At 57.1% G+C, this 115343-nt stretch carries 106 protein-coding genes, 4 tRNA genes, 1 other RNA gene and 1 pseudogene (1 of these 112 only partly in view); 55 read left to right on the plus strand and 57 right to left on the minus strand.

Annotated elements, in window-relative coordinates:
- The first annotated feature begins 661 nt into the window (after window positions 1-661).
- The 6 genes from PSN43_RS05935 (at window position 662) to PSN43_RS05960 (ending at window position 7575) form a co-directional block, all read left to right on the plus strand.
- On the plus strand, window positions 662-1513 hold the full coding sequence (locus tag PSN43_RS05935; protein WP_272699807.1) for a THxN family PEP-CTERM protein: 852 nt from the start codon (window positions 662-664) through the stop codon (window positions 1511-1513).
- 278 nt (window positions 1514-1791) lie between these two features.
- A complete protein-coding gene (locus PSN43_RS05940) occupies window positions 1792-2760 on the plus strand; it encodes an HlyD family secretion protein (protein WP_272699808.1) in 969 nt (322 codons plus the stop codon).
- Between the two features lie 16 nt (window positions 2761-2776).
- Window positions 2777-3712, plus strand: coding sequence for an ABC transporter ATP-binding protein (locus PSN43_RS05945; RefSeq protein WP_272699809.1), 936 nt, complete (start codon window positions 2777-2779; stop codon window positions 3710-3712).
- A complete protein-coding gene (locus PSN43_RS05950) occupies window positions 3709-4842 on the plus strand; it encodes an ABC transporter permease (RefSeq protein ID WP_272699810.1) in 1134 nt (377 codons plus the stop codon). Before PSN43_RS05945 ends, PSN43_RS05950 begins: the two co-directional genes overlap by 4 nt.
- A gap of 511 nt (window positions 4843-5353) precedes the next feature.
- Window positions 5354-5739, plus strand: a transfer-messenger RNA (tmRNA) gene (gene ssrA / locus PSN43_RS05955).
- A gap of 96 nt (window positions 5740-5835) precedes the next feature.
- Window positions 5836-7575 carry a site-specific integrase gene (locus PSN43_RS05960; protein WP_272699811.1) on the plus strand — a complete coding sequence of 580 codons (1740 nt, stop codon included), beginning with the start codon at window positions 5836-5838 and terminating at the stop codon, window positions 7573-7575.
- 190 nt (window positions 7576-7765) lie between these two features.
- Here the strand turns inward: PSN43_RS05960 and PSN43_RS05965 are convergent, their stop codons facing one another.
- Together PSN43_RS05965 and PSN43_RS05970 are read right to left on the minus strand one after the other, a co-directional pair.
- Entirely contained in the window at window positions 7766-8098 is a 333-nt protein-coding gene (locus PSN43_RS05965; RefSeq protein ID WP_272699812.1) for a hypothetical protein, read from the minus strand.
- Between the two features lie 202 nt (window positions 8099-8300).
- Window positions 8301-8669: a hypothetical protein gene (locus PSN43_RS05970; RefSeq protein WP_272699813.1), complete on the minus strand. Its 369-nt coding sequence runs from the start codon at window positions 8667-8669 to the stop codon at window positions 8301-8303.
- 521 nt (window positions 8670-9190) lie between these two features.
- Here PSN43_RS05970 and PSN43_RS05975 point away from each other — a divergent pair.
- The gene (locus PSN43_RS05975; RefSeq protein ID WP_272699814.1) at window positions 9191-9742 is read left to right on the plus strand and encodes a recombinase family protein; all 552 of its coding nucleotides are present in this window, start codon (window positions 9191-9193) and stop codon (window positions 9740-9742) included.
- Window positions 9743-9840: 98 nt separating this feature from the next.
- Window positions 9841-10875 carry an HNH endonuclease gene (locus PSN43_RS05980; protein WP_272699815.1) on the plus strand — a complete coding sequence of 345 codons (1035 nt, stop codon included), beginning with the start codon at window positions 9841-9843 and terminating at the stop codon, window positions 10873-10875.
- 299 nt (window positions 10876-11174) lie between these two features.
- Here PSN43_RS05980 and PSN43_RS05985 read toward each other — a convergent pair whose 3' ends face one another.
- The 7 genes and pseudogenes from PSN43_RS05985 to PSN43_RS06010 form a co-directional block, all read right to left on the minus strand.
- Entirely contained in the window at window positions 11175-12617 is a 1443-nt protein-coding gene (locus tag PSN43_RS05985) for a hypothetical protein (RefSeq protein ID WP_272699816.1), read from the minus strand.
- Window positions 12618-12833: 216 nt separating this feature from the next.
- Window positions 12834-12980: pseudogene (locus PSN43_RS15965) on the minus strand (Ada metal-binding domain-containing protein); the annotation flags it as partial.
- Between the two features lie 406 nt (window positions 12981-13386).
- On the minus strand, window positions 13387-13722 hold the full coding sequence (locus tag PSN43_RS05990; RefSeq protein WP_272699817.1) for a zinc ribbon domain-containing protein YjdM: 336 nt from the start codon (window positions 13720-13722) through the stop codon (window positions 13387-13389).
- Window positions 13723-14118: 396 nt separating this feature from the next.
- Window positions 14119-14871, minus strand: coding sequence for an OmpA/MotB family protein (locus PSN43_RS05995; RefSeq protein WP_272699818.1), 753 nt, complete (start codon window positions 14869-14871; stop codon window positions 14119-14121).
- A 4-nt stretch (window positions 14872-14875) separates the two neighbouring features.
- On the minus strand, window positions 14876-15640 hold the full coding sequence (locus tag PSN43_RS06000) for an OmpA/MotB family protein (protein ID WP_272699819.1): 765 nt from the start codon (window positions 15638-15640) through the stop codon (window positions 14876-14878).
- A gap of 21 nt (window positions 15641-15661) precedes the next feature.
- Window positions 15662-16414 (minus strand): motility protein A, encoded by a 753-nt coding sequence (locus PSN43_RS06005; protein WP_272699820.1) that lies wholly within the window; start codon window positions 16412-16414, stop codon window positions 15662-15664.
- Window positions 16415-16417: 3 nt separating this feature from the next.
- Window positions 16418-17539: a FapA family protein gene (locus PSN43_RS06010; protein WP_272699821.1), complete on the minus strand. Its 1122-nt coding sequence runs from the start codon at window positions 17537-17539 to the stop codon at window positions 16418-16420.
- Window positions 17540-17814: 275 nt separating this feature from the next.
- Between PSN43_RS06010 and PSN43_RS06015 the strand changes: the two genes are divergently transcribed.
- A complete protein-coding gene (locus PSN43_RS06015) occupies window positions 17815-18204 on the plus strand; it encodes a flagellar protein FlaG (RefSeq protein WP_272699822.1) in 390 nt (129 codons plus the stop codon).
- Between the two features lie 136 nt (window positions 18205-18340).
- On the plus strand, window positions 18341-18640 hold the full coding sequence (locus PSN43_RS06020) for a hypothetical protein (protein WP_272699823.1): 300 nt from the start codon (window positions 18341-18343) through the stop codon (window positions 18638-18640).
- A gap of 254 nt (window positions 18641-18894) precedes the next feature.
- On the opposite strand, the gene PSN43_RS06025 is transcribed toward PSN43_RS06020, so the two are convergent.
- The 3 genes from PSN43_RS06025 to PSN43_RS06035 all read right to left on the minus strand — a co-directional run bounded on the left by PSN43_RS06025 (window position 18895) and on the right by PSN43_RS06035 (window position 27495).
- Window positions 18895-22485 (minus strand): PEP/pyruvate-binding domain-containing protein, encoded by a 3591-nt coding sequence (locus PSN43_RS06025; protein ID WP_272699824.1) that lies wholly within the window; start codon window positions 22483-22485, stop codon window positions 18895-18897.
- 361 nt (window positions 22486-22846) lie between these two features.
- Entirely contained in the window at window positions 22847-26548 is a 3702-nt protein-coding gene (locus PSN43_RS06030; RefSeq protein WP_272699825.1) for a pyruvate carboxylase, read from the minus strand.
- 71 nt (window positions 26549-26619) lie between these two features.
- The gene (locus PSN43_RS06035) at window positions 26620-27495 is read right to left on the minus strand and encodes a biotin--[acetyl-CoA-carboxylase] ligase (RefSeq protein WP_272699826.1); all 876 of its coding nucleotides are present in this window, start codon (window positions 27493-27495) and stop codon (window positions 26620-26622) included.
- Between the two features lie 50 nt (window positions 27496-27545).
- Here PSN43_RS06035 and PSN43_RS06040 point away from each other — a divergent pair, with 50 nt between their 5' ends.
- Both PSN43_RS06040 and PSN43_RS06045 read left to right on the plus strand, forming a co-directional pair.
- Window positions 27546-28649, plus strand: coding sequence for a tRNA nucleotidyltransferase (locus PSN43_RS06040; protein WP_272699827.1), 1104 nt, complete (start codon window positions 27546-27548; stop codon window positions 28647-28649).
- Between the two features lie 111 nt (window positions 28650-28760).
- Window positions 28761-29666: an exopolyphosphatase gene (locus PSN43_RS06045; protein ID WP_272699828.1), complete on the plus strand. Its 906-nt coding sequence runs from the start codon at window positions 28761-28763 to the stop codon at window positions 29664-29666.
- An 11-nt stretch (window positions 29667-29677) separates the two neighbouring features.
- Here PSN43_RS06045 and PSN43_RS06050 read toward each other — a convergent pair whose 3' ends face one another.
- Window positions 29678-30451 (minus strand): hypothetical protein, encoded by a 774-nt coding sequence (locus tag PSN43_RS06050; protein WP_272699829.1) that lies wholly within the window; start codon window positions 30449-30451, stop codon window positions 29678-29680.
- 143 nt (window positions 30452-30594) lie between these two features.
- Here PSN43_RS06050 and sucD point away from each other — a divergent pair, with 143 nt between their 5' ends.
- A complete protein-coding gene (gene sucD / locus PSN43_RS06055) occupies window positions 30595-32673 on the plus strand; it encodes a succinate--CoA ligase subunit alpha (RefSeq protein WP_272699830.1) in 2079 nt (692 codons plus the stop codon).
- Window positions 32674-32685: 12 nt separating this feature from the next.
- On the plus strand, window positions 32686-33744 hold the full coding sequence (locus PSN43_RS06060) for a glycosyltransferase family 4 protein (RefSeq protein ID WP_272699831.1): 1059 nt from the start codon (window positions 32686-32688) through the stop codon (window positions 33742-33744).
- Window positions 33745-33784: 40 nt separating this feature from the next.
- On the opposite strand, the gene PSN43_RS06065 is transcribed toward PSN43_RS06060, so the two are convergent.
- The 4 genes from PSN43_RS06065 to PSN43_RS06080 form a co-directional block, all read right to left on the minus strand.
- Window positions 33785-34240, minus strand: coding sequence for a metal-dependent hydrolase (locus PSN43_RS06065; RefSeq protein WP_272699832.1), 456 nt, complete (start codon window positions 34238-34240; stop codon window positions 33785-33787).
- 29 nt (window positions 34241-34269) lie between these two features.
- A complete protein-coding gene (locus tag PSN43_RS06070) occupies window positions 34270-34839 on the minus strand; it encodes a TetR/AcrR family transcriptional regulator (protein WP_272699833.1) in 570 nt (189 codons plus the stop codon).
- A 350-nt stretch (window positions 34840-35189) separates the two neighbouring features.
- On the minus strand, window positions 35190-36350 hold the full coding sequence (locus tag PSN43_RS06075) for a SufB/SufD family protein (protein WP_272699834.1): 1161 nt from the start codon (window positions 36348-36350) through the stop codon (window positions 35190-35192).
- Window positions 36351-36375: 25 nt separating this feature from the next.
- The gene (locus PSN43_RS06080) at window positions 36376-37134 is read right to left on the minus strand and encodes an ABC transporter ATP-binding protein (protein WP_272699835.1); all 759 of its coding nucleotides are present in this window, start codon (window positions 37132-37134) and stop codon (window positions 36376-36378) included.
- A gap of 138 nt (window positions 37135-37272) precedes the next feature.
- Here PSN43_RS06080 and PSN43_RS06085 point away from each other — a divergent pair, with 138 nt between their 5' ends.
- Complete coding sequence (locus tag PSN43_RS06085) at window positions 37273-37995, plus strand: Smr/MutS family protein (RefSeq protein ID WP_272699836.1); 723 nt, start codon at window positions 37273-37275, stop codon at window positions 37993-37995.
- A gap of 210 nt (window positions 37996-38205) precedes the next feature.
- Window positions 38206-38508, plus strand: a complete 303-nt coding sequence (locus PSN43_RS06090; protein WP_272699837.1) for a hypothetical protein — start codon at window positions 38206-38208, stop codon at window positions 38506-38508.
- A 38-nt stretch (window positions 38509-38546) separates the two neighbouring features.
- Here PSN43_RS06090 and PSN43_RS06095 read toward each other — a convergent pair whose 3' ends face one another.
- Window positions 38547-39089, minus strand: a complete 543-nt coding sequence (locus PSN43_RS06095; protein ID WP_272699838.1) for a chemotaxis protein CheW — start codon at window positions 39087-39089, stop codon at window positions 38547-38549.
- 262 nt (window positions 39090-39351) lie between these two features.
- Here PSN43_RS06095 and PSN43_RS06100 point away from each other — a divergent pair.
- From PSN43_RS06100 to PSN43_RS06155, 12 genes are all read left to right on the plus strand, one after another.
- Window positions 39352-39428 (plus strand) — tRNA-Pro (locus PSN43_RS06100).
- Between the two features lie 66 nt (window positions 39429-39494).
- Window positions 39495-39570, plus strand: a tRNA-Thr gene (locus PSN43_RS06105).
- Between the two features lie 181 nt (window positions 39571-39751).
- Window positions 39752-40267 (plus strand): hypothetical protein, encoded by a 516-nt coding sequence (locus PSN43_RS06110; protein ID WP_272699839.1) that lies wholly within the window; start codon window positions 39752-39754, stop codon window positions 40265-40267.
- The gene (locus PSN43_RS06115) at window positions 40264-40884 is read left to right on the plus strand and encodes an RHS repeat domain-containing protein (protein WP_272699840.1); all 621 of its coding nucleotides are present in this window, start codon (window positions 40264-40266) and stop codon (window positions 40882-40884) included. The genes PSN43_RS06110 and PSN43_RS06115 overlap by 4 nt, the downstream gene beginning before the upstream one ends.
- Window positions 40885-40994: 110 nt before the next feature.
- Entirely contained in the window at window positions 40995-41201 is a 207-nt protein-coding gene (locus PSN43_RS06120) for a hypothetical protein (RefSeq protein ID WP_272699841.1), read from the plus strand.
- Between the two features lie 94 nt (window positions 41202-41295).
- Entirely contained in the window at window positions 41296-41880 is a 585-nt protein-coding gene (locus PSN43_RS06125) for an RHS repeat-associated core domain-containing protein (protein ID WP_272700004.1), read from the plus strand.
- The gene (locus tag PSN43_RS06130) at window positions 41881-42438 is read left to right on the plus strand and encodes a hypothetical protein (RefSeq protein WP_272699842.1); all 558 of its coding nucleotides are present in this window, start codon (window positions 41881-41883) and stop codon (window positions 42436-42438) included. It begins immediately after the preceding gene.
- Between the two features lie 236 nt (window positions 42439-42674).
- Window positions 42675-42750, plus strand: a tRNA-Thr gene (locus PSN43_RS06135).
- A gap of 181 nt (window positions 42751-42931) precedes the next feature.
- Entirely contained in the window at window positions 42932-44155 is a 1224-nt protein-coding gene (locus PSN43_RS06140) for an RHS repeat domain-containing protein (protein WP_272699843.1), read from the plus strand.
- A gap of 895 nt (window positions 44156-45050) precedes the next feature.
- Window positions 45051-45126, plus strand: a tRNA-Thr gene (locus tag PSN43_RS06145).
- Between the two features lie 182 nt (window positions 45127-45308).
- Entirely contained in the window at window positions 45309-46721 is a 1413-nt protein-coding gene (locus PSN43_RS06150) for an RHS repeat domain-containing protein (RefSeq protein ID WP_272699844.1), read from the plus strand.
- The gene (locus PSN43_RS06155) at window positions 46687-47319 is read left to right on the plus strand and encodes a hypothetical protein (RefSeq protein WP_272699845.1); all 633 of its coding nucleotides are present in this window, start codon (window positions 46687-46689) and stop codon (window positions 47317-47319) included. The genes PSN43_RS06150 and PSN43_RS06155 overlap by 35 nt, the downstream gene beginning before the upstream one ends.
- A gap of 584 nt (window positions 47320-47903) precedes the next feature.
- On the opposite strand, the gene PSN43_RS06160 is transcribed toward PSN43_RS06155, so the two are convergent.
- The 9 genes from PSN43_RS06160 to PSN43_RS06200 all read right to left on the minus strand — a co-directional run bounded on the left by PSN43_RS06160 (window position 47904) and on the right by PSN43_RS06200 (window position 58095).
- Window positions 47904-48515 carry a DVUA0089 family protein gene (locus tag PSN43_RS06160; RefSeq protein WP_272699846.1) on the minus strand — a complete coding sequence of 204 codons (612 nt, stop codon included), beginning with the start codon at window positions 48513-48515 and terminating at the stop codon, window positions 47904-47906.
- A gap of 233 nt (window positions 48516-48748) precedes the next feature.
- Entirely contained in the window at window positions 48749-49594 is an 846-nt protein-coding gene (locus tag PSN43_RS06165) for a flagellin N-terminal helical domain-containing protein (RefSeq protein WP_272699847.1), read from the minus strand.
- Window positions 49595-49998: 404 nt separating this feature from the next.
- On the minus strand, window positions 49999-50277 hold the full coding sequence (gene ilvN / locus PSN43_RS06170) for an acetolactate synthase small subunit (RefSeq protein WP_272699848.1): 279 nt from the start codon (window positions 50275-50277) through the stop codon (window positions 49999-50001).
- The gene (ilvB, locus tag PSN43_RS06175) at window positions 50270-51946 is read right to left on the minus strand and encodes an acetolactate synthase large subunit (protein ID WP_272699849.1); all 1677 of its coding nucleotides are present in this window, start codon (window positions 51944-51946) and stop codon (window positions 50270-50272) included. The genes ilvN and ilvB overlap by 8 nt, the downstream gene beginning before the upstream one ends.
- Before the next feature lie 480 nt (window positions 51947-52426).
- Window positions 52427-52594: a hypothetical protein gene (locus tag PSN43_RS06180; protein ID WP_272699850.1), complete on the minus strand. Its 168-nt coding sequence runs from the start codon at window positions 52592-52594 to the stop codon at window positions 52427-52429.
- A 70-nt stretch (window positions 52595-52664) separates the two neighbouring features.
- The gene (locus tag PSN43_RS06185; RefSeq protein WP_272699851.1) at window positions 52665-55166 is read right to left on the minus strand and encodes a Lon protease family protein; all 2502 of its coding nucleotides are present in this window, start codon (window positions 55164-55166) and stop codon (window positions 52665-52667) included.
- Between the two features lie 17 nt (window positions 55167-55183).
- Window positions 55184-55600 carry an Hsp20/alpha crystallin family protein gene (locus PSN43_RS06190; RefSeq protein ID WP_272699852.1) on the minus strand — a complete coding sequence of 139 codons (417 nt, stop codon included), beginning with the start codon at window positions 55598-55600 and terminating at the stop codon, window positions 55184-55186.
- A 129-nt stretch (window positions 55601-55729) separates the two neighbouring features.
- Entirely contained in the window at window positions 55730-55912 is a 183-nt protein-coding gene (locus tag PSN43_RS06195) for a hypothetical protein (RefSeq protein ID WP_272699853.1), read from the minus strand.
- Window positions 55913-55956: 44 nt separating this feature from the next.
- Complete coding sequence (locus PSN43_RS06200) at window positions 55957-58095, minus strand: putative bifunctional diguanylate cyclase/phosphodiesterase (protein ID WP_272699854.1); 2139 nt, start codon at window positions 58093-58095, stop codon at window positions 55957-55959.
- Window positions 58096-58314: 219 nt separating this feature from the next.
- Between PSN43_RS06200 and PSN43_RS06205 the strand changes: the two genes are divergently transcribed.
- From PSN43_RS06205 to epsC, 5 genes are all read left to right on the plus strand, one after another.
- Window positions 58315-58575, plus strand: a complete 261-nt coding sequence (locus PSN43_RS06205; RefSeq protein ID WP_272699855.1) for a DUF493 family protein — start codon at window positions 58315-58317, stop codon at window positions 58573-58575.
- Window positions 58576-58684: 109 nt separating this feature from the next.
- Window positions 58685-59539: a Fe-S cluster assembly protein NifU gene (nifU, locus tag PSN43_RS06210; RefSeq protein ID WP_272699856.1), complete on the plus strand. Its 855-nt coding sequence runs from the start codon at window positions 58685-58687 to the stop codon at window positions 59537-59539.
- Between the two features lie 2 nt (window positions 59540-59541).
- On the plus strand, window positions 59542-60738 hold the full coding sequence (nifS, locus tag PSN43_RS06215) for a cysteine desulfurase NifS (RefSeq protein ID WP_272699857.1): 1197 nt from the start codon (window positions 59542-59544) through the stop codon (window positions 60736-60738).
- A gap of 2 nt (window positions 60739-60740) precedes the next feature.
- The gene (cysK, locus tag PSN43_RS06220; protein WP_272699858.1) at window positions 60741-61661 is read left to right on the plus strand and encodes a cysteine synthase A; all 921 of its coding nucleotides are present in this window, start codon (window positions 60741-60743) and stop codon (window positions 61659-61661) included.
- 11 nt (window positions 61662-61672) lie between these two features.
- Complete coding sequence (gene epsC, locus PSN43_RS06225; RefSeq protein WP_272699859.1) at window positions 61673-62593, plus strand: serine O-acetyltransferase EpsC; 921 nt, start codon at window positions 61673-61675, stop codon at window positions 62591-62593.
- Window positions 62594-62662: 69 nt separating this feature from the next.
- Here the strand turns inward: epsC and PSN43_RS06230 are convergent, their stop codons facing one another.
- A complete protein-coding gene (locus PSN43_RS06230) occupies window positions 62663-63292 on the minus strand; it encodes a tetratricopeptide repeat protein (RefSeq protein WP_272699860.1) in 630 nt (209 codons plus the stop codon).
- Between the two features lie 212 nt (window positions 63293-63504).
- Between PSN43_RS06230 and ileS the strand changes: the two genes are divergently transcribed.
- Genes ileS through PSN43_RS06265 form a run of 7 tightly spaced genes read left to right on the plus strand, consistent with a single transcriptional unit; the run spans window position 63505 to window position 69822 of the window.
- Entirely contained in the window at window positions 63505-66321 is a 2817-nt protein-coding gene (ileS, locus tag PSN43_RS06235) for an isoleucine--tRNA ligase (RefSeq protein ID WP_272699861.1), read from the plus strand.
- Between the two features lie 5 nt (window positions 66322-66326).
- Window positions 66327-66827: a signal peptidase II gene (gene lspA / locus PSN43_RS06240; protein WP_272699862.1), complete on the plus strand. Its 501-nt coding sequence runs from the start codon at window positions 66327-66329 to the stop codon at window positions 66825-66827.
- A gap of 12 nt (window positions 66828-66839) precedes the next feature.
- Window positions 66840-67064, plus strand: coding sequence for a PLD nuclease N-terminal domain-containing protein (locus PSN43_RS06245; RefSeq protein WP_272699863.1), 225 nt, complete (start codon window positions 66840-66842; stop codon window positions 67062-67064).
- Window positions 67061-68038, plus strand: a complete 978-nt coding sequence (locus PSN43_RS06250) for a tetratricopeptide repeat protein (protein ID WP_272699864.1) — start codon at window positions 67061-67063, stop codon at window positions 68036-68038. Before PSN43_RS06245 ends, PSN43_RS06250 begins: the two co-directional genes overlap by 4 nt.
- A gap of 48 nt (window positions 68039-68086) precedes the next feature.
- Window positions 68087-68530, plus strand: a complete 444-nt coding sequence (locus PSN43_RS06255; RefSeq protein ID WP_272699865.1) for an NIL domain-containing protein — start codon at window positions 68087-68089, stop codon at window positions 68528-68530.
- Between the two features lie 17 nt (window positions 68531-68547).
- Complete coding sequence (locus PSN43_RS06260) at window positions 68548-69066, plus strand: PilZ domain-containing protein (RefSeq protein WP_272699866.1); 519 nt, start codon at window positions 68548-68550, stop codon at window positions 69064-69066.
- Window positions 69067-69084: 18 nt separating this feature from the next.
- Window positions 69085-69822, plus strand: coding sequence for a protein phosphatase CheZ (locus tag PSN43_RS06265; protein WP_272699867.1), 738 nt, complete (start codon window positions 69085-69087; stop codon window positions 69820-69822).
- Window positions 69823-69900: 78 nt separating this feature from the next.
- On the opposite strand, the gene mgtE is transcribed toward PSN43_RS06265, so the two are convergent.
- A complete protein-coding gene (mgtE, locus tag PSN43_RS06270; protein WP_272699868.1) occupies window positions 69901-71238 on the minus strand; it encodes a magnesium transporter in 1338 nt (445 codons plus the stop codon).
- Between the two features lie 159 nt (window positions 71239-71397).
- Here mgtE and nadC point away from each other — a divergent pair, with 159 nt between their 5' ends.
- The 4 genes from nadC (at window position 71398) to PSN43_RS06290 (ending at window position 75774) form a co-directional block, all read left to right on the plus strand.
- Window positions 71398-72267, plus strand: a complete 870-nt coding sequence (nadC, locus tag PSN43_RS06275; RefSeq protein WP_272699869.1) for a carboxylating nicotinate-nucleotide diphosphorylase — start codon at window positions 71398-71400, stop codon at window positions 72265-72267.
- An 11-nt stretch (window positions 72268-72278) separates the two neighbouring features.
- Entirely contained in the window at window positions 72279-73319 is a 1041-nt protein-coding gene (gene nadA, locus PSN43_RS06280; protein WP_272699870.1) for a quinolinate synthase NadA, read from the plus strand.
- 26 nt (window positions 73320-73345) lie between these two features.
- On the plus strand, window positions 73346-74932 hold the full coding sequence (gene nadB / locus PSN43_RS06285; protein WP_272699871.1) for an L-aspartate oxidase: 1587 nt from the start codon (window positions 73346-73348) through the stop codon (window positions 74930-74932).
- A gap of 110 nt (window positions 74933-75042) precedes the next feature.
- A complete protein-coding gene (locus PSN43_RS06290) occupies window positions 75043-75774 on the plus strand; it encodes a COG3650 family protein (protein ID WP_272699872.1) in 732 nt (243 codons plus the stop codon).
- A gap of 6 nt (window positions 75775-75780) precedes the next feature.
- On the opposite strand, the gene PSN43_RS06295 is transcribed toward PSN43_RS06290, so the two are convergent.
- The 6 genes from PSN43_RS06295 to PSN43_RS06320 form a co-directional block, all read right to left on the minus strand.
- Complete coding sequence (locus PSN43_RS06295) at window positions 75781-77238, minus strand: TrkH family potassium uptake protein (protein ID WP_272699873.1); 1458 nt, start codon at window positions 77236-77238, stop codon at window positions 75781-75783.
- Window positions 77239-78606, minus strand: coding sequence for a Trk system potassium transporter TrkA (trkA, locus tag PSN43_RS06300; protein WP_272699874.1), 1368 nt, complete (start codon window positions 78604-78606; stop codon window positions 77239-77241). It abuts the gene before it with no gap.
- Window positions 78607-78765: 159 nt separating this feature from the next.
- Window positions 78766-79425, minus strand: coding sequence for a nitrite reductase (locus tag PSN43_RS06305; RefSeq protein WP_272699875.1), 660 nt, complete (start codon window positions 79423-79425; stop codon window positions 78766-78768).
- A 36-nt stretch (window positions 79426-79461) separates the two neighbouring features.
- Window positions 79462-79779, minus strand: a complete 318-nt coding sequence (locus PSN43_RS06310) for a cupin domain-containing protein (protein WP_272699876.1) — start codon at window positions 79777-79779, stop codon at window positions 79462-79464.
- Window positions 79780-79796: 17 nt separating this feature from the next.
- On the minus strand, window positions 79797-80576 hold the full coding sequence (locus PSN43_RS06315; protein ID WP_272699877.1) for an ATP-binding protein: 780 nt from the start codon (window positions 80574-80576) through the stop codon (window positions 79797-79799).
- 27 nt (window positions 80577-80603) lie between these two features.
- The gene (locus PSN43_RS06320; RefSeq protein ID WP_272699878.1) at window positions 80604-81971 is read right to left on the minus strand and encodes a 4Fe-4S binding protein; all 1368 of its coding nucleotides are present in this window, start codon (window positions 81969-81971) and stop codon (window positions 80604-80606) included.
- 51 nt (window positions 81972-82022) lie between these two features.
- Here PSN43_RS06320 and PSN43_RS06325 point away from each other — a divergent pair, with 51 nt between their 5' ends.
- Window positions 82023-82697 (plus strand): Crp/Fnr family transcriptional regulator, encoded by a 675-nt coding sequence (locus PSN43_RS06325; RefSeq protein WP_272699879.1) that lies wholly within the window; start codon window positions 82023-82025, stop codon window positions 82695-82697.
- 206 nt (window positions 82698-82903) lie between these two features.
- Here the strand turns inward: PSN43_RS06325 and PSN43_RS06330 are convergent, their stop codons facing one another.
- The 10 genes from PSN43_RS06330 to PSN43_RS06375 form a co-directional block, all read right to left on the minus strand.
- Entirely contained in the window at window positions 82904-83752 is an 849-nt protein-coding gene (locus PSN43_RS06330; protein WP_272699880.1) for a substrate-binding domain-containing protein, read from the minus strand.
- A gap of 157 nt (window positions 83753-83909) precedes the next feature.
- A complete protein-coding gene (rpsT, locus tag PSN43_RS06335) occupies window positions 83910-84176 on the minus strand; it encodes a 30S ribosomal protein S20 (RefSeq protein WP_272699881.1) in 267 nt (88 codons plus the stop codon).
- A gap of 120 nt (window positions 84177-84296) precedes the next feature.
- Window positions 84297-86405, minus strand: coding sequence for a glycine--tRNA ligase subunit beta (gene glyS / locus PSN43_RS06340; RefSeq protein WP_272699882.1), 2109 nt, complete (start codon window positions 86403-86405; stop codon window positions 84297-84299).
- A 42-nt stretch (window positions 86406-86447) separates the two neighbouring features.
- The gene (gene glyQ, locus PSN43_RS06345) at window positions 86448-87317 is read right to left on the minus strand and encodes a glycine--tRNA ligase subunit alpha (RefSeq protein WP_272699883.1); all 870 of its coding nucleotides are present in this window, start codon (window positions 87315-87317) and stop codon (window positions 86448-86450) included.
- 13 nt (window positions 87318-87330) lie between these two features.
- Window positions 87331-88089 carry a DNA repair protein RecO gene (gene recO / locus PSN43_RS06350; RefSeq protein ID WP_272699884.1) on the minus strand — a complete coding sequence of 253 codons (759 nt, stop codon included), beginning with the start codon at window positions 88087-88089 and terminating at the stop codon, window positions 87331-87333.
- Between the two features lie 34 nt (window positions 88090-88123).
- Window positions 88124-89149 (minus strand): helix-turn-helix domain-containing protein, encoded by a 1026-nt coding sequence (locus tag PSN43_RS06355; protein WP_272699885.1) that lies wholly within the window; start codon window positions 89147-89149, stop codon window positions 88124-88126.
- Window positions 89146-90117, minus strand: a complete 972-nt coding sequence (locus PSN43_RS06360; protein ID WP_272699886.1) for a SurA N-terminal domain-containing protein — start codon at window positions 90115-90117, stop codon at window positions 89146-89148. Before PSN43_RS06360 ends, PSN43_RS06355 begins: the two co-directional genes overlap by 4 nt.
- A gap of 94 nt (window positions 90118-90211) precedes the next feature.
- Entirely contained in the window at window positions 90212-91300 is a 1089-nt protein-coding gene (locus PSN43_RS06365) for a peptidylprolyl isomerase (protein ID WP_272699887.1), read from the minus strand.
- Window positions 91301-91309: 9 nt separating this feature from the next.
- Entirely contained in the window at window positions 91310-94795 is a 3486-nt protein-coding gene (gene mfd / locus PSN43_RS06370; RefSeq protein ID WP_272699888.1) for a transcription-repair coupling factor, read from the minus strand.
- A gap of 104 nt (window positions 94796-94899) precedes the next feature.
- The gene (locus tag PSN43_RS06375; protein WP_272699889.1) at window positions 94900-95400 is read right to left on the minus strand and encodes a chemotaxis protein CheW; all 501 of its coding nucleotides are present in this window, start codon (window positions 95398-95400) and stop codon (window positions 94900-94902) included.
- Between the two features lie 345 nt (window positions 95401-95745).
- On the opposite strand from PSN43_RS06375, the gene PSN43_RS06380 reads away from it, so the two are divergent.
- Complete coding sequence (locus PSN43_RS06380) at window positions 95746-95958, plus strand: hypothetical protein (protein WP_272699890.1); 213 nt, start codon at window positions 95746-95748, stop codon at window positions 95956-95958.
- Between the two features lie 76 nt (window positions 95959-96034).
- Here the strand turns inward: PSN43_RS06380 and PSN43_RS06385 are convergent, their stop codons facing one another.
- Window positions 96035-97372 (minus strand): UDP-glucose dehydrogenase family protein, encoded by a 1338-nt coding sequence (locus PSN43_RS06385; RefSeq protein WP_272699891.1) that lies wholly within the window; start codon window positions 97370-97372, stop codon window positions 96035-96037.
- A gap of 177 nt (window positions 97373-97549) precedes the next feature.
- Between PSN43_RS06385 and PSN43_RS06390 the strand changes: the two genes are divergently transcribed.
- Genes PSN43_RS06390 through cimA form a run of 7 tightly spaced genes read left to right on the plus strand, consistent with a single transcriptional unit; the run spans window position 97550 to window position 104047 of the window.
- On the plus strand, window positions 97550-98275 hold the full coding sequence (locus tag PSN43_RS06390) for a pyridoxine 5'-phosphate synthase (RefSeq protein ID WP_272699892.1): 726 nt from the start codon (window positions 97550-97552) through the stop codon (window positions 98273-98275).
- 6 nt (window positions 98276-98281) lie between these two features.
- Window positions 98282-98656 carry a holo-[acyl-carrier-protein] synthase gene (locus tag PSN43_RS06395; RefSeq protein WP_272699893.1) on the plus strand — a complete coding sequence of 125 codons (375 nt, stop codon included), beginning with the start codon at window positions 98282-98284 and terminating at the stop codon, window positions 98654-98656.
- A gap of 24 nt (window positions 98657-98680) precedes the next feature.
- On the plus strand, window positions 98681-100231 hold the full coding sequence (locus PSN43_RS06400) for an NAD(P)H-hydrate dehydratase (protein WP_272699894.1): 1551 nt from the start codon (window positions 98681-98683) through the stop codon (window positions 100229-100231).
- Window positions 100225-100674 (plus strand): CBS domain-containing protein, encoded by a 450-nt coding sequence (locus PSN43_RS06405; RefSeq protein WP_272699895.1) that lies wholly within the window; start codon window positions 100225-100227, stop codon window positions 100672-100674. Before PSN43_RS06400 ends, PSN43_RS06405 begins: the two co-directional genes overlap by 7 nt.
- A gap of 15 nt (window positions 100675-100689) precedes the next feature.
- The gene (gene tsaE, locus PSN43_RS06410; protein WP_442874865.1) at window positions 100690-101160 is read left to right on the plus strand and encodes a tRNA (adenosine(37)-N6)-threonylcarbamoyltransferase complex ATPase subunit type 1 TsaE; all 471 of its coding nucleotides are present in this window, start codon (window positions 100690-100692) and stop codon (window positions 101158-101160) included.
- Window positions 101161-101194: 34 nt separating this feature from the next.
- Window positions 101195-102424: an aspartate kinase gene (locus PSN43_RS06415; RefSeq protein ID WP_272699896.1), complete on the plus strand. Its 1230-nt coding sequence runs from the start codon at window positions 101195-101197 to the stop codon at window positions 102422-102424.
- Window positions 102425-102427: 3 nt separating this feature from the next.
- Window positions 102428-104047 carry a citramalate synthase gene (cimA, locus tag PSN43_RS06420; RefSeq protein ID WP_272699897.1) on the plus strand — a complete coding sequence of 540 codons (1620 nt, stop codon included), beginning with the start codon at window positions 102428-102430 and terminating at the stop codon, window positions 104045-104047.
- Window positions 104048-104301: 254 nt separating this feature from the next.
- Here the strand turns inward: cimA and PSN43_RS06425 are convergent, their stop codons facing one another.
- The 7 genes from PSN43_RS06425 to PSN43_RS06455 form a co-directional block, all read right to left on the minus strand.
- Window positions 104302-104634: a ferredoxin-thioredoxin reductase catalytic domain-containing protein gene (locus tag PSN43_RS06425; protein WP_272699898.1), complete on the minus strand. Its 333-nt coding sequence runs from the start codon at window positions 104632-104634 to the stop codon at window positions 104302-104304.
- A 3-nt stretch (window positions 104635-104637) separates the two neighbouring features.
- Entirely contained in the window at window positions 104638-104985 is a 348-nt protein-coding gene (locus PSN43_RS06430; protein WP_336314023.1) for a glutaredoxin family protein, read from the minus strand.
- A 6-nt stretch (window positions 104986-104991) separates the two neighbouring features.
- A complete protein-coding gene (locus PSN43_RS06435; protein ID WP_272699899.1) occupies window positions 104992-105876 on the minus strand; it encodes an amino acid ABC transporter permease in 885 nt (294 codons plus the stop codon).
- A gap of 13 nt (window positions 105877-105889) precedes the next feature.
- Window positions 105890-106753 carry a transporter substrate-binding domain-containing protein gene (locus PSN43_RS06440; protein WP_272699900.1) on the minus strand — a complete coding sequence of 288 codons (864 nt, stop codon included), beginning with the start codon at window positions 106751-106753 and terminating at the stop codon, window positions 105890-105892.
- Between the two features lie 150 nt (window positions 106754-106903).
- Window positions 106904-107719 carry an amino acid ABC transporter permease gene (locus PSN43_RS06445; RefSeq protein WP_272699901.1) on the minus strand — a complete coding sequence of 272 codons (816 nt, stop codon included), beginning with the start codon at window positions 107717-107719 and terminating at the stop codon, window positions 106904-106906.
- A 113-nt stretch (window positions 107720-107832) separates the two neighbouring features.
- The gene (tmk, locus tag PSN43_RS06450; RefSeq protein WP_272699902.1) at window positions 107833-108474 is read right to left on the minus strand and encodes a dTMP kinase; all 642 of its coding nucleotides are present in this window, start codon (window positions 108472-108474) and stop codon (window positions 107833-107835) included.
- Entirely contained in the window at window positions 108450-109490 is a 1041-nt protein-coding gene (locus tag PSN43_RS06455) for a 3'-5' exoribonuclease YhaM family protein (protein WP_272699903.1), read from the minus strand. The genes tmk and PSN43_RS06455 overlap by 25 nt, the downstream gene beginning before the upstream one ends.
- Before the next feature lie 146 nt (window positions 109491-109636).
- Between PSN43_RS06455 and surE the strand changes: the two genes are divergently transcribed.
- The gene (gene surE / locus PSN43_RS06460) at window positions 109637-110389 is read left to right on the plus strand and encodes a 5'/3'-nucleotidase SurE (protein ID WP_272699904.1); all 753 of its coding nucleotides are present in this window, start codon (window positions 109637-109639) and stop codon (window positions 110387-110389) included.
- Between the two features lie 91 nt (window positions 110390-110480).
- Complete coding sequence (gene gap, locus PSN43_RS06465; RefSeq protein ID WP_272699905.1) at window positions 110481-111461, plus strand: type I glyceraldehyde-3-phosphate dehydrogenase; 981 nt, start codon at window positions 110481-110483, stop codon at window positions 111459-111461.
- 110 nt (window positions 111462-111571) lie between these two features.
- Here gap and traT read toward each other — a convergent pair whose 3' ends face one another.
- The 4 genes in view from traT to PSN43_RS06485 are tightly spaced (at most 22 nt apart) and all read right to left on the minus strand, a layout consistent with a single transcriptional unit that may run on beyond the window.
- Window positions 111572-112330 (minus strand): complement resistance protein TraT, encoded by a 759-nt coding sequence (gene traT, locus PSN43_RS06470; protein WP_272699906.1) that lies wholly within the window; start codon window positions 112328-112330, stop codon window positions 111572-111574.
- Entirely contained in the window at window positions 112330-114570 is a 2241-nt protein-coding gene (locus tag PSN43_RS06475; protein WP_272699907.1) for a S1C family serine protease, read from the minus strand. The genes traT and PSN43_RS06475 overlap by 1 nt, the downstream gene beginning before the upstream one ends.
- 22 nt (window positions 114571-114592) lie before the next feature.
- A complete protein-coding gene (locus PSN43_RS06480) occupies window positions 114593-114739 on the minus strand; it encodes a hypothetical protein (RefSeq protein WP_272699908.1) in 147 nt (48 codons plus the stop codon).
- 21 nt (window positions 114740-114760) lie between these two features.
- On the minus strand, window positions 114761-115343 hold the end of the coding sequence (locus PSN43_RS06485; RefSeq protein ID WP_272699909.1) for an O-acetylhomoserine aminocarboxypropyltransferase/cysteine synthase family protein. The gene runs 722 nt beyond the window's last position; 583 of the gene's 1305 nt are visible here — the last part of the coding sequence; its start codon lies beyond the right edge, outside the window — the gene reads right to left on this strand; its stop codon occupies window positions 114761-114763.

The raw sequence follows: 115343 nt of genomic DNA on the forward strand, positions 1-115343 counted from the left end.
GCTATATTGTTCTCAGCTCATGCCTATGCTCCTTGGCTATCCTGCATGTCGAAGAAGGTTCTATTCTTTATCCAACTGATTATTTTCCCCCACGCCGCCTGAATAAACCTCCGCGCAAAAAAACAGGCCGCATGTAATAGATTTCGACGCTCTGTATTTGGCAGCATAACCAACTGAATATAAAGTCTATATTTGCAGCAGATTACAAGCGCCGATAAAGGCTTCCCATGAGCGAATAGGGCTTGGATGGACATCAAAATCCTCTCGCGAGTCAGGAACCCCCCTCTTTCTTCTTCGCATGGGATAATCCCGATAAGTTTGATTCTGGAAAAAACAGGATCAATCTTCCCATGTCCCTATTCTTTGCCAAAGCAAGGAATTTTCCAAACAACAATCAATCATATTAACTCATTGCAATTTCACACCATCCTCTGAGTGGCTCTTCGTCAACACGCTACAGCCGGAGTTCCTTAAAACCGGCTTCCATTGTCCCGAACATGCGATACCTGAAAAGTGTAAACCAACGCCCACTCATGTCGGAATAATTTACACCAAATATGCTCTTACAGGGCCACAATAGCGATAATAATTTACGATAATACAGTTAGTTATAAAAATGGAACAGGTTGTGCATATCCCCAAGAAAAATGGGAGGACCGTTATGAAGAAAATTTCGATCAAGTTATTGGCAGCCTTCTTCCTGATGATGCTCGTGACGCAACCTGCGTACGCTGCCTTCATCAATGAATGGACCTACTCGCTCTCCTACGAGCTGAGCGACTACACCAACGAAGCGGGCACTCAGGCAGGAATGGATTTGGTAAACAACCCCGATGGCTGGAGCCTTACCTGGGGCGTCGACGCGACCCACCCCGAAGGGAGCTCCGTCGGTTCCTACGACAAGACCGGCACCGTAGCGACCAACAGCTCGACCGTCATCGAAGACCACCTCTACCACAACAACCAGGTCATCAGCGCAGACACCGACTCTCTCATGAGCGGCAAGCTGAGCGCGACCCTGACCCTGCAGGGCTACAACCCTTACTCCGACACCGTCGCCACCTTCTCCACCGTTCTCGAATTCCTGTTCTTCGAGACTTCCAACAACTTCTTCTTCCCGAACACCAACGACGTGTTTATCCTGCTGAACCCCGAAGCGGCTTCCCAGACCTTCATCTATGATGATTGGGAATACTCCTTCTCGTTCCTCAGCGGCATTGATCCCCTGGATCCCGACAGCCTGAGCAACATGTACATGGGACCTCCTGCCACTGACGGCGGCTACATCTCCGTGCTGGATCTGCTGCACGACGAAGAAAGCCCCTACTACTACGTCCCCGAAAGCGGCCTGTACTTCGGTTGGGAAACCGCGGAAAACGCCCTGACCTGGATCGACTCCGAACTGACGGTCACCGGCACCCCGCCCGTTCCCGAGCCGTCCACCTTCATCATCTTCGGTCTCGGCATCGCCACCCTGGCCTTTGTCGGCAGAAGGATGCAGCGCAAGCAATAGCTTCATCAATCGACCAATCCCCCCCTCAAAGCCCATGTAGCAATACATGGGCTTTACTTTTTCCCTTTCACCCAATACGCCGCCCCTTTTCCCCACGGCTAAAAGTGGCTCATCATGACTAGACGACACGTCATATGGTCATCTATCAAACTTCAAACTGCGCCCCAAAGTCGCCGCCATACCGCATGAATCCGAGCAGACGTTTGTCCCAATATGCTGAGCCATATTGTTTTTCCCTCAAAACAAGGGTAGAAATATACCAAAGAAATCGGAGCATCATGCTGAACGCGACACGCCTTATTCATATTTTCCTCACTCTGCTTCTCTTGGCGGCATGTTCCAATGAACCCGCCAACGTATTTCAGGGGTATGTGGAAGGCGAATACATTCATGTGGCCGCGGGCCTGGGCGGCACCCTCCAGGACTTGGCAGTGAAGCGAGGCCAGGTCGTGGCCGCAGGAGCCCCGCTTTTCACGTTGGAACGCGATTACGAACAGGCGGCCGTAAACGAAGCGACGCACGGACTGCAACGTGCCCAAGACAATCTGGCCAATCTGCGCAAGGGCCAAAGACCTTCGGAGATAGCCTCCATCCAGGCCCGGCTGCAAAAAGCAAAGTCCTCCGTTTCCCTGGCGAAGATCGAATATGAGCGCCGCGTCAAGCTTGTGGCCGCCGCGACCATCTCCCAGGAAGAACTTGACCGGGCTGAAAGCGATTACGAGCAAAAGCAGCAACTCGTCAGCGAAATCGAGTCGGAACTGCGGACCGCCCGCCTGGGCGCACGCAGCGACCTCATTCTGGCGGCCGAGTCCGAAGTCCGCCAGGCCAGGGCGCAACTCGACCAGGCGCAATGGAGTTTCGATCAAAAGCACACCGTTGCACCGGTCGAAGGATTTGTGTTCGACACCCTCTTCCGGGTGGGCGAATGGGTCCCTGCCGGCCAGCCGGTGGTTTCCCTGCTGCCGCCCCAGAACATCGAAGTGCGCTTCTATGTGCCGGAAACCGTGGTGGGCAAGCTGCAAGCGGGACAAACGGTCATTGTCAACTTCGATGGGGCCTCAACCCCGGTGGAAGCTACAGTCTCCTATATTTCTCCGTCCGCCGAATACACCCCCCCGGTCATCTATTCCAGCCAGAGCCGGGCCAAGCTGGTCTTCCAGCTCAAAGCCGCTCCTTCCCTTAAAAACGCGGCCAAGCTCCATCCTGGGCAGCCGGTGGATGTCACCGTACCAGACCTGGAACCCTGACCGCCCTATCCCGCCCATGACTTCCGACATCATCATCGACGTCCAGGGACTGACCAAAACTTTCGGTCCCAAGACCGTGGTCGACGGTTTGAACATGCAAATCCGCAAAGGCGAGATTTACGGGTTCCTCGGCCCCAACGGCTCTGGCAAGACCACATCCATCCGAATGCTCTGCGGCCTGCTCAAGCCCAACGCCGGTTCCGGCACATGCCTTGGCTTCGACGTCATCACCGAATCGGCAAGGATCAAACCGCATGTAGGCTACATGACGCAACAATTCAGCTTGTATGAGGATTTGACCGTCCGGGAAAATATCGAATTCACGGCCCGCATCTTCGGTCTTTCCGCTCCCGGGAAAAGAGCAAAAGACTGCATTGAGCGCATGGGACTCGGCCCCTTCGAAAAACAACTGGCCGGCAGCTTGTCCGGTGGATGGAAGCAGCGGCTATCATTGGGAGTGGCCACTTTGCATTCCCCAAAACTCCTCCTGCTCGATGAACCCACCGCGGGTGTGGACCCCGGCGCACGCCGCGATTTCTGGGATCAAATCCATGCCTTTGCCGCCGAAGGCATCACCGCTCTCATCAGCACCCACTACATGGACGAGGCGGAGCGGTGCCACAGACTGGCCTACATCGCCTACGGGAAGCTCCTGGCCAGGGGCACTGTGGAAGACATGATCCGGGATGCGAAACTCACAACCTGGGCTGTAAGCTCAAAAGACAACGGAGCGCCTCTTCACCTCTTGGCTGCACACCTCAAACCGCTTCCCGGCGTGGACCAGGTGGTCGCCTTCGGCAATACGCTGCACGTAAGCGGGCGTGATGCCGAAACGCTCAAGCGAAGCATTGAACCTTTCCGCAACGAGCCCTACCAGTGGTCCCGCATCGAGACGAGTCTGGAGGAAGTCTTCATCGACCTCACGCAACAGAGCAAGGGGGCGCTTAAATGAGCCTCTTTTCCTTCAAACGGTTCGGAGCCATGGTCGCCAAGGAATTCGTGCAGATGCGCAGGGATCGGCTGACCTTTGCGATGCTCATCGGCATCCCGCTCATCCAGCTCATACTCTTCGGCTATGCCATCAACTCCGATCCCCGGCATCTGCCTACAGCTGTGCTCAGCGGCGACAATTCTCCGTATTCCCGGGCCATCGTCGCCGGGATGCAGGCCAGCACTTTTTTCGACATCACCAAACATCCGGCGACCAGAGCCGAGGCCGAACAACTGCTGAACGAAGGAACCGTTCAATTCGTCCTGACCATTCCCGAATATTTCGCCCGGGATCTGTTACGGGGAGACCGCCCCGTGCTGCTCCTGGAAGCCGATGCCACGGACCCCATGGCCACCGGCAATGCAGGCGGCGCCTTCCCCGAAATCGTGCGGCGTGCCCTGGCCAAGGACCTTACCGGCCCGGTCCTCGCCCTGAATCAGAAGCAATCGCCTGTGGATATCCGAATTCATTATGATTACAACCCCGAAGTCGAGACGCAATACAACATCGTCCCCGGCCTCATGGGCGTCATTTTGACCCTGACTCTGGTCATGATTACTTCACTGGCCATCACAAGGGAGTCGGAACGCGGCACCATGGAACACCTCCTGTCCACCCCCGTTCGTCCTCTTGAAGTCATGCTCGGCAAAATCATTCCCTATATTTTCGTCGGCTACATCCAGATGACCCTCATCATCACTGCCGCCAGGCTTCTGTTCGGCGTGCCCATGCATGGCAGCATCACCCTGGTATTCGCCCTGTCCCTGATCTTCATCGGCGCAAATCTGTCCGTGGGCGTCACCATATCCACCGCCGTGCGAAATCAGCTACAGGCGGTCCAGGTATCCATTTTCTTCTTCATGCCCTCCCTGCTCCTGTCCGGCTTCATGTTCCCATTTCGCGGGATGCCCCAATGGGCGCAGTGGGTCGGTTCCGTTCTTCCCCTGACCCACTATCTCCGCCTCATCCGCGGCATTCTGCTCAAGGGCAACGGCTGGCAGGAGTCAATGATCCATGTCTGGCCCATCCTCCTTTTCTGGCTCGTAATCGTCATCATCGGCCTCAAACGCTATCGCCGAACCCTGGACTAGACTCACAAGCGCCCGACCTCGACAATAAGGACGAGCACGATATCCCACGGCCGCGCCCCCCCTCCGCCCCCCATACTTCAATTCGATGATACGCCTCTTACGACAGGGCGGCTTCATTATAGCTCTGCACACCGCTGACAGCGCGAACAATTTTAATTGAGCATCCGCAACAGCCATCCGAACATGTTCACACGGCCTTGACCAAAGCCGTCACATCTCCAAAGCCGATTAAATCCCCCGTCCTCACACGTCTGAAAGCGTTATGCTAAAGGCCAATTTCCAACCGATAGGATTCCAAAACGATGTTTTTTCCCGTCTAAAACACGCAGAATGTTGTTCTATAAAGTCTAGATTTTTTATAGACTATATCTAGATACTTTGTATATATCTGAAAAAAATAGCGATTTTATTAAAAAATTCAACTTTGCTCATAAAATTGGAAAAACACCGGTTTTGGTTGCCAAACAGGGGAAAGAACTTATATAGAACTTGTCCGAAAGTTCTTTGACATGGGGGCGCACTGGTTTCGACGGGGATAGTTGAAGCCGAAGCTGCAGGTCGAGGTTGGTCGATGGCCTCGTTAAAATCGACCACAAAGATAATTGCCAACGACAATTACGAATACGCAATGGCTGCTTAATTGCAGAGTTGCACCTGACAACATAGCTTGTCACGATTCACTCGCCGACGCCTTATAAGCGGGCTGAGTCGTCAAAACATAAGGCTAGCACGTGGAGGTTCGTTCCTTACCGAAGCTGCGAAACACTCAAAGGTTCTAGTTCGATGGCCGTCCGGCCCGGAGCAAGCCATCGAGCGAAACCTTAATCCGGACCTAAACCTGTAGACGCTTTCGCGGATCGTTCTCGGACGGGAGTTCGACTCTCCCCGCCTCCACCAGTCCATTGGGATAATTAACATTTTCCCAATAAAAAGGTTCATAGCAAGCCAAGTACGAGGTTTTAGTACAAAGCCTAGTACAAAATGAGGATAGCTATGAGCCTTTTTTTGTGCCTTCAGGGCCACACCTATCACTATCGAAAAGTCATTCCGATTGCCCTTCGCCCCTATTTGGGAAAACGAGAGATCAAGAAAAGCCTTGAAACTGGGAATAAACTTGAAGCGAGGGGCAAGGCTTTGTTATTAGCTGTAAAAGTTGAAAGAGCTATAACTCAATCGAGAAAAACAATGAGTGACAAATCCCTTTCCAAATCTGAAAAAACAGCTCTCATAGCTGAGTATTTCCATTTCCTTTTAATGCTGCAAGACAGGCACCTTGATAGGGATTATGCTGATTATCCAATTATGAGAATGCTAGAAAAAGAAATGGGGTTAAATGTTCAACCCAACATTGATGCCCTAAAATATAGCGAAGAATATTCCTTAGAAGACTCGCAATATCTTCATAAGAAGAGGGATTATGAACAGATTAAAACACTGATGCCTGCCTGTGCTTGTATTAATGGAAAAACAATTACTGAAGCAGATTTGACTGGCAGTTTTCTTCAAGCTCTTTCTTTGGCTCAAATTGATGCAAACAAGCTGATATGCGCGAGGAAGAACGGAGAGAATCCTCCTATTCCCAGTCAATACGATTTAGACCCAATTGCCGAGGCCCACGACCCAATCCCTAAGTCTCACAGCACAGAGCCTTCCGTACCTTTTAAACAAGTCATTGAAGAATACACAAAGGACAGGCTTGCAATAGGTAAATGGACAGACAAAACGAAAGACGAAAACCATGCTTTATATAACAATTTCATAGACTTTGCAGGGACTACAATCACTTGCGCTGAAATCAACTATCATCTTATCAGCGACTTTCGTGAAGCGTTGAAAAAACTTCCAGTCAATCGCAATAAATTCTCAAAATATAGGAATAAAACGATTTCTCAACTTATTGAAATGGATGTAGAAAAAACAATATCTACGACAACAGTCAACAAGAACCTTAACAGGTTATCTACTCTGCTAAAATTTGCTGTAAAACTCGGCTACATGCCAAACAACCCCGCTGAAGGCATGGAAATACCAGTCGATCAAAAAGACTCTGAGCAACGAGAAGTATTTTCAAACGCCGACTTGCAAAAACTATTCAATTCTTCCCAGTACATAGCAGATAATTTTGCACATGCCTTTATGTTCTGGTTTTGTCCGATCGCCCTTTTTACAGGAATGAGACAAACAGAAATAGCACAACTCCATTTGTCTGATATTTATCAAAAAGATGGAGTTTGGGTTATTGATGTTAATGACGACTCAAAGAACAAAAAGATAAAAAACAAAAACGCAAGGCGGCTTATCCCGCTTCATTCATTTTTATCGACAGGGCTGAACCTGCCAAACTATGCCGCACACTTAAAAAGCAATGGGTATGACCGCTTATTCCCTGAACTCTCATATGGGCGTGATGGATACGGGCAAGCGGTTAGTCGCTGGTTCAATGGTCATGGTGATGGCGTCACTAATGGCTACAAAAAAGCTTGTGGCATTAAGGGACAAAAGAAAGTCTTTCACTCATTTAGACACACGCTCATTAATCACCTGAAACAAAAACAAGTCGATCAACTCTTGCTTCATGAATTTGACGGTCATTCCCACGGCACTATGACTTTAGACCGATACGGTAAGGCGTACACTCCTCAACTCATGTACGATCAAATTGTGAGCCAGATAACATTCGACAAGGAATTGGACCTGGGCCACCTGATGAAGTCTAAATTTGTTTTAGATTGAATAGTACAAGAGCATCGCCGCCCAAAAGAATAAAGCCGAACACATTAGTCCGGCTTTTTATATCCTTGATTGGGGGAAGCGTACAGGAGTGTTCCGAGCAGATCTACGCTAACCCTCAGAAGTGTCACAGTTGGCAAGAAATTGGTAATCGCTTCCCCTTGTCGAAAACAACCCTTCACTACTCTAGGGGCTACCTGAGGTTTCCATCAAAATACATATCTATTAATTTTGTATAATCATCTCCGATCATAAGTAATTTAATTTTACAGTCATATACAAATTTAGTGTAGCCATTATAACCTCCTAGCGAATTTTTGCCATCAAACTCGCCTCGTACAATATATGTTTGTGTTGATCTCCAGTATCCTTTTTCAATATTTCTAAATTTTGCCGATTCAGGATCTTTTAATCTCTCCCTTACAGCGTCTTTAGCTTCTTCTAAACTTGGACTATACAATGTGTCACAAGCTTGCAAACACCCAATCATAAAAAAAACGAGAATCAAACAACTCACCCTGCGCATTGCATTCTCCTTTTATTCGAAATAATTATCTAAATCAAATATGTTCCTTCTGTTGTATAAACAGACAAATGAACTAAAAGACTCAAGTGTTGTCCTGCAAATCAACGGCTAAGGCACATATTTAATAGTCATGAATGCTAGCGTTACGTCTCATTGATGAATACCAATGCAAAGCCATTTTAGAGGGATGCCCCTAATGGTTTTAATCATTTGAAACCGCCTCAACTTCTGAGCCACAATGTTTGCATTTAACTGCCTTCGCCTTAATCAATTCAGCACAGTGAGGACATTCTCTTTCATCGGACAAATCGGTCCGTGTTATGGGTTCAGGATGCTTGTCTGCATTTACTCGTTTTTTTGACCTCATCCGACTTCCCAAACCAACTAAAATCAAGCCCGGAAATACGAAAACTAGCATATTAAACATTAACCCCATTGTTAATATGCCAGACGCCCCTGAAGTCCACGGCATACCAACAATGTTCCCGCCCCCTATAAGTGCCCAAATCCCTCCAATAACGATCAAAAGCGTTCCCATTGTTCCTCCTATTTTTCTACGTTCAGTATCCATATCTTTAATAGTCAAGTGTGTAAACACGGATAGATACTGAACTTCAAAACTCTGAAAAAATCTGTGTCCAAGTCTCTGAGCGCATAGAAGGCACTGGGTACTCAAAGATTCAAACGAGGGGGGGCATGGTGGACCTCGGCTCTCTGTTTTTTCTCGTTTCAATAAATTCAGATGGTTACCCTAAAAGTCCTATATATCCAATCTCTCAAATAAATTTAAGGCGTTTTAGGTCTGTTCTGGTAGGTGGATACCATTTTAGCTCTAGGATGCGTCTACGCTCTAAGTTTATCCTTACAACGGGGCTTTCAAGGCACGTTTGGATTGCTTCCCTACCCTATTCTTTCCCTTCACTGAATTTGTCTCAATAGAGTGTACCCAACTGATACACGATCGGCCCCCCTGAAAAGCAAGGGTTTTCGTGTAACTTTAAGGTTGATTTTTATTTTGTTGACACAATTCTCATTTAGGTCTAAATCTATTTGCAACAGATAGAAGCAATCAACCCCACGGAGATCGTCAGCATGAGCAAGCATATTGGTTATATCAGAGTCAGCACGTTAGATCAGAACACAGAGCGTCAACTTGATGGCGTTAAACTCGACAAGGTGTATGAGGAAAAGATCAGCGGAGCGACCACACAGCGGCCCCAGCTCCAAGCTTGTCTGGATTATCTGAGAGACTCCGACTTTCTCCATATTCATTCAATGGACCGCCTTGCGCGAAGCATGAGAGACATTGAAGACCTCGTGAAGGAACTCACCGAAAGAGGCGTGACAGTTCAATTTCACAAGGAAGGATGGATATTCAACGGAAAGATGGATGCAACTCAAACGCTCCTCTTCCAGATGCTCGGTGCTGTCTCGCAATTTGAGCGGTCTATCATCCGAGAGAGACAGGCAGAAGGGATTGCAAAGGCAAAAGCCAAGGGGAAGTACAAGGGCAGGAAGCCCAAGCTCTCTGAGGAGGAAATAAGCGAGATCAGGCGGCGCAGTGAGGAAGGCGAGGAAAAGAAGACGCTAGCTGAGGAATTCGGGATTAGTAGGCAGACTCTCTACAGGCTTATCAAGGTTTAACAAGATATGAATCAACTCCCAAAGGCCCATGTAACAGTGGGCTTTTCTTTGCTTCTTTCTATCTTGGCGTGTATCTGAATTTTGGAGGTCAAATAGCAATGGCAGAATGGTCAAGAGAAGAGGTTACAGCAACGGTCCGTGACTATCTGGAAATGCTCCAGGCTGAATTGAACGGGGAGAAGTATGTCAAAGCTCATCATCGAAAAGAGCTATTGAAATTTCTGGAAGATCGCACAAACGGAGCAGTTGAACGCAAGCACCAGAATATCAGCGCAGTTCTTCGCAAGCATGGCTATCCCTTTATTGAAGGGTATAAGCCTTTAAGTGCATATCAAGGGCTTTTGGAAGAGGTTGTTTTAGAAGAATTGAGCAAACAAGGAATTAATCGCTCATATCCTCAAACCTACCGTTCCTGGACAATCCTTTCACTTTCGTTAGCGACCAAGCAAATGGACAAGTCCTCATTTTTGCATCATGGCACAGGGGTTCCAAAGGAATTTGCCTACTTTTTCGAGTTCAATCCAAAAATGGAAAGTCGAGAAGTTATTCTTGCCCATCGGGGTGTTGAATACTTTGCAAGCCTATACCCTGACCCAAAGGACCGGATTAGGCTGTTATGGCGTTCTGATTTCTCAACTGTTATCGAAACAACCTTCCCTTCATATTTTGAGAGATTCAGTGCTGACCTATCTGTGCCTTTGCCTCCCCACATGAAATTTGTGAAAGAGCGTTCTGACGTTTATCAAATCAGCTTCGTTGTCCCAAATGAAGATGAATCGGACCAAGAGCAAAATGATATTCCTAGTCCGACACAAGGCAGAAATGAAGGGGCAAAAATATCATATCAGGCAACCCGATATGAAAGAAACCCTCAAAACCGCCTAGAAGCTATCAGGATTCATGGAACTAAGTGTTCTGTGTGCGGGATGGACTTTGGAGAAAAGTATGGAACCTGGGGCGAGGGTTTTATTGAGATTCACCACGTTACCCCGTTGGCTATGGGAGAGGCTGAACAAGAAGTGAACCCAGCAACAGATCTGGTTCCTGTTTGCTCCAATTGCCATAGAATGATTCACCGTCATGGCAAGGTTTTATCAATTGCAGCCGCTAGAGACCTATTAGAGAAAAAATAGAGTACAGGGGAGCAAATCAAAACGAGCAAAAGAATAAGGTCATTTCAACCATTTAAAGGTCATAATTCCCAAAGCTCTTTAACATGCTGCAACTAATTGATATTTATTGTTAATATTCAGTCGGGTTACGCTTGAATTAGATATGGTATCAAGTAAATCAGACACAAAAAACTCAAAATCGTAATACGTTTTGTAATACGTTTTTGATCTATGCTCTTTAGGAATTCTCAAGCATAAACGGATTGGACAAGAGAATAGGCTTACTTTGAGCGACTCGCAGGAATTCTGTCCAGTTCAAGCTAACCAATTCCAATGGTGTTATTTGTTTTGAGCACACGCTGATACTCTTCAAGCATTTTTTGCCGTAATAGTTCCTCATCTTCTTCCCAGACAATGAAACTATCGTGAATGGGGAGACAGGGCTTTCCTTCCTTCGTGAAAAATTTAAGGATATTCGATGCAATGCAGCTATCAATGTTTTGTAGTCTTGTGCCGACTCCAGAAAAGAACCAATTCGCTATTGGTGAGTGTAGTTCCTTCAGCCCATCGAAAATTGTACCAATTTCTTCAGTTGTTAGATTTTTCAAAAAACCTTTACTATCATAAATTTTATCCCTAAAGGCTTTTTGGGCTTCATCATTATCTTCTGAATTGAACACTATGAGCATTGCCACTTTGCATTCATTTCGCCAATGTTCATAGCCTTTGATTGTATATGCATCACCCTCAAAGGGCTTATTGTTAGAACGGGCATATAGCATATTGGCATGTAGGCAGTTGTAATCCAGCTCAACTGTTTTTTTGCCATCAATTAGAATGTATTCACGAAGTTTCAAAGGGTTGCCATCGGCCCCAAGCCTTCGGTTGTACAAGCACTGGGTAAAATGTCCATAAAACCTGCCTCCGTGGGTAAAGTTAGTATTGTCAATTTTATTGAAAACCCTCCTAACTTGACCAAAGGCAAAGGTGTCAGCATTGTCAAAGGCACACTGTTCATATGCGGCTTTTTTGAAATCAGGCATCTTATCCATTGTAAACTCAAATTGAGACAAGAGTTGATTGTATTCTCTTATGAATTTCTCTTCCTTCTCAATGTTGATACGATAAGAAAGTCCTAATCCAGTATGACTCACCTTTGGTTTTATTTCATAATACTTTATTGCCTTCACTGACTTTGACTTTCTTTCTCTTCTTTCTCCATCTTTTTTCATTTTTCCGGTTTTCTTCTTCTCAACTATTTTTTCATGCACATAGATTGGATCAATTTCAGGTCTTAGTTGAACCCTTCCAATAAGAGAATTCAAATATTCTAACTTGAAATTTTCGGTTAGAGTTATGATTGTGCATTTCCCTTTCTTAACATCATATTCTGAGAAAAAATTATTATGGCCTTTACGAATCTGAAAAAAGCCAGAATCTGCCAACTTGTTTACAATTTGAATTATATCCTTACTAAAACCGAGAGGATTATAAGCATTAGATTTGACCCAATAATTAGATGCAAATGGGATAATTATTCCTTCATTAGATTTAGAATAACAATAAATGAAATTTAGTAATAATTGTTCCAATGCTAAATTTATTCTTGTTTGAGGCTTTATATTTGAGAAATCTATTTGAGAACAAATACTTTGAATAAAATTATCAACAAAATATTTATCAGAATCTTCACAAATATACTTTCTAATCCAAATAGATTTTATTTCATCAAAACTATTCAATTTAATATCATCAACAGACACTATAATAACTCCAATATATAACTAGTATAAAGTAAAAGAAGAAAGAAGAAACAATTCTATCATTAGCGGGAGAAAAGCCCAGAAAGCCTTTAATAGCAACAGAATCTTTGTCTCAAGCTTAAATTTGCATAATTAATAAAACTGTTAATAATATAATAAAACCATAAAGCAAATAAGACTTCTTCTGGCAAAGTCAAGAGGATGACTGGGTAGTTACTACGGTCGACAAATACCACAAGGCTTGAACCCATCATTTATTGCATCATTTCTGCTTGAAAATACTACAGTGCAATTCTTACAGTTGAAGTACCAACATTCTTTTCTGTGAAAGACATGGGAACTCCTGTTGCCGTGGTACAGTCCTGAATCTGCTTGGAGCGTTGTTCTTGATTCTGAGAGGCTCTTGCCGTTTTTCCGGTATTCCCCGGCGGTATCGGGTTAGGATGGTTCCAAAGCCCTATTCTGGCTTTTTGTGCGCCGTTCTGAATCTCTTGCCAATCAGAGCAAAAGGCTTGATTGCAATATCAAATTTATAGTCATCCAGACCGACCGAGACAACCCAAACGAAGCTCTATTTGAGAACCTGATTGACAAATCATTTTTTTAGTACAAAGTTAGTACAAAAGCGGGTACAAAAAATCGCTATGAACCTATAATTTTTGCGCTTTTTAACCGACTCTCCCCGCCTCCACCATTTAGACAAGCAAAAAGGCCACACCGATCAGGTGTGGCCTTTTTGCTTTCTTTCGGCGGATTGACGCAGTTGCAATCAGCCTTTTTTCACGACCGAGGTTTTGAGGAACATTGAGCCGAAGCCAGGAATCTTGCAGGAAATGTCGTGCACGCCGTCTTCGGGCTCTATCAATCGAATGTTTTTGACCTTGGTTCCCTTCTTGATATCCGAGGCGGCCCCTTTGACCTTGAGATCCTGAATGACGATGACGGTATCTCCATCAACGAGCACATTGCCGTTGGCGTCCTTGTAGACCTTTTCCGTTGCGTCTTCGGCCTGGAACTCAAAGCCGCATTCGGGGCAAATGAGAACGGTACCATCAGAGTACACGTACTCGCACTGACACTGCGGACAATTCGGTAAATTTTCCATGTTTCTCCAAATGAGGTTTAATTTCAAACTCTGTTCCCGGAGATATGGGCAGTACACAATAACCGGGAGCTAATCAAATTATAAACAGGCGCCCCTGAGGTTCCAAACCAAAAGCTGATGACGGAAACAAGGTCAATCCAGAACTTCGACGTCAATATTTAACTACCCGCGTTTTCTACAAGACGCAGCAGAGTGGGAGAAAAAACGCGCCGAAGGCGCATACAGGGGATGCAAGGGTGCGAGCCCTTGCCCGCCGGAGGCGAAATCACCCGACTATTGCCGCAAGGCGGCTTTCAAAACCTGCCTTTCATCTTCAGGGAACTAAGCGAATAGTCCCTAAAAAAAAGGCCTCGTCTGCTTCGACGGGGCCTCACGCTCAGGTATATCTTCGGGTGGTTACCACTTGGTTCGTCCAGGGGGAAGATAGAAAAATTCGACACGTCGATTCGCATTCCGATTCTCCTCGGATGTGCTGGGCAGAAGCGGTTTGGAGCCTGCGTAGCCAACAGCCTTCATGCGGGTGGCCGGGATGTCGGAATGCTCAAGAATATAACGCAGGCAACGGGCAGCGCGTGCGGCGGACAGGTCCCAATTGGAATTGTACAAATCCGATTCGGGCGTCTCGCCATCGGTATGACCACGGATCACGACATTGAAATCCGTCTTTTGCATTGAATCGATTATCATCTGCAAAGCCTGTCTGGCCTCGGAGGTCAACTCAATGGAGCCCTTGGCGAACACCACCTGGCTGTTCAACCGAAGCATTACCCCGGACTTGTCGGTGCTGACTTTGGCCATGTGCGTCAAATCCCGAGCCATTATGGCCTTCTTGAGCAGGACTCCGAGTTCGACGATCTGCCGGTTGTCGCGGACGCTCTGCCGCTCCTGAAAAGTCGTGTCGGCGTAAGGAGTCGAAAGCGCGGCGCTATCCTCGTACTGCACCCCCAGGGCCTCCTGAATGGACCCCATGAGCTTGCGGAAGTTGGTGACGTCCTGATTGGTGAACGACAATAGCAGGACAAAAAAACACAAAAGCAGCGTGACCATGTCCGCAAAGGTAGCCATCCACGGCGGAATCCCCTCGTCGGGCTTGGGCGGATCGGACTTGGGTCCCCCGCCCTGCTGTTCCAATGCTTCCTGTTCTGCCATCTTCCTACCAGGCATCCCGTTGGGGCATATGCAAATAAAATTCAACCCGCTGGTTCGTCAGCCGATTTTCCATGGAATCATTGGGCACTTCGGGTCTGGTGTCGGCGTATCCCACGGCCTTGGCCCGGTTGATCTCAATGCCGCCCGTGTTGATAAGATAGTCCAAAGCCACGGCCGCCCGCGCGGCGGACAGCTCCCAGTTGGACGGATATTTCGGCGTATGTATGGGCCTGTCGTCGGTATGGCCCCTGACCACGATATTCAGCTTGTAATCCTTGAGAACTTTGACAACCGAATCAAGAATCTCAAAGGCGCGCGGCTTGAGCATGGCCGTATTGGGCTCGAACAAGGACGCCGAACTGGCGCGGAAAACCACGCCATCGCGGTCGGCGCTTACACCGGCACCCTCCTTGAGTATCACGTCCATCTCCTCGAGCATGGACTTGATACGCATGACTACGGACAACAACAACCGCTCATCGCGGGAGATGGAAGCGGCCATCTCCTTGGTAGCCGTCGAACTGGAATTGAACTGTGCCATTTCTTCGGAAATTGCGCGCACTTCCTTGACCCCGAAAGCGCCCTTGAGCGACCCCAAGGCGTCGCGGAACTTCTCCTCGCTCTGCTGGGCAAAGGAAAGAAGCAAAACGAAAAAACAGAGAAGCAGCGTGACCATGTCGGCGAAAGTAGCCATCCACGGCGGCAACCCCTCGTCGCCCGGAGGATCTTCGGGCGGCCTTCTGCGTATAACTTCCTCGACCTTGGCCATAACTTCTCCGAATGCGGAAAACTAAGCGTTCTCGCGCAGCGCCGGGGAAAGGAACGCCTGCAGCTTCTCCTTGACCACCGAAGGATGGTCGCCGCGCTGCAGGGAAGAAACGCCCTCAATCATGATCTGCATGAAAAGGACGTCCTCGGCGGACCGTTCCTCAAGCTTGGTGGCCATGGGCAGGAAAACACAGTTTGCCATGATGGCCCCGTAAAAGGTGGTCAGCAGGGCCACGGCCATGGCCGGACCGATGGATGACGGGTCCGACAGATTAGAGAGCATGTTTACCAAACCGATGAGAGTGCCGATCATGCCAAAAGCCGGGGCCATGGTCCCCATACCCTTGAAAACGGCCTGTCCCTGCCTATGCCGCTGCTTCATGAATTCAAGCTCGATTTCCATGACGGAACGGACAAGCCCCTCGCTGGAACCGTCCACGACAAGCATCACCCCTTTCTTGAGGAATGCATCGTCGATATTGACCTTTTCCAGAGAAACCAAGCTCTCCTTGCGGGCCTTGTCGGATAGGGACGTAATCAGCTTGATGATGTCTTGCGGGTCCGAGGACTTGAACATCAACGTCTTCATGCCGACCTTGAAGGCATTGATGACCACACCCATGGGGAACATGACAAAGGTGACGGCGAAAGTACCGCCAATAACGACAACGATAGAGGGAACATCGAGGAATCCCGCCGCGTTGCCACCCATGAAAATTGTCGTGAAGACAAGACCAAAGGCTCCGGCCAGACCGATAAGAGTTGCGATATCCATATGCTATTTCTTCATTTTCCCGGCTGAAGCGCCTATCTTCACTTCGCCGTTGTCGTAGTAGAAAAAAACGTCTTCCAGAAAATCATCCACTCTGTAATAAGCCGAGCCGATGCATATCTCCACGCCCGGCCTGACAACGCCTGGCGCCAGGACCCGGCAATCATCCAGCCGTTCGGTGGCGTAGATTCCGTTCCACAGCTCCACCTTCATATCCTTGAGCAATTCCAGCTCGTTGCGCGCCGACTCCAAACGAGGACCGTACTCGGCCCGAAATTCATCACCCCTGTTCAGAGCCTTCTCAAAAAAAGCGATGTCCTCATGCAGGACCTTGATTCGTTGATTATAGCGCTGGTCGGCGTACAGCAGCCCGGGCTGATAACCCAAAATCAGAGATGTGTCCGTATCCATGCCGCCGCCGAGCTGTCCGCCCACATAGATATAGCTGTAGGCGCAAATGTTCCCGCCGGTGAGCCGCCCGCCCACCGCCAGGCGTTTTCCCGCGTAGGCGTCGCTGTGCATCAGCGCTCCCTTGACGAATATGTCGCCGCCGGCAAGCAACGTGGCATACTCGCAAAACGCGAGCCGCATATCCCTGGAAGCCCTGAGCAGAGCCTCCTTGCCGCCCTTGACTCCGCCCCGGCAGACCAGATTTCCACGAGCCGTGACGGTTGCGCCCTCGATCTGGTCATTAACCCGTACATCGTCAGCCGCCTCAATGGAAAACCCTGTCCGGACCGACCCTTCGACCACCACGCCGCCAACGAAATCGACATTTCCTGTATGGTAGTCGATGTCGGAATGAACCGTCAGCGGATTGCGGACAAGAATCCGGCCTTCCTTGTAGCAGACATATCCGTCCACGGCCGCGAAAAGCTTGTCCGGAAACTCTCGCCGTATACCCGTGCCCTTGCCCGCCGGAAACGCTTTTTCTTCGAACACAAAGCGTTCGTCCAGATCACCCCCGGCCTCCTCCACAGGAAGCCATTCGGCGACAAGATCCCCGGCGGACACGTTCTTGACGAACTGACGCTCGTGATGATCCACGCTTCCGTCCGCCTGCTCCTCCGGCTTCAACTTGGCCGGATCCCAGTCCGGATCGAAGTGGTGCTTCAGGAAAAACGGCATTGCCCCTCTGAAGTTTTTTTATAAAACCGGATACGTCCCGTTGCTGAGCAGGCCTAGAAAGGCGAAGGCAAAACAACATGTTATAAGCCGATTAAAAAACAGTGAGATCATATTTGATTATCTACTTAGCGTCAATAACTAACACTATTATCGCCGCGCAAGTTAAATGCAAAATGGGTCGGACGACGCTCTAAAGATTCCGATTAATACGCCGATATCGAACGTAAGAGGCAACTCAGGTTGGGATGATTCGTGCAACACCAGGGAGGGAGACCATGAATATCCCCGTCATGAATATCGACATGAAGCAGGATTCGCGCTCGGAGAGCGTCGTTCCGGGGCGGGCCGTGCAAAAGCCGGATGTTCCGGACAGCTCGATTCCGCGCAACGACACGGTCGCGGCACAAGCTAATGCCCAGGGAGACAGGCAGTCGGGAAACCCGACCCGAGAGGAACTGGATGCCCTGATCGCCGAGGCCGAGGGACATTTGAAGGCGAACAACGTCAAACTCAAGTTCAACGTCCTGGAAAACAACGATACAATCCAGGTGGAAGTGGTCGACTCCGACGGAAAGACCATCCGCAAGATTCCGGACGATGAATTGATCAAGTTGACCAAGTCGCTGAAGGACCTCGGACAGGGGTTTCTGGACCGAATGTCCTAGCCGGGCTTCCGCACCGCCGAAATCTCGCCTCCCGGCCAACCGGCCGGAGGCGGTTTGGGCGTTGCTTTTTCATGAACTTGCCAACACATCAGGCCTTGGGCATAAATAAAGGATAAAGCCTAACTTCGGAGGCCTCATGTCGGATATCAGTATTTCCACGGAAACGGTGCAGAGCGCCGCCTGGGACAATCAGAGCCAAGGCCCGGAGTCCATCCGGGATTACCACGACGAAATAGCATCTGGCATGGATGCATCCGAGGCCACTCACAACCGCGAACAGGCCGTTGCGGGCCTGGAGGTCGCCTCCCGCACCGAAGACTATCTCGGAACCGGCCCGGACTTCAGCTCAACGGGAACGGATATTGATATCCAACAGGCCGTGCACGCGGCAGCGGCCGATACCGGCATCGGAACCATCACCGATAAAATAGCCTGACCAACCATTCCCAAACAAAAGGGAACTCCCCTTTAATTCCCTGAAGAGGAAAATCAGGGATTGAAAGCCGCTTCGCGGCAATAGTCGGGTGATTTCGCCTCCGGCGGGCAAGGGCTCGCACCCTTGCATCCCTGTAAGCGCCTTCGACGCAGACTTTTTCGTTCCGCTGAGCTTTGCCACATAAGTGGGGAGTAAAAAAAGAAAGGCCCCGACCATTGCGGTCGGGACCTTTTTTATTGCGATTCCAGCAGTTGCTACCACTGCTTCTTGCGCTGCATCTCAAGGGCGGCTTCCTGCTCTTCGAAGGAGGCGAAACCGGCATGATGCAAAGCGTCCTCAACAGTGTTGCTCCAATCCCAGCTGGCGTAGATGACCGGCTTGTGGAAGGTGGAACGGAACTGCTCCATTTCCTGCCGATAGAACTCTTCCTTCGGAGTCTCCATGTGATCGCGAAGCTGCTCGCTGAACCTGTCGAGCTCGCCTTCGTACCATTCCATGAAGTCCTCGGGAGATTTGTATTTCTTGAGGATATGGCCGTAGCTGTTCTCCTCAAGGAGGTGTTGCAGTTTGACCATGTGCTGCTTCTTGAGCCAAGTGCCCAGATCGCGAGTCTTGATGTTCTCGGCCTCGACCGCCGCAATGTCATGCTTGGTCTGATGGTAGGTGTCGGGCACGACCGAAGCGGAAACGATGCCCGCGATGGTCACGAGACCGCGCAGGATGACGCTGTTGGATACGCCCTGGCCGCAGAAACCGACCTTCTTGCAGACCTTCTGTCCCGCAAAGATGGCGGACAGAATGGCCCAGATCACGGCCGGGTCTTCTTCATCATAGATGTGCTGGAGGCTGGCGTTGTCGCGGTCCGTGGCCAGAACCATCTGGGTCATGTCGTTGGAACCGATGGAGAATCCGTCCACTTCCTTGAGGAATTCCTTGCACAGCACCGCGTTGCTCGGAATCTCGGCCATGAGGATGACCTTCAGGCCGTCCTTGCCGGATTCCAGGTTGTGAACCTGCTTGAGGTAACGCTTCATGGAGCGTGCCTCTTCCAGGGTGCGGACGAAGGGGAACATGATGGACAGGTTGGTGCCGCCGTAGATGCCGCGCGCCAGCTTGAAGGCTTCAAGCTCCCAATCGTGGATGTTCCGGGAAACGCCCCGGTAGCCAATCATGGGGTTGTCTTCATGCGCTTCGAACAATAAGCCGCCGAGCAGGTTGCGATACTCGTTGGACTTGAAGTCGGTGGTCCGGTAGACGATGTTGCTGCCGTAGAAGGCCATGGCGAACAAGGCCAAGCCCTGAGCCAGGGTCTGAATGTAGTTTTCCTTGCCGGTGGTGTATCCGCGAGATTCCAACAGCCTGCGGATGCGGTCAGGCAGGGTCGCCACCTCGTCCATCTCGGACTTCAACCCCATCTTGAGGGCCACTTCCTCGCGCAGACGGATGATCTTGTCGATGTAGGCCATGAAATCCGGGTCGTCCTTGAGACGAACCACGTATTCGGCCACGGTCTTCTCGTGCTGCTGCCGGATTTTCCACGCTTCGGTGCGAACCGTCGGAGTGGGTTCAAGCATGTCGTGATAGCCGAGAACGACGGCCACGTGGGCCTCGGGGTCGATGGAAGTCTTGAGGACATCCAGCCGCTCGGTGGCGTGGGAGATATGCTCGTCGAGCTTGTGATCCATTTCGCGGAGACGGCGGTGCATGGCGAGCACCTCGTCAGTGCTCCGGGCGCCCTCCTGCTCGGCCAGGGCCTCCATCTGACGGGTCAAGCCGGTAATCAGGCCGACATACTCGCGCAGCTTAAGCGGCATGGTAATCAGACCGGAATCGAGCTGCTCCTTCATGACTTTGGTCAGATGGTGGTCCATCTCCTGAAGCTTCTCTTCCACCAGGTCGTTCAGGGTGTCCTTGTCGTAGGCTTCGAGAGCCATGGGATGGACGCCGATATTGCCGAGCATGAACTCGGCGCGCAGCAGACCGATTTCGAAATCGGGCACCCGGCGCAGGCGGGACAGGAACAGGGCCTGGCCCACATCGGCCAAAATCAGACCGACCTTGGTCTTGGTGGCGGGCAGTTCGCCCACGTTGATCTCGCCGCCGACTTCGACCAAAGGCAGTTCGCCCCGGTAGACCTTGCCGCGAGAACCGTCAACGGTGACCTGCTGCCCTTCCAGAGAGCGCAGAGCCTCAAGACGCTGGATGCCGATAATGGCCGGAATGCCCAGCTCGCGGGAGGTGATTGCCGCATGGCTGGTGTCGCCGCCCACGTCGGCCAGAATGGCGGAAGCGATACGCATACCGGGGACCATGTCCGGGTCGGTACGGTCGGCGGCCAGGATGTCGCCCTTGTTGATCTTGTTCAGTTCCAGGGCGGAACGGAGGTACTTGACCGTACCCTGTCCGGCACCGCGGGATGCACCGTTGCCTTCGAGAATGACCTCGGCCGAATCGACGGCCTTCTTGTCCACTTCGAGACGGCGCATAAAAATGGTGTTGGGATGCTGCTCGAAATCCTCGTTCCAACGAGTCTCGGGCCGGGCCTGAACGAACCAGAGGCGATCGGTCTTGTCGATGCAGAACTCGGTGTCCATGATCATGCCGCCGTAAGCCCTGGAAATGTTGCGCACTCCCTCGGCCACGGTCTCGGCCTGAGCGATGGACAACGCCCAGCGGAAGACCTCGTTGTCGGGAACCTTGACCACATGGGTGCCGCTGCCGTCTTCCTTGTAGACGATTTTCCGCTCCTTGCAGCCCATGTACCGGATGACCACTTCGCGGCCGCCCTCGCGCTGGAAGACGTAAAACTTGTCGGGGGTGACCATCCCGCCGACCACCGCCTCGCCAAGGCCGTAGCTGGCGTCGATGGAAACCAGGTCGTTGCGGTCCGTACCCCGGCAGCCGGTGGCCGTATCCGCGCTGAATGCCGTTCCGGAAATCACCGGGTTAATCATCCGCATGATGCACACGGACAAGGAGGTGTGCTCAATGGCCCACTCCTTCTTGGCGTTTTCGGCGATGGAATCGTCGCCGGTCTTCTCGGCCTTGGTGATGGCGTCGAGAATGGCTTCGCGGCGATAGGTCATGGAGCGCAGGTTATAGGCCGAAGCGCAATCCCAATGGTACGCCTCGAGGCACTCTTCCGCGCCCACTATATTAAGGTATGTATCCTGAAGTCCGGCGAACGCCTTCTTGCGGCTGTCCTCGCCCGCCGCCGAGGAGCGCACGGCCACGGGAACATCGTCCAGACCGGCTTCCTTGCAGATGGACTGGTAGGCGGCCTTGACTTCCTTGCCGATCTCTTCGGGCATCTCAACAGACAGGATGGCCGACTGCACGAGGACCGAGCGCATACGCAATTGGTCGATACCCTCGGGAGAAGTGGCGAAGCCTTCGACAACGTTGTTGATGAAGGTACGCAGACGGATGGGAGTGCCGGACTGCTTCTTGGATTCCTCGCGAATCTTCTTGCCTACCAGGCGGACGAACTGCTGAAGATAGTCGGAATCCTCGTTAACCGCGTCGGAATTCCAATCGATCTTGTTGTATTCCTTGTCCACCGTCGACCGGACGACCGCGGCGTTGACCTTGGTTTCGTCCAGAAGGATATGGAAGGCGTTCGAGGAGATGGCCCGGAATTCCGGAGCCCGAATGCCGGGCACCTGGCTGATGATGGCCGTGTTGTAGTTCTTGCCGCCGACCAGCAGTTCGGCGTCTTCGCCGATCTTCTTGATCTCGGCACCATTAAGAACGAGCTTCTGCTTGAGGCTCTCCACTTTGGCATCGACCTTTTTAATTTTGGCCGCCGGTGCGTTTTCTGTTGCGTCATTCTTGGCTTTGGCCATCTCTTCCTCCTGGTATTACCGTGCGGATCGGACGGAATCTCAACCTGTTCCATCCCCCAAGTTCACGGCGCTCTCATTTTTGAATCATCAAAAAAGAACAATCAAAACCTGAGTTTCGAATTCCCGCTTACGGGTTATAATCGGCTTCGTCAACGAAACAATTGGTCCGACCAATGTACCAAAATACCAACTAAAAGCGTCGTAAATTTGTCACAAACGAATTGCCGGGGAATTATACTTTCCCCGAAAAACAAAGGCCAACACGCCATTGCGGCGCGTCGGCCCTTATATTCATCAGTCGCCCTTTCCGCCGCATGGCGAATGGACATTTCAGACCAATTTCAGGGGTCTGATTATTTTTTTACAATTTCTGACCGCAATTAGGACAGAAGTTGTAATCCTCCATGGGAACGTCGACCTTGCAGGTGGGACAAGTACCCGCCTCGGGTCCGAGCTCCACGAGCAGCTCCCCTTCCACGACCGGGACCATCTTCTTGTCCTCTGTGTAGTTGGCGGACTTGATGACCCGGCGGACCATGCCGGCTACCGGAGCCAGCACCGCCTTCTCCTGCTTCATGATGGAGATGTTGAGCAGCTCCTCGCCTGCCTTGACGCGATCGCCGGGGCGAACATGAGTAACCCACAGATCGCCGTTGCTGGGCGACCCCACCTGGAGGACGTTGGACGGATCAGCCATCTCGATGGCGTCCTTGGCCCCGACTTCAGCTTCGGCGACCTTGACCTGATGGCTCATGATCTCGGAGTCGAGCACGTAACGCACCACGGTCATGCCGTTTTCGTCCGGCTCGGAGATGTCCAGGATGCGCATGATGTGCGGCTTCTTGCAATTGCCCTGGAACTCCAGGACTTCGCCCTTCTCCAGCCCCTCGAACCAGATGTCCACGGGCAGGTTGTTGACGTTGCCGAACTTCTCGCAGAAGTCGATGGTCTTGATGGCGTCGCCCGGATGGTTGAGGTACATGATGAACTCTTCCTCGGTAGGCTGACGATGCAGTCTCGACCGCAACGCCTTCTTTTCGGCCGCGAGATCCACATCCTGAAGAGTGGTCAGCGGCGAAGCCTCGGTGCGCTCCTTGACCGCCGTTTCCCAGCCGGAACCGAAAGCGGACTGATAGACCCAATCGGCCGGGAAGCCCAGCGGCAGCTTGCCGAACTTGCCGAGCAGCAGGTTGCGGAAAGCGTCGTTGGAGTCACGATACAGGTCGAGGCGCGCTTCGCGTTCGAGATCGGTCAACTCGGACTCGCCGCACAGGGTGACGATATCCAGGATATTCAGCAACCGCCGCACTTCCCGTTCGCCGCCGCGCTTGAACGCGCCGGTCACGGCAAGGAACGCGGTATTCCAGGTAATCTGGGAGCCAGGCGTGACGTCATGGTAACGGACCACCTTCCGTGTCCCTTCCAGGAACTTGAGCATGTAGGGCAAGAGCTTGATGTAGCCCTGCTTGAGCGCCCCCTCCTGAGAAGAGGAAGTCGCGCCGCCGGGCATTCCATGGCGGACCACATCGTGGTCGATACCCTGGAAGTACGGCGCGGTGTAGCGGTCGTAGTACGGCATGATCTGCTTAAGGCGGAAATTGGTGGCCCGGATCATGTCCTTGTCGAGGTGGGTCTTCAGGCCCATCTCATCCTCGATGTACGCAGCCGTGGACAGGACTTCGCCCTGGCCGTACCAGCGGACGCTCGCGCCGATGGCGACATCCACGATATGCGCTCCGGCCTTGGCGGCCGCGCCCATGGTCGGGACGAACAGGCCGTCGGTGTAATGCCGGTGGCTGTGGATGACCAGTTCGGGGTATTTCTTGGTGATAGAGGTAATGAGCTCGCGCATGAACCGGGGCGGGCAGACGCCGCCCATGTCCTTCAGACCGAGAATAATCATCTTCTCCGCCTGCTTCCGGGTGACGCCGGCGGCCTCGGAGCACATACGAATGATCTCGTCGGTCACGGTCATGTAGCGTTCCACGTCGAAACCCTTGGCCCAGGACAGGGAGATGGCGGGCTCGAAGATGTTGCGCTTCGAGGCCATGGCGACTTCGGCGAAGGGCCGCATGTTGTCGACATGGTTAAGGAAGTCGAAGCAGCGGATGATCTCGTAATGCTCGTTGATCATCTCGCCGGTCAGACGCATGACATTCTTGGGCTGCGGCTTGTAGCCCAGGATGTTGGTGGACCGAATGAGAATTTGTTTAAGGGTATTGGGCGCGAACTTGTTCCACTCGGCCGCTTCCGTGAACGGATAGGTCATGTTGGCGAGCATGGCCACATGGAAATGCGCGCCGCCGCCGTTCTCCAGGGAGAAGAAGCCGCACTGGTCGAGAGACGGTCCGATGATGCGATCCTCGGCCAGACGGAACCTGTTGCCGCTGTTGGACTGGGTAATGTCGCGGGTCGTGGTGTCCGTCATGTGGATGATCCCGGCCTCGCGATCGGTACGCAGGGTATCCAGAATGGCGTCGCGATCCATCTTGCGCGAAAAACGCGGCTCGAACCAGGAGGATACTTCAGGCGGTTCGGCCAGATGGAAGCGCCCCACCCGCCTGTCGTCGCGACCACGGTACTCGCCGAGCTGGACATACTTGTTGTGGCCCAGGGCGGAGATTTCGGCCACCAGCTTCGTCAAACGCAGGGAATCCGGCTCACGGTCGGAGTAATCCATCAGTTCGGCATAATTCTGGCGGACGAAATTGGTATCGTAATCGGCTTCAATGAACTTCTTGTGATCGACGATCTTGCGGTGGAAAGGAATGGTCGTCTTGACGCCGCCGATCATGTACTCGCGCAAGGCGCGGTTCATGAGGGCCACGACCTTCTTCCAGGTGTTGCCGTAGGCGATGAGCAGGGAGGCCGCCGAATCGTAGTTGGACGGGAAGCGATAGCCGTCGCCCACGCAGGAGTCGATGCGGATGCCCTGGCCGCCGGGGGACACGTAGCGGGTAATGCGCCCGGAGTTCGGCTCAAAATGTTTCTGCGGGTCCTCACAGTTGATGCGGCACTGCATGGCCCATTGGAACGGCTTGGTATTTTCCTCGCTCAGACGCAACTTGGCGCCGAAGGCGATGGCGATCTGCTCCTCGACCAGGTCGATGCCGTAGCGGCATTCGGTGATGCCGTGCTCCACCTGAAGCCGGGTGTTGACCTCAATGAGGTACGGCACGCCTTCGCTGTCCACCAGGAACTCGACGGTGGCCAAGGAGTAGTACCCCACAGCCGAGACGAGCCTGCGTGCGTACTCCTTGAGTTGCGCCCGCAACTCGGGAGTGAACGTGGGCCAGGGAGACGGAGTGATCTCGATAAGCTTCTGGTGATTGCGCTGCACAGTACAGTCGCGCTCGTCCATGCAGAAGACGTTGCCGTATTGGTCGGCGATGACTTGAATTTCGATGTGGCGCACCGAGGTCAGCAGCTTTTCAACGTAAAGACGCGGGTTGCCGAAGGAGGCCTGGGCCAGGGCCGAAGCCTTGGAAAAGGCGTTTTCGAGATCCTCTTCCTGATAAACCTCATAGATTCCACGGCCTCCGCCGCCGCCCTCAGCCTTGAGCATCACAGGGAAGCCGATCTCCTGGGCGATCTGCCGCGCTTCGGGGATGGAAACGGCGCCTTCGGAGCCGGGCACGACGGGCACGCCCTGCTCGATGGCCAGTTTGCGCACGGCCACCTTGTTGCCGAGGATGCGCATCGGCTCCTGTTCCGGACCGATGAATATGATTCCTTCCTTTGCGCAACGGGCCGGGAAGGAATCATCCTCGGAACAAAAACCCCAACCGGGGTGAATGGCGACCACGTTGTTCGCCTTGGCCTCACGAATAATCCTGTCCTGGTCAAGATACGCACGGGGATCGGAGCCGAGCATCAGGAGTTCGTTGGCCCCGGAAGATGCCGGAGAGGTTTTATCAACGTCGGTGGCGGTCATTATCGCCTTGGCGTTGAACATTTCGGTTATGGAACGGCAGATGCGCCTGGCCGGGATGCCCCGGTTGGCCACCAGTATCCGCTTCCCCTTGACCTCTTCGAGTACCTGTTCAAAGGACTTCGGCTGCATGAATCTCACTGGTCTCCTAGACAGAAATGACTGATATAAAACCCTGTTGGCCCGTCCCGCCCCATGCGGGACTAGAGAGGAAAAATCGATCCCGAATACAGCACCGTTTCTTCCCCGTTACGACGCAAAACAAGTCCACCATTCAAGGAAAGGCCTGCCAAAACAGCCTCATAGGAGCTCTCGTCTCCTTCCCTGACCAAGATAGTTCGTCCGAACCAGGCGAGTTTGCTCTCGAACATGGAGATGAATCGAGGGGGTGGAATCTCGTCGAGTATTGCTGCATACACGCTTTTCCCATGGTTTACAAGTTGACTGAGGAGGGATATCGGACCGCCGGTAAAGAACGGCAACCGTACTTTTGCGGCCGGAACGGAACGATCTTCGCGCATTTTTGCGTCGCCCGGACTATCGGCGAGATTCAGGCCCACACCGACGATGGACACGCCGTTTCGCTCCTCGATCAACATGCCGCCAACCTTCCGCCCTCCCTGGAGAATGTCGTTTGGCCACTTGACCAGGACATCCGCTCCAAGACCCGCCAGAACCTCGCTGACCACATGACCGACAACAAGAGGAAGGAGGTCGGACATGGCCTTCGCCCACATTCCCTTCGAAGGTGACGGCGGCAGCACGATGGAGGCGTGCATATTGCCCGGGAGCGACGCCCACGGACGCCGCAACTGACCGCGCCCCATGGTCTGGCGCGCGCAGACGACCGCGCCCCAGGAGCCGAGCATTCCGTCAGCCGCCATTCGGGCCGCCAGCTCCATGGTGCTGGAGCAGGACCCGGCTACGACCAGAGTCTCTTCCGCCCCTCCGCATCCTTTCAGCCACCCGGCCGGAGCGCCGTCCGATCCGGGGCCCACCGACGTCCAGGGCGCAAAGGCCCGCAGGTCGGCCTGCCAGAGCGGATGCGAAGACGCAGTGACGCCGTCCTCCGGCTTCATGAGAAAAATTCCTTGTGGAAGCATGAGTTACCTTGTGCTAGACATGGGCAATGAAATTATACTTGGCTGGCGGCGCGGTCCGCGACCTCCTGCTCGGCAGGCCTTTGCACGACAGGGATTATCTGGTTATGGATTCCTCCCGCGAGGAATTCCGCCGGGCCTTTCCCGAAGCCCGAGAAGTGGGCCGGACCTTCCCGATTTTCCTGATAAACGGCATCGAGTTTTCCTTCCCGAGGGCGAATTCCCTAAAAGAAGAATTAAAAGCCCGAGACTTGACTGTCAATGCGCAACTGCTCTCCGAGGAAGGGGAACTCATCTTCCATCCACAGGGGTTCGACGACCTCAAGCGGCGCATTCTCCGCCCGGCCTCCGATCACTCCATGAAGGAAGACCCCCTGCGCGTCTTCCGCGCAGCACGGTTCGCCGCCCAACTGCCGGAATTCACCCCGCATCCCGATCTCATAGGGGCCATGCGCGAAGCGAACCGCGAAGGGCTGCTCCGCGGCATCCCGGCGGACCGTATCGCTCCCGAACTGCATAAGGTGCTCGAAAGCCCCAGGCCGGGCAATTTCCTGCGCCTTCTGGCCGAGGCGGACTGTCTGCTGCCGTGGTTCCCGGAATTTGAGACGGCGCGTTCCATCCCGGCGGGCCCTGCCCCCTATCACGACTGCGATGTGCTGACCCACATCTGCCGCGTCATGGACGACCTGGCAGGCGACCCCATCGCCGTCTGGATGGGACTGTGCCACGACCTGGGCAAGACCCTGACGCCCCCGGAACGGCTGCCCCGCCACTACGGACACGACCTCGCGGGCGTCCCCCTGGCCGAAGCAACCGCCCTGCGGCTGCGAATGTCCAACGAATACAAAACGGCGGGCGTCAAGGCGGCCCGATGGCACATGATCGCGGCCCGATACGGGCAACTGCGACCGGCGACCCGAGTGGACCTCCTCATGGATCTGCATCTTTCCTGCGGGCTCTCCCCCGTCTTCAAACTGGTTCTGGCTGACCACGGTGAAGATTACGGAAGCCGCGCAGCCAGGGAGCTGGCAACCATCCTGACCGTCCGGCTCTCCCCCGAAGACATGAATCACGGGGCCGCATCAGGCGAGAAGCTGCGTATGCTCCGCGCCCAGGCTCTGCGGAACGCCTGATTCGCGCCGCGATCCTTTTGACAAATATTTCCGGTCCGACTAATAATGCGACATTCTTGGCAGGAAATATGAATTGGCCGCCAACTTCCCGTGACGCTTGGAGAACCCGGCATGAGACTTGTCACTCGATCCGACTTTGACGGCTTGGCCTGCGCCGCCCTCCTCAAGCAGCTCAACATCATTGACGATTATCTTTTCGCCCACCCCAAGGACCTGCAAGACGGCCGTGTTGAAGTGACCGGCAACGACGTCCTCGCCAATGTGCCCTACGTCGAGGGATGCGGATTATGGTTCGATCACCACACCAGCGAAATGGACCGACTGGGCCAATTCGAATTTGAAGGTGTGAGCAAACCGCTTCCGAGCTGCGCCCGAGTGATTTACGAATACTACGGGCCGGACAAATTCCCCGCCTCCTATGCCGAATTCGTCAAGGCCGTCGACAAGATGGACTCGGCCGACCTGACCATCGACGAAATTACCGCACCTTCCGGCTGGGTCCTGCTGGGCTTCATCATGGACCCGAGAACCGGGCTGGGACGGTACCGAAACTACCACATCAGCAATTACCAACTCATGCTCGACATGATTGAGCATTGCCGCACCCGGTCGGCGGAAGAGATTCTGGAAATCGACGACGTCAGGGAGCGTGTGGACAGGTATTTCGAAGATCGCGACGACTACATCGCCATGCTCAAGAGCAATGCGCGGGCGCACGGCGACGCGGTGCTCATGGACCTGCGCGGCCAAGAGCAACTCTATTGCGGAAACAGATTCATGATCTACACCCTGTTCCCTGAGTGCAACATCAGCGTCCGCGTCATCTGGGGATTCAAGAAACAGAACGTGGTCATCACCGTGGGGCATTCCATCCTCAACAGGACGAGCGCGGTGGACGTAGGCGACCTGATGCTATCCCTTGGCGGCGGCGGTCACAGGGCCGTAGGGACCTGCCAGGTCCCGGAACACAAGGTCGACGAAACGCTGAAAACCATCCTTGCCCGGATCAACGGATAGCCTGGTCGAACTCATCGCCCGACGAACACGTCGATCGCCCCGCGGACCTCATCCTTCCGTTCCGCATAGAAGCGCGAACAAAACCGCTTGACCGCTGGCCGGACCTCCTTGGGGGAAGGCAACTCCTCAACCTCGGGGAACTGATACCCGGCGAAATCGATCGGCACGAAACACATGTCCGGGTCCTTTTCACAGCCGTCACCATAGACCACATCGCCAAGCATCTCCTCCCGTTCCATCTGCACGGGGTCAAGCCGCTTCACTTCGCGCAACACCGAAGACACGGACCGCTCGTTATTGGCCTTGTGGATTTTTTCATTGATGATCTCGGCGATCTCCCTGAGGCGCCGATAATGCATGGTCAGCCTCTTACGGCCCGGCTGGTCGGGATCATTGTAGTGCCGGCCATGGAGATACTCCCGGATTGCGTCGTACAATCCCTGGTAGGCAAAGGTCACGCAATCATGGAACCGGCCCCCGCCGGTCAGGGAAAACGGCAGGGATTCGCGAACCAGGATCGGAGCTCCCTCGGCCTGCGGAATACGCGATGGGTCAATCCCGAGTTCGACGCAGAAGGCGTCGACTCCGGCATCGTCCAAAAGCAGCAGACGCAGGGTCGCGGCCGCCTGAAACATATGCTCGATCACGGGCAGAAGCTCCTTGACCATGCCGGAGTACGCCTCCAGGGCAACGTCCAGTTCCTTTCTTCCGCCAAAAAAGCTTTCGGCCATGTCCGACACCACATCCGTATGCAACTGATCGGCAAAATCACTGAGATCCGACATGCTCCCTCCGATTACGGGCGTTTTTTCACCCACAATATGCATTTTCTCCTCAATTCATGTCATGGTCAATATATTTGCATTGATTCAACCGCTTAAACCAACTAAGGTTTCAGCGACCCATAAGCCAAGACCAGGAGCCTGTCATGTTACTCAACGAGCACAAAAGCAAACTCCTCTTCGAAAAGGCCCTCATTCCCGTGCCCCAAGGCACTGCCGTCTTTCCCGGGGAGGAAGACGGTTTCTCAACCGACTTCCCCCTGCCATGGTTCCTCAAGGCCCAGGTCCTGTCCGGCGGACGCGGCAAGGCCGGCGGCATCCTGCGCATCGACGACCCCGCGCAATTCCCGGACAAAGCCCGCAAATTGTTCAATCGCTCCATCAAAGGCGAAGCCATCCCCTTCATCCGCGTGGAGCCGGGAGAAAACATCGAACGGGAATTCTACCTCTCCCTGACCGTCTCCCGCGAGCACCGCTGCATTCTGCTTACCACGGGCCGCCAGGGGGGCATCGAGATCGAGAAGTTGGGCTCGGACAACCTTTTGGTGCAAAAAGTCACCCTGCCGGGCGGCATTGTACCGCACCAGATCAGGGCCGCTTTTTTTCACCTCGGCCTGGAAAAGGAGCAATTCCAGCCCTTCCACGAGCTGTTGACCAAGTTGTTCGGCTGTATGCTCGACAACGGATTGCTCATGGCCGAGATCAATCCCCTGATCCTCACTCCGGACAACCGTCTGTTGGCCCTGGACGGCAAGGTGGAGATGGACGACAACTTCGCCGACCTCAATCCCGACTCCGAAGCGTTTTACCAACGCGAGCACGCCACGCTTGAGGAAAACATGGCCCGCGATGCCGGTCTTTCCTTCGTCAGGCTCCCCGGCTGGGTAGGACTGATGGTCAACGGCGCGGGGTTGGCGATGGCCACCATGGACCTGCTCAACTTCTCGGGCCTGCCTGCCAGCAACTTTCTCGATCTGGGCGGGGCAGCGGACCAGAAACGCATGGAGACGGCTCTGGAACTGCTCTTCGGCGACGCCCAGGTTAAAACCATTTTCATCAACCTCTTTGGCGGGATACTCTCCTGCGAAAAAGTCGCCATGGCCATGACGGGGGCGCTTGGAGGCAAATCCCCGCAAAAGCCCATCGTGGCCCGCATGTCCGGCAAGGACGCCTCGGCCGGGTTACGGATTCTCCGGGAACTCGATGTGGACAACCTTCATATAACCGAAGACATGCAGTCGGCCATCGGAATTCTCGACACCCTCCGCCCCGCCGGTTCCGCGGCCGTTGATTTCCCGGCCCCGCTGGACATCCCCCTCGGGCCCGGCCCCGACCCCGCTGGCTACTCGAGCGCCGCCGCCTTCACCATAAACCAAAGCACTCCCGTCCTTGTCCAAGGCATCACCGGACGCGAGGGAAGGCTGCACACGCAACTCATGCTGGAGTACGGGGCCAACGTGGTGGCAGGGGTAACCCCCTTCAAGGGCGGAGAAGAAGTACTCGGCGTCCCGGTCTACAACTCCATAGCCGAGGCCGTCCGAGTCCACGAGATCGGCGCTTCCATCATCTTCGTTCCCCCGCGCATGGCCGCCGACGCCGTGGCCGAGGCCGTGGCGAACGAAATCCCCTGGACCGTATGCATCACCGAAGGCATCACCCAGCACGACATGCTGGCGGCCTTTGTGCGGGCCAAAGGCTCGTCCACCAGGATCGTCGGCCCGAACACGCCGGGCATCATAGTGCCAGGACAGACAAAAATCGGCATCATGCCCACCCGGCCATTTTCGCCCGGCCCCGTCGCCATTCTCTCCCGAAGCGGGACCCTGACATACGAAGTGGCTGACCGGCTGACCCGAGCAGGCATCGGCCAGTCCCTGTGCGTCGGCATCGGCGGCGATCCGTTTATCGGAACCAACTTCGTGGATATGTTCGAAATGATACGCAATCACGAAGAAACCAAGGTCGTGATCGTGCTTGGTGAAATCGGTGGACAGGCGGAGGAGAATCTGGCTGAATACGTCGTCCGTACGGGGTTCGACAAGCCGGTCATATCCTTCATCGCAGGCCAGACCGCACCTGCGGGCAAACGTTTGGGCCACGCCGGGGCCATTCTGGACTCGGGCGGCGGCATCATGGACAAGCTCGAAACCATGGGCAGAGCCGGATTCGCGGTCTGTCCAAGCCTGGAAGCCGTTGCCGAGACAACGGCGAAGGCTTTGAAATAAAAGAGGTTTATATTGAAGGTTTTGTTACTCGACCTGGGCAGAATCATGCGCGGCGGCCAGCGCCAGGTATTCTATCTGGCACGCGCCCTGAATCGCGCCAAAGGATTTGAGCCCCTGGTCGCAGTGCCCGGCGATTCTCCCTTGATCCCCCTGCTGGAGGCCGACTCCATCCCCTTCGCCGCACTGCCCTCCCACAACGACTACAATCCCATGAATATTTTCCGGGTGCTCGGGATCATCAAATCCTTCAAGCCCGACGTGGTTCACTCGAACGATGCCAAAGGCGCTTCCCTGGCCGCTCTGGCCAAGAAACTGCGCAACACGTTCCGCCTGGTCCACAGCCGCCGTGTATCCTACCGGCTCAAGCCGGGCTGGAGCAGGAACAAATACCTCATGGGCGACGCCTTGGTGGCCGTCAGCCGCGAAATCCAGGAAGTCCTGGTGAGTTGCGGAGTGCCGGAAGAAAAAACCACCGTGATCCACAGCGGCATCGATCCGACCATGTACACCGCCGAATCGCGCAGGCACCCTGTCCTGACGCTGGGCGCAGTGGGCGCGCTCAGTTCCCAAAAAGGATTCGAGGTCCTCATTGAGGCCCTGGCGCACCTGCGCAAGTCCTCCGACATGCCGAACTGGCAGTGCATGATAGCGGGTGAAGGACCCATGCAGCAGGACCTGAAACGACAGGCCGAAAAACTCGATCTGGCCGACTCCATCCTTTTCCTGGGATACCGGGACAGCCGTGAAGTCCTGCCCGAAATAGACATCCTGACCGTCCCCTCCGTGGACGGCGAAGGGTCCAACGCGGTCATCAAGGAAGGCTGGGCCACCAGGACTCCGGTCATCACCTCGGATTTGCCCTCCAACCTGGAACTCGTCACCCATGAACATGACGGGCTGGTCTTCAAGAATCGCGACGCGGCCGACCTGGCTGCGAGCATTGTGCGCCTGGTCAACGACCCCGAATTGAACGAACGGCTGGTCGCCAACGGCGCGGAATCGGTCGTCGGATACACGGACAAGGCCATGGCCGACCGGTACATGGCCCTGTACAAGGGACTTCGAAGCTGACCGGCCCTCGTCGGGGCCGATCACGTCTTTATCACGGGAATTACTTGAATTCTCCGTCCAGGATCAGGTGGGAAAAGTAGCCGACCACAAAGGCGGCATAAAATGGCGCGAAGTAACGGGCCAGTTCCTGCTCCTGCATGAAGAAAGGGATGATGACGATGGGCAGCGGCACCAGCAGCATGGCCCACCAGGTGTGGGTCCAGCCGCGATGAGACCCCACTGCCGGCAACATGGAAAAAAGGCCGAACCAGGCGGCCCAGACATACAGGCCTTTGAGGATCAACCCCAAATCGACCAGCACGAAGACGGCGTAATAGAGATTCTGTCCCTTTGAGTTGGTGTCCACGTCCGGGAAAAGCGCGCCAAGCAGGCAGAAGCCGAGCAACCCGGCGGCCTGAAGCGGATCAAAGGCCATCCAGCCGAGAAGAATCACGCCGACCAGTCCCATGACGCCGAAAAAAAGCCCTCCGGCGAGATGTCCTCTGTAATCAGACATAAAAATGAGTAGATGCTTGCGGCAAGCGGCTAGGCGCAGACGCTGCGCAGGACGAACTCGCGCGCCTCGGCGTACAGTCCAGGGATGTCGTAAGGCGTCAGGAACCGGGTACGAACCGCGCCCACGATGACTCCGTAAATCATGAATGCAGTCTGGGGAACCGGCAGATCGCGTATGGAGCCGTCCTCGATACCCCGCCGCAGCAGATCCTCGATGATGTTAATCAGGTCCAGGAACTTGGTGGCGATCCTTTCGCGGTCCAGATCCGGGTTATCGTCGCTGAAGGGCGAACACCGAATGATAGTGGGGAACGTCTTCTCATGCTCGGTGGTGAAATCCAGATAGGCCCTGACGAAAACGCCCATGGCTTCGCAGCCCGAGGTGGTTTCGGAAGTGGCGTCATGCAACACGGAAACCATGTTGTCGATCAGTCCTGCTCCAGCCACCATGAAGAGCTTTTCTTTGGACTCGTAATAATGAAAGACCAGGCCCGAAGCCACTCCGGCCTGCTCGGCGACCATCTTCATGGTCGTTCCGGCATAACCGTAACGAGCGAACAATTCCTGGGCTGCCAGCAGGATTCTTTCCTTCTTCGTCATTCGGCACTCCCTGTCGCGTCTCTTTTCAATAAGATGAATGCCATTGATTAGTACGTCAATTCAGTTTGTTCAAGGGCTAATCCAAACCCGAACGGCAAAAAAGAGAACTATCCCTTTAACTCTCTGAAGACGAAAATCAGGCGTTGAAAGCCGCTTTGCGGCAATATTCGGGCGATTTCGCCTCCGGCGGGCAAGGGTTCGCCCCCTTGCATCCCCTGTATGCGCCTTCGGCGCGGGCTTTTTTCGTTCTGCGGCATTCTGCGGCGAAAGTGGGGAGTTGAACTATGCAAGTCCCAAAAAAAGGGGCGGTGGCCGAAGCCGCCGCCCCTCGCGTGTGCGCCGTATCTTTGCTACATGGCGTCCGAAGACTGCAACTCTTCGATCTGTTTGTCGATTTCTTTCTGCAGACGCTCGGGCAACCCCATGATGTCGGTGTTGAGGAAGCCGCGCACGATGGTCGAGGTGGCTTCATCCTCGTCCATGCCGCGGGCCATGAGATACTCGATCTCCTCCTGGGCGATTTTGCCCACCGAGGCTTCGTGGGAAAGCTCCACGCCCTCCACGGTGCCGTCCAGCTCCGGGATGGCCCAGATGCGGCCGCCGCCGAGGATCAAGCCCTGACACTCCAGGTGCCCCTTGCTCGGAACGTGATGGGCGGCGATATGTCCCCGGTTGATAATGGTACCGCCGGAGGCGATGGTCCGGGCGATGATCTCGCACCGGGTGTTCGGGGCGTTCATGATAACGCGGTTGCCCATGTCCAGATGCGATCCTTCGGTGGCCACCACGACGGAGTTGAAGCGAGCCACGGAATCCGGGCCGTTCAGGGTGATGGCGGGATACATCTGCAAATCCTTTACCGGCTTGAGCAGAACATAGTTGTTGAGGAGCTTGCCGCCCTCTTCCACCACGCCCGCCGAACGGGGCCGCACGGCCACGGATTCAGACCAGTTATGGACCATGGTAAAGGTCAGCGACGCGTTCTTCTTCACGAAGAACTCGGAGATGCCCAGATGCGCGCCAGACTTGGTGCCATGGGCCACGGAACAGCCGGTAATGATGTGCGCCTCGGCCCCTTCCTCGATTATCACGATGTTGTGAACGTTCTGGCCAACGTGCTCGGACTTGAGCATGAGGCAGGACTGGATGGGCTCCTTGACCTTGGCCCCGGCCTTGACCCGAATGAAGTAGCCGCCATGCAGGTTGTCGAAGGCGGAACGGGTGAACTCGTCCTTGTCCTTGTCCACCAGGGTCCAGAAATAATCCTTGAGGCCGTCATATTTCTTGAGGGCGTCCTTGATGTCCATGATCTCCACAGCCTCATTCCTGGACTGGCAATGGACCGCGGACTGATCCATCTGCAGGTAGGAAGCGGAACGGGTGGACAGATCCGAAACCACACCGGCCATGAGAAGCTGGTCCTTATCCTCGTCGGACAAGGCGTTCAGATCGGTGATGGCCTCCTGCCGGAGGCCGTCAAACTTGAAATCCTTCAGATCGACTTTGCTCATATCTATAACTCTCCAGTGCCGACGGCTAGTTCATGCAGCGGACGCATTCCTGGTAGCCATGCTGCCGGATGTGGTCCAGAATATCCCTGGGGCGGCCTTCGCAGCACAGATGGCCCTGATACAGGACCTGGCCCCGGTCGGCGTTCACGTAGTCGAGAATGTACCCGGTATGGGTGATGATAAGCCCGGCGGTCTTGACCTTCTCCTTGCGCTCCTTGAGGCTCAGTTCCGGCGCAACGCTGAACTTGCCGTCCAGAACGTCACGGGCGACCTGCCCCACCAACTGCATGTTCTCCATGTCCACGCCGGATTCGGGCTCGTCGAAAAGCACCAGGTCGGGCTGTTGGGCCATGAGCTGAAGAAGCTCGGAACGCTTGATCTCGCCGCCGGAGAAGCCCGCATTGATGTCACGGTCGAGGAAATCGCCCATGTTGACGGTTTCGGCCAACATATCGGTGTTGACCGCGCCCTTGCGGGCGCACATCTGCACCAAATGCCTGGTGCGCAGGCCGTGAATGGTCGGCGGCCGCTGGAAGGACATTCCCATTCCCAGACGGGCGCGCTCGTACATGGGGGCGTCGGTGATGTCGTGCCCCTTGAAAATAATCTTGCCTCTGGTCACCTCGTAACCGGTGAACCCCATCAAGGTCATGAGCAGGGACGTCTTGCCCGATCCGTTGGGCCCGAACAGTATAAAGGTCTCCCCGTCGTTTATCTGGAGATTGATCCCCCGCAGGACCTCTTTATCGCCGATGTTGACATGCAGGTCTTCAATGGTCAGCATGTGATTCCTCGCTTTGATGATGTGCAACAGGCTCATTACTCAAGCACGTCGCGGAAGTCCAGCGATTGCTTCGCCGGACGGCACCAGCCGTCACCCATAAGGGTTCGGATATACTCGGTTCGACCAAAGGTAAGGTACATGATGACCAAAAAACGCATGAACAACCTTGGCGATCTCAAGCAGATCAAGTTCAAGAAAGAAAAAGACGACGTCTATTCCCTTCCTTACGAGAAAAATGAGCCTCCAAAGGAAAAAGTCAACCCCGACGAGGGACCTCAGGACGAGGAACTTTTCTTCGCCGCCATGCAGGGCGTGAAGCTCATGGACGGCGTCGGAGGCCGCCAGGTGCCTCCCGCCACGGCCACCGGCCCGGCAAATGCCGCATCATCCGACGATGAGGCGAAAAACGACCTTGACCGCTTCATGCGCGGAGATATCGAGTTCGAGCTCGAATACACCGACGAATTCATGTACGGCTACGTGCGCGGCCTGGATATCAAGATATTCCAGCAACTCAAAGCAGGTTTCCTCAGTGTTGCCGCCCATCTCGACCTGCACGGCATGACGTCGGATCAGGCGCGGGACTCCCTGCTCTTCTTCATCCGCGAATCATATCTCCAAGGCTATCGCTGCGTGCTGGTGGTCACGGGACGGGGAAAGAACTCTCCCGGGGGACAGTCCGTCCTGCGCACCGAAACCGAAACATGGCTGACGAAAGAACCGCTGAGACGCGTGGTTCTGGCCTTCTGCACGGCCCAACCCAAACACGGCGGAGCCGGAGCCATCTATGTCTTGTTACGCAAACAAAAAAAGACTGAAGGCAAAGTTCGTTGGGACACGATGATGAATTGGGGCGATTAGCCCGGGCAAACGCTTTTCGGGAGGACTCCATGCGAAAAACAGCCCTCTCCCCACATCAATTGATTAAATCCATCCTCGGTGTGGTGGACGAATGCTTTCATGGCGCAGGGGATCGGGGCGTATTGCTGAACCCGAGGGGAAGGCGGCCTGCTCACTCTGCTGGGCAGGCTGTCTGCCGAGCAGGCGTCCGCACCGACGGCAGGTGCGTCCATGGCCGCCCACGCGCTGCATCTGTCCTTCAGCCTGAATGCATTCACTGACTGGATTGAAGGCACACACGACAAAACATACGATTGGGAAGCAAGCTGGGCCCAATCCACGGTGAGCGAATCGAAGTGGCGAAAGCTGCTCGAACGAATTGCCGTTCAGGCAGACAACTTAACACACGCCATGACCCGCCATGCGGCGGCGAATCCCGAATCAACCTGGGGCGCGGCAGGCGCACTGGCCCACACGGCTTTTCATTTGGGCGCCATCCAGGTGAAGGCGGACGTACTGCTCAAGGACGCATAACGTCCCCACCCTCCCGATCATGGGTTGTTTCATTTCAGCTACGCCTGCGCGGGCGCGGCTTCTTCGGGAGCTGGCGCACGGTCGGGCCCCGCGCTCAACGCCCCCATATCCTTTGCGATGGCCAGCTCCTCGGCGGAAAATATCTTATTGATGTCGATGATGATAATGAACTGTTCGTTCTGACGGCCCATGCCCTTGATGTACTCGGCATTGATGGCCGCGCCCATCTTCGGGGCCGGTTCGATGGTGTCGGGCGTCATCTCGAACACCTCGCGCACGGAATCCACCAGCGCGCCCATGACGGTGAACTCACCCTCGTATTCAATTTCTACGATGATGATGCAGGTGTCCACGGTATCCTCGCCCTTGGACATGCCCAGCTTGAGCCGCATGTCCACCACCGGAACGGCGTGACCGCGCAGATTGATGACGCCGCGCATGAACTTGGGCGTCCTCGGAATCTTGGTTATGGACGTCAGTTCCAAGACCTCACGTACCGTTCCAATATCCAGAGCGAAAATCTCCTTGCCCAAAGTGAACGTCAAAAACTGATTGATATCTTTCAGAGCTTCATCGGCCATGCCAACCCCCTGATTGCTTGCAGTTATGTTTTGAATCTATTGAAGAGGCCCACGCGCTCCCGCGCGGTCGATGTCCAAGGGTTTCGACTCGGATTAATCCATACACCCCAGACAGTCCCTCACGCCATTATAAATGTCCGTATGACGCCATTGAGAAGGGGCAACACCTCTTGGCAATCATCAAAAAAAACACCAAGTTGAAATTTTTTCTAAAATAATCGTTGACATCTGAACCGGGCACGGATAGTTACTCACTTCGCGTCGGGATGTAGCGCAGTCTGGGAGCGCACTTGAATGGGGTTCAAGGGGTCGGAGGTTCAAATCCTCTCATCCCGACCAAGCGATGAAACACCCCGGTGGGCCGACCAAAAGTCGGCCCACCCTTTCATCGGAAACAGCCGGAATGCTGCTGTAGCTCAATAGGTAGAGCGCGTCCTTGGTAAGGACGAGGTAGACGGTTCAATCCCGTCCAGCAGCTCCACATATCAAACCGCTGATCGCAAGGTCGGCGGTTTTCTTTTTGCGCCCTCGCCCGCTGCCAGGCAGTCTCCTGGCAAGTTGTCTTCTCCTACCTTTCGAACGCTTTTACTTGTCATTCTTCGACAAACTCCGATTCCCCGAAAAACCCGTGATAGGCTCTCCGCAAAATAAAGGAGAACGTCATGCACGTATTTGAAATGAAATTGAAGCGCGGCGGGGACGGCCGCATCGTGAAGAAAACCGAAACCATGGCAGGCACACCCGCCACCTGGAAGTACGTTTACGACGGCGGAGGACGGCTGACGGAAGCGCACCTGAATGGCAGGCTGATCTGCCAGTGCTATTACGACAAGGAAGGCCGCCGCATCCGGGACTACCTGCCCGTGACCGCCGGGCCTGGTTACCGCGATTATCAGTACACCATGGACAACCGGCTGCTCAGCGCCGGCAACAACACGTACGCCCACGACGACAACGGATTCCGGTCCATCTGGTCGAACAGCGGCACGTACTGTCTCTACGAGTACGCACCGGACTACCGGCTGCTCAAATGGATGTGGAAGACGGAAACCGCGTCTTCACCTTCCGACACGACGAAGACGGCCAACGATCCGCCAAATACCTCAACGGTCGACTTGCAGAGGCCTACCAGTGGCTCGACTTCATCCGACTCGGGGCCTTCCACGACGGGCGCATGAACTACGAGTTCGGATATGGTGAAAGCGGAAGGTTGCCTTCGGTTATGCGCCGTGAGGATGGAGCCGTATTCACCCTGCACTACGACCAAGTAGGCTCCTTGCGCGTTGTTGTCGACCAGCACGGCAACATGATAAAGGAGACCCTGTACGACCCGTTCGGCGGCATCATAGAGGACACCAACCCGTATTTCCGTGTCCCTCTCGGCTTTGCGGGTGGACTGTTTGACCGGGATCTGGGCTTTGTTCGCTTCGGCTGGCGGGACTATGATCCTTTCACCGGCAGATGGACTGCCCCTGACCCCATCGGCGACAGAGGCGGCGACCCGGACTGGTATGGTTATTGTCTGGATGACCCGGTGAACGCGGTGGACCCGGCGGGGTTAACGGGGAAAGCGGTGGAGCCCATCTTTCGCCAGGGAATAAAAGCAGGAATCAAAACGGCAGGTAAAAAGGGTGCTGAGGAGAAACCTGATAACGCCTTTCTCCAGGGGTTGGATAGATTCCTGAATGGTAAAGGTCTGGACAAGGACCCGATGGCCGCGGATTCTGATGGCGACGGGATATCCAATTACGATGATGAGGATTCCGACTGGAATCACAAAGGGAAGGCGAAATAAGGCATGAATGCAAAAAAACGGCAACTCCGGCGTACACCACGGCATTGTTCGTCATTTGGTTTGTTTCAAAATTCACGGTATCGCTTTTGTCCTATAAAAACGAACCGGATATGCTTATCGACGTGCTCTTTGATTACGATTTCCTCATGGGCATGGGGCTCATGCTGGTACTCTTTGTCATGGGGGCAATCATCAGTGTGTGGGTAGTCAGGTCATTCTGGGAGCGAGTTGTCTCGGAAGTGCTTAATGTCCGGCAGATAACTATTCACGAGGCGCTGAGTGCGGCTTTGGTGATTATGATTCTGACCTTGAATTAAAACAAGCTTGCCGGACTTTTTTTCAGCCCGGCAAGCTCCTTTTCAGTAGGAATAGAGTGTAACTATTCTTGTCCACGACGCCCTGGTGAACCGGGTGGGGTTGAGGGGGTGTGCCAACCCGGCTCTGCAAGTACCAATCGGTTTCGCGGGCGACCTGCATGACCGGAACCTCGATTCCATTCGCTTCGGATGGCGGGATTACGACGTGAATACCGGCAGGTGGACCGCGCCCGATCCGATCGGGAACAAGGGCGGTGATCCGGATTGGTATGGGTATTGTCTGGATGATCCTGTGAATGGGGTGGCCCCGGCGGGGCTATTTCGATTTGGGAAGCGAGGATTGGGCGGATTGCCATTGCTTGGCATCTTTTCCGATAACCCGATAGATGATGCGGCCAATACGGAAATAGCTCATGAACACGGTTTTTATGAAGATGGGACTGGGGGTAATGTTGGGCTGTTCAAGGATGGGCGTAGATTCGACACAAAAAACATTAATAATTACGAATTGGAAGACAAGAGCTATGACGACAAGCGAATGCGCCGTGTTGTCAAAAGTCTTGGGAAACAAGAATACAACCTTCTTGGCATAGGCGGGGAAAAAAACAACTGCCAAGACTATGCGGACAAGATGCGCAACCGATATTCGTTGCTGGATCGAGGTGACCGCCAACGATAATTGAAAGGCAATAAAAAAGGTGGGGCTGATCGCCCCACCTTACAAGGGGATAGAATGAAAAAAGCGGGCATATTGATTGCCGTGTTGATAGTTATCGCTATTTGGGCAAATTCTCACAGGAATGAACTCGCGGTTTGGTTTAATAGTGACTCTTTCTATAAACCAATATTCATTGGAGATTTGAATGTGTTACAACCCGGCAGTACCGTCAGCGCCCAATTAACGCCTTCATATCATGTCCGACATGGTTTTTTTCTGACCTTTCCCTGTGATGATATCAGCTTAGAGTCTTATTGCAATACGGAAGGATCAATCCGATATTCATTTTTGCTCAACGGGATCGAGTTGGACTCAAAGACAATTGCGATACCCAAACGTCCAATGAGAGGCCAAGACAGTAATGGCATCTGCGACATCGCCTTGTTTACATTTGACCTCCCTTTCCAGGGTCACGACTCGGTAACTCTCAAAGTGGTAGTTGAATCTCCATTTTCCAAGCTTTCTCATTATCAAAAGGATATCCGATGCGAAGTATCCCCTGCCTATTGGCCAAAATAAGTGGAATAATTCCGATGAAACTCTAGGGGCACAATAGGTTACAGGCCTTCAGTTTATTGCGAGCGGACGACTCTTAGAGTTGGATAACCTCCTCCGGCACAAAATCTCCAATTTTGACTAAAGACTGTTATTCACGTCAAATTTTCTCAAATAATTTCATCATATACAAACTCGATTTCGGTCATGGGGTTCAAGGGGGCGGAGGTTCAAATCCTTTCATCGGAAACAGCCGGAATGCTGCTGTAGCTCAATAGGTAGAGCGCGTCCTTGGTAAGGACGAGGTAGACGGTTCAATCCCGTCCAGCAGCTCCACATATCAAACCGCTGATCGCAAGGCCGGCGGTTTTCTTTTTGCGCCCTCGCCCGCTGCCAGGCAGTCTCCTGGCAAGTTGTTTTCTCTTACCTTTCGATCGCTTTTACTTGTCATTCTTCGACAAACTCCGATTTCCCAAAAAACCCGTGATACGCTCTCCGCAAAATAAAGGAGAACGTCATGCACGTATTTGAAATGGAATTGAAGCGCGACCGGGACGGCCGCATCGTGGAGAAAACCGAAACCGTGGCAGGCACACCCGCCACCTGGGAGTACATCTACGACGGCGGAGGACGGCTGACGGAAGCACACCTGGACGGCAGGCTGATCTGCCAATGCCACTACGACAGGGAAGGCCGCCGGTCCCGAGACTATTTTCCCGCAACCGTCGGGCCCCACTACCGCGACTATCGGTACACGCTGGACAACCGGCTGCTCCGCGCTGGTAACAACACGTACACCCACGACGACAACGGATTCCGCTCCATCTGGGCCAAAGGCGCCACCTACCTCCTCTATGAGTATGCGCCGGACTATCGGCTGCTCCGGATGGAGATCGAAGACCAAAACCGCGTCTACACCTTCGATCACGATGAAAACGGCCAGCGTATAGCCAAATATTGCAACGGGCAGCTTGTCGAAGCGTACCATTGGCTCGATTTCGTGCGGCTTGGCGGCTTCCACGACGGCCAGCACGCCTTCGAGTTCGCCTACCGCAATGACGAGCGAATTCCGTTCGCCATGCGCAGGGACGACGGCACTGTGTTCGGCCTATTCAGCGACCAGGTGGGGTCGCTCCGCGTGGTTGTGGACAGCAACGACAATATGATAAAAGAGATCGTGTATAACCCTTTCGGCGGGATCATTGAGGACACCAACCCGGACTTCCGCATCCCCATCGGCTTTGCGGGCGGCCTGCACGACCGGGACCTAGGGTTCGTCCGCTTCGGTTGGCGTGATTACGACGCGAATACCGGTCGGTGGACCGCGCCCGACCCCATAGGCGACAAGGGTGGTGACCCGGATTGGTATGGGTATTGTCTGGATGATCCGGTCAACATGTCTGATGCTACCGGGTTGAATCCGCTATTGGCTTGGTCCCAATACATACCGGCTGTCAACTCTATCGGCAAACAAATTGCTAAAGACGTCATGACGGGAGAACCCGGCTATTCAGATATACCAAATCTAATTTGGGATGGCGCCAAAGCTTATGGCGAGTACGTCAAAAATAACGCCGAAAAAATGAGAAAAGATAATCGGCAATATTATGACGAACTCTATGGCCGAAACAATAAACACAACGGCGACCAATCAACCCCCAATCCCCCCACAACTTCAAGGGATGAGGCAAATCTACCTGTAAAGGATTATAAAACGATTGAAACCTTGAGGGGAAGGTAGGAATACTATAGGCAGGGCCTGCCAGTTTAATGCTGGCAGGTCCTGCAACAACCTTTGGGTAAAAAAACTAAGGAAGACGAATGAACACATTTTTATCCATATTTCGGCAGCACTCTTCAAGCCTAATAGTACTTATAATCTTTCTTTTTTTTGCTGCATGGATTTCAGATTATCAACTGCTTTCTGATATACTCTGCCTGTATGGAATAAGCATTGTCGCCATCGCTATTATTTTGAATAAAAAACTAACATTTAATAGCGCAGTAAAAGGACTAGTATCGACAAATACATTTAAAATATTTTCATTATTCACATGTATGTTTATGATATCATCAATTATTTCCAGCCCAACGGTAGTATTTGATTCAAAAATTATAACAGGAATTACATTATCTCTTATTTACACTATATTTTTTAAATTTATAGCAAACAAAATTTACTATGTTATCACAGGGAACAATAGTGAAAGAATTACAAAGAATGATATAGCTGTTGTTTTTTTATCAATTTTTTCAATATGCATAGCGAACATTGTAACTCAATATCTTTTTTCATACCTTCCATACTTGTCCCCATTTTACTTGCTACTTAGCACAATAGTGTTTGTAAACGCATTTATCTTGCAGGCCGGTATTATATTTGCAAGGAACAACCAATCAAAAAACATTGAAATAAAGTCGGTCGAAGAACCTCCCACAGCACAAAATCCTCAATTTTGACCAAAAACTGTTATTCACATCAAATTTTCTCAAATAATTTCAAAATATAAAAGCTCAAATCCGGCCATGGGTGTCAAGGGGCGGAAGTTCAAATCCTCTCATCCCGACCAAGCGATGAAACACCCCGGTGGGCCGACCAAGAGTCGGCCCACCCTTTCATCGGAAACAGCCGGAACGCTGCTGTAGCTCAATAGGTAGAGCGTGTCCTTGGTAAGGACGAGGTAGACGGTTCAATCCCGTCCAGCAGCTCCATATATCAAAACCGCTGATCGTAAGATCGGCGGTTTTTCTTTTGCGCCCTCGCCCGATACCAGGCAGTCTCCTGGCAAGTTGTTTTTTCCTACCTTTCGAACGCTTTTACTTGTCATTCTTCGACAAACTCCGATTCCCCAAAAAACCCGTGATACGCTCTCCGCAAAATAAAGGAGAACGTCATGCACGTATTTGAAATGGAATTGAAGCGCGACCGGGACGGCCGCATCGTGGAGAAAACCGAAACCGTGGCAGGCACACCCGCCACCTGGAAGTACGTCTACGACGGCGGAGGACGGCTGACGGAAGCGTACCGGGGCGGCAGGCTGATCTGCCAATGCCACTACGACAGGGAAGGCCGCCGGTCCAGGGATTACTTCCCCGCCACCGTCGGGCCCCACTACCGTGACTACCGGTACACGCGGGACAACCGGCTGCTCCGCGCGGGCAACAACGACTTCACGCACGATGCGAATGGATTCCGCTCCATCTGGGCCAAAGGCGGCACCTACCACCTCTATGAGTATGCGCCGGGCTATCGGCTGCTCCGGATGGAGATCGAAGACCAAAACCGCGTCTACACCTTCGATCACGATGAAAACGGCCAGCGGATAGCCAAATATTGCAACGGCCAGCTTGTGGAGGCGTACCGATGGCTCGATTTCGTGCGGCTTGGCGGCTTTCATGACGGCCAGCACGCCTTCGAGTTCGCCTACCGCGATGACGAGCGAATTCCGTTCGCCATGCGCAGGGACGACGGCACTGTGTTCGGCCTGTTCAGCGACCAGGTGGGGTCGCTCCGCGTGGTTGTGGACAGCAACGACAATATGATAAAAGAGATCGTGTATGACCCCTTCGGCGGCATCATCGAAGACACCAATCCAGGCTTCCGCGTACCCATCGGCTTCGCGAGCGGCCTGCACGACCGGGACCTAGGGTTCGTCCGCTTCGGTTGGCGGGACTACGACACCTTCACCGGCAGGTGGACCGCGCCCGATCCCATAGGCGACAAGGGCGGTGACCCGGATTGGTATGGGTATTGTCTGGATGATCCGGTCAACGGAGCGGACCCGTTGGGATTGATGGGAGTTATCAGTGATTTAATTGATCCTCTTTTTCCTGATGCATGGCAGTGGCAAGCGAACGAGGGGGCATGCGACAAATGTCAAAAATTAGCAGGTACTATATATTCAAATAAAGATGATGTCCCAGAGAAACCGCATCCGAATTGTAAATGTCAAGTAGTCGAATGTAAGTACGATACCCAATACGGCGATTGGAAGGTGGTTTCGGAAACTGTGATCATGTATAGAATAGCAGGGATTGTTTGTTTTGGAGCAAAATGCACTGCCGCATGGCACCAGATAAGCAAGGTTGAAGAAACCAGAAAGCGTAAAGTTATTCGAACATGTGGGACTTCGATTTTAGAAATCGAAAATAAAAATGAAAAACGAAGCAGAAAAACGATTGAGGTTCGTGAGGCTCCTGCCATCGCAATATACCAAGGCGGAGATCCAGAAGGTGGTGATGTCTTTATTTCTACAAATCCATGGAACCCATATGATTCAAGAAGTGTTCGAAAAGGCTCTCGCTAAAATCAACTTACACATAGTCGTTGTATTAATAGTGTTTTCTATCTTGATTGTGGGGAAACAGACCATAGCATTTGACGCCAACCCAAATGAATTCGTTGGCCCAAAACCTGGGCTACTGCTTAAGTCTTCCAACTCTAGCGGGCTGACAGTTGAGGTTCATTCTGAATGGTTGGAAGACAACGTGCTACTTGTAACGGAAGTGTTCTGCGGCTTCTCACATAATAACAAAATTAAAAAAAATACCCCTAAAGGATATAGGTCAATATCCAGTCAATATACTTTGAAAGTCGAAGAGCAAAAATTGATTATGGAAATGGCAGGTGTCGAATTTACACTCATCGACTTTGCTGCAAAAAATTGGACAGTTCCGGGCAAAGCGTATGGAAATTTTGAATCAAATTCATTTCTAGCTATTTGTAAAATTACTTCCGTAAGTGAAAAACAAATTCTTGGTGAGCAAAGGCGAGTTGCGGTTGTGCAGTGCGATACTAAAAATCAATTACTTGAGACCACATCGGTCACATGGGAGATTGCTTCTGGTTTAGGATTACTTTCAAGAGGTGATTATACTCTTACGTCTATTGAAAAGCTAAAGTAAAAGGCAAAAAGTAGGCACATATTGACAGCTCATATTTTCTCAAAAACGCCGCTGTTACCTATTCGGAGCTTGCATTGTCATGGCTAACCTCCCACACCACAAAATCGCGGCATTTCGCCAAAAAATGTTATCCTTGGAAAAATCTCACAAATAATTTCAAAGCATAAAAGCTCAAATCCGGTCATGGGGTTCAAGGGGTCTGAGGTTCAAATCCTCTCATCCCGACCAAGCGATGAAACACCCCGGTGGGCCGACCAAGAGTCGGCCCACCCTCTCATCGGAAACAGCCGCGACTCTGCGGTAAATGGGAGCATGAAGCTCGTATTCCCCTCTTCCGGCTCAATAGAAGTGCGATCCAAGCCCCTCTCAACAAATATGCCAAAAAAAAGAACAGATAGCCCCAGCTAAACAGCAAGGGCTATCTATTGATACTTGAAACGTCGTTTATTCACACACGGCAGGCGTGATCTTCTTTGGGCATCAACCGATCTGATTCTCAGTCCCCTTCATCGGTATGCCCTTTGTCAAGAACCGTCACACACTCACTTCATTTCCTCATTCCGCTTTGGCTAACGGATTCGGCATTACGCCTTGAGAAAACGCTTTCTTCCGAAGACCAGGCAACCGGCGAGACCTGCAATGAGGAGAACGACGGTCGAGGGTTCGGGCACAGGCGGGGTTTCGCCGGGGCCGCTGGCCGTATCGACATTCAGAATGTGGAAAGCATAAGAGTCGTTTCTCAAACCGTTTGCGGGCTGATCCCACTCGGAGACGAGAATCGGCGTTGTGCCGTCAAAATCAAAGCCGTCGCTGTAGGCCTCAGACACATTGAAGTTGTTGTAGGTCGTCAGCGTGAGGAAGTAGCTGCCGGGGTTCAACATAACGGTGTAAAAGGAATCCCAACCGGCATAATCATACGAAACGCCGTTTGACTCTTGAACCCCGGTCACGCCGCCGTCATCCTGGAAATAAATAAGGGTGCCGGAAGCATCCCAAAGGCCAAGCATAGGATCGAACCCACCGTCATCCCAAGACGAGGAGAAAAAGGTTCGTTCGCCCGCGGTCGAAACGCTGAAATCGAAACGCAGGACATCATTATGATACTGCATGGTTCCGAAATAGTCGTAGTCATAGGCCTGCGCGGGGACTCCGGACAACAAAAAGACAAGGAAAAACAGGATAGTGATTTTCTTCATATTACCTCCTTTGACGGTGGTAAAGCATATACCATGCCACATATGAAGATGTGAACCACATCAAAATAATACGATACGTCTCGTAGCGAAATATTCCCGATCATTTGTCAAAGGCATCGACACGACTGTAAATTTCCCCGACTATCCGAGGCCTCAACCTCCGACAAGCCTAGGTGGAATGAAACACAATCACACATCAGTATATGTTTGTTGATATTATTTTAAATTACAAATTAGCTGGTTCCGTCGAATATGGTGCCCGTATCGCGAGCAATGAGGTCCGCCAGAAGTTGCTCCAGCGAGTAATCGGGATTGGAGGGCTTGCGCAATTGGGCTGCCTGATCCAGAAGCTGGGCCTGGCTCTCAAGGCTGAGCTGTTGCGCTTGAAGACCGTCTTCCTTGCCACCATATATGTCCATGATGGCCGTCATCTCACTCTGGAGAGACTGAACGTACCCGAGCTGGGTGGCGCGGGTTCCGTCCGCACCCAAAGCCGCGCCGTCCAGGTCGGTCCAAGCCACACCGCCGGATGGCGTATCCACGGAATGAAAAGTGATGTTGAACCCGCCGTCCTTGCTGGACTGGATATAAACGTTGCCGCCGGAATCTATCTGGTCCGTGCCCCATTGGGAGGAGTCCAGCAGCGCAATGCCGTTGAAATCGGAGTTGGAAACAACCCCGGAGATCTTGTCCGCAAGGGCGTCGAAATCTCCTTGAACCACACTGCTTGCGCCGTCCAATTCCCCCGAATCGATCCGATCAATGATATCTTCCATGGCGTTCAGGGCATCCACGATCGTAGCCATGCCGGTCCGGGCGACCCCCATCATGGAGGCCGCCTCGCCCACATTGCGAGCCGCCTGACGCACCGCTGCCGCGTCCCCGCGCAGAGTGCCGCTGATGGCCTCCTCGAACGGGTTGCTGAAGGTGGCCGCACGGACAGGCTCGCCCAGCACGAGGCTGCGCAGGTTCCGGCCAACGGCCGAGGAACCGAACAGCCGGTTGGTCAACATATCCTGTTGCAACAACTGCAACGAATAGTCGTAGATGAAGCTCTTCTCAATGTCGGTCAGGGCCATGCCGCCTCCCGTAGAGTACAATTAACCAATATTTTTATCGGCTGACCGGGAAATAACTTTACCCCCGCTAGCAAGGTTGCCGAATTTTCAACGTCTCCCGACATATCCGCCCTTTCCCTGAAATTCGTGCACAACATTCGAACGCAGTGAAATGCCCCGAAAAATGGGCCTATACATTAAACTCCCAGCTTTCGCGGCATAACGCCACGGGGTGAAAAAAGCCGCGCCGAAGGCGCATACAGGGGATGCAAGGGGGGTGAACCCTTGCCCGCCGGAGGCGAAATCACCCGACTATTGCCGCAAAACGGCTTTCAACGCCTGAGTTGCCTCCTCAAGGGGGAAAAGTAGCTCCCAAAGAAAAGGCCGACTTGCGCCGGCCTAGGAGAAAGGAGTGCCCAAGGGGCTTATTGGACGAATTCGGCCATTTTGGCAAAGACCGGATGCCCGCGGTCGTAACGCTCGACAACGAGAACATCCTCCAACTTGTCCACCTGTTTAATCATCTGATCGAGACGATCGTCCGCGTTGACCAGCAGCCAAATCTTGCTGGTCTGACCGCCGTTGACGGGCATACAGGCAATGCCTTCCACGTTGTATGCCCGGCGCGCGAACAAACCGCAGATGTGAGACATAACGCCGGGATGGTTGTTCACGGACAACTCGATAACAGTCTGCTTACACATGATTTTCTCCTCCGATCATCTGGGAATTGGCCGCTCCGGGGGCCACCATGGGATAAACCGGCTCGTCGGGACTGACGGGCACATGGATCAAAGCCGGTCCGGGAGCGGACAGGGCCTCGGCCAGTGTGGCTGCCGGGTCCCCGCAATTGCCCAGATCGTAGGCCTTAATTCCAAACCCTTCGGCGATCTTGATGAAATCGACGCACTTGGCATAGTCGGACGCCACATAGCGTCGGCCATAGAAGAGGTCCTGCTGCTGACGAACCAAACCCAGCGCGTTGTTGTTGGTCAGAATAATCTTGATCGGGATGTCGTATTCCATGGCGGTGGCCAGGTCCTGTATGTTCATCATGATGGACCCGTCGCCGGAAAAGCAGATGACCGGCTTGTCCGGGGCGGCCAAGGCCGCGCCCAGGGCGGCGGGCATTCCGAATCCCATGGTTCCGAGACCGCCTGAGGTCAGCCAGCGATGAGGACGGGTGAAAGGATAAACCTGAGCGGTGCGCATCTGGTGCTGCCCCACGTCGGTGCACACGATGGCGTCGTCACCGGCCAATTCCGCCGCCTTGAGGATGACACCGTAGGGCGAAGTGGGATCGTCCGCCCCGGGGACAATCATGGGATGAGCAGTTCGGAGGGATTCGATGCGGCTGTTCCACTCGGTCCGGGTTTTCCGCTCGATATGCGGCAGCAACGCCTTGAGAACATCGGCCACATCCCCACGGACCGAAGCGTGGGCGGTCTTGATCTTGTCCAGCTCGCTCGGGTCGATGTCCATGTGGATGACCTTTGCCTTGGGACAGAATTCGGAAACCTTGCCCGTGGCTCTGTCGTCGAAACGCACGCCCACCGCTATGAGCAGATCGCATTCCTCAAGCGCCAGATTGGTATAGCGAGCCGCGTGCATCCCAAGCATACCGAGGTTGAGGGGGTGCCCGGAAGGAATGGCTCCCAGTCCCATGAGGGTCATGACCGACGGGATGGCCCCCTTCTCGGCCATGGCCAGGGCCTCGGCCGAAGAATCGGACAGGATCACGCCGCCCCCCAGGTAGAGAATGGGTTTTTTCGCGCGGTTGATCATGGTCGCCGCATGTTCGATTTCGCCACGGAAGAGTTCGGGCGTCGCATCCGGGACGCCGGGTTCGGGCCACTCGTCGAACTCCACCTCTGCCATCTGCACGTCCTTGGGCACGTCGATCACCACCGGACCGGGACGGCCACTGGCGGCAATGCGGAATGCGTCGGGAATGATACGCAGCAGGTCCTCGGCGGACCGGACAAGGAAATTGTGTTTGGTGATGGGAACGGACAGTCCGTAGGTGTCCACTTCCTGAAAGGCGTCTGTGCCGATCATGGAGAGGGGCACCTGGCCGGTGATGCAAATGATCGGGATGGAGTCGAGCTTGGCGTCGGCGATGGCCGTCAGGGTGTTGGTAGCGCCCGGGCCGGAAGTGGCGAAGAAAACGGCCGGTTTACCCGTGACCCGGGCCATGCCCTGGGCGATGAACCCGGCCCCCTGTTCATGCCGGGTCAAAATGTGCCTGATGTTGCCGCTCTTCCCCAAGGCATCGTAAAGAGGCAGATTCGCCCCGCCCGGGATGCCGGCAATGGTCCGCACACCTTGCCGCTCCAGCAATTTAATGATTATTTCCGCACCTGACATTTTCATTTTTTACCTCCTGTGAGCCCCGCATCCGGTGGGAATCAAAAAGAAAACCCCCACCGGTTCGCACCGACGGGGGTTATAAAATTCGATTGTACCTATCCCGCTATGGCGCGTCCCTATGAACACCACCTACTACTACGTCCACTACGACGCATACGCCGGCCACGGTTAGGCTGGCGGGGATGATGGAAATGGAATTTTCGACGCGCAACATGGAATGTTCCTTTTGTCTTTACAAAATTTCGTTAATCCTACCAAAACGAAAGGTCAAGCACTTTTCTGAAATAACCTCACAGGATGCGCACCCGTCTGGATGCGCGATCCGCCGAGGCAACTCCCGGAGACATCACTCCATCCCCCCCCCCGAAGACAGTGAAAGCAGCAAATGGAGACGCCCCGAACCTGTGAGGGAAACACTCCCCCGCGTGATCGGGACGTCTGCAACCGATCGCATTTCCTGCGATCACTCGTGATCGATCCGAGTTAAAGACGATCCACGGCAAGCCAGAAGGCGGCGGCGCCGACAAAAAGCCTGACCACGTGGCCGATGTGGAAATGGTAGCCCCAGTCGATGGTGAACATGAGCGCCAGGGCGACCACAAACCCGCCCAGGATGCATTTTCTCCAGATATTCAATCTCAACAGATTCATGTAATCCTCGAAAAAGGGTTACGACGAGCCGCAACCCTTTTGTTGTAGTCCAATTGATGCCGGAACAGCCCTATTTTCTTGCAGGCTTGTCCTTGGCGGCCTTCCTTGCGGAAGACTTCTTCCCGTTTTTGTCGTCCTTGCCGAATGCGGCCAGCCTGTCGGCCAGCTCACGAAGCTTGTCGTCCACCAGCCGATTGATGCTCCCGGCCGGATAGGTTCCATTCTTTCCGCGCGCACCGGCCTTCTTGCCGGTCAGGATTTCAATGCCCTCATCGATGGTCTTCACGGCCCATATGTGGAACAGCCCCTTGCGAACGGCCTCGATGACCTCATCGCGGAGCATCAGGTCCTTGACGTTGGGGTGCGGGATCATGACGCCCTGCTCCCCGGTCAGCCCCGCATTCTTGCAGCAGAGATAGAATCCCTCGATTTTCTGGTTCACGCCGCCGATGGGCTGAACCTCGCCATACTGATTAACCGAACCCGTAACGGCGATATACTGACGAATAGGCACTCCCGAAAGACTCGACAACAATGCGTAGAGCTCAGTCGACGAAGCGGAGTCGCCGTCTATGCCGCCGTAGGACTGTTCGAAGGCGATGCTCGCGGCAAGGGACAAAGGCTTGTCCTGGGCGAACCTACTCCGCAGGAAGCCGGACAGGATGAGCATCCCCTTGTTGTGGGTCGGACCGGACATGTCCGCCTCACGCTCGATATTGATGATCCCTTCCTTTCCCAAAGAAGTAACCGCCGTGATCCTTGAAGGTTTGCCGAACATATAGTCGCCTAAGGAATACACGGCAAGCCCGTTGACCTGCCCCGCGACCTCGCCGTCGGTGTCCACAAACAGGCTGCCGCGGTCGATCATCTCCTGAATGCGCTCCTCCACCTGATTGGAGCGGTATACCTTGGCTTCGACAGCCTCCCGGACATGCTCGCCGGAAACCATCTCGGTCCCGGCCCGCCCGGCGAAGTAATCCGCTTCGCTCAAAAGGTCGCCCAAGGCCGGGAAGGATGTGGAGATTTTCTCCTGCCTGCCAGCCCAGCGCACGCCCTCCTCCAGCACGGCGGCCACACCGCCCGCATCGAAGGGCCTGAGGCCGTTTCGGTCCACTTCCGACCGTACAAACCGCGCCACGTCGAGCACGGAGTCATCGGTGACGTCCATGCTCGACTCGTAGTCGGCCCGGACCTTGAATATCTTGGCCACGTCCTCATCATAGTTGCGCAGCAGCGCATACAGGTACGGACTGCCCAAAACGACCACCTTGACGGCCATATCAATTGGCTCGGGCTTCAACCCCGTGGCGCTGATGAAATAATACGGGTCAAAGGTCTCGATCTCTATCTGCTCGGTCTTGAGCGCCCGTTTCAAAGTCTGCCACACACCCGGCTCCATGATGGCGTCCATCAGATTGATGACCAGATAGCCGCCGTTGGCCTTGACGAAGGAGCCCGCCTTGATCTTGGTGTAATCGGTGTGCCAACCGCCCATGCGGTCCATGACGCGCTCGATGGAGCCGAACAGGTTGCGGTAGGTGGGATAGGATTCCACGATGACCGGCGGCCCCTTGATCTCGGCGTTGTCCACCAGCAGATTGACCTGATAGGGCTGAAAGACCATCTCGGCCGAGGGGCCGGGCATGACCATGCCGGGAATCGGGCCGGGCTGGCCGGGGCCGCCCAGCGCCTTGACCGCGTCCAGGTCCTCGACCATGTTGTCGAGCACGGAATCCAGGTATCTGGAGACCTTCTCATCGGGATACGCCTCCCGCACGGGCTTGAGAAACTCCTGGGCCAGTGCCAGGAACATGAGCCGGTCCACCTCGCGGTGCTTCTCTCCGACCGCCTTCTGGAGCCCCTTGAGTTCCTGAACGATATGGTCGATCTCCTCCTTGAGCTCCAACCGTTTGTCGCGCAGCTTCTCGTATTCGGCGCGCGGGAAACGGCCGTTGTCGACCAGCTCCTCCAGCTCGATCATGCGCTTCGGCTCTCCGTCCACCAGCGGAACCACATCGGGCCGCTGTATGGGCCCCATCTGCATACGCACCACCACGAGGCCGGTGTCCTTCACCTGGTCCTCGATGGCCTTGTAGAAACTCATGACCTTCTTTTCATGGGCCTCGGCGATCTCGTTCTTGCGGGCGATATACTCTTCGCTCTCGAAAAGCTGGGGGGCTTCACGCTTGATGTCGTCCAAGAACTTCTGCATGTCCTTTTTGAAGCGGTCGCCCTGCCCCGGGTCGAACCGGAGCAGGATGGGCGCTTCGGGGTGCTTGAAATTATTGACGTAGCAGAGGTCGCTCGGAGTCGCGTGCCCGTTGCCCATCTCTCCGAGCAGCTTGCGCACGGTGGAGAGGCGGCCGGTTCCGGGTTGGCCGGTGACGAAGATATTATATCCTTTCTTGACCATGCCCAGGCCGAAACGAAAGGCCTCGACGCCGCGCTTCTGGCCGATGATGTCCTGTTGGGGCTCCAGATCGTTAGTGGAAGAAATGGACAGCCGCTTGGGGTCGGGAGTCCACTTGAGCATATCGACGGGTACTTCGAATGAGCTGCTTTTCTTGACCATTTATCCGTCTCCGTAGGTTATTTCCTGGAAATGGCGACACTCGGTCCGAACGGGTTCACGCGCTTGGGCAGCCTGACCACCAGAACGCCGTCGGCGAACTCCGCCCGGACACAGTCGGTCTCAATGCGACATGGAAGGCGCAATTCCTTGCGGAAGCTGTGGGAACTGGCGTGCCCCGGACCGGACGCGCGGGTCTCGGCGACTATGGAAAGCTGGCGCTCCGTCACCGAAACATGCACGTCGTCCGGCTTCATGTTGCCAAGCTCCAAACGGACCACAAGGGCGTTCCCCTCGTCCTGAAGGGTGAGGTCTCCCGCCATGCGGCAGAACATGGACGGCAGGTTGAAATCAGCGCACAGGTCATCGAAGAGCCGGTCCATGTCGCTACGGATGCGAGAAATCTCGTTGCGGCTCCACCGTTTCAAATCGGCCATTGACGCTAACCCTCCTTTGCAAATCAATATTAAAGGCAGTTCCACGCTACAATACCCGGAAGAAAAAAGACAGGGGCTTGACGATTTTTCGTCAAGCCCCCGGCTTCGGCACGGCGGAATCCGCGTCGCTCAGAGGCTGCGGAAGAGATTGGACACGGCCAGGATGACGAAACCCGTGGCGACGAGCCAAAAAGGTCTGACAAGGTCTTCCAGAGCCGGGATGGACATGACGTCGATCTGAATGAGAATACCGAGAAGGCCGATGATGACGCCGACGATCCAGGTAAGCAGTTGGGGTGCGCTGAGATTCATGAGGAACGACTCCAGTTGTTGAGGCGCATGGGATGCTGGTTAATCTAATCGGAATCCTTGACGAATTCTTCGGCCTCACCCTTCGGAAGCGGCCGCGAATACAGATAGCCCTGACCGTAATCGCATTGCAGTGAATAAAGCAAGTCTCTTTGGCTCTCCGTCTCGATACCCTCGGCCACCACACGCAGCCGCAGGGAATGTGCCATGTTCACGATGGCCCTGACTATCTCGATGTTTTCGGGGGTGGACTCCATCCGCTGGACGAAGCTCAGATCGATTTTGAGCTGATCCGTGGGGAACTTCTGCAAATAGCTCATGGAGGAATAGCCGGTTCCAAAGTCGTCTATGGACAGCAGGATGCCGAGATCCTTCAACGACTTCAATTGATTCACCGACTTGAGCGCGTCCAGCATGACCACGGTCTCGGTGATTTCGAGCTTCAGGCGGCCGGGCCGCAGGCCGGTCTGCTTCAGGATGCGCTCCACATCAGAGGCCAGGGAGCTTTCCGCAAACTGCTTGGCCGAAATGTTCACGGCGATGGTCAACCCTTCGGCCTCAGGGTGGCGAAAGCTCCATTCCTGCATGGCCGTGCACGCCTCTTCCAGGATTTGCGATCCGAGCCGCACGACCTGCCCAGTCTCCTCGGCTATGGGGATGAACTCGCCGGGACCGACCAGGCCGCGTTCCGGGTGGTTCCATCTGGCCAGGGCCTCGAAACCGTACAGGCTGCCGTCGGCGAGGTTGACGATGGGCTGATAGTAGGCTGTGAACTCCCTGGCTTCCAAAGCTCGATTGAGCTCGTTCTCCACGGCCAGGACGTTGACCATGCCCTCGCGCATCCGCTTCTCGTAACATGCGACGCGATTTTTGCCTTGGCGCTTGGCGACGTTCATGGCCACCTGGGCGTTATGGACGACCTTTTCGGGATCGACGTCCACTCCGGACCCTATGTCATAGCCCACGCTGGCGGACAGGGCGAAGGTGAGCCCGTCCACCTCGACGGGCTCCTTGAACGATTCGAATATCTCCCGAATGAGGACGCGGGCGTCCCCCTTCCTGGGGATGTCTTCAAGGAGCACGCCGAACTCATCGCCGCCCAACCGGGCCACGGTGTCTATGGACCGGACCGCCTGTTGGAGCTTGACCCCGAGCCGGACGACGAGATTGTCGCCCATGCTGTGCCCATAATGGTCGTTGACGGCCTGGAAACGGTCCATGTCTATGAATAGAACCACGAAATACTCGCCGGTCCGGGCGCACCGCTCGGCCGCACGGTTCAGCCGCTCCAGAAACAGGGTCCGGTTGGGAAGCCCGGTCAGGGCGTCGTGAAAAACGCTGTGCTGCAACTGGCTCTCGATGAGCTTGCGGTTGGTGATGTCCCGCATACTCACCCGGACGCCCAGCGGCAGCCCTTCGTCGGAAACGATGGAATGCCGGACCAGGCTCAGCCACTTCACCTTGGCGTTGACGTCGCTGATCCTGAAATCGAGACAATCCTCGTCGCCCACGGTCTCGTCCCGCATGAACTGCATCCACCTGCCCACATCCTCCCGGTGAATGATACGCTGCATGAGGTCGGGATCGTCGAGAAAACGCTGCGGACCGTACCCGCTGATCCGCTCGCAGGACGGCGATATGTAGCGAAGCTCGCCGTCGGGGCCGACCCAGCTTTCCCAGTCGTAATTGTAGTCCGCGCCCATGCGGTAGCGCTGCTCGGACCGGGCCAGGGCCTCCTGCGAGCGCTGAAGCTCCTCCACCGTGGCCTCAAGCCGTCTGGTCGTATCCACAAGGGACCGCTTGTGCCGATGCAACTCGGCGAAAATCTTGGTCTTGCCACGCAGGATTTCCGGCTCCACGGGCTTGAACAGATAATCCACCGCCCCCAGTTCGTAGCCGCGAAAAACGTGCCGCTGCTCCTTGCTGATGGCGGTAATGAAGATAATCGGAACGTTCCTGCCGTTCTCGGCGCTCCGAAGACGTTCGGCCAGTTCGAAGCCGTCCATGCCGGGCATCATCACGTCCAGCAAAGCCACGGCGAAATCGTGCTCCGGGAGCATCTTCAGGGCTTCCGCACCGGAGCTGGCCATCATCAGATTCAGGTTTTGACCGCGAAGTATGGCCTCTACCAACTTGAGGTTGATCCGTTCGTCGTCCACGACGAGAACGTCGACAATATCACTCATTTCACCTATCCCTTGATGTTCGACCGTAGAGGACGTTCACGCCCTGCCCGGAAACAACATCATATCCCAGGTTGTTGGAGAAGGATGTTATAAATTGCGCGATGAAAAAACCACTTTATTGGAATCGTTGGTTCTTTGGGTTATGCTCCCATACGGTTTGACATGCCGAAAACAAAGCCCATATAGACCTTTTCGCCTAAAACGAAACAGGAGAATGTTATGACCGAAAAATCGAAACAATTCAAACAGGTCCTGGACGAACATCACCAGTGGCCGTGCCCCTACGTATACAAATTCATAGTCCCGACCGAGAATCTCGGCAAATTCAAGAAAGTGTTCGACTCGGAAGAGCTTGAAACCCGCCTGTCGAGAACAGGGAAATATACCAGCGTGACAATGACTTCGACCATGTGCTCGGCCGACGAGGTCATGGCTGTCTACGAAAAGGCCGCCCAGGTGCCGGGGATCATGTCGCTCTAATTGTCCAGCGCACCTTTACACTTGGCGCTCGCGGACTTACTGTACACAAATGTGATCGTATCACACTTGTTACAACTGTTCAGACATACTCAGCCACCCTGGAGAAAATATGTGGGAATATACCGATAAAGTTAAGGACCATTTCCTGAATCCCCGCAACGTGGGCACCCTCGAAGACGCCGACGGCGTCGGCGAAGTCGGCTCGCTGGCCTGCGGCGACGCCCTGACCCTGTACATCAAGGTGGATGAGGACGGAAAAATCTCCGACGCCAAATTCCAGACCTTCGGCTGCGCAAGCGCCATCGCCTCCAGTTCCGCCCTGACCGAGATGCTTATCGGCAAAACGGTCGAGGAGGCGGAAAAGATCACCAACAAGGATATCGCCGAATATCTGGGCGGACTGCCCCGCGAAAAGATGCACTGCTCGGTCATGGGCCAGGAAGCCTTGGAGCAGGCAATCAAGAATATGCGCGGAGAAGCTCCGTCCAAGATGGAACATTCGCACGAAGGCGAACTCATCTGCGAGTGTTTCGGCGTATTCGACGAGGAAATCCTCCACGCCATCAAGGAAAACGACCTCAAAACCGTTGAGGACGTGACCAACTTCACCAAGGCGGGCGGCGGCTGCGGCAAGTGCATCCCGGACCTGGAAAGGCTTCTGGCCGAAGCGCACGGCGAGGGCGTCTGCCCCACCCCGTCCTCCAAGCCCGCCTTCCCGGCCCAGGGCATGACCAATATTCAGCGTATGCATCTCATCGAGAGCGTCATCGACAACGATGTCCGACCCAAGCTTCAGGCCGACGGCGGCAACATCGAGCTGGTGGACATCGACCGCGACGCCGTTGTGGTCCGCTTCCTGGGCATGTGCTCGGGCTGCCCGTCCAGCCAGGCAACCCTCAAGAATTTGGTGGAAACCGCCCTCAGGGCAAAGGTCGATCCGGCCCTGACGGTTCGGGAGGGATAACCATGAAAACCATCTATCTCGACAACAACGCCACCACACAGGTCGATCCGGCCGTGTTCGAGGCCATGAAACCCTATTTCACCGAATTGTACGGCAACCCTTCCTCCATGCACCGCTTCGGCGGACAGGTCGGGGTCAAGCTCAAGGAGGCCCGCGCTTCGGTCGCCAACCTGCTTGGCTGTTCGCCGGAGGAGATCATCTTCACCTCCTGCGGCTCCGAGTCCGACAACACGGCCATCCGCTCAGCCCTTTCAGCCCGTCCCGAAAGGCGGCACATCATCACCACCGCCGTGGAGCACCCGGCCATCCTGAGCCTGTGCAAGTACCTGGAGAAAAAGGACGGCTACGAAGTCACCTACCTCGGCACCGACGAGCGCGGCAGACTCGATATTGAAGAATACAAGGCCGCCCTCCGCCCGGACACGGCCATCGTGTCCATCATGTGGGCCAACAACGAAACCGGCAACATCCACCCCATCGAGGAAATGGCGAAAATCGCTAAGGAACACGACGTGTTCTTCCACACGGACGCGGTCCAGGCCGTGGGCAAGGTGGACATCGACCTGAGCAGGGTCCCTGTCGACATGCTTTCCCTTTCCGGCCACAAGCTGCACGCCCCCAAGGGCGTGGGCGCCCTGTTCGTTCGCAAACGGCTGCCCTTCCGCCCGTTCCTCATCGGCGGGCATCAGGAACGCAGCCGCCGCGCGGGCACGGAAAACACCACGGGCATCATCGCCCTGGGCAAGGCGTGCGAGTTGGCGCGGGAGCACATGGCGGAAGAGAACACCGAGGTCAAACGGCTGCGCGACAAGCTGGAAAAGGGGCTGCTCGAAAGCATCCCGGACACTAAGCTGAATGGCGACCCCGAACACCGCTTGCCAAATACCTCCAACATTTCCTTCGGTTATGTTGAAGGCGAAGCCATCCTGCTGATGATCGACCAGGTGGGTATTGCGGCCAGCTCCGGTTCGGCCTGTACTTCGGGCAGCCTGGAGCCGTCCCATGTGCTGCGGGCCATGGGCGTGCCCTTCACCTTCGCCCACGGGTCCATCCGCTTTTCCCTGAGCCGGTTCAATACCGAGGAGGAAATCGACTTCGTGATCGAGACCCTGCCTCCCATCATCGAAAACCTGCGCAAGCTCTCGCCGTTTTCGGCTGAAAAACAGGCCCCTGCCTGCACCAAAAGTTTTTCGGAGTAATCATGAAAATTGCCGACAACATGACGGAACTCGTCGGCGGCACGCCGATGGTCCGTCTGAATAAACTCGCACGAGGCCTCAAGGCCTCGGTCGTGGCCAAGCTGGAATTCAACAATCCGTGCGGATCGATCAAGGACCGTATCGCCCGGAACATGGTCGAGACGGCCCTGGCCGATGGAACCATTGACGAAAACACGGTGCTGGTCGAACCCACCAGCGGCAACACGGGCATCGGCCTGGCCTTCGTCTGCGCGGTCAAGGGGCTGCACCTGGTCCTTACCATGCCGGAGTCCATGTCCATGGAACGTCGCAAGCTGCTGAAGGGATTGGGCGCTGAACTGATCCTCACTCCGGCCGAAAAAGGCATGAAAGGCGCCATCGACCGCGCCCGGGAAATAGTTGCGGAAACGGCCAACGCCTTCATGCCCATGCAGTTCGACAATCCGGCCAATCCCGAGGCCCATCGGAAGACCACGGCACTGGAGATCTGGGACGACACCGATGGCGAAGTGGACATATTCGTGGCGGGCGTCGGCACAGGCGGCACCCTTACGGGCGTGGCCGAGGCACTCAAGGAAAGGAAGCCCGGCGTCAAGGCCGTGGCCGTGGAACCGGACGCATCTGCGGTCCTGTCCGGCGGCGCTCCCGGCCCGCATGCCATTCAGGGCATCGGCGCGGGATTCGTCCCCAATGCCCTGAACACGGCCATCATCGACGAGGTCGTGCGTATCGGCAACGATGAAGCGTTGGAGACCGCCAAGCGGCTCATGCGCGAGGAAGGCGTCCTCTGCGGCATCTCCTCCGGGGCCAACTGTGCGGCGGCCCTGAAATTGGCGAGGCGAGAGGAAAACGCGGGCAAAATGATTGTTTTCGTTGTCTGCGACACCGGCGAACGCTACCTGAGCACTCCGCTCTTCGATTAGAGGTGCCCTCCATGACCAGTGAAGACTACACGTTGGCGGATGTGGTCGCGCTCCTCGTGGAATCCGGGGACAACGGCCCGACTTCGCACAGATTTTCCGACGAGGCCCCCATGCCCTCGGTGGAGACTCTGCGGGAAATAGTCGAGGACCTGCGCTGCGTCCTGTTTCCCGGCTATTTCGGCCCGTCCGAGATTGTTCCGGACACCATGCCCTATTACATAGGCGCGACCCTGGACCAGGTGGAGCGCAAGCTCGCCGACCAAATCAACCGGGGTTACTGCTTCGTCTGTGATGCCACCACCACAGAACGGTGCACCGACTGCGAAAAACGGGCAAAGAACATCGCCAAGAAGTTCATCACCAAACTGCCTGAAATCAGGAAACTCCTGCTTTCCGATGTGGAAGCGGCCTACATCGGCGACCCCGCGGCCAAAACCCATGGGGAGACGATCTTCTGCTACCCGTCCATCCGCGCCCTGACCAACCATCGCATAGCCCACGAGCTGTACAAGCTCGGCGTGGACATCATTCCCCGAATCATCGCCGAAATGGCCCACTCCGACACGGGCATCGACATCCATCCCGGCGCGACCATCGGCAAGTCGTTCTTCATCGACCACGGCACAGGCACCGTCATCGGCGAAACCTGCATCATCGGAGACAACGTCCGCGTGTACCAGGGCGTGACCCTGGGGGCCAAGAGCTTTCCCAAGGGTGAGGATGAAATGCTCATCAAGGGACTGCCCCGCCACCCCATCGTGGAGGACGACGTCATCATCTACGCCGGGGCGACCATCCTGGGGAGAATCACCATCGGCCGGGAAGCTGTCATCGGCGGCAACGTGTGGATCGTCCGCGACGTCCCCGCCGGAGCGCAGATCGTCCAGACGCGCGTTCTGGAACAATCCTTCGAACACGGATCAGGCATCTAAACTTCAAATAAAAATCCAATAAAAAAGGAGGTATGGCTTCCCATACCTCCTTTTTCTTCATGTTTAGCTTTAACTATTTTCAAGCTCTCTGACCATCACGGCCAGGCTTTGTCCGGTGGGTGATTTGGCCTCGGGATTGATGGCCAGCACCTCTTTCCAGACCTTGAGGGCCGACTCCCTGTCGTTCAGATCATGAAGATAAACTATCCCCATGTTGAACCGCGAAGTGATATGGCCCGGCTCCAGATCCGCGGCATGGTCAAAGGCGTCCACGGCCTTCTGAAACTGTTTTGTACGGCGGTACATGACACCCAGATCGGACCAGACATTGACGTCGGTGGGCCTGAGTTCGAGGGCCCGCTCATAGGCGTTGACGGCCCTTGCCGGAAGGTTGTGGTCGAAGCAGAAGTTGCCGAGCTTGACCCAGAGGTCGGCATTGGCCGGGTCGGCGGCCGCGGCGTTTTCCAGGCTGGCCAGAGCCTCGGGGTCGGCCGTATGCGGCACGGGGGACTCTGTGGGAACAGCCTGGGCCGTCATGTTCGCCCGCTGATCCCTCTGCCCGACATAAATCATGGTTACGGCGTTGCCCACGAAGATGCCGACAAGCACCCCCAACACCGCCAGCATGACGGCCGAGCTTTTCTTGACATATTTACCGTCCAATTCGGCGGCTTCACGTTCGCGTTTATGCACTCCCATCGTCTCTCCTGAATCATGGTTGTTGCAAGTCGGACCTTGTCGTCCACCTGTGACAAAAACATGTTTCGCCAGTCGTGTAAACATTGTGCAATGCCCGGCGCAACCGGTGCAAAGCTTGACTTCCGGCCCGGCTTATACCAATCTACGCGGTCTCACCAAAATGGACACTTTCATCTAAAGAAATATACGGTTCCCGGAGGACTTGAAAACCCATGAGTGACTATAAGAACACCCTGCTCCTGCCCAAAACCTCGTTCCCCATGAAGGCCAACCTCAAGCAACGCGAGCCCGAAATGCTCAAGTTCTGGGAGGAAACCAAGGCCTACGACGAAATGATCGCGGCCGGCGACGCCGACGACAGGTATGTGCTGCACGACGGTCCTCCCTATGCCAACGGGCACATTCACATGGGCACGGCCCTGAACAAGGTCCTCAAGGACATCATCGTCAAATCCCGGAACATCCAGGGGCAGAAGGCCGAATATGTGCCCGGCTGGGACTGCCACGGCCTGCCCATCGAGCACAAGGTCGAGCAGGAACTGAAGAAAAAGAACAAGGAACTCGACACCCTGACCATCCGCAAAATCTGCCGGTCCTACGCCGCCAAGTGGCTGGACACCCAGCGCGAGGAGTTCAAGCGGCTCGGCGTATTCGGTGTATGGGACGATCCCTACATGACCATGAAGCCCCAGTACGAAGCGGCCACCGCCCGCGAATTGGGCCGGTTCATGGAGCGCAACGGCGTTGTTCGCGGCAAGAAGCCCATCTACTGGTGCTGCGACTGCCACACCGCCCTTGCCGAGGCCGAAGTCGAGTACGAGGACCACACCTCCCCGTCCATCTACGTCCGCTTCCCCATGGCCGACGAGAATTTCAAGAAAATCGCGGATGTCGACGTTTCCAAGCTGTTCATCCTCATCTGGACCACGACTCCGTGGACGATTCCGGACAACATGGCCGTCGCAGTGCATCCGGACTACGACTACGTGCTGGTCAAGGCCGGGGACGACTTCTACGTCCTGGCAGACGGCCTGCTCGAATCCTGCGCGGCGAAATTCGGCTGGGAATCCTTTGAAACCCTGGCGACCTTCCGGGGCGGCGAACTTGAGGGGCTGAAAGCCAAGCATCCCATCTACGACCGCGAATCCCCCGTGGTTCTGGCCGACTACGTCACCCTCGACACCGGCACGGGCTGTGTCCACACCGCCCCGGGCCACGGCCGCGAGGACTTTGAGACCGGCCTGAAGAACGGCCTGGAAATCTACTCGCCCATGAACAACAAGGGAGAGTTCCTCAAGGAAGTCGAGTATTTTGCCGGTTTGAACGTCTGGGACGCCAACCCCAAGGTCATCGAGAAGCTGACCGAGCTCGGCAACCTGATGGCCTCCGAAAAGATCACCCACTCCTACCCGCATTGCTGGCGCTGCAAGCAGCCGGTCATCTTCCGGGCCACCACCCAGTGGTTTATCGGCATGGACGAAAACGACCTGCGCAAACGCGCGCTCAACGCCATCCGCAACGAAGTGAAATGGGTCCCCACCTGGGGCGAGGAGCGCATCCACAGCATGGTCGAAAACCGGCCCGACTGGTGCATTTCCCGCCAGCGCAACTGGGGCGTGCCCATCTCCGCGCTCATCTGCGAGGACTGCGACGAGACCTGGTTCGACGCGAAATGGGTCTATGATATCTGCGACAAGTACGCGGCCAACGAAACCGGCTGCGATTACTGGTTCGAGGCTCCGCTGGAGGAAATCGTGCCCAAGGGACTGACCTGCCCTAAATGCGGCGGAGCCCACTGGCGGCGCGAAACCGACATCCTGGACGTCTGGTTCGACTCCGGCACCAGCTACGCCGCCGTGGTGGAGCAGCGCAAGGAGACCCGTTTCCCGGCCGACCTCTACCTTGAGGGTTCCGACCAGCACCGCGGCTGGTTCCATTCATCCCTGCTCGCTTCGGTGGGCACGCGCGACGTGCCGCCCTACAAGACCGTCCTGACCCACGGTTACGTGGTGGACGCCGAGGGCCGCAAGATGTCCAAATCCATCGGCAACGTCATCGCGCCGCAGGAGATCATCGACAAATTCGGCGCGGAAATCCTGCGCATGTGGGTGTCGGCCTCCAACTATCAGGAAGACATCCGCATCTCGGACGAGACCCTGAACAGGCTGGTGGACGCCTACCGCCGCATCCGCAACACCTGCCGCTACCTGTTGTCGAACCTCAACGATTTCGACCCGGCGAACAAGGTAGACGTGGCCGACATGCTGCCGCTCGACCGCTACGCCCTGGACATGGTCGTTCGCCAGCACGACGCCATCCGCAAGGCGTACCGCGAATTCGAATTCCACAAGGTCTACCACACCCTTCACAACCTCTGCGTGGTCGACCTGTCCGCCTTCTATCTCGATATCATCAAGGACCGCCTGTACGTGGAGGAAGAGGACGGCCTCAAGCGCCGCTCCGCCCAGACCGTGCTCTGGCAGATTCTGCTCATGCTCCTCGAAGACATGGCCCCGGTCCTGTCCTTCACCGCCGAGGAGGCTTTTCAGGCGCTGCCCGAAGCCATCAAGCGCACCCTGCCCCAGGACAAGACGGTCTTCGCCCTGCGCTTTGCGCCGGACCGCCCCGAACTGTCCGGCGAGGAACGCGCCCGCTGGGAAATGCTGGCCCTGGTCCGCTCCGAGGTAAACAAGGCCATCGAGCCCAAGCGCAAGGATCGCGTCATCGGCAAGTCCCTGGACGCCCAGGTGACCATCTACGCCGAAGAGGAAATCCGCGACCTGGTTTCCACCGAAGACATCGACCCGCGTGAGTTCTTCATCATCTCCAATCTGATCCTGGACGAACCCGAAAACGCCCCGTCCGACGCCTTCGCGAGCGAGGAGATCGAGGAATTGAGGGTGGTCGTCGAAGCCGCGCCGGGTGAGAAGTGCGAACGGTGCTGGCGCATCGCCGAGGACCTGGGCACCGACCCGGCATACCCCGACGCTTGTCCGCGCTGCACGGCGGTGCTGAAAAAACTCGGCTAGGCTCCATGAACAAGTACAAGCTGGCAGCCATATGGGCGGCGGGCACCGTAGTGCTCGATCAGATCACCAAACTCCTGGTCCACAACCTTATGCCCGTGTGGACCGGGAGGGAGATCATCCCCGGCCTGTTCAACCTGGTCCACGTTCTCAACAAGGGCGCGGCCTGGGGTTTCCTGGACGACGACAACATAGACTGGCAGCGTCCTCTGTTCATCCTCATCTCCCTGACGGCGGTGGCGGTCATCGCCTATATGATCCGCCTGACCAAGGATGAGGACCGCTGGATGCTTTCCGGGCTGGGCATGATCGCGGGCGGAGCCGTCGGCAACGCCATCGACCGCATCTGGCTCGGCTCGGTCATCGACTTCTTGGACTTCTATGCGCGCGGCTACCACTGGCCCGCCTTCAACGTGGCCGACAGCGCCTTGACCGTGGGCGCGGGCTGCATCATCGTCTCCACGCTGATAAACCGCGGGGACACCCGGAAGGCGTCGCGCCTTTCCTAAGGAGAACGCATCATGTTCGCAGACTTCTCGGCCCTGACCCCGACCCAGTGGGCCATCGTGCTGGTCGCCGTCGGCGCCTGCTTTACCTTCAGCGCGTGGGCGATTCTGGACGTCTGGAAACGGCACTTCGAATCCTCGACGGAAAAAAGCCTGTGGATGCAGATCTGCATTTTCATTCCCATTCTCGGCGCTCTGACGTATCTTTTCCTCGGCAGAAAAAGAGGGAGCTTGCAATGACGATCAAAAAGACCTGTATATTCAGCTTGTTTTTGGCGATATTGAGCCTGTCGTCCCTGTCCGGCTGCGCCACCAGGACCGATGTGGAAGCCATACAATCCGACCGGCAGCAGGACCGCAACCGTATTCGCCAGCTCGAAGCCGAACTGGCCGAATCCCGGCAGCAGCTCAAGGAAGAGATAGAGCTGTCCAACAACCCCATCCGCGAAAAATCCGCCGACATGTGGGCTGAAATCCAGTCCCTGCGCACGGAAATAGCCAAGATGCGGGGCGAGATGGACAACCTGAACATCCGTATGGACCGTCAGGTCGGCGCGGCCGACTCCGCCGTGACCGTGGATGAGCTTGCCAGGCGGCTGTCCGAAGTGGAATTCGCCATGGAGAACCAGCTCCAGGTGGACCTCCCCAAAATTCGCGAGGAGCGCAACGCGGCCATGTCCGCAGCCCTTCCCGCCACGACGCCTGAGGCGAATGCCCCCCTGGCGGGCCAGACGGAGACCAAAACCGCCGAAGCCGGTGCGGCCGTGGGCGGCGCCGCTGCGGCTGCTGCCGCCACCGAAGCCGCGGACAAGGACGAACCCTCGTCCCAGGCGGACAACGATCCGGCCAAGGCGCTCTATGACAAGGCATACGCCCTGTACAAGGACGGCAACTATGAGCGCGCCCGCTCCTACTGGGCCGAATTCACCGACACCTTCAAGGGGCACGCCTTCACGCCCAGCGCGGTTTTCTGGCAGGGCCAGTGCTACTACATGCTCAAGGACTACGCCCGGGCGGTCATCCTCTATGAAGACGTCATCGAAAAGTACAAGAAGAGCTCCAAGTACAAATCCGCCCTGCTCCGGTCCGGCTACTCCTGGGAACACCTCGGCAAGCCCGAGCTGGCCAAAATGCGCTTCCAGGAAGTGATCCAGAACTTTCCCAAGTCCGTCGAAGCCACGCAGGCCAAGCGGTCTCTGGATAAAATGAAATAATTGCGGCCTCAGCGCCGAACGTGCCATGTAGGCACTCAGGAAAATCCCATGACCAAGACCAAGAATGGTTTTAGAAAAATCGTCTATCTCTCGTTTCCGCCGGAGGTGTCCGGCAGACCCGTGGTCTGCAACCTGCTGCGCAAGTTCGACCTGAGCTTCAATATCCTCAAGGCGGACATCAGCCCTCGACACGAAGGTACCATGACCCTTGAGGTATCGGGCCGGGAAGACACCTTCCGCCAAGGCATCGGCTATCTCAAGGAAAACGGCGTGCGCATCACCCCGGTGGCGCACAAGATATTCCGCAACGAAGACTCTTGCATCCACTGCGGCGTCTGTACGGCCATGTGCCCCACCGACGCCCTGATCCTGGACCGCGAGACCTTGAAGGTCGTTTTCGATGTGGACAAATGTTCGGCGTGCGGCATGTGCACCAGGGTCTGCCCGGTCAAGTGCATGACGCTCGACATGGATGAATTCGGCAGGTCCTGAGCCGCCAAGGGGGTCCCATGAGTGAAGAGAAACGTTCGTTCTCCAGGATACAGGTCAGGCTGAAGGCCCAGGCCCGGGTCATGGAGTCCCTGGATTCTCCCCAACTCTTCACCGGCGACGCCATGCCGCAGCCGGTCTCCCGGGCCGAGTTCGTCAAGAAGAGCAAACTTCCCGAAGAAGTGGCCACCTTCCTTGCGGAAATGGACCGCAAGCTCGACCAGATCATTTCTATGCTCGGCCAGGACTCGGTCAAGACCGATTTCGCCATCCCCGTGGAGGTCATGGAAATCTCCGCCGCCGGAGTTAAATTCCGGTCCCGGGAGTGCTTCGACATCGACGCCCCCCTGGAGATCATCATCTACCTCAGCCAGGCTCCTCTGCGCCTGGCGGGCAGCAAGGGGCGCATCCTGGAACAGGAGCCCGACACGGGACTCTACCGCTTCGAATTCGTGGACCTGCGCGGCTCCGACATGGAGGCCATCGTGCAATTCGTCTTCAAGGAACAAAGGGAACAGATTCGCAACTCCAAAATGTAGCCGTCCCGGAGCAGACGCATGACCAGCAATGATGAATTGGTGAAGGAGCTGATGGAAAAGGTCTCCGACCAGCTTGTAGCCAGCCTCAAGGGGACCATAGCCGCTTCCGTGGAAAGAGAAATCGCCAAGAACTTGTCCAAGGCGTTGTTGGAAGGGGAATTCTACCGGAGGGTCAACGAGGACCTGCAAAGCGGCCTCAAGAAAATCTACCAGGAAGTCAAGGCCGCTCGCGGCGGCACCGAGATCAAAACAATTACCGCCGACATCGACCCCAAGGAGCTCTTTTCCGAGACCTCGGACCAGTTGGACGCCGTGCTCAAGACAACGGAAAAGGCGGCCGTGGAGATCATCGACATCGTCGAGAAGCTCCAGAACCTTCAAGGGTCCGTATCCAGCATCGTCAAGGGGTTCGAATCGGGCGGCGTGACCCGCGAAAGCCGGAACAGACTCAAGGAAATCAACGAGACGCTCGGCTCTGATTTGTCCAACATCATGGTTTCCCTGAGCTTCCAAGACCTTACCGGGCAACGCATCAAGCGAATCATCAATTCCATCCGCCAGATCGAACAGATCGTCCGCGAAGTCATGCTCTCCACAGGGCTGATGATCCGTCAGCGGGAAGCGGAGCCGGAAAAGGATTTCGAGGAGCTTTCCCAGGAGGCCAAGACCGAGGCCACTTCCAAGCTTCAGGGACCGTCCGAAGGCACCAACCAGCACGATGTGGACGATCTCCTCGCCTCCCTCGGCCTGGACTGATCCCCGAACGAATCAAATAAAAGGGGTGCACCGGATATCCGGCGCACCCCTTTTCATTTCCTTTTCAGGCCGTTCCTTTCATCTCAGCAGAACCATCCCGGCCAGGCCGAGCAGGACCAGGAAGCCCATGGAGTCGGTGATGGTGGTCAGGAAGATGCTCGACGCCTGGGCCGGATCGCGCCCCAACTCCTTGAGCAGGAGAGGAATGGACGCTCCGGCGAGCGCTCCGAGCAACATGTCCACACAGAGAGCCACCCCCATGACCCCCGCCAGCAACGGTTTGTGGGTAACCAGGAGGACCACGCAGAATACCAGCATCGAGATAATCATGCCGTTCATGAATCCGATGCGCAGTTCGCGCAGCACGGCTATCCACGCCCGCTTGCGGTCGAAACGCTCCATGGCCAGTTGACGGATCATGACGGCCAGGGCCTGCTGGCCGGTGTTGCCCGCCTGGTTGGCGACAACGGGCATGAGAACGGCAAGCACCGCCATCTGGGCGATGTTGCCTTCGAAAAGATGGACCACCCAGGCGGAAATAGCGGAAAAAATCATGTTGAGGATGAGCCAGGGCAGACGCATACGGACCGAATAGGACCACGGCGAATCCGTGGTTTCATCCGCGCCCGCGCCGACCATTGCCTGCATGTCCTCGGATGCCTCTTCATGGATGATGTCGATGACGTCGTCGACGGTAACGACGCCGAGCAGGCGATTGCCGAAATCCACCACGGGCAGGGCCAGGAGATTATATCGGGCGATGAGGTGGGCTACTTCTTCCTTGTCTTCATTGTAGCCCACGGTAATGAGATTCTGGGTCTTGACCAGGTCCTTGAGGAAGGCCCCGCGCTTGGCGAGCATGAGGTCACGCAGGGAGACAACGCCCACCAGCCGGTCCTTCTTGTCCACAAGGTAGGCGTAGTAAGGAATTTCCTTGTCCTCGACCTCCTCGCGAATCTTGGCCACGGCTTCGTCCGCATTCAAGTCCTGGTCGAGGATGACCACCTCGGTGTTCATGACGCCGCCCGCAGTGTCCGGATCGAACGTCAGGAGCGTCTTCAGCTCCGCGCGATCCTCGGCAGCCACGCGGCTGAGCAGCGCCTTCTGCAAGTCGTCGCTCAAACCGTCCAGAAGGTCGGTGGCGTCGTCCGGGGCCATCTCCTCGACGATGCGGGCTGCCAGCCCCCGGTTCAGGTTGCTGATGAGCGCTTTCTGGTCGAGGTCGTCCATCTCCGCGATGGACTCAGCCGCGTCCTTGATGGGCAACTGTTTGATGAACTTGACCTGATCGGCGATGTCCAGGCCTTCGATAGTCTCGGCTGCGTCAGCGGGGTGCTGATCGAAATCCACGCCGGACAGGCCGTCCATCTCATCGACCGGACGAGTGATTTTTTCCTCGTTTTCTTTTACGCTCATGGGCTGGATACCTAGCTCAAAACCGGCTCCAGGTCAAAGCAATCGGGCTTTCGTCTCGTGATATTAATGTGAAATATTTCATCAACAGTGCTCCCCCTTGACGAAAAACCATCCGTGACTTACTTGCCAACATCTACCTGCAAATATATGGACTAAGCCATGCCTACCAATATTTTCGACGATTTTTTCCAGGCCGAAGCCAGGATGTTCCTGCTGGCCGCCATTCGTATAGCCCTGGCGGAGGACGGCTCCGACCTGACCAGCCAAGGCCTTTTCACCGATTCCGACATGGCCCAGGCCATGATCGTGGCCAAACAGGATACAGTTGTGGCCGGTTTGCCGATCATCCCGCTGATTCTTGAATTCGGCGGCGAGGAATGCCAGGCGCACCTCAATGTGGACGACGGCGAAACCGTATCCGAAGGCACCATGGTGGCGGCCCTGCAAGGCCCGGCCACTCAGATTCTCAAAGCCGAACGGGTCATCCTCAACTTCCTGTGCCACATGTCCGGCGTGGCCAATCTGACCGCGCAGTACGTGGCGGCCCTCAAGGGCACCGGAACCACCTTGCTCGACACTCGCAAGACCCTGCCCTGCCTTCGCTTCCCCGAAAAATACGCGGTGCTGGCCGGCGGCGGCAAAAACCATCGCCTGACCTTGTCCGAAATGCTCATGCTCAAGGACAACCACATCGACCGGGCCGGCTCCATCACCGAAGCCGTGCATCAGCTCAAGACGGTCTATTCACCCTGCCCGCCCATCGAAGTGGAATGCCGGACCATCGAAGAAGTTCAGGAAGCCTGCAAATGCGACATCAAACGCATCATGCTGGACAACATGGACACCGAGACCGCCAGGGCCGCATTGTCCATGATCCCCAAAACCATCGAGACGGAATTCAGCGGCAACGTCTCCCTGGAAAACATCCGCAGCATCGCCGAACTCGGACCGGACTACATTTCAGTGGGCAAACTGACCCACTCGGCGCCCAGTTCCGATTTCAGTATGCAATTCGTGCCGTTGCGATAAAGAGGAACACTGTGGAAAACGCCAAGGAAACCATTTTTCAGATTAAGGACGCCCTGGGCGACTCCCTGGCCATCCTCGGCCATCACTACCAGTCCGACGATGTCATCGACTGCACGGACATCAGGGGCGACTCCCTGGAACTGGCCCGCAAGATTCACGGCCTGAAAGCCGAACATGTGGTCTTCTGCGGAGTATTCTTCATGGCCGAGTCCGCCGCCATCCTGAGCCGCCCCGGCCAGAAAATCCACATCCCCGACGTCACCGCGTCCTGCCCCATGGCCGACATGGCCGAAGCGGGCCGCGTGCGCAAGACCCTCGACATCCTCGAAGAAAACGGACGCAGAGTGGTCCCGCTGACCTACGTGAACTCCTCCGCCGCCGTGAAGGGCGTCGTGGGGGAACGCGGCGGCTCGGTGTGCACTTCCGCCAACGCCCGGATCATGCTCGAATGGGCCATGTCCCAGGGCGACGCCGTCCTGTTCCTGCCCGACCAGCACCTCGGCAACAACACCGCAGACGTGCTCGGCATCCCCCAGGGGCAACGGCTCATTCTTCCCGCCGATGTCATCCACGGCGACCCCGGCCTGTTCATCGACCCCGAGACCGCCGACGGCAAAAAGCTGTTCCTCTGGCCCGGCTACTGCCCCATCCACGAGGCGTTCACCCTGAACGCCGTGCGCGCCATCCGCGAAAACGAGCCTGAGGCGAAGATCGTGGTCCACCCTGAATGCTCGCCCGCCGTCGTGCGCGAGACGGACGGCAACGGCTCCACCACCTTCCTCATCAAGTATGCGGAAGAGGCTCCGGCCGGGTCCACCGTCTATATCGGCACCGAGGAAAACCTTGTAAAACGCCTTGCCGCCCGGCACGCCGGACGCAAAACCATCAAGCCTCTGCTCTCTGCCCTGTGCGAAGACATGGGCAAAATCACAATCAAAAAACTTGCCCATACCCTGCAAACCCTCGACACAGCCACGCCCGTCACGGTGAGCAACGCCATCAGGGAACCCGCCAAGCTGGCCCTGGAACGAATGCTCGCAGTTTGCTCCTAGCCGAGCCTGGTGCTACACCATTAGCCATGAACGATTTCCGACTGCAATCCGACGCTTTAATCATCGGTTCCGGCATCGCCGGTTCCGTAGCCGCCCTCACCCTGGCCGACCAGGGGCGCGACGTCATCATCATCACTGCCGGGGCCGACCTGAAAACCGGCAACACTTCCCTCGCGCAAGGGGGCATCGTCTATCGCAACGAGCACGACGACCCCAGGATACTGGAAAAGGACATCCTTACTGCGGGCTGGAAACACAACTATTCCCGCGCGGTGCGTTTCATCGCCCGCAAGGGGCCGGTTGTCCTGAAAGAACTCTTCCTCGAAAAATACAAAATTCCCTTCAACCAGCGCAAACCTGGCGACTGGTACCTGACCCGCGAAGGCGGCCACTCAATGGCGCGCATCCTCTACTGCGACGACCACACCGGCCGCAACATCATGGAAGTGCTTTCCGACGCCGTCGAGAAGCACCCCAACATTCGCGTGCTGACCCAGCGCACCGCCATCGACCTGTTGACCACCCAACACCACGCCCGGCACCTGGACTTCAAGTACAACCTGTCCAACCAGTGCGTCGGCGCTTACGTCTACAACGACCAGGTGGGCAAGGTCGAAACCATCATGTCCAAGTACACCCTGCTGGCCACCGGCGGCATCGGGCAGATTTACCTGCATACGACCAACACCACAGGCTCCATCGGCTCGGGGCTGGCCATGGCCTTCCGCGCCGGGACCAGGCTGATGAATTGCGAGTACGTGCAGTTTCATCCCACCGCCCTGTACGGCGGCACCAAACGCGGCGAACGCCGCTTCCTGGTGTCAGAAGCCGTGCGCGGCGAGGGCGCCGTACTGGTCGACTCACGCGGCGAACGGTTCATGCCCCGCCACGATCCCCGGGCCGACCTGGCTCCCCGCGACATCGTCACCAGGGCCATCATGGAAGAAATGCTGAACACGGACAACGACTGCGTCTACCTGGACTGTTCAGGGATTAAGCAGGACGTCAACAAGCGCTTCCCGACCATTTCCGAAAGATGCCGCAAAATGGGCATCGACATGGCTTCGGAACCGGTTCCCGTGGTCCCGGCGGCACACTATTTCTGCGGCGGCATCCTGGTGGACCACAGGGCGCGCACGACTCTGGACCAGCTCTACGCCGCCGGGGAATGCAGTTGCACCGGCGTTCACGGAGCCAACCGGCTGGCCAGCACCTCGCTGCTTGAGGGAATGCTTTGGGGATATTCCGCCGGACAGGACATGGCCATGCGCCTCAACCGGAGTTCAAGCCTGCCCCGCAAGCTCCTCGACTCCATTCCGGACTGGGTTCCCCACGGCGTCCACGACGAGGACCCGGCCCTTATCGCGCAGGACTGGGCCAATATCCGCAACACCATGTGGAATTATGTGGGAGTCACCCGCACGAGCAACCGCTTGAACCGCGCCTATGTGGACCTGCACAAGCTGACCAAGAATCTCCAGGACTTCTACCGCGAAACGGAATTGAGCAAATCCATCATCGATCTCTTCCACGGTTCCCAGACGGCCTACATCATCACCCAGGCCGCCCTGCGCAACCAAAAAACAGTAGGATGCCATCACCGCATCGACTAGCTCGGCCCAGTCGCTTCAACGGCCCAAAAGGCCCGCGCCGCTCCTCCGGGATGGCGCGGGCCTCTTCTTTAGTATAGGCTTGATAAAAACCTAATGAGGTCTCATTAAATATGTCGAAAATCGCTTGCATTGATACCTTTTCCCGCTCTTTTCTGTTTCCGCTGGCCGCATTCATCCTTCTTGCGGCAGGTTGCTCCGCCCCTTCCGGCGGACCTGGCAACGAGCTGTCCACACATGACGATTCTGCCGGGAAAGCGTTGCACGGCAAGCAGTCTGGAAAAAGTCTAGAGAATCTTAAGACTTTTAGGGGGCTCCTCGCGGTCCGCAGTGAAGGCTATTTCCTGACCCTTTGCGGCACTCAAAAAGCCCTGCCCGTCCTGGACGAAACCGCAGGCGAATTACAGGCGGCCATGAAGCTTTTTGCGCCGGATTCCAAGGAGCCCGTTTTCACAGAACTCCTCGGAACCTCGACGCCTTCTTCCGATGCCCTGACCGCCCGCGAACTTCTTCATGCGTCGGCTGTGGGTGAAAGCTGGGGATGCCGCGAACGGTTCGGGGAGTTCTCCTTCAAGGCCATGGGCAACGAGCCGGGATGGATCATGAAGGCCGCGCCCGGAGAGCTGTCGCTGACCACGATGGACTCCCCCTCGCCGCGCCGTTTCTCCGGCGTTACGTCCGCACAGTCCGGCGAAGACGCCGTTTTTACGGGCGAAGACGTCAGCCTGACCCTGACCCGCGGCGTCTGCATGGACACCATGAGCGGAGAACAGTTCGGCTGGCGGGCCGAGGCCGTGGTGGACGGCACTACCTACCGGGGATGCGCTGTCAGGGGCGACCTGTAACGGCCGCTACTTGCGCCAGAATTCAGGAACGAAGAGGATGATGACGGTATAGATTTCCAGACGTCCCAGGACCATGCAGAACGTCAGGACCCACTTGGCCGCGTCCGGCATCCAGGCGAAATTGTCCGTCGGTCCCACCCCGCCGATACCGGGACCGATGTTTCCGATGCAAGCCAGGGAAGCAGCCAGGGATGTGACCACGTCCACGCCGGTGGCGGCGACCACGAAAGCGGCCAGAATCAACAGCCCGACCCAGAGGAAGGCGAAGCCCCAGACGCCTCTGATGACGTCGTCCTTGACCACGGTATGCCCCATTTTCACATGGCTCACGGAGCGCGGGTGAATGAGCCGGAACAATTCCTGGTAGGACTGTTTGAACAACAGCATGATGCGCATGACCTTCATGCCGCCGCCCGTCGACCCTGCGCACCCGCCCACGAACATGCAAAGCAGCAGGATGGCCTGAGCCAGGCCGGGCCATAATTCATAATCCGCCGTGGCGAATCCCGTGGTGGTCAGGATGGAGGCTACCTGGAACGAGGTGTAGCGCACCGCGTCGGCCGGGTTGTCGTAGTTGCCTGCAATGAGCACTGTCGTTGTCAGAATAATGATAAAAACAAATACCATGCACGCAAAGACACGAAATTCCGGGTCCTTGAGCATGGCCGACGGCTTCCATTTAAGCAGCAGATAGTGCAACGAAAAGTTCACGCCCGCAATGAGCATGAACACGGTAATGACATAGTCGATGTAGGCGCTGTCGAAGCCGGCCACAGAGGCATTCCGGGTGGAGAACCCGCCCGTGGCCATGGTCCCGAAGGTGTGGCACAAGGCGTCGAAGAGATCCATGCCGCCGAACATGAGCAACACGGTTTCGAGCGCGCTGAACAGGACATAGACCTTCCACAAGGTCATGGCCGTATCCTTGATGCGCGGCTTGAGCTTGTCCGGCGAAGGACCGGGCACCTCGGCCTTGTAGAGCTGCATTCCGCCCACGCCCAGAAACGGCAGAATAGCCAGGGAAAGAACGATAATGCCCATGCCGCCGAGCCAGTGGGTCAGGCTGCGCCAGAAAAGCAACCCGCGCGGCACGGACTCGATATCGGCGAGCACGGACGACCCGGTGGTGCTGAACCCGGACAGGGATTCGAAAACGCAGTCCACAACCGACTCGAAAATCCCGCCCAGATAAAACGGAAGCCCCCCGAACGCCCCGGCCGCAAACCAGCCGAGCGCCACGATGGCCATGCCTTCGCGGTGGGTCATGATCGAAGTCTTGTGCGAGCTGTGACGAAAAACCAGGAAGGCCGATCCGCCCAACGAAACCGTAATGGCCATCGACAGGCCCAGGGGGGCCGCAGTGCCGTCGCCATAGTACAGCCCCCACGCCAAAGGCAGGGCCATGGTAAGTCCGACACAGGCCACCAACGCCCCGATGACGTGCAGCACATAGCGCCAACGCATTTAGAAAAACTCCACCTTTGTGGTCAGGACACGCTCCACCTTGGGAATGTTCTGGCGGGTGGAAATGATAATTAAACGGTCGTTGGGCTGAACCACGGTATCACCGCGGGGGATGACGACCTCATCGCCTCGCTGAAAGCAGAGGACCAGGCTGCCCCTGGGAAAACCGAGGTCCCGAACGGCCTTGCCCACGATGGGGGAATCCTCCTGGGCCACGGCCTCGAGCGCTTCGGCCTCCTCCCCCTTGATGGAGACCGAGGAAATGACCTTGCCCCGGCGGATATAGTGCAGCAGCGAGTTGATGGCCGACAGCCTGGGACAAACCACGTAATCGATGCCGATGGGCTCAATGAGCGGCATATAGCCGAAATTATTGACGCGCGTAACAGTGCGCCTGGCTCCGAGACTCTTGGCCAGCAGACAGGAAAGAATGTTGGTCTCCTCATCGCCGGTCACGGCAATGACCATGTCCATGTCCTGGATATTCTCTTCGCGCAGGATTTCCTGATCCGTGGAGTCGCCCATGAGAACGATGGGGCGATCCAGATGCTCGGAAAGATACTCGCACCGCTTCTGCCGGTTTTCGAGCAGCCGCGTGTGGTAGTATTTGTTGTCCAGAGCCTTCGCCAGACGGAAGCCGATGTTGCCGCCGCCGATAATCATAACCTTGCGGACAGGATCGTCGGCCACGCCCAGCCGGGCCATGATCTCGTCCTGGTCGCGGATGTCGCAGACAAAATAAACAAGGTCGCCGGGCTTGAGCACATCGAGTCCGCCGGGAATGATGAGCTGGCCGTTGCGCACAATGGCCGCAATGACCAATCCCAGGTCGTCGCCGATCTTGTCGCGCAGGTGAATGAGCTGACTGCCCATGATCGGGCTGTTGTCCGGCAGGTTGATGCCGATAAGCCGGATCTTGCCGCCCGCGAACTCGTTGATCTCCACCGCCCCCGGCACGCTCATGAGCCGGAGCACCGAGTTCACCACCTCCTCGTCGGGGTTGATGATCTTGGTGATGTTGGCGCCCCGCTCGGTGAGCAGATGCCCGTAATCCGTATACATCTCGCTGCGGATGCGGGCGAGCTTGGTCACGCCCTGGCTAAGCATATTCGCGTAGTAGCAGCTGATGATATTGATCTCGTCCGAGTCGGTCACGGCCAGGAAGATGTCGGCTTCGGCGACGCCCGCCTCAGCCAATATCTTGGGGCTGGACCCCGAACCCTTGATGGTCTGGACGTCCGAACTCTCGGCGACCTTGCGCAAAGCCTCGTCGCTGGTGTCAACGACCACGACTTCCTTGTTCTCTACGGCAAGCCGCTGCGCGAGGTGATAGCCGACCTCGCCGGCACCAATAATGATGACCCGCAAATGATGCTCCTTAATTGGGTGAAAACAACATATGTCTACCCGTGTTTTCACGCCAGCGCAACATTGCGGCAACCGGTCCGAATCAATAATATCCGGCCGTTAAGAAATGGCGATTCGTCAGGAGAAATCGCGTCCTGCCGCCATTCCCCGGAAATCGAATCAAAGAACGGCAGACCGCGCGGCATCGACGCCGACCCGCTCCATGAACCGGGCGGTACGCTCCTTTTTCTTCGCATTTTCAGAGTAAAAGGCCAGGACCTTGCGAATAACCGCGAAAGCCTCTTCCTCCGACACGTTCTCGGCCAGGACATCCCCCTGGCGCACACGCCGTCCGCCGTTGCCGCCGAAGGCCACCGTCCAGCCGTCCTTGCAGCCGAAAAGGCCCACATCGCGGACCATGGGCTCAGCGCAGCACATGGGGCAACCCGACACGCTGGACTTGAGCTTGGCGGGGAATTCAAAGGAGGCAAGCACCTTCTCCAGCCGATCAGCCATGGCCATGGAATCCTGCAAGCCGCGCCTGCACGAAACAGACCCGGGGCAGGACTGCACCGCGCAGGGGCAGTCCTCACCCACCAGGCCGACGGCTTCGACCACCCCTTTCAGGGCGGATTCAGGCACGTCGTCGATCATCAATCGCTGGTTGGCGGCCAGCCGCACCCCGCCCAGGCCATATTCCCGCACGGCGCGGTTGACGGCGTCCAGGAGGTCGGCGTCAAGCCGTCCCATGCGAGTACGCGGCACCACCGTGTAGGAGCCGTTCCTTCGACGGCGCACCGCCCCTGCGGGCAATTGCGCAATGTATTCCTCAATGTTCATGACGATTATCTCTCTTCCCCACGTCTGAAGGCCGCATCAGATCGGCGGCGCGATGTGCACCAGCACACGCATGTCGGTAACGGCCCGGACCCCATGGGGTTCGGCGATCTGCGAAACGAGCACGTCGCCGGGCCGCGCGGGCATGGACGCGCCGTCCGCGCCCAGGAATTCACCCTCCCCTTCGAGAACGGTCAGGGTCAACTCCCCTTCCAGGTCGTGGGAATGAACGGGCAGCGTTTGCCCGGCTCTGAAGTTGAAATTGATGACCTTCACATATTCCGACTCATGGGCCAAGTAATTGGAAAAAGTCAGGTCCTTGAAGCCATGAACGTCGAACAGCTCTATCTTCTTCATGACGGTTCTCCTTATCGTTAATCGAAATGCAAGGCCACGGTTTCCAACACCTCGCCGCTGCGGCGCACGATGACCCGCCGGGTCGGTACGGACTTGCCCGCCCGCCTGACAGCTTCACCCAGAATGGCGCTCATGGACGAGCAGCACGGCACTTCCATCTCCATGACGGTGATGGAATTGAGATCGTTTTCCGCAATTATCCCGGTGAGCTTATCCACATATTCCATCTGATTGTCGAACTTGGGGCAGCCCATGAGAACCACACGGCCCGGGACGAACTCTCCATGATAGGAGGGCATGGCCACGGGCACGCAGTCGGCGGTCAGGAGCAGGTCGGCGTTCTTCAGGAACGGCGCGTTGGGCGGCACGAGCCGAAGCTGCACAGGCCAGTGGGACAAAGCCGAACCCGCGCTCTGTGCCGAAGGGACGTTGGCCCGGCCGCACGGGGTCAAAGTTTGAAGCGCAGAGCCGGGGCAGCCGCCCGCCTTGGGAGCGGCAGACGCGAGGCGCAGGCTCATGGGATCGGGCATATGGTCCGGGATCTCGCGGCCCTGAGCCCGAAGATGCTCGGCCACGGCTTCGGGATCGAAATCCGCGGCTTCGCGCACCTCCACCTTGAGTGCGCCGGTGGGGCAATCGCCCAAACATGCGCCCAGGCCATCGCAGTAGATTTCCTTTACCAGCTTCGCCTTGCCGTCGACGATGGCCAATGCGCCCTCGGCGCAGGCCGGAACACACTGCCCGCAGCCGTTACACAATTCTTCATTGATGGTAATCATCTTACGCTGATGTATCATTCTTCTATCCTCTCGTTTTCAATGGGTTCAAATTCTGGCCACACCGAGAAAAACGGCGTGGAGACTGACGGCCAGGACAATGAACGCGGTCCTGGCGTTATTTGGAGAAAGACCGGGAAAAGCGTAACCTATCTGGTTGTCTGAGCAGGCCGATACGCAATCGCCGCACAGGGTGCAGGAAAGAGCGGGCCGTCCCTTGGCCAGCCTGTCGGCATCAAGCGCGCCGTATCTGCACCGGGGAACGCAAGCTCCGCACTGAAGGCAGTCAGCTCCGATGCGAATGCGCCACGGCGAGACCCGGCCCAGGAGATTGCCCACAAGCCCGATGGGACAGAACTCGGCGCAGTGAACCATCATCCCCCGCCTGCGGGAGAAGAAAAGCATCATCCCTACGCCGATAAGACCGAAGGCGGCCCCGAAGAGCACCGCGCTCACCCCCGGCACGCCGAGAGCGCGCAGTCCCCAGGCGGCCCCCACGGTCAGGAGCAGAGTCGCCCCCCGGCCCCACAGGCTCAGCCCGCGCGACGCCCTGGGCGCGAAGGGCCGCGCTCTCAAGCGGCTCATGGCGTCGTCCCATGCCCCTATGTAGCAAAGATGACTACACCATGCGGGCCCCACCAAAATCAGAGTGACGCCGAACAGGACGAGCATGAAAAAGCCTCCTCCGCGAAAGACGGGACCGGCTACGATCATGGCCGGGACCGGAAGGTGCAGCGTTCCGGTCATGAGCATACGGTCCGCGCCCAAAAGCCCAAGGCCCAACTGCAAGAAGAACAGGGCCGAAAAAAGTCCCCATATGCGGGGCCGATACCGCCGATGCCCCAATGGAGTACGCATATGCGAACCGACCCACTGGCCGTAGAAACCGAGCAGAAAGACCTCTCCCCACCCCCAGCCCGGCAGGTAGCGGTCCGCAAGCAGAATGGGAAAACCGACCTTGTTTCGGGCGACGGCCAGACAGACAACGGTAATCGCGAATATCGCCGCTCGGGGCCAGGCCCATTCCCGATCGCGGTCGAACCAGGCTTCACTTCCGCCGCCGAGCAAGGACGCCATGGCGAGCCCGTCCAGGAGAATAATCCCGCTCATTATCCCGGTCAGCCGCATCCAAGGCAAATCGAAGACCAACCTGATGGTGATAAGGTCCACCACGGTCTGAGCCCACACGTACCCGCCCCACAGCAGTGCGGCCAGGACGATCGGGCGCAGCCATGCCTGCCGGGTAAACAACAACCCGGCCAATCCGGCCAAAGCCGCAGCCAAACCGAAATCCCCCTGGCGGAACCAGTGGGAGGCAAGCAGCAACAAGGCCAGGACAGGCAGCAGCAGTCGGTATCTGTTCACGGGTACGTTCTCCATGGCCCCACTTTGGACAATCTTTTTGACGTCAGCCATGACTTAGGTCAATTTATCCGTACCACATGAAAAAATGGAGAAAATGATATTATGGACAAACTGGCGGCCGTGAAGGAAATGGCCTTCTTCCAGGGATTGCCCGCGGAGCAGTTGGCCAAGCTTGCCGAAATAGCCGTGACCAGGCGGTACGACAAAGGCGAAACCCTGTTTCCGGCCGACGTTCCGGCCGACGGATTTTACTCGCTCGTCAACGGACGGGTCAAAGTGTTCCGCACCTCCCCGGCAGGCAAGGAGCAAATCCTGCACGTGTTCGGGGCAGGCGAAGCCGTGGGCGAGGTCCCGGTATTCGAAGGCTCGACGTTCCCGGCCCAATGCGAAGCCGTGGAGCCGTGCGAGGCTCTCTTCTTCCCCAGAAACACTTTCCGGAACATCCTGCGCGACGACCCGGACCTGGCCATGCGAATGATGGCCATGCTCTCCCAAAGATTGCGCATCCTGGTCAATAAGATCGACGACCTGAGCCTCAAGGAAACCCCGGCCCGAGTGGCCGCCCACCTCCTGCTCCTGCGCTCGTCCACTGATTCCGACACATTCCGCCTCGACCTGCCGAAGGGGCAAATCGCCCTGTATCTCGGGACGATCCAGGAGACCCTGTCGCGCATCTTCAAACGGTTCACCGATGAAGGACTGATCGAAATCAAGGGACGGGAAATAACCATTCTCGACAGGGAACGGCTGCGCGAGCTGGCCGATGAAGGGCGTTAGGCGCAAAAAAACCGCGCCGAAGGCGCATACAGGGGATGCAAGGGTGCGAGCCCTTGCCCTCCGGAGGCGAAATCATCCGACTATTGCCGCAAAGCGGCTTTCCACGCCAGACTCTACTCTTCGGGAGGCATAAAGGAATAGCTCCCCCCCCCACACAAAAAAAGGGGAGCCGAAACAGCTCCCCTTCATCTTCACAAGCGGCAATCCTAGTGGTCGTACTTCTTCGCGTATTCCGCGTCGTTGTACATGCCCTCTCCGTATTCCTTGCGGCCGTAATCGGCGACGATGCCCTGCCCTTCCGGCGAGGCCAGGAACTTGATGAACTCCACGGACAGCTCATGATTGGGCGCTCCGGCAGGAGAAGCCAGGGCGTGATAGGTGTTGATGAGCATGGGGTCGCCCCGGAACAAAATCTTGATGCGGCTCAAATCCTTTTTCCCCATGATCCAGGTGGAACTGTCGGTCATGAAATAGCCGTCCTCTGCATTGGCCCGCTTCAGGGTGGCCATCATGAAATCCTTGGTGACCACGTACCACTTGCCCTCCGGCTGAATGCCCGCCTTCTTCCAAATAGCCAATTCCTTCTTGTGGGTTCCGGAATTGTCGCCCCGGGACAGGAACAAGGCGCCGGCCTTGGCAATGCGGGCATAGGCGTCGGCCGCGTCCTTGGCGGCGGCGATGCCCGCCGGATCGCTCAAGGGACCGACGATGTAAAATTCATTGGAGCCGATCAGGGTACGGTCAACGGCCCATCCATCCGCCACGGCCTGTTTCTCGGCGGCGGGCGCATGAACCATACAGGCATCCACATCACCCGCCTTAAGCAGGCTCAGTGATTTGCCGGACCCGGCCTTGACCCAGCACATGGTCGTCCCGTGCTTGGCGTTGAAAGCGTCAGCCAAGGCTTCGAGCAGCCCCAGTTCGCCGGGAGAGCCTGTGGCAAGCTTATAGACGGTCCCGCCATCGCCGTACGTCTGCGTACAGGCGACGTCACCGGCATAGGCTGAGCCGAGGAGAAGCAAACACATCAGGGACGCCAGCAAGAATCTCTTCATAATCAACTCCTTAGTGTATTAAAATGTGACATACACTAGCATCATCGACTATGCACGGCAAGACACAATGAGAGTTTGTCCGGGTCCACGCAGCACACAACGCAAAAAGCCCGCCGCACACGAAGTGCGGCGGGCTGAAGAGGCAGTGCGTAATAAACTATTCCGCGATCTGGTTGATCGCAGCCTGCAGCCGGGAGATGCGGCGCTGAGCCTGACGGGAATGAATCACGTTCTTGCGAGCGGCGCGGTCCAGGACGGAGCTGGCTTCCTTCAGGGCCTCCATGGCCTTGGCGGAATCCTTCTCCTCGATGGCAAGACGAACAGCCTTGACGGTGTTCTTGATGCGGGTCTTGGAAATACGGTTGCGGGCGCGACGCTTCAAGCTCTGACGGTGCCTTTTCAGGGCAGATTTGTGATTGGCCAAGGTAATTTCTCCTGATCGATTTATTATCGCATTAAAAAGCGTTTGTTTTGCAATTCTTCCCGAAGGGAGGGTCTTTTATATGGACTCCAGGCGCGATGTCAAGCCTTTTCTGGTTCCAGTTTAAACCTGGAGGGCATTGAAGTCGGCCAGCCGTCCAAGACGGTCCACCAGGGCCTTGAGCAGATTCAGCCTGTTCAGACGAACATCGGCCGCATCGCACATGACCATGACATTGTCGAAGAAGCCGTCCACGGCCGGGCGCAACTCCCCGAGCAGGCCGAACAGCCCCTCGAAATCGTCGCTTTCCCAGAGATCGTCGAACCGCGGGGCAACTTCGTCGAGCTTGGAGCCGAAGGCCTTCTCATGCTCGTCTTCAAACAAATCCGGATCGTAGCTGCCGGTCAGGACCTGCCCGGCCTCGTCACCCTGCTTGCGGATGATGTTGGCGGCGCGCTTGAAGGTCAGGACGGACCGCTCGAAGTCGGTCGACCGGCTGAACTCGGCAAGGGCTTCCAGGCGGGCCTTGAGGGTGCGGATGTCGGAGAATCCGGCTCCCAGGGCGGCGTCGGCCACGCGGGTTTCAAATCCATGCCCGGTGAACAGGGCGCGCAACCGCTGGCCGAAGAAGTCCATAAGCTTGGCAAGCGCCTCCTCCTGCTCCACCTTCCACTTCACGCCGGAGTACGCCTCCTGAGCGGATTTGAGAAAGGCTTCCAGGTCCACGTCAAGACCGTGCTCCATGATGATCCGGGCGATGCCCAACGCGCAGCGGCGGAGAGCATACGGATCGTTGGCGCCGGTAGGCACCTTGCCCAGACCGAAACAACCGGCCAGCGTGTCCGCCTTGTCGGCCATGGAAACCAGCGCGCCTGACAGGCTGGACGGCACCGGAGTATCGGGACCGGCAGGCAGGTACTGCTCGTAGATGCCCAAGGAAACGATCTCTCCGAGACCCGCGCGTTCCGCGTAGATGCCGCCCATTTTGCCCTGAAGGCTGTCGAATTCGTTGACCATCTCGGAGACGAGATCCGCCTTGGCCAACCGTCCGGCCTGGGCGTACTTGCCGATCTCGGCGGGCAGGATGGACTGGGTCTCGTCCAGATTCTCGGCCAGCTTGCGGCACAGGATCTCAATACGCCGGGACTTGTCGCCCACAGAGCCGAGCGGGCCGAGGAAGACGACGTTCTCCAGCTTATTCAGCCAGGTGTCGAACTCTACCTTGCAGTCCGCCTCCCAGAAGAAGCGGGCGTCTTCGAGACGGGCCTTGAGGACCCGCTCCCATCCCTTCTTGACCAGGGCCACATCCAGGGGCTCCAGGTTCAAGGTGGTCAGGAAATGCGGCATCAACTTGCCGTCCGGCCCTTCGACGCCGAAACTCTTCTGATGGGACTGCATGGAAGTAAGCAGGACCTCGCGCGGCAGCTCCAGATAAAGAGGATCGATGTCGCCGATGAGCGGCTTGGGGTATTCCACCAGGTTGGCCACCTCGTCCAGCAAACCGTCGTTCCAGACGATCTTGCCGCCGAGCGCTTCGGCCAGCCGGTTGCCCTCGGCCACGACGGTCTCCCGGCGCTCGACCGGATCGATGACCACCTTGCACTGGTCGCGGACAACGGAAAAATAGTCGGACGCTGCGTCCACGGAAAACGGGCCGGGGCCCATGACACGATGCCCGCGCGTCTCACGGCCCGCGGTCAGATTCTCCACGGAGAACTCGATCACATCGGAATCAAGCAGAGCCAGCAGCCACCGCATGGGACGGCCGAACGTGAAGTCGTACGCGCCCCAATGCATCTTCTTGGGGAAGGACAGGGACTCGATGCTCTTGATGCAGACTTCGGGCAGGATGTCGGCGGTCTTGCCGCCGCCCACGATCTTCTTGACCGCCAGGTACTCGCCCTTGTCGGTCTCCATCCTGAACAACGCGTCTTCGGACACGCCCTGGGTCTTGGCAAAGCCCTGCCCCGCCTTGGTCAGATTGCCGCCGTCGTCAAAGGCGATGCGTACCGGAGGCCCGGTAACGGTCTCCTCCTCCTGCAGCTGAGTCAGGGCCAGGGAGGGCACATGGGCGACGATGCGGCGCGGGGTCGCATAACAGCGAACGCCCTCGTTCTCGACCATGGACTCGGTCAGGGCCTTGGCGAAGGCCTCCTCCAGCTCGGCCGCCAGCTTGGGGACGAAGCGGGCGGGCATTTCCTCGGTTCCGATTTCCAGAATGAATTCGGCCATTGTACTTCTCTTGTGTAATCTATTTCGTGACGAGGACGTCGCTTATTTCTTGAGCATGGGATAGCCCATCTCTTCCCGCTGGTCGGCATAGAGCCTGGCGATCTTCGAGGCCAGGTTGCGCACGCGGCCGATGTAGGTGGCGCGTTCGGTGATGGAGATGGCCCCGCGGGCGTCCAGCAGGTTGAAGGAATGGGAGCACTTCAGGCAGTAGTCGTAGGCGGGCCACGGAAGTCCGGCCTCGCACAGCTTCAGGCATTCACCCTCGAACTTGTTGAACAGATCGAAGAGCATGTCCGCGTCGGACAACTCGAAGTTGTACTTGGACATCTCCACTTCATTCTGATGAAAGACATTGCCGTAGGTGATCTCGTCGTTCCACTTGAGGTCGTAAACCGACTCCTTCTCCTGAAGATACATGGAAATGCGTTCAAGACCGTAGGTCAGCTCCACCGACACCGGTTTGAGATCGATGCCGCCCACCTGCTGGAAGTAAGTGAACTGAGTGACCTCCATGCCGTTGAGCCAGACCTCCCAGCCCAGGCCCCAGGCGCCCAGCGTGGGCGACTCCCAGTCGTCCTCCACGAAACGGATATCGTGGGCGGCCGCGTCAATGCCGAGCGCGGCGAGGGACTCCAGGTAGAGCTCCTGGACGTTGTCGGGAGACGGCTTCAGGATCACCTGAAACTGGTAGTAGTGCTGCAAGCGGTTGGGGTTCTCACCGTAACGGCCGTCGGTCGGACGGCGGGAAGGCTCAACGTAGGCGGTCTTCCACGGCTCGGGGCCGATCACCCGGAAAAAGGTGGAGGGATTGAACGTCCCGGCACCGCACTCGATGTCCATGGGCTGGACCACGGCACATCCGTAACCCGCCCAGAACGCCTGCAATTTCAGTATTACATCCTGAAAATTCATCGTTTGCTCCAACTCATACCTTTTTATACATGCCGCCCTCCCAGGACAAACCCAGATGATAGGCGACGAAAAGTTCGATCAATTGACTGGCCTGGCGGCGGACTTCATTGTCCATGGTCACCTTGGCCCAGTCCGACGGCCTGCTGTGCTGTATCCAATCCAGAGCGCGCAAAACGCCTGCGGAAATCGGCCGAGCAAGTCCCTCTAACGGTTTCCCGTCCGAAAGACAAGTCCGACAGGCCACTTGCCCCCGCTCCACGCCGAACCTGTGCCCGCACTCGCATGACAGGGGGCGGCCGCATACGCCGCACGCCAGGAAATCGGGGGTGAACCCCATGTCGAAGGCCAGTTTGGCCCGAAACAACCACGGGGTAAAATCGCTGCTGCCCCCGCCCGCCTCAAGCATGTGCAGGGTCTCCAGAAGCAGCTCGTACGCCGGTTTGGCGTCGGACGGGTCTATCTCCACCGCTTCCACGAACTTCACGCAGTTGACGGCGAGGCCGGTCCGAACGGGATCCTGACGGACCCCGGGAAAATTGTGCAGCAGAGAGCCCTCTTCAAGGACCGTGTATGTGCCGGTCTTGTTGGTTCCGAAGGTGAAGAGGACGTGGCTCAGGGGATCGAGGCAGCCGACGAAGCGGCGGCGGCTTCGGCTTCCGCCGAAGGCGAATCCGTTGAACACCCCGCGCGACGGGGTCAGCATCCGGACCCAGACGTCGGCCTCCCGGAAACGCCCGGTCTTGAGTACAAGGGCTTTCTCGGTGGCGCTCATGCCGTCAGTCCGCGCGATGGGCCAAGCGGCCCCGCTACATGCCGAAAGTGATGGTCTGAATGTTTCCCTTGGAAGAATCCAGGGAATAAGGCTGTCCGTTGTAGGACACGGTCACACCGGCGACGTTGCCGATGCGGATACGGCGCGGGCTGTTGAACATCAACCGCAGAGGCTCGCCCTTGCGCAGTACGAAATCACGATTCATCCTGCTCTCTTCACCGCGCCAGACACCGATCCAGCACCCCTTGTCGGTGGTGGCCCGAATGATCAGCACGTGTTCATACCGGGGCTCGGCCGGCGCGCTTTCCTGAGTAATGGCGGCATCCTCGTCAGGCACCTCGGCCCCGGCCGATTCCCGGGCAGAAGCCATCTGCCCGCCGGAGGACGCGTTTGAAGCGGAATCCGCCCCGGCCGAAGCCGAGGCGGATTCGGCGGGAGCCGCAGCGGCTTCAGCCGCCGGGCTCTCCCCCGCCTCCCCTGTCGCATCCTGCCCGGAGTCCGATTCGGGCTCGACGGCAGGCACGCCCTTTTCATCCGCAGGTGCGACCCCGGGCGAAACGCCTTCAGGCGCAACGCCTTCGGGCGCGGCGGGCTTGACGGCTTCCCCGGCAGGCTCGGTGGCGGGCACGGGCACGTCGGACGTCTTGGTTTTGTTCAAGTTCAACATCAAAATCCCCGCGGCCCCGGCCAGGGACAACAGAATCAGAATAGTGGGCCAAATGGACCGCCTGCGGCGTCCGGAGGGCGCGTCATTGTCCTGAAACGCCTTTTCCGCGTTGGGCTCGACATCGTAGGAGAGGTCCCCGGCTGAGGGCGGCTCCAACTGATATTCGCGATCCACGACCATGCACAATTCGTCCGGATCAAGCTCCAGAAGTCTGGCATAGCTCTTGATGAATCCTTTGATATACACAGGGTGCGGCAGAGCCGATCGGTCGCCGCTTTCCAGGGCGAGGATGACGACGCGGCTGATCTTGGTGGCGTCCATGACAGCCTTGACGGTCAGCCCCCTTGCCTCGCGCTCGCGCTGCAACGTTTCGCCTAGTTCCTGAAATGTCATTGGGTTACTCCATTATCGGGCTTAAACGAATCATCCATGTAGATGATGACCGAACTGTTCTTCAATTTCTCAAAATAGTCCGTAAACACTGTTTCCTGTTTCTTCTGCATCAATTCCCTGAAAAGGTCGTTGCGGACATCCTCAAGCGGCACCATGCGATCCTCGGCAATTTTCACCGGGGAAAGCAGGGCCTCATGCTCCTGGATGATCAGCGGCGCGCTCACGCCGCCCTGGGCGACGCCCTGCAGGGCGACCGTCCACTCATCGGCGAGGTCGTCCCAACTCAAATCGCCGATGGAACCGCCGGAATCCTTGCCGGGACCGACGCTGTATTTGGCCACGGCCTCGGCAAACGTCATCTCGCCATTGGCGATCCGTTCCTTCACTTCCACGGCGGACACGTCGGACGGCAGGAGGATAATGGCCAGTTCGACCATCTTGCCCATGGAATAATCGTCCTTCCGGGCATCGTAGGCCTCCTGGATTTCCGAATCCGTGACAACGACCTTGTTGGTAACCATGTGGCCGATAAGCTCCTGCTTTTCAAGCAGCTTTTTCAGGCGAGTCCGGAATTCCTCCATGGACAGTCCGTCCTTGGCCACAACTTCCTCAAACTCTTCCAGCGTCAGGCCACGCTCATTCCGCACCCGCTCGATTTCCTTGTCGAGAATATCGTCGGATATCAGGATGGAAAACCTGTTCACTTCCTGCTGGATGAGAACGTCATTGACGAGGCCGTCCAGGGCCTTCCTCTTCATTTCCTGAACCTGGGCCTGCTCCTTCGGAGAAAGCTGGCGATCCTTGATCTGCTGGTACAGAGGCTTCAACTCCTGATCCAGATCGTACTGGGTCACGATGGAGTCGTTGATCTTCACCAGGATGCGGTCCACGACCACATCCTCGGACCAGGCCGTCAAAGGACATACCAAGAGCATGGCTCCCAAGAACAAGGAAAAGACTTTTTCCACGCATTCACTCCTTGAATCGCGGGGAGAATCGTCCGTCTCCCGCGGATTGTTGTCGAATCCTAGTCGCTTTGTGCGGACTATGCAATGAACGGGCTCAGATGCCCGTATCCGTGCCGACCTGATCCATGGGGATGGTTTCGTCGGCCGGTTCCTGATCGGTCATGCCGTCCTGCGGCATGGTTTGTTCGATCTCCTGATCCTCCGGGGCTTCCGGCTCCATGACGGCGGATTCCGGAGCTTCACTCCCGCTATCCTCAGGCTGCATGGCCGATTCCAGAAGATGCCCGCTGACCTTGATGTCCGCCTTGGCGAGAACGCCGGAAAGCCATTCTTCGAAGGCGTTCTGCAATTTCTTCTCGAGCAGGGCCTCCTCAACCAGCGGATAGGCCTGGGCCGGAGGCAAAACTTTGGCCTCGCTGCGCTCAAGCAGAACCAGCGCCTCGAAGCCGAAACGGTCGGTAAGCACGTCGCTCGCCTGCCCCGCCTTGAGCCCGGCAAGCGCGTTTCGCCACGGAGCGGACAACCGCCCTTCGCGAACCATGACTTCCCTGGTCTCAACTTCGCCGAAGGACGTGGCCAGATTCATCTGGTCATGGTCCTTGAGATATTTTTCGACGGCCTTGACCACAAGCTCCCGGCTCGGACCGCGAACCACAAGGATGCGCAGGCTTTCCGGCAGATAGAAATCGGAGATGTGATCGCGGTAGTATTTCTCGGCTTCCTTGTAGTCGATCTTGATCTGCGGCCGAAGGACCTGCTGGAAGAACTTTTTCTGCGCGAGATAGTAGCGCAACTGCCTCCGCCAGGACTTGAGGTCGATATACTCCTCGACAAGGACCTGCTCGAAGGCGCCCTCGGGGTAATCCGCGCGCACCGTCTCCTCGGCCTCGCGCAACTCCTCGTCGGTCACGGCCAGATCACGGCCGGCCAGTTCCTGGACCACCAGTTCCTGAACAATGAGATCGGAAAGGATTTCGCCGTATTCGTTGCGCAGCTTCGCAACGCTGGGCACATAGGCCCCGACGTTGTCCTCCTGGAACTGATCGTGCTGAAATTCGAGCTGGGTCAGGTAGATGGGCGCGCCGTTGACGCGGGCCACGATGCCCATGTCGTCCGCGTCGCCTGCGCAACCGGCCAGCAGGGCCGCGAAGAGAAACAGTATGGCTGCTGTATGACGTCTCATTTTCACTCGTTATCCGCCGTTCGGCGGTACGGTTTCGGCATCAAGGATGCCCTCCAGGTCCGCTGCGGCGTTTTCCAGCGCCTCCCGCATGGAGCGCGCGTCTTCATATCGGATTTCCAACTTGGCCGGAGGAATGAGCCTGGCCGTCTCTCCCCGCTCGCCGACCCAACGGATAAGCTTCTCGGGATTGACCGCGATGGCGTTGTCCTTCCAGGTAATGACCGCCCGGCCAGGATACAGCTCCGCCCTTGCGGCCTGCAATCGGGACAGAGTCCGCTTGAGCCGCAGTACGCCGAAGAAAGCGTCCAGCTCTTCGGGCATCGGCCCGAAGCGGTCGCGAATCTCGGCTTCGTATTCACGCAGTTCCATATCCGACACGGCCGAGGAAAGACCCCTGTAGTAACGAAGCCGCTCCCGCGAATCCGGGATATACCCGCCGGGGATATGCGCCTCGAACACGAAATTGAGCTCCGGGTCCGAAGCCCTGGCGTGCTCCTCGCCGCGTAGACGCGCGACCTCCTCCTCAAGCATTTCGAGAAAGAGATCGAGACCGATCTTGGCTATCTGCCCGGACTGGGCCTCGCCCAGGATATTGCCTGCGCCGCGAAGGCGCAAGTCCTCCATGGCCACCTTGAATCCTGCCCCCAGATAATCCATGTCCAGAATGATGCGCAAGCGTTTGCGCACGATTTCGGAAATATCCTTGATGGAAGGGACCACGAAATACGCATAGGCCTGCCGCTCGCTTCGCCCCACCCTTCCCCTAAGCTGGTAGAGCTGTCCCAGGCCGAAAAGCTGCGCCTGGTCGACAATCAGGGTGTTGGCGTTGGGGAAGTCCAGCCCGGACTCGACGATGGCGGTGCAAACAAGCACATCCAGCTCGCCGTGCCAGAAGTCGCGCATGGATTCTTCCAGCGCCTTCTCGCTCATCCGGCCGTGGGCCATACCGACCTTGGCGTCCGGGACCAGGCCGCGAACGAATTCGGCCACCCGTTCCAGGCCGTTGACCCGGTTGTACACCCAGTACACCTGGCCGCCCCGGTCCAATTCCCGGCGCAGCACCGCCTTGAGCTCCAGTTCGTCGCGCTCAGTGATGCCCGTTTCCACGGGTTTGCGGTCAACGGGCGGAGTCTCGATGACGGACAGCCCGCGGATGCCGGAAAGCGACAATTGCAGGGTCCTCGGAATGGGCGTGGCCGTCAGCGTAAGAACGTCTATATTCTGCCTGAAATGCTTGAGCTTTTCCTTGTGCTTGACCCCGAACCGCTGCTCTTCGTCGAGAATGAGCAGTCCGAGATTGGGCAATTCGACGTCCTTGGACAGAATGCGGTGCGTGCCGATGAGAATATCTATTTCTCCCCGGGCCGCGGCTTCGAGCACGGTCTTCTGCCGCTTGGCAGTGACGAACCGGCTGAGCAGCCCCACGCGCACGGGGAATCCCTCCACGCGCTTGGTGAACGTCTGATAATGCTGCTCGGCCAGAACCGTGGTCGGGCACAGCAACGCCGTCTGACGGCCTTCCTGGGCCGCGCGGAAAGCGGCGCGCAGGGCCACCTCGGTCTTGCCGAAGCCCACGTCGCCGCAAACCAGCCGGTCCATGGGCTCGGGTTTCTCCATGTCCCGAAACACGTCGTTGACGGCCTTTTCCTGGTCCGGGGTCTCTTCGAAACCGAAAGTAGCCTCGAACTCGGCGTACATTTCATCCAAGGGACCATAGCCGAACCCCTTGGCAACCCGGCGGAAGGCGTACATCTCCACGAGTTCGTGGGCGATCTTCTCGATCGCCTTCCGCACCTTCGAAGTGGTCTTCGCCCACCGGCTGCCGCCGAGCTTGTCGAGCGAGGGCTGCTTGGCTCCCTCCGGCCCCTTGAAGCGCTGGACCAGATTAAGCCGGTCCACGGGAAGATAGAGCTTGTCCTCGCCGGAAAAATACAGAAGCAGATAGTCGTTTGCCCCTTCGCCGAGAGACATATGATGCAGCCCGCCGAACTGGGACAACCCGTAATCCCGATGGACGAGCAGATCGCCTTCGGACAGGTCGTCGTACCGCTCCAGTCCCTTGAACGCCTTGTCCCGTCCGACATGCACCCTGGCGGCCTGGGGCTGGATGACCTCCTCGCCCAGAATGCGGGTCCGGTTCCAGCCGATTTCCATGCCCTTGCGCAGCGGCGAAACCAGGGCGAAAAGCCCCTGCCGGTCCGGGGCGTACTCCAGGCCGATGGACAGGTTCTCCTGCACGGCAAGATTTAGGAACTTGGTCCTGGACCGCTCGGTACGGAAACTCAGAATGGTCGTCTCACCGGCGGCCTGCCACTCCTTGAGACCGCCCATGAGGGCCGCCCACGGCCGCCGCGACGCCTCGGGACGCCAAAAGATATCCGAGAAATCGCTGTACGGCGTCTCGGGCAGCTCAATGCCGACCTTCTCCCTTCCGATGGTCAGCTCCTCAAAGACGATCTGGCGGGCGGCGCTCCACGCCTTGCGGCTCACGTCATGGGAACGGACGACGAACCGGCGCGGCAGGCTGATGCCCTTGTCATGCTCCTCGTCCTTCAGGAAATCACGCCACGCCTGCTCGCGATCCTCAAGCCGCGCGCGCAGGGTCCCGCCCGAAGAAAGCAGCCAGGCCGCATCCCGGGGCAGATAGGCTTCAAGCCCCACCGGCGAATCGTAGAAAAGACCGGGCCAGATAAACCCGTCGTCACGGTCCAGCCGCTCGGACAGAGCCTGCTCCTGGGCCGCGGAAATCTCGCCGGTCTTGCGCAGCTTTTCCCATTTGTCGCGAGCGCGGAAAGTCCTGTCCCCGGTGGTGATGCACGGGGCCACGGGCAGGAGGACGGCCTCGTCAAGGTCCATCCGGGATCGTTGGCTGGCCGGGTCGAACAACCGGATTTCCTCAAGCACGTCGCCGAAGAATTCCAGCCGGACAGGCAGCTCGTAGCCGGGCGCGTGGATATCCAGGATATCGCCGCGCATGGCCATGTCGCCGGGATCGGACACCAGCTTGCGCCGGACGTAACCCCATGAGACCAGTTGTTCGAGAAGGATGTCCGGGGACATCTCCTCACCCTTGGCGAGGGTGGCCCAATTTTCCCGCAGAACCGTCTCGTCGGGCCAATGCGGCAGAAGGTTGTCGGCGGTCATAAGCACGCCGCGCGGACCGTCCCGGTACACCAGGCCGAACAGGGCGGCCCACCGCTCGCTCCATCCCTGGGATTCCGGGTTGCGCGAATGATACGGCGGCAGGAAGACCCACTCCCGCTCCCAGGCGGGCTGTTCGGGTCCGGTCCGCTGCCCGCGTGAGAGCAGGTTCAGAAGAGCCCGCATCTCACGGAACTCGGCCACGCCGGGCACAACCAGGACCACATCGGTACCGGCCGCCAGCAGGGAGCCCGCAAGCAGGGCCTGAGAGCCTGGCCCGCTTTTGAAGACGCGGACCGAATCTCCGGTTCCCGCCATGAAGTCGGCTATGTCCTTAGGATATATGGCTGGCATGAATTCGCTGCGAAAAAGGTTTGTCGGCCTTTGGCCGTCAAATAGAAAAGCCGCCTCTTCCCCTAGCGGGAGCGGGACGGCTTGTCATCAAGAATCTATCCGGCCTAGACGGTGCCCAAGGCTTCCTTTTCCTCGTTGTCGAGGAGCGAATCCAGGTCGAGCAGGATGAGGAGCCGATCGTCCAGCTTGCCCACGCCGTCTATGTAATCGGCGTCCATGCCGGCCACCACGGGCGGCGGCGGCTGAACCGAACTGGCCGGAATGCGCAGGACCTCGGACACGGAATCCACAACAAAACCGACGATAATCATGTCGATCTCGATGACGATGATTCGGGTGTACTTGTCGTGCTCCTTGGACTTGAGCCCGAAGCGGCGGCGCATGTCCACGATGGGAATGACCTTGCCGCGCAGGTTGATGACGCCCTCGACAAACTCCGGCGCCCGGGGGACATTGGTGATCTCCATGGTCCGGATGATCTCCTGGACCTGAAGGATGTTGACCCCGAATTCCTCGTCGCCGATGCTGAAAGTCACCAGTTGGGTCAATTCCTGATCGACCTCGTCCTCATCGACGTCGATGATGCCTTCGACTTCCGTTCTCATGGCTTCCCCGTCCTGGATGGCCGATTTCGTTCAAAAACGCCCCGGAAATCTCCCGGCGGCGTACACCTCAATACAGGTTTCGAATCTGTCAACCATACCCTTTTTTGTCAACGAGAATATCCAGCCGTTCGAAATCGTTGGAAAGAACCCGTCAGTTCCCGCCAGACCGCACCGTCATCGCGTCCTTCATTTTTTCGCCAATGAAAAGACTCTGTTGTCTTTTTTCTCTCCACGCTTCACCGATGCGAGGTTGACGGTCTCCGAATAAAGGGCTAACGTAAGTCGCACTTGGATTCTATATATTTGATTTTTCACACCTTTTGAAAAGAGGATAGGCCATACCGCATGGGTCAGTACGCCAATTTTCGTGACCACGACACACTGGAGGCCCAGGTAAAAAGCCTGGCTGACGACGAACTCCTCGATTTCTGGGAAGAAACCCAACAACTTGCCCGTATGTTGGACCAGGCCGAGCAAACCGACCTTGAGTACAACCCCGAATACGAACGGGTTATATTGCAGGAACTGCAATACCGGACCTGCTTCAAGGGCATCTGATTTCCCGACAAGCCTACAAAAAAACTCCCCGCCTCTTTGGAGACGGGGAGTTTTTTTGTCGACTTGCCGGAACGCCCTATTTCACGGGTGTACGGCCGATGGAGAAGTAGGCGAACCCTGCCTTGCCCATACGCTCGGGCAGGTACAGGTTGCGGCCGTCGAAAATCAGCGGCGCGGTCAGGGATTTCTTGATGAGGTCGAAATCCGGGTTGCGGAACTGGTTCCAATCCGTAACCACTGCCAAGGCGTCCGCACCTTCCAGCACGGCGTACTGGTCGTCCAGTATTTCGAGATTCTCGATATGGCCGACCTCCGCACGGGCGCGGTCGTTGGCGACGGGGTCGAAGGCCTTGACCTTCATGCCGAGCGCGGTCAGGTCCTTGATGACCTCGACGGACGAAGCCTCGCGGATGTCGTCGGTATTGGCCTTGAAGGCAATGCCCCAAAGGGCGAGAGTCCGCCCCGCCACGCCGCCCTGCGGCTCGAAGTAGGCTTTTATCTTCTCGGCCAGCACCCGCTTCTGGGCGTTGTTGACCTCGTCCACGGAGCGAATGAGCTTGGCGTCGTAGCCGTGCTCGGCGGCCGTGCCGATGAGCGCTTTCACGTCCTTGGGAAAGCAGGACCCGCCATACCCCACGCCGGGGTAGATAAAGGAATAGCCGATGCGGGAGTCGGAACCGATGCCCGCGCGGACCTCCGAGACATCCGCCCCCACCCGTTCGCAGATGTTGGCCACTTCATTAATGAAAGATATCTTTGTGGCCAACATGCAGTTGGCCGCGTACTTGGTCATCTCGGCTGAGCGCACACCCATGACGATGAGCTTCTCGCGGCTGCGGGCGAAAGGCGCGTACAAGGCCTTGATGGTCTTGGCCGATTTCTCGTCGCCGGTACCCACGATCACCCGGTCCGGCTTCATGAAATCGTTGACCGCGTCGCCTTCCTTAAGGAACTCGGGGTTGGACACCACGTCAAAATGAATGGACTCCCCCCGCTTTTCGAGTTCGGCCGCGATGATCCCGCGCACCCGGTCGGCGGTGCCGACGGGCACGGTGGACTTGTCCACCACGATCTTCGGAGAAGTCATCTTCTGGCCGATCTCGGCGGCCACGGCGTCAACGTAACGCAGATCGCAGGAGCCGTCATCGCCGCAGGGAGTGCCGACGGTGATGAAGACCACTTCGGCATCCTTCATTCCCTCGCCCAGGTCGGTGGTGAAATGCAGACGGCCCTGCTTGGTGTTGCGCCTGACCAGATCCTCAAGGCCGGGCTCATAGATATGGACCTTGCCGCTCTCCAGAGTTTCCACAACCTTGGGATTGACGTCCACGCAGAAAATATTGTTTCCCATTTCGGCAAAACAGGCCGCGGACACTAGTCCCACGTACCCGGTGCCAACAATGCACACGTTCATAAGGAATTGCTCCCGATTAAATTTCCATTCATTTTCAGGCCAAGCGGATACCGCTTATGCCCAAACACGTCAACACGAATGCAAAACGTCACCTGAATGCCGCGGCTATTGCCATTCAGCCTCATGTATCTTACTCAAAGAGGATATAACGCAATTACGCACCTGGAGGATAAATCAATGCCGGTACTCGTTGTCAACGTCGATCATGTGGCCACCCTGCGCCAGGCCAGAATGGGCATCGAACCCGAACCCGTGACTGCCGCCTACATGGCCGAACAGGCCGGGGCCACGGGCATCATCGTCCACCTGCGCGAAGACCGCCGCCACATTCAGGATCGAGACGTCAGACTGATAAAGGAGACCTGCAACACCCGGCTGCACCTGGAAATGGCCGCCACCAAAGAGATGCAGGGCATCGCCCTGGACATCGAACCAGAAATGGTCTGCCTGGTGCCGGAAAAGAGAAAGGAGCTGACCACCGAAGGCGGCCTGAACTGCATCGGCCGCGAAACGGAACTCCGGGACTTTCTGGCCCCCATCCATGAAAAGGGCATACGCGCCAGCCTGTTTATCGACGCCGATCCCAAGCAGATCGAGGCGGCCGTGGCCACCGGCGCGGAGTTCATCGAAATCCACACCGGGCACTACTCCGACGCCAAGGAATACAGGCAGCGCGGTGTGGAGCTGGACAAAATTCTCAAGAGTATCACCCTGGCTAAAGGCGTGGGGCTCAAAGTCAACCTCGGCCACGGACTGAACTACCGCAACATTCTGAGTTTCAAGAATGTTTCCGGAATCAGCGAATATTCCATCGGCCACTCCATCATGGCCCGGGCCATCTATGTGGGCCTGGACCGCGCCGTCCGGGACATGGCCGAACTCGTCAGGACCTTCACGGACTAGCGGGCGATGATAAAGGGAACCGGCCTCGACCTGGCGGAGCTGGACCGCATCCGGAATCTCTGGGACCGGTACGGCCGCAGGTTCGCCGCCAGGATTCTGACCGAACGCGAACTGGCCCAGCTCCCCGCGAAGAACCCCGCGCCCAGACTGGCTGCGCTGTTCGCGGGTAAGGAAGCGGCGGTCAAGGCGCTCGGCACGGGATTCGCCGGGGGAGTTCATTTCAAATGCGTGGAAATCCTCCACCTCGAAAGCGGCAAGCCCGAAATCCGATTCCTTGGAGAGGGAAAGGCCGTATGCGAACGCCTCGGCGTAACCGGAGCGCACGTGTCCCTGACCCACTCCCGTGACACCGCCGCCGCCGTCGTGATATTGGAAGGATAGGGAAACCCCAGTTCAGGAGAGTTCATGCTGCTGCCTCTTCCGACCCCGGCCGAAATGACCGTATGGGACAGGGAAACCACCCACACCATCGGCATTCCCGGCATCACCCTCATGGAATCCGCCAGCCGCGAAGCCGTCAACGTTCTGCTTGAAGAGCACGGCGCGGTGGACGGAGCCGTGGTCCACTGCTTCGCCGGGTCCGGCAACAACGGCGGCGACGCCTTTGCCGCGGCCCGCCATCTCCTCGACCTCGGCGCGGAAGTCACCGTCTTTCACACACGTCCCAAGAAAGGGTACCGGGGCGAAACCCGGACCAACCTCCGCTGGGCACAAAAGCTGGGCATCCCGCTCATCCATCTTTCCGGAACCGACCTCGACGCCCTGCCCCAACCCGACATCATCGTGGACGGCCTGCTGGGCACCGGCTTCCAGGGAACGCTTCGGGAGGACGTCCTGGGCATTGTGCGGGCCATCAACCGCCTGGGCCAACGGGCCTTCGTCCTGTCCGTGGACATCCCTTCCGGGCTGAACGGGCTCACCGGCCGCCCCCAGCCCGACGCGGTGCGGGCCGACGCCACAGCCACATTCCAGTCGCCCAAGCTCGGGCTGGTCATGCCCGAGGCCGCGCCCTTCACCGGCGCGCTGCACGTCTGCCCCATCGGCATTCCCCTGAAGGTCCAGGAGGACAACCCGGTCAGGCATCATCTCATCACGGGCCGCATCATGGAGACCCTGCCCGCTCCCGTCCGGGACATGCACAAGGGCAAAGCCGGGCATGTCCTTGTGGTCGGCGGCAGCTTCGGATTGACCGGCGCACCGCATCTGGCCGCGCTGGCAGCCCTGCGCAGCGGGGCCGGACTGGCGACAGTTGCCTGCCCGGCCGGGCTGGCCGATGCCGTCAAGGGCGGCTCGCCCGACATCATGACCCTGCCCCTGGGCCGGGACGTCGCCTGGACGAGGGACATGGCCGATGCCGTCAAGACCGAACTGCACCGCTTCGACGCCGTGGTCATCGGCCCGGGACTGGGCCGGGAGCCGGACGCGATGGCCTTAGCCCTGGACCTGACGGCTTCGTGCGACGCCCCCATGGTCGTGGACGCGGACGCGCTCTTCGCCCTGGCAGCTTTTCCCGAGCACCTCAAGGCGCTACCCGAAACGAGCGTACTGACGCCCCATCCGGGAGAAATGGCCCGGCTTCTCGGTCTGGAAACTTCCGAAGTCCAGTCCGACCGGCTCGAAGCCGCCGACCGTTTCCTCGCCGAATGCGACGCCACCCTGGTTCTCAAGGGCGCGGGCACGCTGGTCGCCGACCGGGGCATGGCCTGCGTCTCGCCCTTTGCCGAGCCCAATCTTTCCGTGGGCGGCTCCGGCGACGTCCTGTCCGGCGTCATCGGCGCCCTGCTCGCCGGGGGACTTCCGCCCCTGCACGCGGCCTGCGCGGGTGTCTTCTGGCATGGCCTCGCGGGCCGCGCCCTCAAACATGAATTTCCCGCACGCGGCAATCTCGCGTCCGAAATCGCCAACATGCTGCCCAACGCGGCGGCATCCTTCACCAAGGAGCTTGAAACATGCTGACAGCCAAAGACATCATGACCACCGAATGCATCACCTTCACCCCGGAAACCGACATCACCGTCGCGGCCAGGACCCTGCTCGAAAAGAAGATCAACGGCGCGCCGGTCATGGAAGGCGACGAAGTCGTGGGCGTGCTCTGCCAGTCCGATCTGGTGGCCCAGCAGAAAAAAGTCACCCTGCCCTCCTTCTTCACCCTGCTGGACGGAGTCTTTCCCCTGTCCTCCCACGATGAACTGGAACGCGAGATGACCAAGGTCGCCGCTCTCAAGGTAGGCGACGCCATGACCCCGGCCCCGACCTTCGTCCATCCGGATACGTCCATCGAGGACGTGGCCACCATGATGGCCAACGAAAAGCTCTACACGCTGCCCGTCGTCGAAAACGGCAAACTGAAGGGCGTGGTCGGCAAGGAAGACGTCCTCAAAACCCTTCTCACGGATTAGGGAGCGGAACAGCGCGTGAGCCTGAAACTGCATCTTCCCGACAGCGACGCCACCGTGGCCCTGGGCCGACGGCTGGCGTCCCTGCTGTCCGGAATGGACACCCCACCGGCTTTGCTCTTGCAAGGCGACCTCGGATCGGGCAAAACCACGTTGGTAAGGGGTTTCGTGGAATCCCTGCCCGGCGCGGAATCAGCGGAGGTCTCAAGCCCGAGCTTCAACATCTGCAACCTGTATCCGACAACGCCCGGCGTTGCCCACTTCGATCTCTACCGGCTTGAGGGAATGTCCCCGGACGACGCCCTGTTCGATTCCTTCGAAGACCCGGAGACGATCACCATAGTGGAGTGGATACAGTTCCTGCCTGAGGAAATGTGGCCCTCCGAGGCCCTTTTCCTGGAGTGGACCCCGTCGGACACTGGACGAAGCCTCGTTCTGCGTGCCATGGGAAAAACGGCGCGGGACGTCGTCGACGCCTTGCGGCCCTGATGAAAACCGTATCAAGAGAAAGCAGTATCGAAAAATGAACATCGTCGTACAAAAGTTCGGAGGCACCTCTGTCCGCAACCTGGAATGTCAACGCCAGGTCATGCAGAAGGTTCTGCGTCCCTACCGAGAGGGCAACAAGGTCATCGTGGTTCTGTCCGCCATGTCCGGTGAGACCAACCGCCTGCTGAGCCTTGCCAACGAATGGTCGGAAAATCCCGACCCCGCCGAAACGGACGCCCTGGTCGCCACCGGCGAGCAGGTCTCCTGCACCCTCTTCGCCATGCTTCTCAAACAGCAGGGCGTCAAATGCCGCTCAGTGCTGGGCTTCCAGGCGCCGGTCAAAACCGACGGCTGCTACGGCAAGGCCCGCATTACCGCCATCGACAAGGAAAGGCTCCTGGTCATGCTCCAGGATTACGACATCCTCGTGGTTGCCGGCTTCCAGGGATGCGACGAAAACAACCGCATCACCACCTTGGGACGAGGCGGTTCCGATACTTCCGCCGTTGCCCTGGCCGCCGCTCTCAAAGCCGATGTCTGCGAAATTTACACCGACGTTCCGGGCGTGTTCACCACGGACCCGAACCTCTGCTCCGACGCCCGCAAGATCGACCGAATCGCCTACGACGAGATGCTCGAAATGGCCAGCATGGGTGCCAAGGTGCTCCAGATCCGCAGCGTCGAATTCGCCAAGAAATACAATGTAACCGTTCACGTCCGCTCCACTTTTTCCGACGAGCCGGGCACCGTAGTCACTCAGGAGGATGAAACCATGGAATCCGTTCTCGTCTCGGGAATCGCATACGACAAGGATCAGGCCCGCATCACGCTGATACACGTCAAGGACACCCCGGGCGTGTCCGCCCAAATTTTCTCCCCCCTGGCGGACAAAAAGATTCTCGTGGACATGATCGTCCAGAACCCGTCCAAGGACGGCCTGACCGACATGACCTTCACCGTGCCGCGCGCAGACGTGAAACAGACCATCAAGACCCTGGAAAAGCTAAAATATGAAATCGGCTACGAAGAGCTAACCAGCAACCTGAACGTCGCCAAGGTGTCGATTATCGGCGTCGGCATGCGTAACCATTCCGGCGTGGCCTCCAAGGCCTTCCGGGCGCTTGCCGATGAGAACGTGAACATCCTGATGATCAGCACCTCCGAGATCAAGGTCACATGCCTGATCGACGACAAGTACACCGAACTGGCCGTACGCACACTCCATAAAGCCTTCAACTTGGAGGAAGGCAAACACATCGAGTAGCCGATGCAAAACATCACGATATATGACACTACGTTAAGGGACGGGGCCCAAGCCGAGGAACTGAATCTGACAACCCAGGACAAAGTCCGCATCGCGCAAAAGCTGGACGACCTGGGGATTCACTACATTGAAGGCGGCTGGCCCGGTTCCAATCCCACGGACAGGAGATTCTTCGACGAAATAAAATCATACAGGTTCAAGAACGCCAAGCTCGCGGCCTTCGGGTCCACGCATCTCGCCAAGACCACGCCCGAAAAGGACCCGAACCTGACCGGACTGCTCGAAGCCGAGACGCCGGTGGTCACCATCTTCGGCAAGACCTGGGATCTTCACGCCACCACCGCCCTGGGCATCCCGCTTGAGCGCAATCTCGAACTCATCGCCAACTCCGTGGCTTTTCTCAAGGCGCGAGTGGACGAAGTGTTCTTCGACGCGGAGCACTTCTTCGACGGGTTCAAACGCAACCCGGAATACGCCATGCAGGCCTTGACCGCGGCATTCGAGGCCGGGGCCGACCGAATCATCCTGTGCGACACCAACGGCGGCTCCCTGACCAGCGAGGTCGGGGAGGCCGTCGCGGCCGTCCGCAAGCGTCTGCCCGAAGCCAGCCTCGGCATACATGCGCACAACGACTCCGAACTGGCCGTGGCCAACTCCCTGGAGGCGGTCCGCCTCGGAGCGACCCAGGTCCAGGGGACCATCAACGGCTACGGCGAACGCTGCGGTAACGCCAACCTCTGCTCGGTCATCCCCAATCTCGAACTCAAGATGGGCTTCGACGTCATCGGCCGGGAAAACCTTTCCCGGCTCCTGTCCGTTTCCCACTTCGTGAGCGAGATCGGCAACCTGCGTCCGTTCATGCGCCAGCCTTTCGTGGGCTCATCCGCATTCGCCCACAAGGGCGGCATCCACGTCAGCGCAATTCTCAAGGATTCCCGCACCTACGAGCACATCGAGCCCGAGACCGTGGGCAATGAACGGCGGGTCCTCCTCTCCGATCAGGCGGGCAAGTCCAACATCCTGTTCAAGGCGCGCGAACTGGGCTACGAACTGGCAAAAGGCGACCCAACCCTGGATCGCCTGCTCAAGGAGCTCAAGGCCAAGGAAAGCATGGGCTACGAATACTCCGTGGCCGACGCCTCCTTCGAACTCATGCTTCGAGAAGCGCTGGGCAAACCGCTCAACTACTTCCACTTCCGCCACTTCTTCGTGGTGGACGCCAAGCGCGAGGAAGATGCCGAACCCATGTCCGAAGCCACGGTCATCGTGGACGTCAAGGGTCAACAGGAACACACCGCGGCCACCGGCATGGGTCCGGTCAACGCCTTGGACCAGGCCCTGCGCAAAGGGCTGGAACGGTTCTACCCGCAGCTCAGGGACATTCGCCTGCTCGACTTCAAGGTCCGCGTTCTGTCCGGCGCTGTGCGCGACACCGGAGGCACGGCCTCCTTTGTCCGCGTTCTGGTCGAGACCGGCGACGCCACCGACCGCTGGACCACAATGGGCGTGTCCCACAACATAATCGAGGCCTCCTGGCAGGCCGTGGTCGACGCCATCAACTACAAGCTCTTCAAGGACGAAATGGCCGAAGCCGCCAAACAGGACGGCTCAAGCGACCAATAATTACATACGCTTACACAGCCAACTCCCCGCTTTCACGGTAGAACACCGCGGAGAAAAAAACCGCGCCGAAGGCGCTTACAGGGGATGCAAGGGTGCGAGCCCTTGCCCGCCAGAGGCGAAATCACCCGACTATTGCCGCGAAGCGGCTTTCAACGACTGATTTCCCTCTTCAAGGAGTTAAAGGGATAGTTCCCCAATAAAAAGGCCCGCTTTTTAGCGGGCCTTTTTTCGTTGCGTGCGTGCGCTCTCCAAAATCAGAAGAGAATCTTCTCGGGAGGCCTGCGCTCGGGGACCACCTGCTTTTCGCCGGTCCCTTCGTTGAACTCCTTGCTGACGTACAAGGCGCAGTAACAAGCGCCGTACTCTTTGACATCCTCCTCGCGGTAAACGCAGGGACAGATGATGTCCTTGTCGGCCTCGTAGTCGCCGTTGGCCAACCTGCACGGACAGGCCATGTAGCCGAACCGTTCCTTGTTGATAAGCAGGCTCTCCAGCAGAGGCATGGTCATGTCCATGTCCGCGTTGAAGTGGTAGCCCTTCGGCTCCTGCACCTTTTTCAGCATCTCGTAGAGCTGATTGACGTCCATGAATCAGTCCTCCTTGAGCGCGTCGTCGATCTTGTCCTTGTGGAAGCCGATAATAACCTTGTCCCGAATGACGATGGTCGGGAAGGAAACCGCCGGATTGTGCTCCTTGACCTCCTGGACGATCTGCTTGCGCTCGTCGCCGGTCAATTCATCCACGTGTACGCACTCGTATTTCACGCCGCACTCGTCGAGATATTTCTTGGCATTTCTACAGTGAATGCATGTTGATAGGGCATAGACCTTGATATCGTTCATGTGAAACGCCTCCATGTCGAACGATTTGGCGGGTGCGTCGGGTTCGGGCATTCCGTCAGTTTGTTTCTTCAAAAATTTCTTCAGCGACTTGAACATGCTGCATCACCTGTTCACGGCCAATTCCAGTTTACGGACAACCAAAGAGCAAAGGAACGTGAGCACGAAATACATAACCAGGACCAAGGTCCAGATTTCGAAACTCCGGTACGTGGTGGTCATGAGCTGCTGAGCCTGAAAGGTCAGTTCCTCGATGGATATGACCGAGACGATGGCCGAGTCCTTGATTATTGATATAAACTGTCCGGCCAGAGCTGGCAACATCCGTTGCAGAGCCTGCGGCAAAATGACGAGGCGCAGGGACTGGATGCGGGTCATGCCGAGGGATGCGGACGCCTCCCACTGCCCCGCCTCCACGGACTCGATGCCCGCCCGAACGATCTCCGCGATATATGCCGCTTCGAACAATGCCAGGGTAATGAGCGCGGACAGGAATCGGGGAAAACGGTTCATGGGCCCGAAGAACCAGCTCAGGACCTCCTTGGCCCCGTCGGACAAGATGTAGATGAAGTGGTCCACCCCCAGCAGGGACATGATCTGGTCGCCGATGAAGAAATAGAAGACGAAGATAAGCACCAGGGGCGGTGTGTTGCGGATAAGCCCCACATAGACCATCCCCACCTGCCGCTTGAACAGGCTCGGACTGACCCTGAAAAGCCCCATGAATATTCCCAGGACCACGGCCAGGATACCGGCCCACACTGACAGGCGAATAGTCGTGAACAGCCCCTGGACCAGGAGGCCGGGAACCGGAAAGCCCGTCTTCGGATCAATGCGCACCAGGAATTGGGGAATGATCTCCCATTTCCAGTGGTAATTCAGCCCGGTGGCGGCTTTGAAGAGTATGTAACCGAAGCCCCCTGCCAACGCCGCCAGGATGGCGACGTCCAGCAGGGTTATCTTCGGACGCTTGCAGGTCGATAAAGACAATGGAACTTCCCGGCTACTGAATCTGGCTTTCCCACTCGTGAGAGAAGAACCAATACTCGTACCGGTTCTGCAACCACCCCTTGCTCATGGTCACGCGGACCCAGTTGTCCAGCCAGTTCAGGAAGTCGAGATCACCCTTCCGCACGGCAAAGGCGATGGGCTCCCTGCTGAAGTCTTCAGAAAGAGGCAGATAGAATTGGTCCGCATACTCCTTGGACAGATTCAAAGGAAGCGGGTTGGAGGCGACCACGGCGTGCACGCGTCCGTTGAGCAGCTCCTGAATGGTCTGCGACTCCTCATCGAAAAAGAGGAGCTGGGCTTTGGGCAGAAAGTTCTTGGCAGCTTCGGCTGCGGTGGTGCCGAGCCGGACGGCGATGGTCGTGTCCGGATTGTTGAATTGCTCTACCGAGGAACGATCCCCGGCAAGCTTTCTGCTGGCCACGATGGACATGCCGGAATACTCGTACGGCTGGGAAAAATTCACCTTGAGGTTGCGCTGGGGGGTGATGGACATGCCACCGATAATGATATCGAACTTGCCGGTCAACAGGGCCGGGATGATGCCGGACCACTTGGTGGGCACGAATTCGACCTGAACGCCCATATCCTCGGCCAGACGCCGGGCCACCTCGATTTCAAAACCGATATATTCGCCGTTCTTGTCCTTCATGGCCCAGGGCTTGAAGGTGTCGAACCCGACTCGGATCACGCCGCGTTCAAGGATGGCGTCGAGTTGACCGCCCGACCCGGAAGCGGCTTCAACTGTGGCCGAATTTTTATTGTCCGCCGTTTGTTGCGAGGGCTGCTGACTGCACCCGAAGGCGGATGCGAGCAGGATGAAAAGTATGGCGAGGGCTTGAAGGCGGATGGTTTTCATGAGCTTCTCCTTGGTCGGCGTCAAAGCCGGTCATAGGGTTACTGGCAGGATTCCTGAGCAAAGGTGACGTGGGACACTCCGAGGATGGCGATCATTATCACGCCGCCGGTCTTCATGGCTCTCCAAATGGTCATGATGAACTCCCTTGTGTTATGGCCTAAGGCCGTTGGACCGTCCCTCCAGCAACCTGACCACCCCGGACAGTGCCAGAGTGACCACCAGGTAGATGGCGGCGACGGTGAACCAAATCTCGAAAGTCAAAAACGTTTCCGCGTCGATCATGCGCCCCCGCTGGGTCAGGTCCAGAATGGCGATGGTGCTGACCAGGGCCGAATCCTTGACCAGGGACACGGCCTGGCTGGTCAAAGGCGGCAGCACGCGCCGCACGGCCTGGGGCAAGATGATATGCCTGTACATGGCGTATGCTCCCATGCCGAGGCTCTTGGCGGCTTCCCATTGCCCCTTGTCGATGGAGGTTATGCCAGCCCGGAATATCTCCGATGCGTAAGCCCCCTCGAACAGACTCAATGCGATGACGGCCGAATTGAAGGCGGAGATGTCCAGAATGGGCGCGATGACAAAATATATGAAGAATATCTGAATGAGCAACGGGGTATTGCGGATCATCTCCATGTATCCGCGTGCCGTCCATCTCGCAGCCCAGGACGGCGACATACGCATCAATGCTGTGGCCAAACCTATGACCAGCATGAGCGCAAGGCTGATGCCCGTGATCTTGAACGTCACCCAGAGCCCTTCCATGAGCGGCCCCCAGGTGAAACCATGATCCGAGACCTGCCAGAGATACTGCGGAATGCGGTACCACTGCCAGTTGTACCCCAGCCGCTGGGAGCCCAGAATGAGCAGCCCGACGACGACGATCAGGAGAAATAGAGTCTTGGACGTATCCGCCAGGACAGAAAAAGACAAGATTCCTGATCGTTTGGGAAGTAATTCAGCCGACATGCTCTCCGAGGTGTTCTTAATTGATAATAGGAATTACCGCCAATGCGATTGCACCATAGCACAAAACCCGAAAGAATCCAGGCACCATTGTGCAAAAATGGACTGAATGCGGATCAACCTTCTCCTGCGCCGCCGGTCTCGATGGCCGCCCTGATCTGCGCGAAGACCTCGTCGGGCGTCCCGGAGGCGTCGACAACGCGGATTCGCTCCCGGTTGAAGGCGGCCCAGGTCAAATATCCCTGCCTGATCCGGTTGTGGAAAGAAAGGTGCTCGGCCTCGAACCGCCCTTCCTCCTTGGCCTTGCCTTCCTCAAGATTGCGGAGGGTGGCCCGCTTCAGCCCCTCCTCGGGGTCTATGTCCAGGACGATAGTCAGATCGGGCCACAGCCCGTCGACGGCCACCTCGTTGAGTTCCTTGAGCATGGTGGTGTCCAGGCCGCGCCCGTACCCCTGGTAAACGATGGTCGAATCCGCGAATCGGTCGCAAAGGACCACCTTTCCCGCTTCGAGACCGGGCCGAATGACCTGGCCCACATGCTGCGCGCGGTCCGCCAGATAAAGGAAAAGCTCGGTAATGGGCGTGATGTCCTTGTTGTCCACATGCAGAAGCATCTTGCGCAGTTCAACGCCCACACGGCTGCCGCCGGGCTCCAGGGTCAGGAGAACCTCCCTGCCCTGCTGCTCGAAATATTCCCGAACCCTGGCGATCTGCGTGGACTTTCCGGTCCCCTCTATGCCTTCAAAGGTAATAAACATTGATTCTCCGATTTCCCGTTCTGTTTTTTGGCGCTGTCCGGGGTCTGCTCGGGCCGGAACACGTTGCGCTCAAGGAACCGCATATAGGGCGACCAGCTCGTTCCGGTCTTGTCCATTTCGGCATAGGCCTGGTCGATGATGTTCAGTTTGGCATCCATGTTGTCCGCAAAATGCAGGATGAACGCCTCCGGGGTCTTGGGACGCACGGGGGAGCCGAACTCGTGCTCGCCGTGGTGGCTCGTAATCAGATGCTTGAGGTGCAATTTGAGGCCCTCTTCAAGGCGGGGCGCGCGGGCCAGAAACGGCTCCAGCTTTTCCACGCCGATCTGGATGTGGCCGAAAAGCCGCCCTTCGTCGGTGTAATCGTTGACCAGGCCGCCGGACAACTCCCAGGCCTTGCCCAGGTCGTGGAAAATGGCCCCTGCCAGCAACGTCTGGCGATCCAGGTCGGGATAAACGTCACACAGGGCCATGCACGCCCGGGCAACCCCCAAAGTATGCTCAAGCAGGCCGCCCACATAGGCGTGATGCACGGTCTTGGCGCCTGGAGCGGTCAGAAGCCTGAAGCGGATATCGTCACTGCCCAGCACCTTGCGGCAAAAAGCCTTCCACGGCTTGTGCTTCATATGCTCGGTAATCAGATCCTCCAGGGCCTCCATCATCTCCTCGGGCGGAACCTTGGACGCAGGCATAAAATCCGACAGGTCGACGCCAAGCGCGTTCCCGTCCAGCAGTTCCATTTGATCCACCTTGAGCTGATTCTTGTCGCGATAGCTCTCCACGAAACCTTTTACACGGACGAATATGCCTGGTTCAAGAGACGGATATTCAAGACTTTTCGGGCTCCATATCTTGCCGTCGACGGCCCCGGTGGCGTCCTGAAACGAAAGGTTCCAGTAAGGCCCGTTCTTTGACTGAGCCTGGTTGGCCACGGCCAGGAGAAAGATGTCGTCAACGGATTGGCCCGGTGACAGCGATTGGATATATTGCGACTTTTTGCCCACTGATCTTGCCATTGGATAGATGTTGAGGTACCCCGCCCGTACGCGTATTGTATGTATATCGGCGGGAAACGGCCCTGCGCTGATGCGGCGCGGCCGCTCTGGGTTATGAACCTGATTTCACACGTATTGTCAAATCCTAGCTTGCAGGCGGAAAAACGATGAACATTCTGCTCGCCAATGACGACGGCATCCAGGCCATCGGCCTTCGCGCCCTGTATTTCGCCCTCAAGGAAGCGGGCCACGACGTCCATGTGGTCGCGCCGGTGACGGAACAGTCCGCAGTGGGACACGCCGTAACCCTTGCCATGCCCATCAGGGTAAAACAGTTCCGGGAAAACGGTTTCGTGGGACAAGGCGTCTACGGCACGCCTGTGGACTGCGTCAAGCTCGGCCTGTCCACCCTGCTGGACGAAAAGCCCGACCTGGTCTTGTCCGGCATCAACGCCGGGGCCAACGTGGGCGTGGATATCCTTTACTCCGGTACGGTGTCCGCCGCAACCGAAGGCGCACTCATGGAAATTCCTTCCATGGCCGTTTCCATGGACAACTTCAATCCCGAGGACTTGAGCGGCCAGGCGCGGTATTGCGCCGACCTGCTGCCCCGAATCCCCTGGAGCGAGCTGCCGCGCAAGTGCGTGCTCAACCTCAATTTCCCAAACCTGCCCATTGAAGAGGCCCGGGAGATGGTTCTCTGCCCGCACACCAGGGCGTCCTACGACGACGTCTACGACACCAGGCAGGACCCGCGCGGCAGGCCGTACTACTGGCTCACTGGAGCCATCCCGCCGGAACGGATCAGCGCGGACCGGGACCGCGCCCTGCTGACCGCCGGACACATAACCATGACCCCGCTGCATTTCGATTTCACGGATCGGGAAACCCTGGACATGCTCAGGCGTACCGTTTCGTAACCCCCGTTGACGGAAAAACATCGGCACAGTATGATTGTTGCCCGATAAAACGTAACCCAGACATAATCGCATACCCACAGGAGGACTCGGCATGGCGACGAAAATAGGTTTGAACGGATTTGGACGCATCGGCCGGTATCTGACCCGACTGCTCGCGGAGGAGAACGACCTGGAATTGGTGGCCGTCAACGCACGCGCCTCGAACGAGGACCTTGCCCATCTGCTCAAATACGACTCCGTGCACGGCCGGTTCCTGGACGTGCAGCCCACCGAGGACGGCTTCATCGTGGCCGGGAAGCCGGTAAAGGTGACCCGCAACGCGCCCGGCGAATGGAACTGGGGCGAACTCGGCTGCGACCTGGTCGTTGAATCCACCGGCAAATTCACCGACCGCGAAAGCTGTGAGAAGCACCTGGCCTGCGGCGCCAAGAAAGTCATCATCTCCGCGCCCGGCAAGAACGCCGACGTGACCGTGGTCATCGGCGTGAACGACGAGGAGCTCAAGCCCGAGCACAAGATCATCTCCAACGCCTCCTGCACGACCAACTGTCTGGCTCCGGTGGCCAAGGTCATCCACGAAGCCTTCGGCATCAAGCACGGCATCATGACCACCGTGCACTCCTACACCATGAGCCAGCGCATCCTGGACGGCTCCCACAAGGACATGCGCCGCGCCCGCGCCTGCGCCATGAGCATGGTCCCCACCACCACCGGCGCGGCCAAGGCTGTCGGCCTGGTCATCCCCGAGCTCAACGGCCTGCTGGACGGCATGTCCATCCGCGTTCCCACCCCCAACGTTTCCCTGGTGGACCTGGTCTGCGAACTGAAGAAGGAAACCACCGTCGAGGAAGTCAACGCGGCCCTCAAGGCGGCGGCCAACGATTCCATGGGCTACACCGACGAGCCCCTGGTTTCCGTGGATTTCACCGGCTCCACCTTCGGCGGCGTGGTCGACAGCGCCCTGACCCGCGTCATGGGCGGCACCCAGGTCAAGGTCATTGCCTGGTACGACAACGAGGCCGGTTTCACCAACCAGTTGCTGCGCCTCATCAGGAAAACCGCCGCCATGTAGCGCGGTTTTCCCAAGTCCGGTCCCCGGGCTTGGCGGAAAAACAAACGAAAAGCCCCCGGCTCGCTGGAGCCGGGGGCTTTATTTTTTTGGGCGGAATCGCCGGTCAATCTCTAGATGATGTCCTTGAGAATGCGCAGATGCCGGGTGCGGACCTCGGAGATGATGTCCGACTTGTTCGCCCGGAAGCCGCCCGCGTAGACCGCCAGTTCAAGAGTTTCGCGGGAGCGGAATCCCTTGAAGTTGGTCTTTTTCTCCTTGATCTTCTTGCCGGTGACGAAGGAGATGGTCTTCTCATCCTCAATATGCTCGGGCATGACCGTTCCCATGGTCACGGAAGAGATAATGACGAACGTCTCCTCCGTGGCGTAATTGCGAATGATTTCGGAGAGAGCGGCCCCGATGACGGTCCCGGCGGCTGCGCCCGTAATGGCGTCCGCACCGCGCCCCCCCTGGATACCGGGCGCGGCCCCGGCCACACCGCCCGCGGCCGCTCCGAGGAAGGTATATTGCGAGGGCAGCATCTCCGTGGCCTGGCCGAAGTAACGGATGTTGATGTCGAGCAGAATGCCGAAATCATCTCCGTGAGTGACCTCGTAGCCGATGCTCTCGTAAGCCGCCTCAAGCTGGTCGCGGAAATTGTATATATCCAGGCTGGAATCGCCCGTGGTGTTGCGGATTCGGAGTTTGAGCCGGCTGTTCCGGAACATGGCTGGATCGGCCACGAACTCGCCGCTCTTGGTGGCCCCGTAGGAATAGCCGGAGGCCTCGTCCTTCACCAGCCGGTACGAGTTCTGTTGCCGCTCCACGCAGGAGGCCAGCAGGAACAACGCCCCAATCAGCACCATCGCGGTTTTCATCGTTTTCTTCATTATTTGCTCCCCTTGCATACGCTGATTCCGTTGTCGTCAAGAAAATCGAACACTTCCTTGTAGTGGATCGAGAAATTGAGTCCCTCGGCGGCCGCGCCGGACCCGGCTTTCTTGATGCCCCAGTCATGCACGCCAACCACATACTTGCCGTAGAAGACCGGCCCGCCGGAGTTGCCGCCATTGGTTGCCGCATCGGTCTGGATATACAGGACCTTGCTGTTGGACGACATGTAGTTGATGGGCGGCGTCTCCCGTATGGAGCTGATGACGCCCCGGGTGATGGAGAACTCCAATCCCTGCGGATGGCCGATGATCTCCAACGTCTCGCCCAGAGGCAATTCCCGCTTGTCGTAGAAGCAGACCGCCTTGCCCCGGATGTCCGCCTGGATCAAAGCCAGATCGACCCGCGCGTCCCGGGCGATGACGCGCCCCATGGTTTCGCGCTCGTCGAACCGCTTGAGCTGAACGTAGTTCGCCTCTTCCACCACGTGGTAGTTGGTGATGACCATATCGTCGGTGACGTAGAAGCCGGTGCCGATACCGGAACCGGTGTTGCGCACCAGCACAACGCTGTCGAACCGTTTGTCCGAATACTTGTCATACCCGTACGTCTCGTTCTTGCGCTTGAGCTGCGCGGTGCTGCGGTCGGCGGTAAAAGCACGCTGCACCTCGCCCATGTTCTTGTATTTCTTCACCTCGGCAGAACGACTTGCGTACTGGTCGAGCAAATCCGACAGATTGACGACCGTCGGTTCGAGTTCATAGCGGACCACGTCATCCTCCAGCACGGATTCCTGCAGGAACTTGGTGCGTTGCGGATCACTGTCCTGCAAGGCGTAGCATACGGTGAAAAAGGACTTCTCGCTGATATCGAAGGTGTCCCTGAAAATCCGCTTACGACGTTTGTCCACCACATAGTAGTTGACCGTGCCGAGCTTGTAGATATCCATGTACGCCTTGGTCACGGGGTAAGGCTGATAGTCGGGCACCTGAATGAACTTGGGTGTGACCCTGAGCTTTTCCTTGGCCTGCGAAAGACGCTTGTCCGTCTCCGCCACGAGGTCGTCCTTTTCCCCTTCCTCAATGTAATGAATGATCGGGTCCACGAGCCAATGCGTGGTTTCCTTGTTCGCGGCCGTCTGTTGCTCCCTGGTCGCCGCCTCCATCTCCGCCTTGGCAATCTCGTATTCGGGGTTGTCCTCGCGCGCGAAGGAGGCCACGTAGGTCGACTGAATCGTCTCCTCCCTGGCCACAACCCGTCGGGCCTTGGCCGTGGCGATGCCCACCAGGACGAGAATGTCCGCTTCCTGCACGGCCTCGCTCTGGAAGGCCGTGCGCATGGAGGCCTTGGACGCCTTGAACGGCATGTCCAGCTTGATGTCCAGGCCGAAATCGATGGCTTTGTCCCGAATCAGGTCAGGGCTGGTCACCTGAAGAAAGGCAATCTTGATGCCGGGGATGGTTTTCAGCTCAAGTCCGGCGTCCTTGCATTGCTCATACGCCGCGAGGATATCCTTGAGATCGGCCTTCGCGGGATTGGGGCACAGAGTCTTGAAATACTCCTGCGCCAGCCGCTCTCTGGAGGAATCAGGCAGGAACTTGCCGTAGTTGGCGAGAAACGCCGAAGACTGCTCCCGGGACATGGAGCCGACAGCCTTGCTCCACACGGCCTGATTCGCCGCGAGGAAATCCGTCTCATCGAGCTTCACGGGGTATACGTCAAAGAAATTTTGTCCGCCGCCCAGGGGAAAGGTCGCGAAATAGCCGGGGGCGTCCGCACGAACGGCCTCAGTTCTGGCCGACGCGATTTTGAGAGCCTGATCGTATCCAGCAGGCCTGAACCTGGGATATTTGAAGATTTCCATCTTCTTCAGACCGTCCGCCTTCGCGGCAAGCGCATCCATGGCGGACCGGACCTCGGCCCAACGGTTGCGATCCACCGGCCACGGCACAGCTTCGGCCTCAGCGCCAAGCTCGGCAATCAGCGGGGAATACTTGAACTCCAGCCCCTTGGCCAACCGGTCCATGGTGGACGCCACATCGGCGTTGCCCATGACCCCGGAGAAATAGGCTTCATTGGCCACCACGACTCCGGCGGCCTTATCAATCTGTCCCTGATCGAGCAAAGCGGCGGTTACCGCAGCAGGAGAATCATTGGAACCCGAGGCGGAGCCGCCCTGCTTCGCATTGCAGGACGAGAGGAGCAGACAGGACGAAATCAACAGGATCAAGACGGACAACTTACGGCACATGCAAACCTCGCTACTTTTCTTCAAGGAATGACGGCCAGATCCGAAGGCCGCCCCGCTCCTTTTCGATGATTTGAGCGGCCGCAAAGGAATACGCCAAATCAATATCGAGAGCAAGGCGAGGGCGGCAAAAAAAAAGCCCTGCGGGCAGGGCTTTCATAAAGGGATACAGGATATTCCGCTACCGTTGGGACATGGCCAACGCGCGGTCGAGGTCGTCGATGATGTCGTCCGCGTCCTCGATGCCCACGGAGATGCGCACCAGGTCTTCGGGCACGCCCGCCGCCTGCTGCTCCTCGGGAGTGGACTGGCCATGCGTGGTGGACGCCGGATGAATGACCAGGGTCTTGGCGTCGAGGATATTGGCCAGATGCGAACAAAGCTCCACGGACTCAATGAATTTCCGCCCCGCCTCCAGGCCGCCCTTGACCCCGAAGCCGAAAACAGCGCCCGGCCCAAGCGGGAAGGTGTTCTTGGCCCGGTCGTAGTCGGGATGGCTCGGCAGGCCCGCGTAGTTGACCCACTCCACGGCATAATGCCCTTCCAGAAATTCCGCGACCTTGCGGGCGTTCTCGCAATGTTGCCGCGCGCGCAGGGGCAGGGTTTCCATACCCTGAAGAATAAGGAAGCTGTTATGCGGAGACAGGGCCGCGCCCGTATCGCGCAAAAGACCGATGCGCACCTTGGTGGTGAACACGGGGCACGGCTCGCCGGACGGCCCGCCCAGGACCTCCCACAGATTCATGCCGTGATAGGTCGGGTCC

This window comes from Desulfovibrio sp. Fe33 (assembly GCF_028532725.1).
Classification (GTDB): Bacteria; Desulfobacterota; Desulfovibrionia; order Desulfovibrionales; family Desulfovibrionaceae; genus Pseudodesulfovibrio.

Excerpts from the sequence above, each read along its gene's own strand:
- PSN43_RS05935 (WP_272699807.1), top strand. The coding sequence starts at position 662 with ATGAAGAAAATTTCGATCAAGTTATTGGCAGCCTTCTTCCTGATGATG.
- PSN43_RS05940 (WP_272699808.1), top strand. The coding sequence starts at position 1,792 with ATGCTGAACGCGACACGCCTTATTCATATTTTCCTCACTCTGCTTCTC.
- PSN43_RS05945 (WP_272699809.1), top strand. The coding sequence starts at position 2,777 with ATGACTTCCGACATCATCATCGACGTCCAGGGACTGACCAAAACTTTC.
- PSN43_RS05950 (WP_272699810.1), top strand. The coding sequence starts at position 3,709 with ATGAGCCTCTTTTCCTTCAAACGGTTCGGAGCCATGGTCGCCAAGGAA.
- PSN43_RS05960 (WP_272699811.1), top strand. The coding sequence starts at position 5,836 with ATGAGCCTTTTTTTGTGCCTTCAGGGCCACACCTATCACTATCGAAAA.
- PSN43_RS05965 (WP_272699812.1), bottom strand. The coding sequence starts at position 8,098 with ATGCGCAGGGTGAGTTGTTTGATTCTCGTTTTTTTTATGATTGGGTGT.
- PSN43_RS05970 (WP_272699813.1), bottom strand. The coding sequence starts at position 8,669 with ATGGATACTGAACGTAGAAAAATAGGAGGAACAATGGGAACGCTTTTG.
- PSN43_RS05975 (WP_272699814.1), top strand. The coding sequence starts at position 9,191 with ATGAGCAAGCATATTGGTTATATCAGAGTCAGCACGTTAGATCAGAAC.
- PSN43_RS05980 (WP_272699815.1), top strand. The coding sequence starts at position 9,841 with ATGGCAGAATGGTCAAGAGAAGAGGTTACAGCAACGGTCCGTGACTAT.
- PSN43_RS05990 (WP_272699817.1), bottom strand. The coding sequence starts at position 13,722 with ATGGAAAATTTACCGAATTGTCCGCAGTGTCAGTGCGAGTACGTGTAC.
- PSN43_RS05995 (WP_272699818.1), bottom strand. The coding sequence starts at position 14,871 with ATGGCAGAACAGGAAGCATTGGAACAGCAGGGCGGGGGACCCAAGTCC.
- PSN43_RS06000 (WP_272699819.1), bottom strand. The coding sequence starts at position 15,640 with ATGGCCAAGGTCGAGGAAGTTATACGCAGAAGGCCGCCCGAAGATCCT.
- PSN43_RS06005 (WP_272699820.1), bottom strand. The coding sequence starts at position 16,414 with ATGGATATCGCAACTCTTATCGGTCTGGCCGGAGCCTTTGGTCTTGTC.
- PSN43_RS06010 (WP_272699821.1), bottom strand. The coding sequence starts at position 17,539 with ATGCCGTTTTTCCTGAAGCACCACTTCGATCCGGACTGGGATCCGGCC.
- PSN43_RS06015 (WP_272699822.1), top strand. The coding sequence starts at position 17,815 with ATGAATATCCCCGTCATGAATATCGACATGAAGCAGGATTCGCGCTCG.
- PSN43_RS06020 (WP_272699823.1), top strand. The coding sequence starts at position 18,341 with ATGTCGGATATCAGTATTTCCACGGAAACGGTGCAGAGCGCCGCCTGG.
- PSN43_RS06025 (WP_272699824.1), bottom strand. The coding sequence starts at position 22,485 with ATGGCCAAAGCCAAGAATGACGCAACAGAAAACGCACCGGCGGCCAAA.
- PSN43_RS06030 (WP_272699825.1), bottom strand. The coding sequence starts at position 26,548 with ATGCAGCCGAAGTCCTTTGAACAGGTACTCGAAGAGGTCAAGGGGAAG.
- PSN43_RS06035 (WP_272699826.1), bottom strand. The coding sequence starts at position 27,495 with ATGAAGCCGGAGGACGGCGTCACTGCGTCTTCGCATCCGCTCTGGCAG.
- PSN43_RS06040 (WP_272699827.1), top strand. The coding sequence starts at position 27,546 with ATGAAATTATACTTGGCTGGCGGCGCGGTCCGCGACCTCCTGCTCGGC.
- PSN43_RS06045 (WP_272699828.1), top strand. The coding sequence starts at position 28,761 with ATGAGACTTGTCACTCGATCCGACTTTGACGGCTTGGCCTGCGCCGCC.
- PSN43_RS06050 (WP_272699829.1), bottom strand. The coding sequence starts at position 30,451 with ATGTCGGATCTCAGTGATTTTGCCGATCAGTTGCATACGGATGTGGTG.
- sucD (WP_272699830.1), top strand. The coding sequence starts at position 30,595 with ATGTTACTCAACGAGCACAAAAGCAAACTCCTCTTCGAAAAGGCCCTC.
- PSN43_RS06065 (WP_272699832.1), bottom strand. The coding sequence starts at position 34,240 with ATGTCTGATTACAGAGGACATCTCGCCGGAGGGCTTTTTTTCGGCGTC.
- PSN43_RS06070 (WP_272699833.1), bottom strand. The coding sequence starts at position 34,839 with ATGACGAAGAAGGAAAGAATCCTGCTGGCAGCCCAGGAATTGTTCGCT.
- PSN43_RS06075 (WP_272699834.1), bottom strand. The coding sequence starts at position 36,350 with ATGAGCAAAGTCGATCTGAAGGATTTCAAGTTTGACGGCCTCCGGCAG.
- PSN43_RS06080 (WP_272699835.1), bottom strand. The coding sequence starts at position 37,134 with ATGCTGACCATTGAAGACCTGCATGTCAACATCGGCGATAAAGAGGTC.
- PSN43_RS06085 (WP_272699836.1), top strand. The coding sequence starts at position 37,273 with ATGATGACCAAAAAACGCATGAACAACCTTGGCGATCTCAAGCAGATC.
- PSN43_RS06090 (WP_272699837.1), top strand. The coding sequence starts at position 38,206 with ATGGCCGCCCACGCGCTGCATCTGTCCTTCAGCCTGAATGCATTCACT.
- PSN43_RS06095 (WP_272699838.1), bottom strand. The coding sequence starts at position 39,089 with ATGGCCGATGAAGCTCTGAAAGATATCAATCAGTTTTTGACGTTCACT.
- PSN43_RS06110 (WP_272699839.1), top strand. The coding sequence starts at position 39,752 with ATGCACGTATTTGAAATGAAATTGAAGCGCGGCGGGGACGGCCGCATC.
- PSN43_RS06115 (WP_272699840.1), top strand. The coding sequence starts at position 40,264 with ATGAACTACGAGTTCGGATATGGTGAAAGCGGAAGGTTGCCTTCGGTT.
- PSN43_RS06120 (WP_272699841.1), top strand. The coding sequence starts at position 40,995 with ATGCTTATCGACGTGCTCTTTGATTACGATTTCCTCATGGGCATGGGG.
- PSN43_RS06140 (WP_272699843.1), top strand. The coding sequence starts at position 42,932 with ATGCACGTATTTGAAATGGAATTGAAGCGCGACCGGGACGGCCGCATC.
- PSN43_RS06150 (WP_272699844.1), top strand. The coding sequence starts at position 45,309 with ATGCACGTATTTGAAATGGAATTGAAGCGCGACCGGGACGGCCGCATC.
- PSN43_RS06155 (WP_272699845.1), top strand. The coding sequence starts at position 46,687 with ATGATTCAAGAAGTGTTCGAAAAGGCTCTCGCTAAAATCAACTTACAC.
- PSN43_RS06160 (WP_272699846.1), bottom strand. The coding sequence starts at position 48,515 with ATGAAGAAAATCACTATCCTGTTTTTCCTTGTCTTTTTGTTGTCCGGA.
- PSN43_RS06165 (WP_272699847.1), bottom strand. The coding sequence starts at position 49,594 with ATGGCCCTGACCGACATTGAGAAGAGCTTCATCTACGACTATTCGTTG.
- ilvN (WP_272699848.1), bottom strand. The coding sequence starts at position 50,277 with ATGTGTAAGCAGACTGTTATCGAGTTGTCCGTGAACAACCATCCCGGC.
- ilvB (WP_272699849.1), bottom strand. The coding sequence starts at position 51,946 with ATGAAAATGTCAGGTGCGGAAATAATCATTAAATTGCTGGAGCGGCAA.
- PSN43_RS06180 (WP_272699850.1), bottom strand. The coding sequence starts at position 52,594 with ATGAATCTGTTGAGATTGAATATCTGGAGAAAATGCATCCTGGGCGGG.
- PSN43_RS06185 (WP_272699851.1), bottom strand. The coding sequence starts at position 55,166 with ATGGTCAAGAAAAGCAGCTCATTCGAAGTACCCGTCGATATGCTCAAG.
- PSN43_RS06190 (WP_272699852.1), bottom strand. The coding sequence starts at position 55,600 with ATGGCCGATTTGAAACGGTGGAGCCGCAACGAGATTTCTCGCATCCGT.
- PSN43_RS06195 (WP_272699853.1), bottom strand. The coding sequence starts at position 55,912 with ATGAATCTCAGCGCACCCCAACTGCTTACCTGGATCGTCGGCGTCATC.
- PSN43_RS06200 (WP_272699854.1), bottom strand. The coding sequence starts at position 58,095 with ATGAGTGATATTGTCGACGTTCTCGTCGTGGACGACGAACGGATCAAC.
- PSN43_RS06205 (WP_272699855.1), top strand. The coding sequence starts at position 58,315 with ATGACCGAAAAATCGAAACAATTCAAACAGGTCCTGGACGAACATCAC.
- nifU (WP_272699856.1), top strand. The coding sequence starts at position 58,685 with ATGTGGGAATATACCGATAAAGTTAAGGACCATTTCCTGAATCCCCGC.
- nifS (WP_272699857.1), top strand. The coding sequence starts at position 59,542 with ATGAAAACCATCTATCTCGACAACAACGCCACCACACAGGTCGATCCG.
- cysK (WP_272699858.1), top strand. The coding sequence starts at position 60,741 with ATGAAAATTGCCGACAACATGACGGAACTCGTCGGCGGCACGCCGATG.
- epsC (WP_272699859.1), top strand. The coding sequence starts at position 61,673 with ATGACCAGTGAAGACTACACGTTGGCGGATGTGGTCGCGCTCCTCGTG.
- PSN43_RS06230 (WP_272699860.1), bottom strand. The coding sequence starts at position 63,292 with ATGGGAGTGCATAAACGCGAACGTGAAGCCGCCGAATTGGACGGTAAA.
- ileS (WP_272699861.1), top strand. The coding sequence starts at position 63,505 with ATGAGTGACTATAAGAACACCCTGCTCCTGCCCAAAACCTCGTTCCCC.
- lspA (WP_272699862.1), top strand. The coding sequence starts at position 66,327 with ATGAACAAGTACAAGCTGGCAGCCATATGGGCGGCGGGCACCGTAGTG.
- PSN43_RS06245 (WP_272699863.1), top strand. The coding sequence starts at position 66,840 with ATGTTCGCAGACTTCTCGGCCCTGACCCCGACCCAGTGGGCCATCGTG.
- PSN43_RS06250 (WP_272699864.1), top strand. The coding sequence starts at position 67,061 with ATGACGATCAAAAAGACCTGTATATTCAGCTTGTTTTTGGCGATATTG.
- PSN43_RS06255 (WP_272699865.1), top strand. The coding sequence starts at position 68,087 with ATGACCAAGACCAAGAATGGTTTTAGAAAAATCGTCTATCTCTCGTTT.
- PSN43_RS06260 (WP_272699866.1), top strand. The coding sequence starts at position 68,548 with ATGAGTGAAGAGAAACGTTCGTTCTCCAGGATACAGGTCAGGCTGAAG.
- PSN43_RS06265 (WP_272699867.1), top strand. The coding sequence starts at position 69,085 with ATGACCAGCAATGATGAATTGGTGAAGGAGCTGATGGAAAAGGTCTCC.
- mgtE (WP_272699868.1), bottom strand. The coding sequence starts at position 71,238 with ATGAGCGTAAAAGAAAACGAGGAAAAAATCACTCGTCCGGTCGATGAG.
- nadC (WP_272699869.1), top strand. The coding sequence starts at position 71,398 with ATGCCTACCAATATTTTCGACGATTTTTTCCAGGCCGAAGCCAGGATG.
- nadB (WP_272699871.1), top strand. The coding sequence starts at position 73,346 with ATGAACGATTTCCGACTGCAATCCGACGCTTTAATCATCGGTTCCGGC.
- PSN43_RS06290 (WP_272699872.1), top strand. The coding sequence starts at position 75,043 with ATGTCGAAAATCGCTTGCATTGATACCTTTTCCCGCTCTTTTCTGTTT.
- PSN43_RS06295 (WP_272699873.1), bottom strand. The coding sequence starts at position 77,238 with ATGCGTTGGCGCTATGTGCTGCACGTCATCGGGGCGTTGGTGGCCTGT.
- PSN43_RS06305 (WP_272699875.1), bottom strand. The coding sequence starts at position 79,425 with ATGAACATTGAGGAATACATTGCGCAATTGCCCGCAGGGGCGGTGCGC.
- PSN43_RS06310 (WP_272699876.1), bottom strand. The coding sequence starts at position 79,779 with ATGAAGAAGATAGAGCTGTTCGACGTTCATGGCTTCAAGGACCTGACT.
- PSN43_RS06315 (WP_272699877.1), bottom strand. The coding sequence starts at position 80,576 with ATGATACATCAGCGTAAGATGATTACCATCAATGAAGAATTGTGTAAC.
- PSN43_RS06320 (WP_272699878.1), bottom strand. The coding sequence starts at position 81,971 with ATGGCTGACGTCAAAAAGATTGTCCAAAGTGGGGCCATGGAGAACGTA.
- PSN43_RS06325 (WP_272699879.1), top strand. The coding sequence starts at position 82,023 with ATGGACAAACTGGCGGCCGTGAAGGAAATGGCCTTCTTCCAGGGATTG.
- PSN43_RS06330 (WP_272699880.1), bottom strand. The coding sequence starts at position 83,752 with ATGAAGAGATTCTTGCTGGCGTCCCTGATGTGTTTGCTTCTCCTCGGC.
- glyS (WP_272699882.1), bottom strand. The coding sequence starts at position 86,405 with ATGGCCGAATTCATTCTGGAAATCGGAACCGAGGAAATGCCCGCCCGC.
- glyQ (WP_272699883.1), bottom strand. The coding sequence starts at position 87,317 with ATGAATTTTCAGGATGTAATACTGAAATTGCAGGCGTTCTGGGCGGGT.
- recO (WP_272699884.1), bottom strand. The coding sequence starts at position 88,089 with ATGAGCGCCACCGAGAAAGCCCTTGTACTCAAGACCGGGCGTTTCCGG.
- PSN43_RS06355 (WP_272699885.1), bottom strand. The coding sequence starts at position 89,149 with ATGACATTTCAGGAACTAGGCGAAACGTTGCAGCGCGAGCGCGAGGCA.
- PSN43_RS06365 (WP_272699887.1), bottom strand. The coding sequence starts at position 91,300 with ATGAGACGTCATACAGCAGCCATACTGTTTCTCTTCGCGGCCCTGCTG.
- mfd (WP_272699888.1), bottom strand. The coding sequence starts at position 94,795 with ATGCCAGCCATATATCCTAAGGACATAGCCGACTTCATGGCGGGAACC.
- PSN43_RS06375 (WP_272699889.1), bottom strand. The coding sequence starts at position 95,400 with ATGAGAACGGAAGTCGAAGGCATCATCGACGTCGATGAGGACGAGGTC.
- PSN43_RS06380 (WP_272699890.1), top strand. The coding sequence starts at position 95,746 with ATGGGTCAGTACGCCAATTTTCGTGACCACGACACACTGGAGGCCCAG.
- PSN43_RS06385 (WP_272699891.1), bottom strand. The coding sequence starts at position 97,372 with ATGAACGTGTGCATTGTTGGCACCGGGTACGTGGGACTAGTGTCCGCG.
- PSN43_RS06390 (WP_272699892.1), top strand. The coding sequence starts at position 97,550 with ATGCCGGTACTCGTTGTCAACGTCGATCATGTGGCCACCCTGCGCCAG.
- PSN43_RS06395 (WP_272699893.1), top strand. The coding sequence starts at position 98,282 with ATGATAAAGGGAACCGGCCTCGACCTGGCGGAGCTGGACCGCATCCGG.
- PSN43_RS06400 (WP_272699894.1), top strand. The coding sequence starts at position 98,681 with ATGCTGCTGCCTCTTCCGACCCCGGCCGAAATGACCGTATGGGACAGG.
- PSN43_RS06405 (WP_272699895.1), top strand. The coding sequence starts at position 100,225 with ATGCTGACAGCCAAAGACATCATGACCACCGAATGCATCACCTTCACC.
- PSN43_RS06415 (WP_272699896.1), top strand. The coding sequence starts at position 101,195 with ATGAACATCGTCGTACAAAAGTTCGGAGGCACCTCTGTCCGCAACCTG.
- cimA (WP_272699897.1), top strand. The coding sequence starts at position 102,428 with ATGCAAAACATCACGATATATGACACTACGTTAAGGGACGGGGCCCAA.
- PSN43_RS06425 (WP_272699898.1), bottom strand. The coding sequence starts at position 104,634 with ATGGACGTCAATCAGCTCTACGAGATGCTGAAAAAGGTGCAGGAGCCG.
- PSN43_RS06430 (WP_336314023.1), bottom strand. The coding sequence starts at position 104,985 with ATGTTCAAGTCGCTGAAGAAATTTTTGAAGAAACAAACTGACGGAATG.
- PSN43_RS06440 (WP_272699900.1), bottom strand. The coding sequence starts at position 106,753 with ATGAAAACCATCCGCCTTCAAGCCCTCGCCATACTTTTCATCCTGCTC.
- PSN43_RS06445 (WP_272699901.1), bottom strand. The coding sequence starts at position 107,719 with ATGTCGGCTGAATTACTTCCCAAACGATCAGGAATCTTGTCTTTTTCT.
- tmk (WP_272699902.1), bottom strand. The coding sequence starts at position 108,474 with ATGTTTATTACCTTTGAAGGCATAGAGGGGACCGGAAAGTCCACGCAG.
- PSN43_RS06455 (WP_272699903.1), bottom strand. The coding sequence starts at position 109,490 with ATGGCAAGATCAGTGGGCAAAAAGTCGCAATATATCCAATCGCTGTCA.
- surE (WP_272699904.1), top strand. The coding sequence starts at position 109,637 with ATGAACATTCTGCTCGCCAATGACGACGGCATCCAGGCCATCGGCCTT.
- gap (WP_272699905.1), top strand. The coding sequence starts at position 110,481 with ATGGCGACGAAAATAGGTTTGAACGGATTTGGACGCATCGGCCGGTAT.
- traT (WP_272699906.1), bottom strand. The coding sequence starts at position 112,330 with ATGAAGAAAACGATGAAAACCGCGATGGTGCTGATTGGGGCGTTGTTC.
- PSN43_RS06480 (WP_272699908.1), bottom strand. The coding sequence starts at position 114,739 with ATGAAAGCCCTGCCCGCAGGGCTTTTTTTTTGCCGCCCTCGCCTTGCT.